Below are 115343 nucleotides of genomic sequence, written 5' to 3'. Positions count from 1 at the left end.
CTCTGGCCCGGCGTCACCGACAAGCCGATCGTCTCGTTCCTGATCTACTTCGTCGTGCTCGACTTTGCGGGGTACTGGTATCACCGCTGGCAGCATCGCTTCGGCGTCTGGTGGGAACTGCACGCGGTTCACCACAGCCAGCAGCAGATGTCGTTGTGGTGCGACGACCGCAACCACTTCCTCGACGACATCATCAACGCGGCGTTCTTCGCGGCCTTGTCGCTCTTCATCGGCGTGCAGCCCTCACAGTATGTTGTGCTCGTCGCGGTGGGCAACTTCATGCAGAGCGTGCAGCACGTCAACGCACGGCTGCCGTTCGGCTGGCTGCTCGAGCGCATCGTCGTGAGCCCGGCCTTCCATCGCCGCCACCACGCGGTGGGCTACGGCCACGAAGGCACGCGCTACGGCTGCAACTTCGGCGTGGTGTTTCCGTGGTGGGACGTGATGTTCCGCACGGCGTCGTGGAACAAGGAACATGAGCCTACCGGCATTCGCGACCAGTTGCCCGCGCCGAATGGCCGAGGCGCGAACTATGGCGAAGGCCTGCTCGCGCAGCAGTGGTTTGCGCTCGTGCGCATCGCGCGGCGCCTCGCGGGCAAGGGGTATCCGCTGGGGGACGCGGCGCGCTGAGCTTCGCGGCGTTCGTTGTGGTTCCTCATGCGAGGCGGTCTGCGGGCCGCCTCGTTTCGTTTCAGGATGACGTTTCGGGATGCCGCCGGCGCACCGGATGCGATAATCGCGCATTCATCCCCCACACATGCATGATGCGCGCGTCAAAAGCGCAGTTGGAGAACATCTTGAGCCGTATCGACAATCCGCAGCACGACCAGGAAGTCGGCGTGGCCGACGCCACCCAGGACACGACCCGCATCGACGACACGCGCATCGGCGCCGTGCGGCCGCTCATCTCGCCCGCGCTGCTGCTCGACGAGCTGCCGGTGCCGCAGGAGACGCAAACGCTCGTCGAAACGAGCCGCGGCGAGATCGCCGAAGTGCTCGCGCAGCGCGACGACCGGCTCGTGGTGGTGGTGGGCCCGTGCTCGATCCACGACCACGACCAGGCGATCGAATACGCGAAGCTGCTCAAGGCGAAGGCCGATACGCTCGAGGACGACCTGCTGATCGTCATGCGCGTGTACTTCGAGAAGCCGCGCACCACGGTGGGTTGGAAGGGCTATATCAACGACCCGCGTCTGGATGGCAGCTTCCGCATCAACGAGGGCCTGCGCGCCGCGCGCCAGCTGCTGCTCGACATCAACGCGCTCGGCCTGCCCACGGCCACGGAATTCCTCGATCTGCTGAGCCCGCAATTCATCGCCGACCTCGTGGCGTGGGGCGCGATCGGCGCGCGCACGACCGAAAGCCAGAGCCACCGGCAGCTCGCCTCCGGCCTCTCGTGCCCAATCGGCTTCAAGAACGGCACCGACGGCGGCGTGCAGGTGGCCGCCGACGCCATCGTCGCGGCGCGCGCGAGCCATGCGTTCATGGGCATGACGAAGATGGGCATGGCCGCGATCTTCGAAACGCGCGGCAACGACGACTGCCACGTGATCCTGCGCGGCGGCAAGAGCGGGCCGAATTACGATGCGGCTTCCGTGGCGGCGTGCTGCGCGTCGCTCGCGAAGGCGGGGCTGCGCGAACAGGTCATGATCGACTGCTCGCACGCGAACTCGAACAAGGCGCATCAGCGCCAGATCGACGTGGCGCGCGATATCGGCGAGCAGCTGGCGGGCGGCGACAAACGCATTGTCGGCGTGATGATCGAGAGCCATCTCGAAGAGGGGCGCCAGGACCAGAAGCCGGGCGTGCCGCTCAAGCGCGGCGTGTCGATCACCGACGCGTGCATCAGCTGGGCGCAGACGGCGCCGGTGCTGGACGGGCTGGCGCAGGCGGTGCGGGAGCGCCGCAAGGCGGGGTGAGGGCGCTAGCGCCCCTTGCGCGCCCCTTTCTTCGCTGACGTTGCCCGCGGCGCCTCTTTCACCGGCGCCGCAACTCCCACACTCGCATTCAACTGCTCGAGCCACGAAAGCGCATCGGCATAGGCGAGAAATTGCTGCAGATACCCCGGCGACACTTCGCGCATGAGCGAGAGCGCGCGATGCACGAGGCTGCTCGAATTGAGCGGCCCCGCGTTTCTGGGCACCTGGTCCAGCGACTGCCGCAACTGCTTTTCTGAGCGCACGCGCGACCACGTCTGCCGGAAGTATTCGACCAGCTCCGGGTCTGGCTCGTGCCGCACGCGCGTCGCCGGTTGTGCCGGTTCCGCACGCGCGAGCGAATCGACGAGGCGGCCCAGTTCGCTTCTCGCCGTCTCGTCGCCGAGCCTGTGCGTGATGTTCGATGTCTCGCGCGCGAGGTCGTCGGCGAAGGCGTCGAGCAGTTGTGCGAGGCGCGCGTCGATGAGCTGGCGCGCTTCGCCCGCGTGTGCGGCGGCGCGGCGCTCCAGCGCCTCGATGAAGTGAAAGCGCACCGGGTCGAGCTGGTCCGCGCCGCGGGCGCGCCAGGCGTCGAGCAGGGCGCGGGCGTCCGGCGCGGCGGCTTGTGCGGCTGCTTGCGAGAACCGCGGGCCCGCATCATTGACCATGCTTGCCCTCGCCGACGGTCGGCCGCGGCACCGGCGCGATCTCCACGCGGCGGTTCTTCGCGCGGCCGGCCTCGTCGGTGTTGGCGCTCACCGGCTGCTCGGAGCCGAACGCCGCCGCGAACACCGACGACGCGGGAACGCCGGCGTCGATGAACGAGCGCGTGACCGTCAGCGCGCGTTCGGCCGAAAGCTCCCAGTTGTCGGCGAAGCGGCGGTTGCCTGCGTGCACTTGCTGGTCGTCGGCGAATCCGCTCACCATCAGGATTTCGTCGCGGCTCTTCAGATACGCCGTGAGCGGCCCGGCGAGGCTCTTGAGCAGATCGCGGCCTTGCGGCGTCAACTGGTCCGAGTTCAGCGCGAACAGCACGCTGCCGCTAATGCCGATGCGTCCGTTCACGAGCGTCACGCGCCCCGCCGCGAGCGGGCCCGCGAGCGCCTCTTCGAGCGTCTTGCGGCGCTCGGTTTCTGCCTTGCGCTGCTTCACCTCGTTCGCGAGCCGGCTCGACAGTTCGAGCTGCATGCCGACCACGCCCACGAGGATCAGCAGGAACGCGCCCAGCAGCACCGACATCAGGTCGGCGAACGCGGGCCAGACCGGCGCAGCGGGGGCCGCGCCGCCGTCGATTTCGTCGTTCATGCCGCGTCCGCTCCGGCAGTGGCGCGCTGGTTCGCGAGCTGCTGCAGGTTCTCGACGATCTGCTTCTGCGACAGCATGCTCAGGTCGATGACCTCACGCGCCTGCGCCACGTAGTAGGCGAGCTGGTCGTCGCTGCGCGCGAGCGACTTGTCGAGCGCGGCCTCGATGCGCTCCAGATGCGCCACGAGCTTGTCGTTCGATTCGCCGAACACGCTCACGGCTGCGCCGAACGCGTCGCCGAGGCTCGCCACTTCCACGGCGCTGCCGCTCACCTGCGCGGCGATCGCGCCGAGCTTGCCGCTCCCGGCTTCGACGTTCGCGCTGAACTGGCCGCCCACGCGCTCGAGCAGATCCGACGACGTGGCGACGAGCGCGTCGATCGCCGAGCGCTGCTCGGTCGAGGCGCGGTTTACGGCGTCGAGCAGCGTTTCGAGCGTGGCGAGCAGACGGTTGCGCTCGTCGAGCATCGCGGTGTCGCGGACCATGCTGTCCGAGAGTTTCTGGCGCAGCTCGGCGATGACTTCGGCTGCCGCCTGCGGCGCGACCGATGCAGCCTGCACGAGGCTGCCGATTTCGGCGATCGTGCTGGCGTTATGGGCCTGCGATTGTGTGGTGATGTCGCTGGCGGTCTGGGCGAGCGTTGCGCAGATTTCCTGCTGGCGCTGCGCGGTGGCCGCGCTCGTGGCTTCCCATGCCTCGCGCAAGGCCGCCGACATCGTGGCAAGCGACGCGCTCCATGCTTCGAGGCGTTGCTCGTCGCGCGAGGAGATTTCCGCGTGCAGGTTCGCGGCGGCCTTCGGCGCTTGCGCAGCGGCTTCCACCAAACGATCGATCTCGGCAATCGTCTTGCTGGCGTGCTGTTGCGATTGCGCGGCGATATCGCTCGCGGTTTGCGCGAGCGTTGCGCAAATTACCTGCTGACGTTGCGCCGTGTGAGCGCTCGTTGCTTCCCACTCTTTACGCAACCCAGCGGCCATCGTTGCGAGCGATACGGTCCACGTTTCGATGCGCTGCTCGTCGCGCGCGGAGATTTCCGCGTGCAGGTTCGCTGCGGCCTTGGGAGCCTCGGCGGCTGCTTCGACCAAACGATCGATCTCGGCGATCGTCTTGCTCGCGTGCTGCTGCGACTGCGCAGCGATATCGTTCGCGGTTTGCGTGAGCGTCGCGCAGATTTCCTGCTGACGTTGCGCCGTGTGAGCGCTCGTTGCTTCCCACTCTTTACGCAACCCGGCGGCCATCGTTGCGAGCGATGCGGTCCACGTTTCGATGCGCTGCTCGTCGCGCGCGGAGATTTCCGCGTGCAGGTTTGCTGCGGCCTTCGGCGCTTCCGAAGCGGCATCGACCAGGCGATCGATCTCGGCGATCGTCTTGCTCGCGTGCTGCTGCGACTGCGCAGCGATATCGTTCGCGGTCTGCGCGAGCGTCGCGCAGATTTCCTGCTGACGTTGGGCGGAAACCGCGCTGGTCGCTTCCCATTCCGTGCGCAACGTGGCGGCCATCGCCGCAAGCGCATCGGCCCAGCTTGCGAGCCGCGCTTCGTCGCGCGCGCCGAGCTTCGTCTGCAGGTCCGCATGGGATGCATCGACCGCGCGCAGCAGCGACGCCGAGTGCTGCTCGAACGTTGCCGCCGCCGTGGCGAGCGCCTGCTGGTTGCCCGCGGCGAGCGTTTCGCCGGCACGCGCTTGCTGTTCGAGCGCGGCCTGCCACGCCTGCGACATCGTTCCCGATGCGCTCTCGAAGCGCGTCGACACGCCATCGAGCAGGCCCGAGGCACGCTGCTCGAAGCTTGCGTTGAAGCGCTCCAGCGCGCCGCCCAGGTCGGCGGCAAGCGCCTCGTTGGTCTGGCGGTGCTGCGCGAGCGCGCGGTTCCAGATCTCGGCGACGTTCGCCGTCGAGACCTCGAAGCCGCTCGCGAGCCCTTCGAGCTGTTGCTGCACCGCCTGCGTGAGCGCGCCCTGCATCGACGCCGATTCGCGCGCGAGGCCCGCCATGGTCGCTTCGACGACGGGCTGCAGCGCCGCGCCCGCGGCGCGTGCGCTTTCGGCGGCGCTCGACTTGAGCGACTGGCCCACGGAAGCCGCGAGGCGGCTCCAGGCGGCTTCGGCGTTCGCGGCAAAGGTCTGTTGGGTCGCGATCTGCTGTTCGTGCTGCGCGGCGCCCTGGCGTTCGATCAGCGTCATCAGCGCGCCAAGCTTGTCGACCAGCGCGGGCATGGCGTCGGCCTGGCGCTGCAGCAGCTTGAACGAGGCTTCGCGCTGATGAACCGGCGAGAAGGCGCGCAGCGTCGTCGCGATCTTCACGTCGAGCTGCTGCGCGGCTTCGATGCGTTCACGGCGGCAAAGCGCGGAGAGCAGGCCGAGCATCGCGGAGGTGGCCACACCCGCGATCGAAGTGCCGAACGCGAAGCCGAGGCCGTTCACCGGCGCGGCGAGCGAGGCGCGGATGGCATCGAGGTCGGTGGCGCTTTCCAGCGCCGCGCCCGTGCCCTTGAGCGTGACGACCATGCCGAGCAGCGTGCCGAGCATGCCGAGCAGCACGAGCAGGCCCGTGAGGTAGGGCGCGAGCGCCGGGCCCGGCAGGGCCACGCGTTCGCCTTCGATGCGCGCGCGCACGGCATTGCGCAGGCCCGGATGCAGCGTGTCGAGCCAGCCGGCCAGGCGCGCAGGCGGCGTGTTCAGTTGCGCGACGGCCTGCGCGAGCGTGGTCGTGGCCTGCTGGAAGCGATACAGCTCCCACGCGCCTGTGACATAGCACGCGCCGATCAGCAGCGTGACGGCGCTCGCAAGCGGGTTCGTGACCGCGTAGCCGGCGCCGATCCAGCACACGGCGGCGAGACCCACGACGAAGACAACAGGTTCAATGCGAAATCGGGACATAGCGCGGGACATAGCGTTTGGGTTAGCTGGTGCGAAGGGCGGCAAGCAGCCCCTCCACCGGTTGAAACCGAATCTCAAGTTCGGCGAGCAACACGCTCTGCATATCTTTGCGAAAGCCGGCGAGCCAGGCGTGAGGCGCGGCGCTTTCTCCGGTGCACTGCGCCGCGGCCGCGGCGCGCTGCCGCTCGAAATGCGCGCCGAGCAGCGCGGGCACGCCGGCGAGCAGGCTGCGCTCGCGCGCGCCGAGCGCCTGCTCCATCACGGCGTCCACCGTCGCGAGGCGCGCGAGCGCAGGCGCACGGGCGGCCAGCGCGGCACGCAGACGGGCGCGCAGCGTGGCGACGTCGGTCTCCATCGCCTGCTGCAGGGCGAGGTAGCGCTGGCGGAAATCCGCGAAATCGGGTTCCACATCGGCTGGCTGGCTGGCGGCCTGCGTGCGTCGTCCGTCGCGCCGCGCAGGCGCGCCTTCGCCCGCAATGGCCTTTCTCAGCGCCGCGCGCACGCGCTCGCTCTGGCTTTGTTCGGAACTGGCGCCCACGCGCGTGGCTGGCTCGCCGCCCGGCGTCTGCACGCTCAGCGCCGTTGAAAGCGCGATGGCGTCCGTCCAGCCGAGCCACTGGCTCAGTTGGTCCGAGATCGATTGCCGGGATTCGGGCACTTCGGCGTCGCCGAAGCGGGCAAGTAAGCGAACGAGCGTCGGGCCGCTCAACGCGAGGCGTTGCGGGGCTAGCACTTTTCCACCTGGGCAAAAAACCCGCTAGTTTACACGCCCGCGAGGGGGCGGCCGGCATCGGCCGTCTGCCGGGCGCCTGAACGACGGCGCGGCGGCCCGTGAAAGCGGAGTATTCGCGGGCGCGAGGCCGCGCCGCGCGGGGGCTTCAGACGCCTGAGCCGTTCAGGCCTTGGCGCTCTCGGCCAGGATTTGCTGGATCGCCTGCTCGAAGGTTTCGACGGGCTGGCCGCCGCTGACCAGATACTGCTGGTTGAAGATGATCGCCGGGACCGACTGGACACCGGCCGACTGGTATTCGTGCTCTTCGGCGCGCACTTCGTCGGCATACTGGCCACTTTCCAGGACTGCACGCGCTTTATCCGCGTCGAGCCCCACGGACTGCGCCGCCGCGACGAGCACCGCGTGGTCGCTCGTGTCCTTGCCCTCACCGTGATACGCACGCAGCAGCGCCAGCTTGAGCGGCAACTGCTTGCCCTCGATGCCGGCCCAGTGCAGCAGACGATGCGCGTCGAAGGTGTTGTAGATGTGCTCGCGCGGCCCGAACGCGAAGCCGACGCTCGCGCCGCGCTCGCGGATCATGGCCTGCGTTTCGGCGATCTGCTCGGGCGTGCGGCCGTACTTCTTGCTGAGATACTCGACCACGGATTCGCCGCCCGGGCCCATCTGCGGATTCAGTTCGAAGGGGTGCACGACGATCTGCGCATCGACGGTGTCGCGCAGCCGTTCGAGCGCGAGGTTCAGCGACGAGAGGCCGATTGCGCACCACGGGCACGCGATGTCGGAGACGAAATCGATTCTGAGCGGTTGTTTCATGGCTTTCCTGATCCGGTTGAACGCGGGGTAACTGAGGCGCGGTGCAGCGCGGGCGCGCAAGTCGCGTGCGCACCCGGCGAGGATGATTCGTCAGTTCATTCGTCCATCATGCGGGCCTTGACCTTCTTGCCCTTGACCTTGCCCGCGTTGAGCTTGCGCAGCGCGTCGCGCGCGATGCTGCGCTCCACGGCTACATAGGTCGAAAAATCGGTCACGTTGATCTTGCCGATCTGCGCGCTGCTGAAGCCGGCTTCGCCGGTGAGCGCGCCCAGCACGTCGCCGGGACGGATCTTTTCCTTGCGGCCGCCGAGGATTTGCAGCGTTTCCATCGGCGGCAACAGCGGCGCGTTGCTGGCGGGCTTCAGTTGCGCGAGGGGGCTCCATTCGACTTCGCGCTTGAGCGCCTGCTCGATGCCGCCCACGCGGCCCATCTCGTCCATGCTCGCGAGGCTGAGCGCCCAGCCGTCCTGGTCGGCGCGGCCCGTGCGGCCGATGCGGTGCACGTACACCTCCGGGTCGGGCGTGACGTCCACGTTGATCACGGCTTCGAGCTGCGCGATGTCGAGGCCGCGTGCGGCCACGTCGGTCGCCACGAGCACCGAACAACTGCGGTTGGCGAACTGGATCAGCACCTGGTCGCGCTCGCGCTGGTCGAGCTCGCCGTGCAGCGCGAGCGCGTGAAAGCCCTGCGCGCGCAGCACGTCGAGCAGGTCGCGGCATTGCTGCTTGGTGTTGCAGAACGCGAGCGTGCTCACGGGACGGTAGTGGTTGAGCAACATGCCCACGGCGTGCAGGCGCTCGTCTTCCGTCACTTCATAGAAGCGCTGGCGGATCTTGCTGTCGTCGTGGTGTTCTTCGAGCTTGACTTCCTTCGGATTGCGCAGGAATTGCTGGCTCAGCTTCGTAATGCCTTCGGGATAGGTCGCCGAAAACAGCAGCGTCTGACGCTCCTTGGGGCATTGGCGCACCACGGTGGCAATGTCGTCGAAAAAGCCCATGTCGAGCATGCGGTCGGCTTCGTCGAGCACGAGCGTATTGAGCGCGCCGAGCGCGAGGGTGCCGCGCTCCAGATGGTCCATGATGCGGCCCGGCGTGCCCACGATGATATGCGCGCCGTGTTCGAGGCTCGCCGCCTGCGGCCGCATGGGCGTGCCGCCGCACAGGGTCAGCACCTTGATGTTCTCTTCCGCGCGCGCGAGACGGCGGATTTCCTGCGTGACCTGGTCGGCCAGCTCGCGCGTGGGGCAGAGGATCATGGCCTGCACGTCCTGACGGCGCGGGTCGAGACGCGAAAGCAGCGCGAGCGAGAAGGCCGCTGTTTTGCCGCTGCCGGTCTTGGCCTGGGCGATCAGGTCGTGGCCCGCGAAAGCGATGGGCAGGCTCGCGGCCTGGATCGGCGTCATGTCGACGTAGCCGAGGCGCGTGAGGTTGGCGAGCATGGCGGGCGCGAGCGGCAGCTCGCTGAAGGGCTGGGCGTGCGTAGGAGTGGCTTTGTTTGTCATGACGGGGTCTCGCGCCGGACGGGTGAGGGCGACGCGGCCGTTCGGTAGAAGTGGCGTCGATGCGGGTGGTGCGCGCAGTGCGCGCGCGTTCCGGGATTTTAACGGATGCGCGCGCCCGCGCCTGCGCGCGTGCCGCGCGAGGGGCGATGTCGAGCGCCACGGAGGAGGCCGAAAATCATTCGTTTGATAATCGCGATTTCACGCAATAATAATCGCCGCATAGAGAAATAATGCACGCGCGCGACAAGACTATGATCATGGTCATAAAGTTTCACCGGTCGCGAAAATTTTAATCGCTGCAAATCGCCCGCAATTAATCCACTTTCCACAATAATCGAATTGCCGCGCTGAAGCGGGCGTCGCGTGCTTGCCACACGGCCTATTCGGGCCGATCGCTGCATTACTCCGTATTTCCCATTTGCCACAATGACTTACGGATTATAATTTCGATATTTCCAGATTCAGCAAATAACTGTTACAGCATTTGCCAAGGCGATTTAAAGCCTTTGACACGTAGACTTCGCCCGGGATTGCCGGTGTGGCTCCAATACCCGGAGCCGCTTCAGCGCGGTCTGAATGTCATAAGGAAAGTCATGAAGAATACTTTGATTATCGCGGGCGTCCTCGGCGCGTTCGCAGCCTCCGCTCACGCACAAAGCAGCGTTACTCTCTACGGCGCACTGGATGCGGGTATCGTCTATGCGAACAATGCAGGCGGCCACGCCGCATGGAACCAGGGTAGCGGCACCGTCGGCGACACGTACTTCGGCCTGAAGGGCAGCGAAGACCTGGGCGGCGGTCTGCATGCGATCTTCACGTTGGAAAACGGCTTCAACCTGAACAACGGCAAGGACACCGAGAGCGGCACGATGTTCAACCGCCAGGCGTTCGTCGGTCTGCAGAGCGACCGCTTCGGTACGCTGACGCTCGGCCGCCAGTATGACTCGATGGTCGACTACCTCGGCCCGCTTTCGGAAACGGGCTCGGGCTACGGCAACAACCTCGCCGCTCACCCGTTCGACAACGACAACCTCGACCACTCGTTCTCGATCAAGAACGCGGTCAAGTACCAGAGCGTCAACTACCAGGGCTTCAAGTTCGGCGGCATGTACGGCTTCAGCAACGACGCTGGCCAGTTCGCGAACAACCGCGCATGGAGCGCTGGCGCATCGTACGGCAACGGCCCGCTGAACTTCGCGGCTGCCTACCTGCAGATGAACAACTCGCCGACGAACACGAACAGCAACGGCGCGAATTCGGCATCGAACGGCAATAACTTCAATCTGTCGGCACAAACGCAGCGCACCTTCGGCGCAGGCGTGAACTACAACTACGGCCCGGCAACGGTCGGCTTCGTGTGGACGCACACGCAGTACGAAAACCTGATCGCTGGCGGCCAGGGCGGCAACACGTTCTCGATCCCGTCGGGCACGAACCTGCACATGGACAACTTCGAGCTGAACGGCGCCTACGCGCTCACGCCGGCTCTCGCCCTGAACGCGTCGTACACGTTCACGGACGGCAAGGTCACGGGTTCGAACGGTTCGGGCGATCCGAAGTGGCACACCGTCTCGCTGACGGCTGACTACTCGCTCTCGAAGCGCACCGATGTCTACGCTGGCGCCGTGTACCAGCACGCTTCGGGCGAACTCGGCGACGCCGGCGCGAACGTTGCAATGATCAACACGCTGTCGCCGTCGACCTCGCAGAACCAGGTCGCCGCAACGGTGGGTCTGCGTCACCGCTTCTAAGCATCATTGGCTCGCTCCCTCGTGGAGCGACGCCGCGCGAGCACCCGATCGGCCGGTCGGGTCCCGCGCTGCACGCGGGCGAATCTACCCGAGGCCCGCGGTTTCATCCGCTTTCTACCTGAAGCACGACCGGTTCGCGGTGCGTGGCGCGCTCATGAGGCGCGCCACGCCTGCGAACCGGTTTTTCTTTTGCGGCTCAGGATTGCGTAGCCGCAGTCGTAGGCGCTGTGCCCGCAGGCGCGGCCACGTCACTCGACACGTCTTCCGACGCCCCCCGCACCCGCGAAACCCACAGCACCGCCACGCACGTGAGCGCCGCGGCGATCCAGCCGTTCTGCCCGAAGCCGATGATCGCGCCGTTCGCGCCATTCGTGAGCCACTGGCCGCCCAGCCACGCGCCGATGCCCGTGCCTAGCGCCTGCACCGCGCTGTTGGCGCTCAGGAACGCGCCGCGCCGCGCGGGCTCGGGAATCGTCGTGAGCAAAGCCTGCATCGGCACCATGCGGCCCGACATCGAGATCATGAACAATGCGAAGAACGCCACGAGCGCGAGGAAAGGCAACGCGGGCAGATGTGTGACGAACAGCACCGGCATGAGCGAAACGAGCGCCATCACGCGGAAGATGCGGCGCTTGCCGTAGCGGTCCGCGAGACGGCCCACCGCGCGCGAGGTCATGAACGTCGCCGCGCCGCCCGCCATATAGAGCCAGGAGAGCTGCTGCGGCGCGATGCCGTGATTGCCGACGAGCATCGGCGCGATAAATGGGATCACGAGCATGTGACCGGCCATCATCGTGAAGGTGAGCGCAAAGGCCTTCAGGTGGCGCGGCAGCGTGAGCAGTCGCCAAAGGGTTGGCAGCACTTGCGCGAGCGGCGTGCGCTGGCCGAGATGCCCGGTGAGCGGGGGCACGACGCGTGAGCCCGCGAGCCAGATCGCCACGGAGAGCGCGACGAGCAGCATGAACGGCGCGCTCCAGCCGTAGTGCGCGCCGAGCAGCACGCCGGCCGGCACGCCCGCGATGGCGGCGATGGAGAACGCGGTCATGATGATGCCCGTGGCCGCGCCGCGCCGCGCGGCGGGAATCACGTCGCTTACGATCGCCATCACGATCGAGCCCAGCACGCCGCCGGTGAGACCCGCGAACGCACGCGCGGCGAGCAGCAGATGAAAGTTCGTGGCGAGCGCGCAGGCGAGATTGGAGAGCGCGAACAGTGCGTAGGCCACTTGCAGCAGGCAGCGGCGATCGAAACGGTCGATATACGTCGCAGCAAGGAGTCCTGATAGACCCGAACAGAGCGAATACGCGGAAACAGCCGTCGCGAACGCGGCGGGCGTGATCGCGAACGCGTGCATGATCTGCGGGCCGAGCGGCATCATCACCATGAAATCCATGATGACGGTGAACTGCGTGAGCGCCAGTAGCCAGAGCAGCGTGCGTTCGCGCAGCGGGGTGAGAGAAGGGGTCATGTATGGGCTTGGAGCCTGAAAGTAAAAAGGCGCGGCAGTGTTGCCGCGCCAGCGAGATCGATCAGTCGTCGATCGTTTCGTGGGCCGCCTGCGCGCCGCGCCGCCAGTAGGCGGAAGCGCGAATGCGCTTCTTGTCGACGCCGCGCTCGTTGCACAGATGCGCGCGCACCGCGCGGATCGCCGAGGCTTCGCCGGCGGCCCAGACGTAGCCCTCGCCCGGCGGCAGCCATACTTCGGACACGCCGTCCACGAGCGGCTGCTCCGATTCGCTTTCGTCGCGATAGCACCACGTGGCGTAAAGATCGGCTTCGGTGGGCAGTTCGATGCGGGCCGCGCGATCCGCCACTTCCACGACCACGGCCACGCGCGCGCCGGCCGGCAGCTCCGTGAGGCGCCGCTGAATGGCGGGCAGCGCCGTTTCGTCGCCGATCAGCAGATGCCAGTCGAAGCCCGTGGGAATCACCATGGAGCCGCGCGGGCCGCCCACGCCGAGATACTGGCCGGGCTGCGCCTGTGCCGCCCATGCCGTGGCCGGGCCGGCTTCGTGCAGCGCGAATTCCAGATCGAGCTCATTCGCTTGCGTATCGAAGCGGCGCGGCGTGTAGTCGCGCGCGGCGGGGCGCTCGACGCCTTCGGGGAACACGACGCCGTCGGGACCGAAAGTTGGCAGTACTGGCTTTTCCTCACCGGCGGCGGGAAAGAACACCTTGATGTGATCGTCGAACGACGCCGAGACGAAGTCGCCCAGATCACCCGTGAGCGTGACGCGGACGAGCGAGGGCGAGAGCGCCGTGACGCGCGCCACACGCAACAGTCGGAATTTCAGCGGGTGACGCACACGGACGACTTCGAGTTGGGACGGGTTCTGCATGTATGGCTCCGATGATGTTGGGGTGGCGCGGCATGGGTCGCCGCGTAGCGCGTGGAAGCGGGTTGTCAAACGTCGCTGTCGTCGCTGCCGTTTTCGATTTCCTGCGTGGCGCGCGCAAGAATCGCGGCGATGCGGCGCTGCTCCTCCGGCGCGGCGTCGGTGCGGCGCAGCAGCGCGCGCTTGAGCGCGCGGCGCGCCTCGATCAGCTCGCGCACCCAGGCGCTGCCTTCGGCCGGATCTTCGCCGGCCATGGCGCGGCGCATGACTTCCATCTTGCGGCCGAAGTGCGTGAGTTTCGCGAGGATCAGGTCCGCGCGTTCGCGGTTGGTCTCGAGGTACGCGCGGCCTTCGGGCGAAAGCTCGTAGCGCTTGCGGTTGCCTTCGAGCGTCACGCTCACATAGCCCAGTTCTTCCAGGTACGTGAGGGCCGGATAGACCATGCCGGGGCTCGGGCTGTAGAAGCCGTTCGAACGCGCGTCGAGCGCCTTGATGAGTTCGTAGCCGTGGCTCGGGCGCTCGGCGAGCAGCACGAGCAGCATGAGTTGCAGGTCTTCGGACGTGAACTTGCGGCCACGGCCGAAACCGTCGCCGTCGCCGAAGCCGCCGAAGCCGCGGCCGAAACCTTCGCCGAAGCGATCGCCAAAGTCGCCGGGACCTTCGCCGCCGCGATGGCGGCCCATGGCGTGGCGCAGCGCATGGAGCGCCTGCATGGCCGGGTGGCGGCCGCCGAGGAAGTCGCGCGGATCGCGCCCGGAGTGGCCGTGACGGCCGGTGTGACCAAAGTGCGGATGGTGGCGCATAGGGCCTCCTTGTCTGGTGAGTATCTTAAAACATGTCTTAAGATATATATCGTAAGAGTGTTTGTCAAAGAGAATATTTGGGGTTATCGGCGCACAACAAAGTGTGCGGGAACGCAAAAATTGCGCTTCGGATACAACAAAGTGTGCGGGAACCGCGAAATTCGGTGTGCAGTGCACAATTTTTTGCTAGTTTCTCTATCGATGGGGTGATTTTGATAGCGCTGCAATGACGCGCAGATTGATCGAACCGCGGAGCGTGGCCGCGCATCTTCGTTGGTCAAAATATAGGGCTGCATCGCCGCCAGTCGTCTAGCGCGTTTTAAGCGCCAACTTCCGGCTTCGGCTCTAGCGGCTAGGCGCGTAGAGGCAGGCCCAAGGCGGCGACTGCAGTCCGAAACCCAATAGCCAGCGCTTCTTTTCGCGCGGGAACGCCGTCGCACAAGATACGGTGCTGAATCGCATCCTCAAGGAGCGGGCGAATATCTCGCTAGGCAATTCCCGTCGTGCTCAGCTTCGATCCATAGCGCCGTTTATGTGGTGAATGTGAAGTGCTCGTGCACCCAGGCGACGTGGTGTGTTACCTCTACGTGGAAGGCTGATGCGCACGCTATCATGCGGACCCTTGAAGGGCTGTGCGGGGAGAGCATGACGCTAAAAATTGATGGTCAAAAATTCGGCCGGCTGACCGCGCTCCAGCGCTTGGGCAGTCGCGACAAGAAGGTGTTCTGGTCTTTCAAATGCGACTGCGGAGCAGTCGTCGAAATGGCTGCGACCTTCGTGGTGCGCGGTCACACATCCAGTTGCGGGTGTCTCCGCATCGAACGCTCGCGTGAATCAGTTCTTAGCGATATTTCAGGCCGTTCATACGGGCGACTGGCGGTGCTCGGGCGTGCCGGTCGCTCAGAGGGTGGCCGTGTGCTTTGGTCGTGCCAATGTGAGTGCGGCTCGACGGTCGATGTCTCAGCGAAGAATCTGCTGAACGGTACGAAAGTCTCGTGTGGATGCCGAAAGAGGGAAGCCCGCGCGGAAAATGTCGCCGCACGCATAGTCGACTTAGTCGGTCAGCGTTTCGGGAAGCTGACTGTATTGCGGCTCGTAGAACGGATGTCTCGGAGCGTTGCTCGGTGGTTGTGCGCTTGCGACTGCGGAGGGATATATGTTGCACCTCACAGCAGTCTGCAGCAGGGCCGCGCCATATCGTGCGGGTGCGCTCGCCGGGACAAAACTAGTTATATGCCTGAGGCCGCAATCGCGTATGCCGCTGGCTGCCGGGCTAGAAGGCGCAATGCCGGAGGTACGTTCACAGGCGAGGAGGTGGGGAATCTGTATCAAAAACAAAAAGGGCGCTGCGCAAGCTGTATGAGAAAGCTGGGCAATGCCTTTCACCGCGACCATATCGTTGCGCTGATCAACGGTGGGATGAATGATATTTCCAACATCCAACTTCTTTGTCCGCGATGCAACCTTAGCAAGGGGCGGCTCGACCCGCTAGAGTGGGCTCGTCGCAACGGCCGCCTGATCTAGCGCTGCCGCCGCGAGGACGAGAGGCGACGACCCGCGGCGCGACTTCTTCGACGCGGTTGATTACATGGTCGGCGATCGTCACACGACAACTGCAGTCCTTCCCAAAGGCCTACTTTATGCGGGACGAATATTTGAAAGGCAATAGAATGGTTTTCTTCTCAGGAGGCACGCGAATCTATACCGTTGCAAAGTTCTGAACGGGCTCTTCTCGCTATTTCGTTCGTCCTTTGTCGGGTATTCGGTATTTCTGCCAGAAATCCGCAATAATTGATGCCGCTCAATCACCGCACGCCTAGCATGATCAAAAATTTCATGGTCGAGGTGGCTATTGGCATCATTTGCTATGCCGCCGTCTACTGCGCGCTTCTCTGCCTTGGGCGACGCAATCACGAGAGGCGGCGAGTTTGGCCGCAGCGACTGCCTCGGCTCCGTTAGCAATGCTGGCCAGAGTAAGTCGCCGGAAGCGTTAGATTCGGCAATGCATGTGGCGAATGTACGGAGCGAACTTTCGTTAGACGGCGAATGGCTAAGCTGGGTCGTTCGCATGTCTCGTCAATCGAATGTTCATGGCTCACTTGCGTTCCATGAATGGTCATCGGAGTTTTAAAAGACCACGCCTCCTCATCAGTCGGAGTGAAACTTTGCTCGCAACCGACTAGAGCAATTCGGCGACAAGGCCTTGGATCGCGGGCATCGTCGCGAAAATGGCAAAGGTTGTTGCTTGCAAATCAAAGAACTCGGGGAAAAATTGAAAAACGTACTTCCTTCTTCCATCCAGATATACGCCGATCGCATTCAAGCTGCCATTGAAAGTTGGCCGGTTGAAGTGACCATGGATCATGCGATTAAATGGGTTTTGCAGTTTGATGTCGCAGATTACCCGTTGGCGGTGCGAATCATAGAGAATTTAGATGTTCTCGGCTCTCTGCAGATTAGATCCGCCTTAGAAGTGGCTCACGCAAAGCTACAGAGGCGCATCTCGGAGAAGGGGGCGGCAGTCAAAGGAAATAATACACTCTATGCTGGAATAGGAAATGCAGCAAAAAGTGGAGCGCTGATTTCGTATCACTACAGGGTTACGGCGGACATCCCCGAGGATGATTTTTATTTTGGTGATGATGAAGAAAAACTCGACCTCTCGAATATCGACAACATCGTATTGGTCGATGACGTCATCGGAACCGGGAAAGCCATCGCCAAAGAGGTTAAAAAAGTAGCGGAGGAAGTGCACTCCTTGGTTAAGCCGCGGCAGATATTTGTGCTGACCGTGGCGGGATACGAAGATGGGATCCAGCGTGTAACAGAGGACTCTGGAGCGTCTGTCGTTACTGCGTTGGAATACAGTTCCAGAGATACAGTCACGAATATGGATGCTGCGATCTATTCGGGGCTTCCAATGTCCGAGCGTGAGGCCATGCTTGAGCGGATCCGACGGTACTGTCGCAGTATATCCACATCGGAACTTGGTTTCGGCGGCGTAGGCGGCCTGCTGGTATTTGATCACAATACCCCAAATACCACGTTGCCGATTATCTGGCATCGAGGTAAGGGTTGGCTTCCTCTGTTCCCTCGGTCTATGCGCATACCTGGATCGGCAAAAGTGCTAAAGAGCGCTGAAGCGGAGCGGGATAAAGAGGACGATGAGCGCCCTGCTGCGGCAGGTCCCACTCCCCGAAATCAGGTTGAAATTACGTTGTTTGTAGAGGGAAAAGTCGATGAGTTGTTTATCGATTTCATGCGCCAAGACCGGGGGCTAGCGAGCAAGCTTGAGGTCAAGGATGTCCGGGCCGTAGCGTTGGGCGGAGTTTATCATTCAGAGCGACTACTAACGCTTTTACGTACTAGCAAGAAAGAGGCGATCTTCGTTCTTGATGACGATGATGCTTCGCGACGTGCATCCGTTCGACTGGAAGCATTTGATGGCGTCCAAGTGATGTATTTGAAACCGACGTTTGTCGGGCTGCTGAATATCAAAAAAATTTATGAACATCGCGATCGCTTTCCAGGCCTCCCCGAGCAAACCGGCGCCGTTAGCGATCCCCGCTGGCTACACCAAGTCGAGATGAGTCTGTTAAAGCGTGGGCCAGTCGGCGCAAACGCAGAGCGAATTTTTCAAATTATTTCGGAATTTCTTGACGTTACGAAATATGATGAGTTTGTTATCGACCTGAGGAATAGCGTGGATGCGGTGCTTGGGATAGCCTAAGGACGGGAATATTTACTTGTCGTGGCGATTAAGGTCTGCGCGAAAGGTTACACCGTAGAAAGCGCGATCTGCATTGACGTTGCACGCGAGCGACGAACGGTTGTTGTCGCTCGTAAAGCTGGCCTAAAGGTTGAGTTAGATCGACAAGTTGCAACTGTGCGCATTCAGCCGTTCAAGCGCCTTGACGTACTCCAGCCACGCTGCGAGATCAGGCTTGGCCATCTGCCTGCGGTGTGGAAATACCAATGAAAAGAGATAGAAGCACTTGAGGGGAACAACGACATGTGGCACGACATTGAAGCCGAAGTTGACTTGCTTAACTTCGGGGTGGTTGCGCGCGCGGCAGCGGATTTAATTCGACAGGCGGGCGGCGCACCGCTGACCATTGGCGTGTCGGGCGGTTGGGGGGCTGGCAAGTCGACACTCGTAAAGTTGACCAAGGCTGACCTCGAAACCGGAGAGGTGAAGGATAACTCTGGTTTTAGTGCCTATATCGTTATCGAGTTCAACGCATGGCTCTATCAAGGGTATGAGGATGCGCGCCAGGCACTCCTGCAGGCGGTCTCTGACCGGCTGCTCGATGAGGCGCAAAAGCGCAAGACGTTTGTCGACAAAGCGCTAGATTTCGCGAAACGTGTTCGGCTGCTGAAGGTGGCGCGCATAGCCGCACCGATGTTCTCGCACGCTGGCGTTGGCTCTGTCGCCGGCGGCCCTTTTGGTGCTTTCATCGGCGCGGCGACTGGATTCGTAAAGGGCCTATCTGACGAGGCGAAGAGGGATGAGCAGCTGAAAGCACTGAGGGATGCCTACGATGATCTCAAGCCAGAGTTGAAGGAGCTGATCGCTGAGCGTCAGGAAGACTCGCTACCCAAGGAAATTGACGCGCTCAGGGATACCTTCGCAAAGCTGCTCGCTGACATGGGTGTCACTCTGGTGGTGTTTGTCGACGACCTGGACCGCTGCCTCCCACACACTGCCATCGCAACCTTAGAGGCCATGCGCCTTTTGCTGCACGTAAAGAACTCGGCCTTCGTAATCGCAGCGGATGAAAGCATGATTCGTGGCGCGATCCGCGCGCACTTTGCCGGCGTCGATATCGAGAGCGGGCTGGTGACGAGCTACTTCGACAAGCTCATTCAGATTCCGCTTAAAGTACCTCGACTCGGTGTGAACGAGGTGAAGGTGTACCTCGCATTGCTGATGGCTGAGCTGGCCGTGCGGCAAGGGCAACTGACTTCGCAGGCCCAGGCGCAAGGGCAGCACGCGCTTCTGCAACTTCTGAAGACCGCGTGGGGAAAGGGCATCACGCGTGGCGAATTGGCAACGGGGTATGGCGGCGAGGCTAAGAGCATCGCGAGCTCGCTGGATATCGCAGACCAGCTTGCACCGCTGTTGGTGAGCGCGAGCGATATTGCCGGCAATCCGCGACTCATCAAGCGTTTTCTGAATAACCTCATGATTCGGCTGACCATCGCGAAAGCGATGAGTATGCCTATCGCCATCGAACAATTGGTGAAGGTGCAGTTACTCGAGCGCGTTGCTTCGCCAGCTGCCTTTGAATTTTTTGTCAAAGCCGTTGCTTCTAGCTTTGACGGCACGGCTGAGTTTTTGGAAGCGCTAGAGGCTGCTGCGCAGGCGGACCAGGAGTACGTCCCCCCGCACCCATCTTGGGCAACGCCGTTTTATCAGCAATGGGTTCGCTTGAGTCCTCGTCTGGCAGGCTCGGATCTGCGAGCTCTTCTGCATCTGAGTCGAGACCGCTCACTTGGGCTAGCGGCCTATGACGAGCTTTCTGAGGAGGCTAAGCGGCTTCTGGAAGCGACGATGGAGGCAAAGGAAGTCTCCATTCTCCTGGTAAGCCAACTCACGGCGCTCGCCCAGGCGGACGTATCGCGTATCCTCACTAGGGTCATTCGAAAGGCTCGAGATAGCCAGTGGGACACCGTAGACCTTTTGCGCTGCCTGAACTGCACCGAAGCTCATCCTGAGCTGGGAGGTCAGTTTGTGCAGGCCCTGGAGGAAATCCCCCCGGCTCAGAGGCCCGTAGCGATCCTCCCCAAGCTGAAGAACAAGCCGTGGGCAACGCTTCTGCTTGGAGACTGGCGCGACGACCCTGAATCGAATGAGCAGGTCAAAACATATCTCAAGAAGTCCAAGGGAGGGAAGTAATGGGAACTTCGACTTCAAGCAGTGGGCCGGGCCCGAATGTGAATTTAGACCCTCCCTGGCTTGACGACGTGCTCGAGGAGCTCGGAGGCGATACGGTGCCGCCTTCGGATGAAAAGCCAGTTCCTCCTGAGGGCGCGCCCGGAACCGCTCCGCCCGCTCGCTTCGCTGAGGCGCGGCGAGAGCTAAAAAAGTTCATCAAGAGTGGCGACACCGATAGCCTCCGGAATGCTATCGGACACTACTCGCGTAAGGGCAGCGGAGGAGCCGGCGCTGCGTCGACCAGAATGCGCGCCTCGACGCGGGCAGGCGCAGAGCTCTTCTCCTTCCTCAACGCGATCAGCCACGGCAGCTCCGTTGAGGCGCGACAGTGGGTTGAGGATCTGCAAAGGAGCGATCCGACCGCGGATGACATCGTGGACGCCATTGTTCGGGAGCTTTCTCCGCCGGGCGGCAGTGCAGATGAAGAGGCGCTTCGTGATTCAATGGCGTCGGCCCTGATGGAGCTTGTCGTGGAAAATCCAGATGTAGACCTCATGCATCTGCAGACGACCGACATCTGGGAACTCATGAAGTATTACCTCGCGTCGGAGGTAACTCATCGTCTCTGCTTTGACCTTGGACCTCTTTTGGAGAGTGCGAAGGTCGACCCGACTACCGCGGTCCAGCGCGAGCGCGAAATGCGCCTCTTCGTCAAGTTAGAAATTGGCGAACACCTTGACTTGCTTCGCGGCACCAAGCCGAACCCGACGAGAGCGGATCTGGATGCTATCTTCCAGGAGACCCTGAAGATGACCTTCGAACTCTTTGAGGCGGACTTATGACGCGCGTGTTTTGTGGCCCCAAAGATTGCATTCCTGCCGACCGAGAGTTCGGAGTCGACTACGTTTCAATGTACGACCACGATGGTTTGGGGGATGTGAGCACGGTTGGAACGGCGCTCATCAAGGACATCTGCGCCTCCGGAGTTTCGCCGAGCGCCCGGAGCTGGGACTTCCTGACACTGGCGCTGGCGGTGAACGCGGCTGACAACGTCCTTGAGCGTGCGCTAAGTCCGGACGGCTGGACACGGCAGATAGAGCTTGAAGTGGTGCTCTACGAGCCTGAGCCATACCAGGCGCTGACTGCGAAGATTGAAGAGGCCTTGCGGTTTCTAACTGGCGACTTCTGGAGGCTTACCTTTGCCGATGGCGGCTATCCGCCTCCGAGGCCGAAGGTGGGCGCCTTCTTCGATGCTGACTGCGTTTGCTTGCTATCCGGCGGCCTGGACAGCCTTGTGGGAGCGCTGGACCTGACAGAAGAAGGTCGGCGTCCGTTGCTCGTCTCCCAAACCGCCAAAGGCGACAAGGAGACTCAGAGCGCCTTTGCGAGCAGACTGGGCGGGAGCGGCCGGCATCTGCAATGGAATCAGAACATCCGTACGAAGGTGGATGATATTGAAGGTTCAACGCGCGGGCGGTCCATTGGCTTCTTCGCGTTCGCGGCGGTCGCTGCAGACCATCTTGCGATTGAGAGCAGAGAATTGCAGAGACCCGTCGAAGTCTTCGTCCCAGAGAACGGTCTTATCAGCTTAAACGTACCACTCAACCCAGGTCGAGTTGGAAGCCTCAGTACCAAGACCACGCATCCGGTGTTCATGGCGCGTTTGCAAGCGTTGTGGGATGAGCTTGGGATTCCAGCTGTGCTGCGTCTTCCTTATGCGGCGATGACCAAGGGCGAGATGATGGCCGGATGCCGCGCTCCTGCACTGTTAGCCGAGGTCGCGTCGGACTCCACGAGTTGCGGCCGCTTCGTTCGAAACGGCTATAAACATTGCGGTCGGTGCGTTCCATGTTTGGTTCGCCGCGCGTCATTCATTCGGGCTAACCTCCCCGACGACACAACGTACAAGTATCCGCATCTTCGAAACGCACAACTGGAAGACGACCCCAACGACATCGGTGCTGTAGCGGGTGCCGTCCTGAAGGTCGAGTTGAACGGCGTCCGCTCCATCACCGCCGGTCAGCTGTCCTTTGCAGAGTCCGGCCGTCGAAGGGAGTTTGAAGGCGTCGTGGAGCGTGGCTTCGCGGAACTGGGCGTGCTATTGCGGCAAGAACAAATCCTGTGATTGACTTCCATTCTCACCTTGACCTGTACCCCGATGGCCTCAAGCTCGCGCAGGAGGTGAACAGGAGAAATGAGTTTACGCTCGTGGTTACTACGAGTCCGCGTGCCTATCGGGCAACGTCACGTGTGTTTCTCGGACTGAAGAACATCAAGGTTGGGATCGGCCTGCATCCAGAGGTGGCCGTCGCTAAGCAAGGAGAGTTGGGCGACCTCATCGAGGGAATCTCTCACGCGTGCTTTGTTGGCGAAATTGGGATGGATGGTTCCACCAGATTTCGAGACTCTCTTTCGGTGCAGGAATCCATCTTTCAGGCCGCCCTCGCGGAATGTGGGCGGTGGCAAGGAAGGGTGATGAGCATTCATTCGCGCGGTGCCGAACGTCGAGTCGTGGAACTGTTAGCGACGACGAAACATGCCGGCTTACCGGTGCTTCATTGGTTCTCGGGTGGCTTCGCCGAACTTGAGACTGCTGTTCGCATCGGTTGCTGGTTTAGCGTTGGGCCCGCGATGCTCAAGGGAGCGAAGGGGCGGGCACTGGTGGCGCGAATGCCCTCGAACCGAGTGCTACCGGAAACCGACGGCCCGTTTGCAAGCATCGGTGGGCTGCAACTGCAACCGTGGGATGCGTGGTCCGTACGAACTCCTCTATCGGCGATTTGGGGCGTGCCGCCAGACGAAGTCGGAGAGCAGTTAAGGCAAAATCTTGGCCGGTTGCTACGGCTATCCGTCGAGGGGTAATAGGCTAGGTGCTCCGGCACGACGATTCCACAGTGCCTGATTGTCGCTCTGACCGTCTTTGTGTAACGCGATCCAGAGGAAAAATGGAAAGCCAAAACTTAGACTCACTCGGAGACGATAAAGCCCTCCAACACGAAGATAATGGCGTCTTGGCGTAAAGCGCTACTACCGCGAGGAGGGGCGTCCGAATGCCGCGCCGACCTGATGCGCGCGGCGCCTGTCGTTTCCGTGCAGGTAGGTCGAAGTCGTCGCAATCGAAGCGTGCCGAAGATTGTCGCGCACGGCCACTAGCTCAACGCCGGCATTGAGCGCATGCGTGGCGTGCGTGTGGCGCAGCCAGTGGGGACTTGCGCGCTGGAGCCTTGCCGCGAGCGCCGGATTGCGGGGCTTCACATACTCCGCTGCTTCCCTGAAAACCTCACCCATCATCTGTCGCAGCCGTGCCGCGCTGATGCTGTGCTCACCGGACGCATCCTGTGCACGTCGCTGGCCTGTCATTTCGCTGCGGTTGATCGAGGCGAGCAGTGGCGTCGATGGGTCCCAGCGGGGGCGGGTGACCGGCAGTCGCCGCTCCTTCAGGTACTGGCGCATGACGATTCTTGCGAGTGGCGGGAGCGCGACGCGCCCGGATTTCGCACCCTTGCCGGTCACCTCAAGCCACCACCCGCCACGCGGGTCCCGCTCCACGTCGCCGAGCGTCGCAGTCACGAACTCATTCGCCCGCAGACCCGTTGCATAGCCAAAATCCAGCACGAAACGCAGGCGCTGTGCGGCGGGCACCGTCCAGCCATGACGCTCAAGCCTGCTGGCGAAACCTCGGACGGTCTGCCACTCGCGGACATCGAGTGCCCGTGCGGTATCGAAGGGCGTGCGCGGACGGGCGCCGCGTATCGTGACGCCGGCGAACGGATTGATGACGACGTAGTGCTGGTCGACCAGCCAGGCAAAGAGCGCGCGCAGGACGGCCAGCGCGTACGCCGCGGAGCGCGGCGAGAGTCCCCGCGCGAACGGTCGCCACGCGGGCGAGATGCGCGGGCAGGGTGGACCGACCCAGCGCGTGGCGGGGACAGGGCGCCGGAGGAAGGTACGGTACGCGGTCGCATCCTCGGTGGTCAGCGAGGAGAGCGGCAGGCGCCGCTCGACGACCGCCCACAGCAGCAGCCGCTCGGCTTCGCGCCGGTAGGCGCGCACCGTATGCGCCGGTTCGTGCAGAGCGAGCCACGCCGCAACCGCTTCGGCATCCGTTGTGGCTGCAAGGCCGCACGTTTCACGTGGTGCGCGATAGCGGCCCTGTGAGCCGTCCAGCGCCGCGGACAGCGACGCGAGGGACCAGACGGGGAGCAGCTGCCCCGTGCCCTGACTGTGCGCGATCACCTGAGCGGCGTGCCGCGTGAGTTCCGGGTGCGCGTCGAACCACGCCGTGACCGCCTGGGCGCCGGCTGCTCCCAGTCCTGGTACCGGCTGCCACCAGCGGCGCCGGCGCAGCATGAAGAGGATCAGTTCCCCGAGCGTGCCGATCCCGGCGGCGGCGAGGGCGCGCGCGGTCCGTGGAATGAGCCAGCGGCCGACGGGGTCGGCAGGTTGCGGCTCCGGGAGTCGGGTGGTGCGCAGCGCATCGAGCGCCGTCACGATGGACGCGGCGCACTGCGTGCGGTCTGCGGCAGGACCGGTGAAGAGCGGGAGGAGGTCGTCGCGCTGGCGTGCGCGGGCGCACGCGACGAGCTGCCGCCGGATGCGGGCGATCACGCCGCGCGAGGGCTGGCCGTCGTTGCGGGCGTGGGCGAGGTAGCGCGTGACGGCCTCGCGCGCCGTGAGCCCTTCATGCCAGGCGCGCAGCGCGGCGAGCGAGGCGAGGTCGGGAAGGTCGGGCAGGGCAGCGGGCGTGGCGTGGCGCGGGCCGTTCCCCTGTCCGGTGGCCGGGACAGGAGTGGTTTGCATGGAAGCAGTTTAGGTCGTGTAAAAGGTATTTGCGATAAGGCGATTTATCGCAAATGCATCTTTGATCCATCTGGCACGCAGGAGGAAACGATCCGGAATGGGCTGCTGCGCTTGCATCGAACTGGCGCGACCCGTTCAGCGTAACCGCCATTGCGTCTGGTGAACGAGTTCTGAGGGGCGACGCGGGAGATGCTTCGATCTGGTGCGGAGTTGCGACGCACGCAAGGGCGATGGCAGGTCGCAAACGGGAAGGGTCATTTACGCGGTGTCCCGGGCGGCGAGTTGTCGGCCATTGCTGACGCTCAGGTGTCGCCCTTCGTAAGGCAGCTTCAGGCCGATCTTCAGCCATCCACATCTGCGTGACTGCGGATGTCCGCCCTCGCTGGCGTCGAAGAGTCCTTACGATCCGTTGCCGCACATCGGCTCGTGTCCTTCTGCCCCCGCGCGGGGGCGGGGCTCTTTCGTAGGGTCCGTATAATTGCCCGAGAGATGAACTCAGACAGGCGGCGAAGATGACAAGTAATGCGGGATTCAACCTGTATGAACTCGGCCTGCAATACCAGCGCTCGGGCGATGTTCTTCTGGACAATCTGTCAGGTGAAAAGGAACTCCACCTGCCCACGTGTTTTCTCTACTCTCACGCAGCCGAGTTATTCATGAAGGCGTTTCTGGCGCTCAAGGGAGTCGACCAGAAGGAATTGCGCCAGTACAGTCATGACCTCGTGGAGCTTCATCGGGCCTGTGAAGCCCGCGGACTGACGATGACCATCACGAACCAACGGGCACTGCGCTATCTGGTGTCGCTCATGCGAAGCGGTCACTCCGAGTATCAGTTCCGCTATTCCGAGCGATCATTCAATACAGCGTCCACTTCCCGGATGCGACGTGACCTGTCGTCACTGGCGGATGCGGTAGGTGCTGAAGTCGCGGCGCAACGCAGTATCCGAGAACTCGCTTCCAGACCACCGGCACCGGGGACTATCGAGATCCCGAAGATCGGCAAAATCATCGTCGGAGTAGGACTGTAAGGTCTCGCCCAAGTGAGGGAGTCCGCTGCCGACCGCAAGAGCCGCTAGCCTAGAGCGGCAGCCGGTCGGAACCCCTGGCGAAAAGTCGCATTTCTCCGAAAGAAAGGCAGAGGGGGGCCTCGCGAGCGGCGATCCGACTTTTGACGCGCCCCGACCGAGCGACCAGAGCCAAAAAAATGCCAGAAAACGTACAGCTAACATGACTCTCGACGATCTGCATCAGCACCCACTGTTCAGCGAAGCCGTGCGGGATAGTATCGCTGTCCAAGACGCTCTCGGGCTAAAGCTCACTGATGAGTTGGATGAGAACACGACGCTTGATGAGCTTCAGTTCTACGTGACTCGTGTTGGGTTTTCACTAGCGCACGCGCTCGGCTGGGTTGGACAGCTTCATCAGGCAGTGCACTTTATGACGGACTTCACGTACGGCAGGAAAGCGACTGACGCTGGGGTCAAAAAATCTCACCACCTCCTATATAACGTCGAGAACTATCTGATCCGCATGGTCTCGGTGTACGACAGGTGCTTGCAGCTCACAAATGCGGTTTTTCACATTTGTATGTCGGACGAGTTGGTGAACCACAGTGCCATCGTGAGCAACCTGCACGTCTCGCGTACCGAGGTGCCTAAGCTCTTGAAGGCTGTTAAGAAGGCCACCAAAAATGAAGAGCAGGAGCGGCACAAGCTCATCCATCGCCACTCGCACATGGACCCGGAATTACGCAGGATTGAACTGCTGTATATGCAAACAAAAGAGACATGGGGTGACGATCATAAATTCCCATACAAAAACCTTGTGCACCTCCGGAGCCAAATGGTGAAGAAATTCACCGCCAGACGCAAGAAGGAATTTGAGGCGATCAACGCGGAACTCGTCAAAGCGCTTGACGCGCTCTTTGACGGTCTGTTGCTTGAGTACCGGCGCCAGAAATCCAGGCTCGAAAAGCTCGTCTGAGGGATCGCACCTTCGACGTATTTATGCGGTAACTGCCCTAGCCATCGAGGGCGATGCCTAAACGGTGACCAGAGCAGAGACAGGTATTGAGCATGGGCAAGAAAATTGACCAATTCCGTTGGCGTCTTACGCTGGAGCAGATTGCCGAGGGCATGAATGCGGCCGCCAAGAATGCGATTCGGCTTGTGGAGGACGCGCGAGTGTTACTTGCGGCAGAACGCTATCCTTCGGCGTTGGCTCTAGCCATCCTGGCCATCGAAGAGGCCGGTAAGCTGTCCATCCTGCGTAGCATGGTCACGGCTAAAGATGACGAGCAACTCGCGAAGCTGTGGAAAGACTACCGATCTCATACAAAGAAAAACGTCGCCTGGATATTCATGGATCTGATCAACCGCACAGGGACGACCAAGCTTGACGATCTACGTCCGCTGGCTGCCTCCGACGCAGAGCATCCTTACATCCTTGATCAGCTCAAGCAAATTGCCTTCTACACAGACTGTCTGGGAAAGGCACATTGGTCGATTCCGACTAATGTGGTCGATCGTGACCTTGTGGGGCGCATTATTACCATCGCACAGGTGCTATCCAAGGCTAGTACGCTCGTGACGCCGCGTGAGCTTCAGCTCTGGAAACAGCACATGAGCCATGTATCGGACGGCTCGGACATGGAAGCAAGTCGCACTGCATTGTCGGAGTGGTATGCAGCGATGCAAGCCGAGGGGTTGCGTCCGCCCGGTCCGAACGGCATGCAGACGTTTGTAACGACCGGTCTGGATGTCATGCCAGACGAGGGGCGCTAGCGCTCTCCAGTTCGGCACGACAAGCGCGGTGACTCCGCTCATACGCCTGTCTTTCACGGTGGTCGTCCGCGTGAGGCAGACCGACTTCTCCGCCTGCCCCCACTGCGGCTTTTCAGGATACGGGCCCAAAGCATCGTTGAACGTCGTCCAGATGGTCTGGATGCAGACGAACGTCTTGTGTCGCCACCGCGCGATCCGCTTCCGGCCAGAGCCGCCGGGGAAGCCGAGCCTCTCCCCCGACAAATCGCATCCCAATCTCCAACGCTATGTCTCCTGGCGCAATCAATGTGTGAAACGCTGCGTTCTCGACACAAAAATAGGTGCTCTGGATAGGCAGGAAACCGTTAGAACCCCACTGAATCGGGCGCAGTATCAATACAATTAAACTTATCCTAACGTCGGTGTTTCGTCTCAATTTAGGAGAGAAATTCAACTGCCGTTGCAGGTGAAGAGGCATGCGGAAGGTGCGTCGGGCCATTGCCGACACTAGGGTGGGCTGGTTACATATGAGTCGTTCTTTCCCTCGCCAAGTCGATCAAAAAAGTAATCAATGCCGCGTCGACGAACTGGCGCTGAGCCAGACGCGGATACCGGCATTCTCACGGCCCCTAAGGTCCTGGAGTCGCTGCTTCGCGATGTTGAATTCAATGCGCCGTGGCAGGGCGTCGCCCATTACATTGACGCAGCACGCCTGCCAACGTACGGAACGCCAACCGTCAGTCAATTGACGGTGGAGCGTAGCGGTCGGTAGCATCGGCTGCGCGGCCTCGCACTGAAAGATGACCCATGAATCCGTCGAGTGGTTCAGTGCCTCACGTGGCGAGCACATTGAAAACGACGAGGAGACGCCACACCAATGAAATTGTCATTCAAGCAAAAGCTCGGGTTGCCACTCGTTTTGAGCTTGCTCTGTCTCATGTTTCTGTCCATCGCCGATGCGTACCGGAGTCGAGAGATCCGCCTTGAGGAGCGAAAGTTCGATCTTGTACATACAACCCAGATCGCGCTCGCTACCATCGCCATGTATGCGAAAAAGGCTTCCGCTGGAGAGTTGAGCAACGACGAAGCCCGGAGGGGTGCGATGGACGTTATCCGCAACATGCGTTACGGAGAATCCGGCTCGGGTTATTTCTCCATCGTGAACTCGAAGGGCGTGGTCTTGATGTATCCGTTCGACGCATCGCTACAGAACAGGCCGTTGAGCGAGTTGAGTCCGAAAGTCGCTGCCATTGTCCAGGCCCAGATCGATACGGCGGCGCGAACCGGAAGCGGATTCCAGCGCTTTGACTATCCGAAAGAAACTTCCGGCGTCACAACGAACGCGGCCCGGATCGCCTACATCGACACCTACCGCCCTTGGGACTGGATCATCAACACCAGTCTGTTTGTCGACGACATCGATGCCGCGTTCTATTCAAACCTGCTTCAAAGTCTCGGCCTATGCGCAGTCGTGGCTCTCGCGATGAGCAGTGTCGTCGTGGTGCTCAATCGCAGCATCGTCCGCACCGTGGGTGGTGACCCCGGTTATGCAGTCGCGATTGCAGGGCAGATCGCGGAGAACGACCTCACGGCGTCGATCGTGACCATGCCGAACGACCGCGTGAGTCTCCTATATTCAATGAAGCGAATGCAGGCGAATCTCTCCGGAGCGATCAACGGCGTCAAGACATGCGCAGAGTCGATTGCATCAGCGGCCGCACAGATTTCGGCGGGCGATCGGGATTTGTCACGGCGTACGGAACAACAGGCCGCTTCGCTTGAAGAGACGGCGGCGAGCATGGCGGAACTATCTTCGAGGGTTATCCAGAACGCCGATAACGTGCGCCAGGCGAGCCAGCTTGCGGCGCAGGCCGTGCAGGTCGCCGAGCGCAGCAGCGGCGTGGTTTCACGGGTCGTCAACGCGATGGGCAGCATCGACGCAAGCTCCGGCAGGATCGCTGAAATCGTCGGCATCATCGAAAGTATCGCGTTCCAGACCAATATCCTGGCGCTCAACGCCGCGGTAGAAGCAGCGCGTGCTGGCGAACAGGGGCGTGGGTTCGCGGTTGTAGCGTCCGAAGTGCGCTCGCTCGCGCAGCGATCATCGTCGGCGTCTAAAGAAATTCGGGGCTTGATTCAAGACTCAGTGGGGCATGTTCGGAGCGGTGTCGAATTCGTGAACGCAGCGGGCGCCTCCATGGACGAGATCATGCAGGCGATCCAGCGCGTGACCGACCTGATGGGCGAAATTGCGGCCGCTTCGGCCGAGCAAAGCCACGGTATCGACCAGGTTAACCGGGCAGTCTCCGAAATGGACCGGACGACGCAACATAATGCTGCGTACGTCGAGGAGGCAGCCGCTGCCACGCAGTCACTGGACGACCAGAGCAAGCGCCTTGTCGCCATGATTGCGGGTTTTGTCGTTCGCGAAGATGACGGGCCGCCGTTTCGGGAGGAGACTGCCGGGCACGTGCCAGAGGTCGCGCGCTCGTCCGCGTCGCGGTGGGAGACGTGCTAAAATTCGGGCGCGGCGCTATCGAACGTTTGTAAGGTAAGGCGCGGACGATCGAACGCCGGTACGAAGTGTCTCGCATCATGCACTTCGTGATACGTAGCGTCATACTCGGAATACACGTTTCATTTGTCAGATGGATAGGTTGCATTGCATGCGCGTGTTCGCGCGCGTTGCCGACGCGGGCAGTTTCACCGCCGCCGCGCAGCACTTCGACATGACGACTGCCGCTGTGTCACGCGCCGTGGCAAGTCTGGAAACACATCTTCAGGCTCGACTGCTCAATCGCAGCACCCGCCGCGTAGCGTTGACAGAAGCTGGCGAGCGCTATTTGCGACGCTGCGAACAGATTCTCGCTTACATCGACCAGGCAGAGGCCGAAGCCGGCAACGCGCAGGCGCTGCCGTCGGGCCGGTTGCGCGTGCATGCCACGACGGGTTTCGGGCAGGCTTACCTCGTGCCCGCCGTCGTGCAGTATCAGCGGCGCCATCGCTCTGTCTCTGTCGAATTGACGCTATCCCAGCACGTGCCCGACCTTCTCGACGAAGGCTACGACGTCTCACTGCAACTGAGCGCCACGGAGTTGCCCGATTCCGGGTTCATCTCGCATGCGCTGGGCACCCTGCACAGCGTGCTGTGCGCCGCGCCCGCATATTTGCGCGAGCGCGGCACGCCTCACAGCGTCGCGGAGCTCGCGGGACATGATTGTCTCCAACTCTTTACACCGGTCTTTCCACGTGACAAATGGCGCCTGGAAGGACCGCACGGCGTTGAAACGTTTGAACTGCCGGCGGCCAGCTTACAGGTGAATGTCGCTGAGGCATTGGGTGGCGCATTGAGGGAGGGCGTAGGCATCGGCGCACTGCCGATGTCGACGGCGGTGCCCGCCATGCGCAACGGCTCGCTGCTGCGGGTGTTGCCGGAGTATCGGCTTCAGAAGCTCACCGTGTATGCAATGTACGCATCGCGGCAATTCCTCGACGCAAAGATCAGAACCTTCGTCGATTTCCTCAAGGAAAGCATTCCCGTGGTGCTGGCCGCCGATGAGACTGCGCTTAGCGCACCGGGCTATTGCACGGAAGCCACCTGACGCCGTAACGTATGCTTCATCCCTGCACGGCATTCAATTCCATGGGCCGCGCGATCGCTCCTCTCGTCTTTCCCTAGGCCGGCTATCTCCTGGTCCCCGAAGTACGGAACGTTTCGACGGGCGTCGTTGACCCTCGCGTTTTCGATTGCTCTAATCGAAGGGAAACGACGCGGACCAGGGCCTTCGAGTTTTTGTTCTGGAATATCCGGCACGGGAAATACCCAGGTTCATCCGGGTTATTTGATTAGAAATCCTATTTGAAATATTTGCGTTGCGGCTAACTGCAATGCAGGCGTTTGCGCGCGATTCGAACGGAGGTTCAACACCAGACTGCAACGACTTGTACGCCCGTCCCACGGGTTTGGAGCAATCGCGACGGATCCGGCGACCCGAATGGAAGGATTGCCGGTTCGATGGCGTCAACAAAAAGAACAAAGAGAAATCTATATCAAGGAGGTAGACATGGGTTCGTACGGCGTGTTCCGGTTCGCGGTCAAGCGAATTGCCGTGCTGGTAGCAGTGTCCTCGTTGCCCGCTACTGTGTGGGCGCAGTCTAGCGTGACGTTGTATGGCGTTCTGGACGCTGGGCTGATTTATACGACCAAGTCGTACAACCCGGCGACCGGGCAGAACGGCGGCAAGCAGTTCGAGATGATCAGCAGCGGTCTGGAGCCTTCCGTGTTCGGGTTGAGCGGACAGGAGGATCTGGGAGGCGGCATGAGGATAAAGTTCAAGCTGGAAAGCGGGATCAGTCTCGCGAACGGCGGCTTCGACAACACCAACGGCGGGTTGTTCGGCCGTCAGGCGTGGATCTCCCTCGCAAGCAACGTAGGCGAATTCAAGGCCGGCTTGCAGTTCTCGCCCTTCATTCTCGCGCTCTATGATTCGGACCCGCGCAGTATGGCGCAGTTCGGCAGCAACATCTCCGTCTACGCCAACAATACCTTCACGGGAACGTTCGTTTCGAACGCGGTCAGCTATACCTCGCCGAAGATCGTAGGGTTTACTGCAAGTCTCATGTACGCGCTCGGTGGCGTGCCGGGAGATTTCAATGCGGGGCGCCAGTATTCGGCGAGCCTGAAGTACGAGGGCGCGGGGCTGCTGGTCAACGCGGCGGTCTACGATGCCAGCGCGGGCAACGAAACGAGCTTGAACAACACGCTGTTCGAGGTGCCGCTTATTGCCAAGACGTTTGGTCTGGGCTACACCATCTCTTCCTTTACAGTGAAGGCCTCGTATACCAATTACAAGGCACCGATGACTACGCTCAACGGGCTCGTGGGCGGGGGCGATCATGACGTCTGGAACCTCGGCTTCAACTACTTCGTTACGCCGGCGCTCAACGTCAATTCGGGCGTTTGGTACCTTCGGGATCCACACGACTCGAGCACGCACGGCCTGCTTTTCGCGCTCGGCACGCAATATTCGCTATCGAAACGCACTTCCTTGTACGCGCAGGTCGGCGTGACCGACAACCACGGCAGGTCCACGCTCGGTCTAGACGTGGATGGCGCGATGCAAGGGGCGCCAGGTACGACGGTCGGCGGCGGGGTAGGCATCCTCCACAGGTTCTAGTCGCCACGCCCGACGATGACGCGTCAGGCATGAATGATGGTTCGCTACGCGGGCGGCCAGAGCGCCGCCGCCCGCGATCAGTGCATGGTTAGGCCGCCCGTCGGGCTGAGCGTCGCGCCCGTGAGGTAGGCCGCTTCATCGGACGCGAGGAATGCCACGACGTGGCCGATGTCGGACGGCGCGGCGACGCCCAGCGGGCAGCCGGCGATAATCTTTTCGTACTGCTTGCGATGATGGTCCGACACCTTGCTTTCCTCGCCAAACACTGCGTCCCATGACGGACTGTCGCGCACGACGGTCACGCAGACGCAATTCACCCGGATCCTTTCGCGGGCCAACTCACGCGCGATGACCTTGCTCGCGCGGATCAAGCCGCCGGCGAAGGTCGAGACGGCGGTCTGTCCCGGCGTCGGCACGCGGCCGCCCTCCGACGTCACGAAAATGATGCTTCCCGAGCCTCGCTCACGCAGGTAGGGGACTACGGCCTGCGCGGGATACAGCTTGGCAAGCGTGTTTTCCGCGACGACCCCGGCCACGCGCGCGAGGTTGATGCTCACGAAGGCACCACGGACCTCGGGAGCGCGCGCCTCGGTGTCATTGCCGCCTGCATTCGCGACAACGATGTCGATGCCGCCGTAACGGGACGCGGTTTCCGCGGCGAGGGCCTCCATGTCGGCCTTCGACCGTACGTCTCCCGGAAGAAAATCCACTGTAGCGCCGCTCCGGCGCAACTCTGCCAGAACGGCGGCGGCCTTCTCCGCGCTTCTCCCGCTGATCACCACGGTCGCGCCGCGCGCCGCGAGCTGCGCGGCGATGCCTTTTCCGATGCCACCAGTGCCGCCAGTGACGATCGCGACTTTTCCTTCAAGACTGTTCATTTGTCATCGCCTTTAGATCGTGAGCAAGCCGGAACGGGCGAGCCAGGGGGCCGCCGCGTATCTCCAGATCCATGGTACGAACGGATCCTGGGAAATGCGATTGCCTTTTCGTGAAGCGGAGATTGATCGCTCGCGAACGCTCACGCGGTTCGCGAATCTGCAACGTCGCATTGGTGAATCGGCAATTGAAGGCGGGCGCCGGCGCAACTAGCATTCGTTGGCAGTGACGGCTCCGCCCCGGATAAGACCGTTCATGAGTTGCCGAGGAGAAGACATGGAAGCAGCATCCCAGGATCCGCACGTTGCGCGCCCGCTGGCAGGCATACGCGTGCTGGCGGTCGAGAATTTCATCGCCGGGCCATTCGCGACGATGTGGCTCGCCGATGCCGGCGCCGAAGTCGTGAAGATCGAAACGCGCGAGGGCGGCGACTTCTCGCGGAGCACGAGCCCCGTCAAACCCGGTGTTGACGGTAAGCCCAGCGGCCTCGCGTTCCTTCGAACAAACCGCAACAAGAAGAGCATCACGCTCGATCTCAAGCATGCGGAGGGCAAACGCATCTTCAGGGCGCTCGCGGCCCAGGCCGACGTGGTGATCGAAAACTTGAGGCCTAACGTCATGGACAGGCTGGGGCTCGGCTATGCGGAACTAAGCGCACTCAATCCGCGCCTGATTTATGGGGCCATCTCGGGTTTCGGTCACGACGATATCAAGCCGAGCCCGTTCGGCGACTTTCCGGCGTTCGACATCGTAGGGCAAGCAATGAGCGGACTGATGTACAGGCCCGAGCGAACCGGCGACCGGCCCACATACCTGGGCTTCTCACTGGCCGATATCGAATGCGGCGTACTCGCGCTCTATGGCGTGGTGCTGGCCCTGCTGCATCGCGAACGGACGGGCAGGGGCAAGAAGGTCGACATCGCGATGTATGATGCCTCGCTGATGCTCAACGAGATTTCCGTCGCCATGTACTCGGCAACAAAGCGCACGTCGCCGCCCGGCGTGCATGCGGTGACAGCGCCGTTCGGCACCTACCGCGCGAGAGACGGCTATATCGTCATCGCCGTGCTAGGCGAGCACATCTGGAAGCGCTTTGCCGTTGCGATCGGCTGTCCGGCCCTGATCGACGACCCGCGCTTCAAGGACGGCATGGCGCGCAAGCGCCACCTCGATGCGCTGAATATCGAGATCGACGCGTGGCTGGTCGACAAGACTCGCGAGGCCGCGCTCGACGCCTTGCGCGCGGCCGGCGTGCCGTGCTCGACCGTCAACGACGTGCCCGATCTGTTCGAGTGTCCGCACGTTGCCGCGCGTAGGATGCTGATGACGCTTGACGATCCGGTCTGGGGCGCGATTCAGGTCGCGGGCAATCCGGTCAAGATGTCCGATGTCGCGGAACCCGAGGCGAAGCTGCCGCCCCGGCTTGGCGAACATAATGTAGAAGTCCTGCGCGAATGGCTTGGCATGAGCGAAAAGGATATTGGCGATCTCGAAGCGCTGCAGGCCATCTGAATGTCACGATGCCACGAGGGCTTATGAGGACTTGCGCCGCGCGCCAATTGACGGCAGCCGAAGCGCGGCATAGTCTCGGGAGCGCGTCCGGCCAACCAGCGCGCCGGATCGTGAGAACGGAGCGCAGCCATGACCGTGTTGACCCTCAACAACCTGACGCGCCGCGTCGATCTGTTTACCCTGAGGCTGTTTCTCACGGTGGTGGAGGAGCAGCAGATGCGCCGCGCGGCGCTGCGGGAGAACATCACGCCGTCCGCGGCCACTCGACGCCTGCAGGAGCTCGAGGAGGTCGCGGGCGTCGATCTGTTCGACCGCCTGCCGGGCGGCATGATCCCGACGCCCGCCGGCGAGGTGCTCGCGCGTCACGTGCGTCTTCTGTTCGCGAATCTGGACGTCATGCGGCGCGAGATCGCCGAATTCTCCGAGGGCGTGCGCGGCCGCATCGTCGTCGGCAGCACCAGCACGATCATCGTGCAGTTTCTCGCGCGCGAGATCGCCGAATTTATGCGCGACTTTCCCCTCGTCGAAATCGAGCTGCAGGAAGACGCGAATGCCCGTGTAGTGAGTGCCGCGGTGTCCGGGAAAGCCGATCTGGCCATGTTCTACGCCACCGACGACATCCGCAGCGAAGCGCTGGATATCGTGGAGTTCCGCACTGACCGGCTCGTCGCTGTGGTGCCGCGCACCCATGCGCTGGCCGGGCGCGCGAGCGTGACTACGCGGGATCTGCTCGGAGAGAATCTGGTCGGCATCGCGCCGCATACCTCAATGATGACGCAGTTGCGCAATGCTGCCGCCATGCTCGGCAGCGAATTGCGCGTCAAATACCGGGTGAGCACCATCGAGGCCGCGCGTAGTCTCGTCAAGGCGGGACTGGGCGTGACGATCCAGCCAGAAAGCATGCTGCTCACCGAGGACGTTGACAAGGTGGCCTTGGTGGCGCTCGACGAGCCGTGGGCGCTGCGCCGGCTCTGCATCGGGACGAAGAGCGGCGAGCCGCTGAGCGCAGCCGTGAAGGCATTCATTGGGCAGTTGACCGATCGATAATTTCAGCCAGCTTTTTGCGGCATTTTCCGGCTTTGCGCGCCTGCGACGCGTGATTCGGAATCTGGAAAACTTCGCTTCGAAATCCGTCACTTGGTCGGACGATTTCGTCTCCCTATAGTGGGGCGGCCTGCACCCCTTCAACTCCGTCATCCCCTTTCAATCCCGCAACCATCAGAGCCGCACGGCCAGCGTGACCGTGAGCGGCAAGGAGACAACGTGAACAATTCCTCTGCACAAACCCGAAGAAGGTTATTAGTAGTGCTACTGTGCTTCATGACCATTGCGGTCGACGGCTACGATCTCATCGTCTATGGTGCGACCGTTCCGCGTCTGCTGGTGGAACCGGGCTGGGGACTCGATGCGAACGGCGTCGGCATGATCGGAAGCTGGACGTTGGCGGGGCTGATGGTGGGCCTCGTGGGCGCGGGACCGTTAGCGGATCGTATCGGCCGGCGCCGGCTCATCATGCTGGGCGTGCTGTGGTTTTCCGTGGGGGCGCTTTTCTGCGCGCTCGCACATTCGCCGTTCGCGTTTGGCGTGGCACGGTTCGCGACTGGCGTGGGGCTCGGAGGCGTAGTGCCGTCTTCCGTGGCGCTGTGCGTCGAGTACGCGCCCAGCAATCGCCGACAGCTTTACAACGCACTGACGCTGACCGGTTACTCGTTCGGCGGCGTGCTGTGCGCGCTGCTCGCCATCGCGCTGCTGGAAAGCCATGGATGGCGCGTTCTCTACGCGGCAGGCACGCTGTACGTTCTGATTCTACCGGCCATGTATTTCCTCTTGCCCGAGTCCGTCAATTATCTGGTTGATCGCGACCGCATGGACGAGGCGCGCGCGCTGGCGTCCCGCTATGCCGTCGACTTCGATCAGGTACTGCAGGAACAGCAGCATGGGCATGAATCGCATCCGGCTACGCCTCGCGTGAGCGGCCTGCGGCTCATGATGTCGGCGGAGTGGCGCGGGGCGCTGCTGCTGTTCGCGCTGATGGCCTTTTGCGTGCAACTGGTCGTCTACGGTCTCAATGTCTGGTTGCCGCTCCTGATGCGCAAGGCAGGCTATCCGCTGGGTTCCGCGCTGCAGTTTCTGCTGGTGATGCAGTTCGGCGCGGTCTCGGGCAATCTGTTCGGCGCATGGCTTGCCGATCGTCTGGGATCGAAGAAGGTCCTCATTCCGTTCTTTCTCGTCTGCGGCTTGTCTTTGCTGGTACTGAGCCAGAAGCCCGCCTACCCGTGGCTAGTGCTCGGCGTGTTCGGCGCCGGGCTGGGCTCCATCGGCTCCACCACACTTAGTTATGGCTATATCGCCGCCTGGTTCCCCGCATCGTGTCGGGCCTCGGCCATCGGCATCGCGCAGGGCCTCGGACGGATAGGCTCGATTCTGGGGCCGATGGTGGGCAGCTGGGTCATCGCGGCGAAACTGGGGCCGCAATGGAACTTCTACGCGTTCGCGGTGCCTGCGGTGTTCGCGGCCGTGGTCGTCGCGCAGATTCAGGAGGCGGCTCCGTCGCCCATGTCTTACGCGGACGTCTGAGCGTGCCGGCATCGTGCTGCCGTTCTGTTCAAAGTACGGAACAGCAGCACGGACAGCGTTGACGCTGGTGGGCTGAAAATCGCACGATGATCCCATGGACGAACCCGCAGTCGTGGCAAAGTAGTGGAGAGCAGGGAGAGGTAGATGGAAACGGTTCGAGTGTCGTTGCGCGAGGTCGTGGAGCGCTGGCTGATGCCCAGCCATGCGGTGCCGTTCCGGGTTCGCCCGTTACGCATCGCGGCGCGTGGCCGCTGTGTTCGAGTCGAGGCGCGCGCGCCGGGTGGCGAGATCGCCATCTGCTTCTTCAGGCATGACGATGGCGCGTGGCGCGTTTTCCCGCCGTTGCCACAACAGCTGACGATGCGCGTCGTGTGATCCGTGCGATGTTCCGTACAGTGCGGAGTACGGAACGACTATCGGCACCGCATTGACGCTCGCATGGGCCGGTGATGCAATGCTCATGAAATCGTGCGGGGCCGGCCCGAATAAGTCGGAGTCCTTTGTAGTTGGCCGCCTCCCATCACCGCACTTCACCCCTCATGCCCTGCTTGTATGAAACACCAGGAATTCCTGCCTATGGAAGCCACGGAAACTGCTGGCGCGCCGGACCCGACCACCCGCGTTCCCGATCTTTCCGGCCTGATCCGTCCCGGCGACACGGTGATGTGGGGGCAGTCTCATGCCGAGCCGGTGACGCTCATGCGCGCGCTGGTGGCGCAGCGCGAGCGGCTGCGGCGCATTCGTCTGTTTCTCGGCATCGGGCTGGCCGATGTTCTCGCGCCGGAGCACGCCGACGCATTCGACTTCCTCGCGTACTGCGGAAGCGGCGCGAATCGCAAGCTCGCTCGCGCAGGCGTGCTCGATATCCTTCCCGCGCACTACTCGCAGTTGCCGGCGCTGATCGGCAACGGCACGTTGCGCATCGATGTCGCGATGCTGCAGGTCTCGCCACCCGACGAACAGGGGCGTTACAGCCTCGGCCTCGCCCGCGAATATCTCGTCGAAGCGGTGAAGCATACGCGCACGATCATAGCTGAGGTGCATCCGGAGGTGCCGTGGACCTACGGCGGCCCGTGGCTGAAAGCGTCCGATATCGATCTGCTCGTGCAATCCGATACGCCGTTCGCGGATCCGCCGGTTTCCGCGCCGGGCGAGATCGAGCAGGCCATCGGCCGGAACGTCGCCACGCTCGTGGAAGATTGCGCGACGCTGCAGACGGGGATCGGCACGATTCCGGACGCTGTGCTCGCGCAACTGCACGACCGGCGCGATCTTGGCGTGCATACGGGCAGCATCGGCGACGGCGTCGCCGCGCTGTGCGAAGCCGGCGTCGTCACCAATGCTCGAAAGACGATCGACGCCGGCATCACGGTGGGTGGTGTCATCATCGGCTCGCAACGCATACGACGGTTTGCACACCGCAACGCCACGCTCGATCTGCGCGGTACCGAATACACGCACAACCCCACGGTGCTCGGCAGAATCGAACGCTTTGTCGCGATCAACTCGGCTGTGGAGGTCGACCTGACCGGCCAGGTGAACGCCGAGATGGCCGCGGGCACCTATGTGGGAGCCGTGGGCGGCGTCAGCGATTTTCTGCGCGCGGCGCAGTCGAGCGCTGGCGGCGTGCCGATTATCGCGCTGCCTTCCAGGGCAGGCGCGCACAGCCGCATCGTCGCGCGCGTCTCGGGGCCCGTGACCGTGCCGCGCAGCGACGCCTGCGTGATCGTCACCGAATACGGCGTGGCGGATCTGCGGGGCCTGTCGCTCGCGCAACGCGTCCCGCGCATGATCGCCATCGCGCATCCCGATCATCGCGAGCGGCTGGAGCAGGAGGCGCGCACGAGCCGTTGAGCGGCGAGGGGAGCAATAGAGAAGAGCAATCAAGACGCATTAGAAACGCGGCGCGCCGGCGCACATGCCAATACCCGGCCGGACCGGGCCGCAACATGGAGATCTGGAGGAGCACGGTCAATGAACTGGCAATTACTGGGAGCGCAGCTCCTGGCCGGCGTCGCGAACGGCGGCCTGTATTTTCTTGTCGCCTCGGGGCTCACGCTGCTGTGGGGTGCAATGGGCGTTGTCAATCTCGCGCACGGCTCGTTTTTCATGCTCGCGGCGTTCGCAGGCGCAACCTGCATCCGGCTGCTGGGTCCTGGCGCCGGCTTTGTAGTTGCGATCCTGGCCGTGCCAGCGGTCGTCGCGCTGTTCGCGTCGGCGCTCGAACTGTCGCTGTTTCGCCGCGTCTATGCATCGGGCATGTGGGGGCAACTGCTCGTGTCGTTCGGGCTCATGCTGCTGCTGAACAATGGCATTCGCATCGTGTTCGGCACAGAGCCGCTCTCGATGCCGGTGCCTGCACAACTATCGGGCTTCGTCGAATTCGGTGGCGTGCGGCTCGCCAGCTATCAGCTCGCGGTGCTGGCCGTAACGGGCTCGGTCGCCGTGTTCCTGTGGCTGCTGCTCGCCAAAAGCCGCACGGGGCGTCTGATACGTGCGGCAGTGGACGATCCGCAGATGCTCGAAGCGGTGGGTGTCGACGTCAAGCGTCTGCGCACCGTGGTGATGGGCGTGGCCGCGATGCTGGCCGGCATCGCGGGTGTCGTGGCCGTGCCGCGCGGCGCGATCAACACTGGTATGGACGTGCAGATCGTCGTGATCGCGTTCGCGGTGATCGTCGTCGGCGGTCTTGGGGCGATTTGGGGAACGCTCGCGGCGGCGCTGCTAATCGGCGTTGCCGAGGCGCTTTCGACGATGGTGCTCGACCACGGCAGCGAGATCGTGATCTTCGCCGTGATGGTGGTCGTTCTGGTGCTCCGGCCCACGGGCTTGCGCACGATAGCCGGGAGAGCGTGATCATGAAGCAGTGCACCGCAAAGACCGTTCTGGCGGCGTTGCTCTCGGCCGGCGCGCTTTGTCTTTTCCCTTATTTGATTCCGGCGGCGATTGCTGCGGCATATCTGCCCGAAGCGACACGCCTTGTGATCCTGGCCGGCACGGCGATGAGCCTGAATCTGCTGGTCGGAACCACGGGCCTGCTCTCGCTCGGGCAGGGGCTGTTCTTCGGGCTCGGCGCCTATGTCGTTGCGGTAGCAACGATACGCTTCGGCGCTTCGTACTGGAGCGGCGTGGCGCTCGCGATTGTCCTCTCCGTGTCGGTGTCGTTGCTGAGCGCGCTGATTTCGCTGCGCGCACGCCATCTGTTCTTCGGCCTGCTGACGCTGGCCATCGGGCAGGTCGCCTTCGTGTTCGTCGTGTCGAGCTACAACCTGACGGGCGGTGACGACGGGCTAGTGGGCGTGACGCTGCCCGACTGGCTAGGGAGCGGGCCGGCGCAGTTCCGCTTCGCGGCGCTCGTCACCGTCGCGGCCTGTGTTGTGCTCCTGAAGATCACTTCGTCGCCGTTCGGTGCGATGCTCGGCGCCGTGCGCGACAACGCCGACCGCGTCGCATCGCTGGGCGGCAATCCCAAACGCTTCGAGCTGGCCGCTTTCATGATCGCGGGCGCATTCGGCGCGCTGTTTGGCGCTGTGCTGGCGGGCGTCGAGGGCAGTGTCGATCCGCATCTGTTTTCGTGGGTCACGAGCGCGATGCTGCTCATGATGATCGCGCTGGGCGGCCGCTCGGTCTTTCTCGGGCCGGTACTGGGTATGCTGGTGCTGGAGATCCCACGGGCCTACGTGCAAGTCCATTCGTCGAATGCGGACCTCGTGGTCGGTGCGCTCGTGATCTTTTGCGCGCTGGCTTTTCCGGAAGGCATTGCGCCGAAGCTCATCGCGTTGCTGGCCGCGCCGCTGCGGGCACGACGCGGTGTGCCGGGCGCGGCTGTTTCGTCGCAGCGCGGCATAGAGGGGCAGCCATGAACCATCGCGTCGAACTGGCGCTGGAAGCGTCGAACCTCGTCAAGTCGTTTGGGGGCTTCACAGCCGTCAACGGCGTGTCGTTTTCCATCGGACCCGCCGAGGCCGTGGCGATCATCGGTCCAAACGGCGCGGGCAAGAGCACGCTGTTCGACCTGCTCACCGGACGCAAGCTGCCCGATAGCGGCGAGGTGCGCGTGTTCGGCGCGCCCGTCACGCGGCAGGCGCCGTGGCGACGCGCGAAGCACGGCATCGGCCGCTCGTTTCAGGTCAGCAGCGTGTTTCCCGGCTACACGGCGCTCGAAAACGTGCAGATCGGGCTGATGCTGGCGCAGGGGCATGCGTGGAATCTGTTGCGGCTGGCCACGCGCACGAACCGCGATGAAGCGAACGTCCTGCTCGAAAAGGTCGGGCTCGCGGGCAAGCGCGAGGTGCCGTCCGGTGAGCTTTCGTATGGCGACCAGCGCAAGCTCGAACTGGCTGTGGCTTTGTCGACGGGGCCGCGGCTCTTGCTGCTCGACGAGCCGACGGCCGGCATGGGACGCGACGAGTCGCGCGACTGCCTGAGCTTGATCCACGCGATTGCCGCGGAAGAAAAGATGCCGATGGTGTTCGTCGAGCACGACATGGATATCGTATTTTCGTTTGCGACCCGCGTGATGGTGTTGGTGGCCGGGAGCGTGCTGATCGACGGCACGCCGGACGCGGTGCGGGCGGACGAACGCGTGAAGGAGGCCTATTTTGGAGAAGCGATCTGACGATGCGCTGCGCGTCGAGGGGCTCGATGCGGGCTATGGCCGCGTGAAGGTGATACGCGACGGCGCGATTACAGTGGGGCACGGCGAGGTGGTCGGGTTGATCGGGCGGAACGGCGCGGGCAAGACGACCTTCATCTCGTCGGTGGCTGGACTCGTCATGCCCAGCGCGGGGCGCATCGAGCTGGACGGCATCGATATCACCACGCGCTCACCGAGCCGACGCGTGGCGGCGGGTCTCGCGCTTGTGCCCAGCGGCGGGCGCCTGTTCCGGTCGCTCACGGTGGCCGAGAACCTGACCATCGGCGTGAAGACTCCTACGCCGGGCCTGCTCGAAGGCGTTTTCGATCTCTTCCCAGAGTTGCACAAGTTGCGGCTGCGCTATGCGGGGAAGTTGTCCGGCGGCGAGCGCCAGATGGTGGCGATCGCCCGCGCGCTGATGCTGGAGCCGCACATGCTGCTGCTTGACGAGCCCAGCGAAGGGCTCGCTCCTGTTGTAGTACTGCGGCTCGCGAAGGCGATCGACAAGCTGCGCGCGGGCGGCATGGCGATGCTGATCGCCGAGCAGAACGCGAAGTTCGCCGACCTGATCTGCCAGCGCTGGTACTCGATCGACAAGGGGGCAATCGCGCCGTTCGGGAAAGAGGCGCTCGGGCCAGAGGCTTCGGTGGCGGCTGCGCTTTCCGTGCAGCCGCTGCCCAATGCGTTCAGCTCGCGTAAAGATTAGGGAACTGCCCGGTTGTACTGATGACGGTGGTGCGGGTCTCGTGGTACGGGTCGAGCGCACCTATACCGTTCTCGCGACCCCAGCCGCTCGTCTTGAATCCGCCATACGGTGTGGACCAGCGCAGGAACGAGTAGGTGTTGACCCAGACCATGCCAGCTTCGATGCGGTTCGAGACGCGGTGGGCACGTCCCAGGTCGCGCGTCCACAGGCCGGCGGTAAGGCCATAGGGCGTGTCGTTCGCGAGGGCGATGGCCTCGTCCTCGCCGTCGAAGGGAATTAGCGACGCCACCGGCCCGAAAATCTCGTCGCGCGCGATCCGCATGCCGTTGTTCACGCCTGCGAAGACGGTTGGTTCGACGAAGTATCCTGAGGCGAGCTCCGGCGTCGCGATGCGGTGGCCGCCGGCAATGAGTTCCGCACCGTCCTGCTTGCCGAATTCGATGTATGAGAGCGTCTTCGTCAACTGCTCCTCGTGTGCCTGTGGGCCCATGTGGTTCGTATCGATGGATGGCAGGCCCACGCGCACTGCACGTGCGCGCGTGCGAAACGCCTCGACCACGCGCTCGTAGATGGGCCGCTCGATCAGCACGCGCGAGCCCAGCGCGCAGCTTTGCCCCGCGAGCCGCCAGGCGGACGCGGTCGCGGCGTTGATCGCGTTGTCGAGATCGGCATCGGCAAAGATGATGTGCGGTGCCTTGCCGCCCAGCTCGAAGGTGAAGCGCTTGAGGTTGTCCGCGCCGTCGCGGACCATGTGCTTTGCGGTCTGGGTCGAGCCCGTGAACGAAATCTTGTTGACGTCGGGATGCTGGACGAGATGGGCGCCGGCCGTGCGGCCGAAGCCGGGCACCACGTTGAACACGCCGCGCGGGACGCCGGCCTCGTGCATCAGGCGGCCGAGCTCGAGAGCCGAGATGGGCGTCTGCTCGGCAGCCTTCACCACGACCGTGCAGCCTGCCGCGAGCGCGGCGCCGATCTTCAGGCACGTGGCGAGCAACGGCGCATTCCACGGAATGATTGCGCCCACCACGCCAACCGGCACGCGCGTAGTGAAGGCGTGCACGCTGTCGTCGATGGGAATCGTCGTGCCTTGCGCCTTATCGGCGAGGGAGGCGAACCATTGGTACCACTGGACCTGGGCCGTGAGACTCGCGCGATGCTCACGCACGAGGTTGCCGTTGTCGCGCGATTCGATTACCGCGAGCTCGGGAATCGCCGCGCTGAACAGGTCGGCGAAGCGGCGCAGCAACGCCGCCCGCTCATGGCCGGGCATGCGCCGCCACGGGCCATTGAACGCGGCGCGCGCGGCTGCCACGGCGCGGTCGATGTCCGCGCGGCCGCCCATCGGCGCGATGGCCCACGGCTTGCCGGTGGCCGGATCGATGCTTTCGACGAGCTTGCCGTCGATGGGGCTGACCCATTCGCCGTCGATATACAGGTGTTCGTAGCGGCGCAACGGCGCGTCGTGCTGCGCGCTCACGGGGGCTGTGGACATACGTGTCTCCAGTGTCGGTGTTGGGTGTCTTGCGGGACAAAGGCGCGGCGCCGGCCCAGTTCCGGTCTGGATTGCTGCGGTGCGCCGCGCACGGCCCTTCGCAACTCGAACACTATGCCCTTGCCATGCGGGGCGTCCATGTCGCTGCGAGCTTTGTTCCGGGATCTGAAAACGCGGGCAGGCCGCAACCGCGCTCGCCCGATTCGGCCGCATCGAAACGGCGCTTCGATTTTTCGCCATTGGTCGCGAGCGAGGCACACAGTAAGCTGAAATGCCATTGTTAGGAGACTTGTAACCATGCCCGAAACCCATGGCCCGCTGGCCGGTGTCCGGATCGTCGAACTGGGCGGTGTCGGACCGGTGCCATTCTGCTGCATGTTGTTGTCGGACCTCGGCGCGGACGTAATCCGTATTGATCGGCCGCCCGGATACGACGGCGGCGTGCCGGGCGACCCGCGCTTCAACCTGCTCAATCGCGGCCGCCGCAGCGCGGCACTCGATCTGAAACGTCCCGGGGCCGCAGCCGCGGTCCTGAAACTGGTTGGCAAGGCCGATGCGTTGGTCGAAGGCTTTCGCCCAGGCGTGGCGGAGAAGCTGGGCCTCGGTCCCGATGCCTGCCTCGCGGCGAATCCCGCGCTGGTCTATGGCCGCATGACGGGTTGGGGGCAGGACGGCCCACTCTCGCAAGCGCCGGGACACGACGTCAATTACATCTCGCTAACAGGTGTGCTGCACGCCATCGGCCCGGCCGATGGGCCACCCGCCATTCCGCTGAATCTCGCCGGCGACTTCGGCGGCGGCTCGCTTTATCTCGCGCTCGGCGTCGTATCGGCGCTGCTGGAAAGCCGACGGTCGGGCAAAGGCCAGGTGGTCGACGCCGCGATGGTCGATGGTTCGGCCTCGCTGATGACGCTGTGCTATGGCTTGCACGCGAGCGGCTACTGGAAGGACCAGCGTGCCAGCAACCGCCTCGATTCGGGCGCGCCCTGGTACAACGTGTACGAGACGAAGGACGGACGCTGGCTCAGCGTGGCCTCCAACGAGGCGCGTTTCTGGCGCAATACGCTGGAGCTGTTGGGGCTGGCCGTGGCGGACATGCCCGACCAGCATGACACGACCCACTGGCTCGAGGTGCACGAACGGTTTGCCGCGATCTTCCGCACTCGCACACGCGACGAATGGTGCGCACTGGCCGAAGGCCGCGAGGTGTGCTTCGCTCCTGTGCTGTCGATGACCGAAGCGCCTGCCCATCCCCACCTGCGCGCGCGTGGCACGTTCGTCGAACGCGATGGCGTCGTGCAGCCGGCGCCAGCGCCGCGCTTTAGTCGCACACCGGGCGCGATCCAGCGGTCGCCCGCGAGACCCGGCGAGCACACCGAGGAGGCGTTGCGGGACTGGGGATTCAGCGCGGCGGAACTCGAAGCATTGCGTGAGTCGCAGGTCATCGGTTGAATCGACGCTGTGCGCGGCGTCGCCGCAAGCTGATTAGATCGGAGTACATAATTTGCGGGAAGCCGGTTCGATCTTCGAATTATTCGAATCGTTGCTTCGTAATTGACCAGTTGGATCGGCAAAACCGCGGCCCTAATCTACATACAGTGATGCCCGGCACAAGAACGAGGCAAACACGTCAACTGGAGCGAAGACAAATGCAAGCGAACTTTCTGGACGAATCGCAGACGATGTGGCTCGACACCGTCAACCGGTTCATGGACAACGAGATCACCGTCGAGTACGTGCGCAAGTGCGACATGAATCGCGACTACCCGTACGAGGCCTACGAGAAGATCGCGAAACAGGGCTGGTTGGGCATCCTTATTCCAGAAGAAGAGGGCGGGTCGGGCGGCGATATTTTCGACTATTCGCTGATGGCCGAAGGACTCGGCAAGTTTGGTTTCGACTTCGCGTGCTCGGTGCTCGTGCCGACCTTTACGGCGATGAACATCATCAAGTTCGGCACGCCGGAACAGAAGAAAAAATACGTCCAGCCGTTCATCGACGGCAAGATCCGCTTTTCCGTGTCGATCTCGGAACCGGATGCGGGATCGGACGCCGCGAACACCAAGACGCGCGCGCGCCGCGACAGCAAGGGCGACTGGATCGTGAGCGGCCAGAAGCTCTGGTGCAGCGGCGCGGCGGCGAAAGACACTGTCATCGCGATGCTGGTGCGCACGAGCACGGACGACAAGCACAAGGGCCTCTCTGTCCTGCTGATCCCGAATGACACGCCGGGCATGGTGATCAACAAGCTGCCTACTCTGTCGCGCCATGCGACGGGTACGACCGAGATCTTTCTTGACGAAGTGCGCGTGCCGGGCGACGCGCTGCTCGGCGAAGAAGGCCAGGGCTGGAAGATCATCACGGAACACCTCGAGCTCGAACGCTGCGCCGTGGCGGCCGCCTACACGGGCAATGCGCAGCAGGCTGTGGCAACGGCCACGCGCTACGCGCACGAGCGTATCCAGTTCGACCATCAGCTCTACGACTTCCAGGTCGTTCGCCACATGCTGGCCGACTGCCAGACCAAGGTCGATGCAGCACGCCTGCTCTGCTACCGCGCCGCGCAAATGGCCGCGCAGCATGTGCCGTGCAGCCGCGAAGTGTCGATGGCGAAGCTCTACGGCTCGGAAACGCTGAAGGAGTGTGCACTCTCGGGCATGCAGATCCTGGGTGGCTACGCGAACCTGCCCGAAGCCGACATGGAGCGCTACTTGCGCGAGAGTATCCAGTCGACCATCGGAGGCGGCACCTCGCAGATCCAGCGCACGATTATCGCGAAGTCGATGCGCCAGTAAAGGCGCACGAGTCTGGATCAACGTAAGCGCGAGACGGGCGGTGCAGCCGTCTCGCCCATGAAATTCTCTGGAGACGTGGCAATGAGCGCAATCAACAACAGCATCAACATCCCGCTGGACGAACTGGAGATCGGGCACATGTTCCGCTCGCCAGGCCGCACGGTGACGGAAAGCGACGTGGTGATGTTCTGCATGTTCACCGGCAACTGGATCGAAATTCACTCGAACAAGGAATATGCGGAGAAGACCCGCTGGGGCGAACGCATCGTACAAGGCATGCTGACGTTTTCGCTGATTTCGGGCCTGCTGCAGTTTGGCCCGGCGATCCAGGCGAACTACGGCGTGGACAAGATGCGCTTCTTGAACCCGGTGAAGATCGGCGACACGGTCTATGCGAGCGCCGAAGTGATCGCGAAGAAGGACAAGGATGAAAAGTTCGGCGTGGGCACGATGCTGATCCAAGCCTATAACCAGCGCGGCGAAATCGTGCAGCGCAGCGAGTGGAGCCTGCTGATGCTGCGCCGGCGCGCGGATCTCGAGGCGCTGATCGCCGAATCGCAGCCCGATCTCAAGGTTTGAGGAGAACGGCATGAGTCCCCAACCGGTAGCGGCGATCGTCGGCATGGGCGATGCGTATGCATCGTTCGTGAACAGGAAGGACCCGTTGCAACTGGCAGCGGAGGCGACGCTTAACGCGCTCGCCGACGCGGGCATCCGCAAGGACCAGGTCGACGCCGTGTTCACGGGCCGCTCGCCGTGGGCCGACAAGCGGTCGCAGTGGAGCAACATCTTCATCTCGCACATGCAGATGCCGGTGACGATCACAAGCGAGTTGACGATGCACGGCGCCGGGCTGACCTCGACGCTCGCGATCGCCGCGCAGATGATTGCGGCAGGCAAGGCCGAGTACGTGCTGTGCCTGCAGAGCGACGCGACGGAACTGTTCGTCGACGCCGTCGCGATGGGCGCCGAGGCCGACGCCGACCCGCAGTTCGAGATTCCCTACGGCCCGACGATTCCAGCGCTCTACGCGCAGGCCGCGCGCCGCTACTTCCACGAGTTCGGCATTACCGAAGCCGATCTCGCCGATGTCGCCATTGCGAACCAGCGCTGGGGCCGGCATCATCCGCACGCTGCAAAGGCGAAGTTCGGCGAGATCGACCGCGCGAAGGTGCTTTCGTCGCCCTATGTGGCGACGCCGCTGCGCCGCTGGATGTGCTCCACGTGGGGCGGTGGCACGGGTGGCGCGCTCGTCGTCACGTCGCCCGAGAACGCGCGCGGCGCCCGCAACCCGGTGTACCTGCTCGGCTATGGTTCGGCGACCACGCACGAGTACCTGACCGACCGCATGAACATGCGGCAGTGCCGGTACGAGAGCCTCGGCGCATTCCCGAACCTGACCACGACGGCAACTGCAGAGGCGGCGCGGCAGGCATGGGCGATGTCGGGCCTCGCGCCTGACGATATCGACATGGCGCAGATCTCGGTCAACTTCGCGCACATGGGGCCGATCGTGATGGAAGATCTGGGCTTCGCGAAGAAGGGGCGCGGCATCGACCTTTATCGCGAAGGCCGCACAGGCGTGGACGGGGACCTGCCCACCGATACCAACGGCGGCTGGCTGTCGTTTGGACAACCAGGCATTTCGTGCAACATGGACAGCATTGTCGAAGCGGTGCGCCAGTTGCGCGGCGAGCCGCTGGGCCTCGCGCCCGCGCGTCGTCCGCGCACCGTGCTCGTGCAGGGTGCGGGCGGCATGCTGGCGGCCGGTGCGGTGCTCGTGCTGTCGTCCGCGACGTGATATCCGAAACGAGTACATTCCATGACAGACACTCAAACGCCCAATGGCTGGCCGCAGCCGTATCGCTTGCCGGACGCGGAACCCTACTGGGCCGCGTTATCGGAAGACCGCCTGACATACCAGCACTGCAAGGACTGCGCCCAGGCCGTGTGGCCCGCCCATTCGTTCTGCACGCACTGCGGGTCGCGCTCGCTCGACTGGCGGCAATCAAGCGGGTACGGCACGGTCTGGTCGCACAGCACGATCATGCGCGGCCCGACCCCAGTATGGGCCGGCATCGTGCCGTACACGGTCGGCTTCATCCAGATGGACGAAGGCTATTTCCTCTTCTCGCAGATCGATGCCGATCCGGAAGCCATCGAGATAGGCCAGCGCGTGGCGGTGCGCTTCGCGCAGCGCGGTGCGCAGAAACTACCGCTGTTCGTGCCGGCATAGGAACAAAACGTCAAGACGGAGGAGACAGCGTGAGACATATTCAAGGGGCACGCCCCGGCGGGAGGCATCATGGCCGGACCGCTTGAGGGCGTGCGCATTCTCGATCTCACGTCCAATTTCATGGGGCCGTATGCGTCGCTGCTGCTGGCCGACATGGGCGCGGACGTCTGCAAGATCGAATCGCGCGAAGGTGACACGACACGCAACATCGGGCCGTCCCGCCATGCGGGCATGGGGCCGATCTTCCTGCATCTGAATCGCAACAAGCGCAGCCTCGTGCTGGACCTGAAGCATCCGGAGGGCATCGGCGCGCTCAGGCGCATGGCGGCGAGCGCCGACGTCCTGCTGTACAGCATGCGACCGCACACGATGGCGAAGCTCGGCATTGCGTACGAGGACGTGCAGCAACTCAACCCGCGCATCATCTACTGCGGCGCGTTCGGCTTCGGCCAGAACGGGCCGTATGCGGCGCGTCCTGCCTACGATGACCTGATTCAGGCGGCAGTCGGCATGCCGGTGCTGCAAAGCCGCAAGTCGGGACCGCCCGACTATGTCGCGACGGCGATTGCGGATCGCGTAGTCGGCATGGCCACCAGCAACGCGGTGGCCATGGCGCTGTACCGGCGCGAAAAGAGCGGCGTAGGCCAGCAGGTGTTCGTGCCGATGCTCGAGACGTTCGCGCATTTCGTGCTCGGCGATCACCTGTATGGCCATACGTTCGTGCCGCCGCTCGGTGAGTGGGGTTACGCGCGCATGATGAATCCGGACCGGCGGCCCTATCGCACGCGCGACGGCTATATCGGCGTGAACGTGTATGCCGACCATCACTGGCGGCGCTTCTTCGTGCTCTCAGGGCATGCGGAAATGGTCGACGACCCGCGCTTCACCACCATAGGCGCACGCACCGAGCACATCGCGCATCTGTACGCATTTCTCGCGCAAGTGTTTGAGACGAAGACGACTTCCGAATGGGTCGCATTGCTGAGCGAGGCGGATATTCCCGTCATCGAAATGAACACGCCGGCAACGCTGCTCGACGATCCGCATATGCAAGCGGTGGGCTTCTTTGCCGAGCAGGAGCATCCGTCCGAGGGAACGATCCGTACGCTAGGGATTCCTCAGCAATGGAGCGAAAGCGCCCCGGAACAGCGGTATCCAGCGCCGCGGCTGGGCGAACAAACGGCGCAGTTGCTGGCGGAGTACGGTTTTGGCGGCGAGGAAATTGACGCGATGATCCGCTCGGGCGGCGCATGGACGCCCGGCGCGGGCGCCGAGAGAGACTAAGCAAGGGAGAAAACCATGTTGCGCGATTTGCCGTTGGCGGGTGTCGTGGTGGTGGAACTGAGCGACAGCGCGTCGGCGCCGTTCAGCGGGCGCATACTCGCGGCGCTGGGCGCCGAAGTCTGGAAGATCGAGCGGCCGGCGGGCGATTCGGCGCGCGGCTGGGGGCCGAGCAAGTGGAAAGGTAGCGGCGCCGCGTATCACGCGCTCAATCGTGGCAAGCGGACGATCTGCCTCGACATCAAGGACCGGGATCAACTCGCGACGTTGCACCGGCTGATCGCCGAGCACGCGGACATCTTCATCCACAATCTGCGGCCCGGTTCCAGCGCCGGCTATGGACTCGACGCGGACAGTCTGCGTGTGACGAAGCCCGAACTCGTCTATTGCGAAGTGGGTGCGTTCGGTCACACGGGACCGATGAATACGCTGCCGGGCTACGATCCGCTCATGCAGGCGTTCTCGGGGATCATGAGTATCACTGGCGAAGAGGGGCAGGCGCCCGTGCGGGCGGGTGTTTCGATCGTCGATTTCGGCACCGGCATGTGGGCGGTGATCGGCATCCTGTCCGCGCTGTATCGCCGGCAGATCAAGCATTGCGGCGCAACGGTGAACAGTTCGCTGCTGGAAACGGCGATTGCGTGGATGTCGGTCGGCATCGCGAACTATAGCGCGGACGGGGAGGAGGGCGGCCGGCACGGGTCGGGCGTGGCGTTCATCGTTCCGCATCGGGCGTATGCAGCGGCCGATGGCCATCTGATCGTGAGTTCGGCGAACGATGCGCTGTTCGCCAAACTATGCGCGGCACTCGGGCGCCCTGAATGGGCAACCGACGACCGCTTCGCCACCAATGCCGGACGGCTGAAGTACCGCGCGGAAATCGACCGCCTGATCGGCGAGCGCCTTGCGACGGACACGCGCGCGGTGTGGCAGGCGCGGCTGCAGGCGGCCGGCATTCCGGTCGCGCCGATCCAGACCACGGCCGAGGTCGTCGGCCACGAGCAGACGCACGCGCTCGGCATCATCGAAACGCCGCCCGACGACGAGATCGGTCTGGTCGGACTGCCGCTGTCATTCGACGGCAAGCGCCCGCCGCCGCTGCATGCCGCGCGCGAGATCGGCGCCGACAACGACCGGCTCGAACGCCTGCTGAATTTGCCGCGACAGGCGCCGCAATAGCGGCCGCAACAGGCGAGACCCTGGGCGCCGCGCAAGGGAGGACGGTGTACGATGATCCGGTCCGGCCCGCGCGGCATCGTGTAGAGGGGCAAAAAGAGCGGGCAAGAGAGGAGACATGAGCACCTTCAACCGGCTGCATCTGATCCGGCAGGTCGATCTGTTCACGCTGAAGTTGTTCGTTTCGGCGGTCGAAGAGCAACAAATCGGTCTGGCCGCTATTCGCGAGAACATCGCCGCATCCACGGCGACCAAGCGCATTCAGGATCTCGAAGACATCGCGGGCATCAAACTGCTGGAGCGCGGCCCCAAAGGGGTCGTGCCGAGCCCGGCGGGCGCCGTGCTGGTGCGCTACATCCGGCAGATCTTCGAGAATCTCGACGACATGCGCGCCGAAGTCGCGTCGTTTACCGAGGGCATGCGCGGCGAGCTGGCGATCGCGTCGGCTCGCACGATCATCGTGCCGTTCGTCGCGCGCGAACTGGGCGAATTCAAGCGCGAATATCCGCTGGTCGATCTCGTGGTGCGCGAAATGGAAAACGCCGATATCGTGCAAGCTGTCGCGCGCGGCGAGGCCGACGTCGGCGTGTTCGCGGCCACTCATGAACTCGACCTGGGCGGGGTGGACGTGACCCCGTACCGCACCGACCGCCTGATCGCCGTCGTGCCGCAGGGACACCGGTTGACCGCTCGCGCGAGCGTCTCGTTCGCCGACCTGCTGCCGGAGAACATCATCGCGGTCAACGCCATGCAGAGCGCGCTTCGGGCCGCGGCGCGGCGCCTTGGCGCCGACTTCGAGCCGCCTTACACCGTGAGCAGCGCGGGCGTGGCCGTGAGTCTCGTCGAGGCTGGGCTGGGGGTGACTATCCAGCCCGAATCGTTCGTAAGCCACGAACTGTTCGGCCGCGTCGCTGTGTTGGAGTTCGCCGAGCCGTGGGCGGTGCGCCACATTCACGTTGCGACCGCGCGAGGGCGCGAGCTGAATCCCATTACATCCGCGCTGATCAGGCAACTGCTGGACCGGCCGCGCGAGGACGCGGCGGCCTGAGCGCATTCGGGCGGAGCAGCGGGGCTGTGCTTTGAAGCCAGCGGGTTTCCAGGGTACGGAACAACCCGGCTGCGCACGTTGACTGGCGCTCGCGCACGACTCATCCTGACCGATACGAAGTTCCAGGACCGGCATGGCCGCGCACTTGCGCAGGCGCTCGCTCGCGCGTAGCGCTGCGAATACGCGAAAGGGAAGAGCATGACTGAAGCATCGATACCGGGCTCGACGGACGACGTGACCCGCGAGCCTCTCCATACACGAAACATCCACTTCGAGGGTTTCCGGCGCAGCGACGGCCTGTTCGAGATAGTCGGCCAGCTTGCCGACCGCAAGCCACACGAATTTACTCCGCCTGGCGGCCTGCGTGTGGTATCGGCGAACGAGTCGATCCATGACATCGGCGTGTGTGTGGTTTTCGACCTGGACATGGTCATCCACTCCGTCGCTACCACCATGCGTTCATATCCGTATCGCGACTGCTCGGGCGGTGGCGATTCGTTGCAGGCGCTCGTGGGGCTGCGAATCGGCGCGGGCTGGAGCGGCGAAGTCCGCAAGCGCCTGCCCGCCGGGGAGACCTGCACCCACCTGCGGGAGATTTTGATTCCGCTGGCGACGGCGGCCATTCAGGCCGTCAATCCGCTGCGCTCGCAAGTGTTGCTGGAGGCAACCGATGCGAACGGCAAGCCGCTCAAGATCGACAGCTGCTATGCCTATGGTGTCTCGCGCGAGCTCGTTCTGCGGCGCTGGCCGGCGTTCCACCGGCCGGCTGGGTCCTGAGGGCATCGCGCCGGGCGATCCTCCCAATCGGGCGGTTGATTGAGCACCTGTGTCTTCGACTTCAGAAACGCGTCTAGCCCTTCGGTTCCGCCTTCGCGTCGATGCAGGATTGCTTGAACCCGCCAAAGCCGATCGAGAAGTCGGTGCGCGAAGCATTGTGTCCGACCGTGCCCACCCGGTTGCCGAACACGGTGGATTCGAAAAAGAAGCCGCGCTCGAGGTGGTGGGGCGGGCGCCGCTGGCGGCCAGCGTCGCGCCCTCGGCGAAGCCTCTCGCTACATGGCGTTCGACCGTCTCGCGCTGCCGCGCCATGGCGAGCGGTCCGACCGCTTGCGTGCGCCGCTTACTGGCGCGCGGCGTCGACGATGGCCTTCGATGGTAGCGTCGCGCTCGCGGGCACCACCTCGTCGACGTCGAGAATGGGCTGCCCGTATTGCGCGCTCGTTGCGATCTTGCCGATGTATACGGGCACGCCGGCCTCGTGGTCGTCCTGGCCGAAACGCAGCTTGCCACGCAACGTATCGAAGGTGTTCGTGGTGAGCGCATGCACCACGGCGTCGGGGCTCGTCGAGTGCGCGGCGGCCACGGCCTGAGCCCAGGTCGTTACGCAGTCGTAGGCGACGCTGGCCCAGTCGGACGGATAGTTGCCCGTGCGCGCCTTGAACTGTGTAACGAAGGCCTTGCCCTGTGGCGTCTTCTCGATCTCGTTGAACGGTGCGTACTGATAGCCTTCCGTTCCGATGGGCGCGTCGTTGCCGAGATTCTTCAGCGTGGCCGCGTCGAGCACCGTCATGAAGTGGTTGTCGATCTGCTTGAAGAAGCCCACCGCGTTTGCCTGCTTCGAGAACGTAACCAGATCGGCGCCGTAGATCTGCGCCCACACATAGTCGGGCTTGGCCGCGAGAATCTTGTTGATGCTGGCCGTGTAGTCGATCGCGCCGAGTTTCGGATACTCCTCGACCACGATCTGGGCCTGCGGATTCAGCTTCTTCATGAGCGTCTTGAAGCGCTCGGCCGCCGAGCGCCCGCCTGCATAGTCGGGCACGAGCAGGGCATAGCGCTTGTACGGCTCTTTCGCGAGGCGCGTAGTGACGGCGCGCATCAGCATGTAGGTGGTGGGCGCCATCGAGAACACATAGGGTTGATAGTCCTTCATCGTGATCTCTTCGGCTGCCGAAACGGAGACGCACATCGGCACCTTGAATTTGGCCGACACCATCCTGCTCACGGCGAGCGTGCTGCCCGAGGAGATCGGCGAAAGCAGCAGAGAAGCACCCGACTGCACGAGCGCGCTGGCCTGCGTGATGGCGCGCTGCGGGTTCGTGCCGTTGTCCTGCTGGTCGAAGGTCACGGGCTGGCCGAGCACGCCGCCATGCTGGTTCAGGCTGTCCAGCGCGAACTGGATGCCGACGAGCGATTGCTGGCCGAGCGAGGAGGCCGGGCCGCTCAGGTCGAGCGAGGCGACGATCTTCGCGGGCGGCGCCGCAAGTGCATCGACGCTGGCGAAGCAGCATGAAAGCGCCAGCAGCGCGGAGGCGAGCGGCGTGCGCACGAAGGGGGAGGAATTCATTGACGTGTCTCCAGTGTGTGATGTTTGTCCAACCGTTGTACTGCGCCGGTATCGACATACACAAGCACGTGGCGGTGAAGGTTCCGTGCATTGGAAGCGTTGAAGTAACAGTCACTAATTCAGGTATGCGAACTGTAAGCGAAAGTACCGTGGACTGCTTCAGCGCGGCGCGGCCATATCATGCGCAGGCCTTCGCGTGCTGCGAAGGCAGGCCCGCGGCATTCGCATGCCGCAGCAGAAAGCGCAGCACGGTATCGCCGAACGCGTCGTTTTGGTCTCCTGCGATCGTGTGCCCGGCGTCACGCACGTTCACGTATTCCGCGTGCGGGCACAAGCGCAGAAAGGCTCGCGCGCCCGCTTCGCTGACGACCTCCGAGCTTTGGCCGCGCACGAGCAGCGTAGGCAGCCGCAGGTTGCGCGCACACTTCGAAAGGCGCGACTCGCGGCGCGCGAGATCGCGCGGCCATGCGGCGAAGCCGGGGTCCCAGTGCCAATGGTATTTCCCGTCGTCGCCACAGCGCATGCTTTGCATCAGGTCTTCCGCGTTCAACGGCCGTGCCGGATGGGCCCGCAAGCGCTGTAACGCGGCATCCACTTCGTCGAGCGCCGTAAAGCCGTCGGGCCGTTGCCGCATGAACGACTGCAGTCGCGCAACGGCCGCGCTCTCCGTTTGCGGCGCGATGTTGACGAGCACGAGCGCGTGCGCATTCAAGTAGCGCTCGCCTACCGCTAGCAGGCTCGTGCTACCGCCCATGCCGGCCCCCACGAGCACAGGTGCGCGCCCATCGAGCATGGCCGCGACGCATTCTAGGTCGCGAACCATCGCGCCCTGACTATAGTTGCAGACGGGCGACCAGTCGGAGTCGCCATGTCCTCTCGCGTCGAAGGCGATCACATGGAAGCCCGCTGCGGCCAACGCCTGGGCTGGTCGCCTCCAGGCGTGGCGGGTCTGGCCGCTACCGTGCAGCAGGATCACCGGCATGCCGTTCGGGGTGCCCCAGACGTCGCCGGCGAGGCGTGTGCCGTCCGCGCTTTTCCATACGCATGTTTGGGCGGGCGTATCGCGCCTATACGCCGGGGTTTGCGTCAAAGTCGTCACGATCGAACCTGTCTTATGCTGCGGGCATTTCCATGCGGGTGGGTTCTTGCTTTCCGCGATGATTCTTTGAGTTCGCGGCGCGGAATGTACAGGCATAAGTTCCGCGCATGGCCAGATTGCGTCAATGCCGGTAGCCCACGTGTTCCGTACTCCGATAGGGCGGGCTGCCGCTGAAGACGAGGGAGGCGTCAGCGACTCACGTGTGCCCGTCGATTGGCACCGCTGAGCAAATGAATCGCCTGGACGATAAATTACTTGCCCATGGGTTTCGCGAACATCATGTGCGACATGCCACCGTCGCACGCGATGGCCTGTGCAGTGATATAGCCGGCAGCGGGCGACGCAAGGTACACGATGAGGTCCGCCACTTCCTCGGGCTGGCCCACGCGGCTCATCGGCAGCATCGCGGCGAGCTGGTCGAGGAGTTCCGGCGGTACCGATCCGCGCGCCATGGGCGTATCGATGACGCCGGGCAGCACGACGTTCACGCGCACGCCATACGCCGCCCACTCGTGCGCCATCTGGCGGCTCAACGTGATGAGCGCAGCCTTGCTCGGTCCATAGGCGCCGCCCTGCGAATAGCCGTGCACGCCGGCCAGCGAGGCGGTGTTCACGATGGCCGCATGGGCGCTTTGCTTCAGCCAGGGCAGGGCGCTGCGGGCGACCATGAGCGCGCCGTCCACGTTAACGTGGAAGCCGGCGCGCCACTCCTCCAGAGAAACGTCCTCCAGCATCGCGGAACGGACCAAGGCGGCGGTATTGATGACCACGTCGAGCTTGCCGAACTTTTTTGTCGTCCTGTCAATCGCCGCGTCGATGTCTGCTTGCTTCGAAACGTCGAGGGCGACTGAAATCGCCTGACCGCCGTGGCTCGTGATTTCGGCCGCGACGCGTTCAGCTTCGCCGGCACGCAGGTCCGCGACGGCGACCGAGCCGCCGTTCGCGGCGAATGCCTTCGCACTTGCCTCGCCCATGCCGCTGCCGGCGCCTACGACGAGGGCGGTAAGACCGTTGATGCGCGAATGGACCATCCAATCGCGCAGATGAGTTTTGTTTGATTCAGCGTTCACGCCGTTTGTCTCCTGGTGGTGGTACTTCCCTTTCACTTCAAAATGCCTCATCAGCCATGCGCGATCGTGTGTTCGCGCGCGCGGGGCACATTGGTATCCGGACCGAGCATGCGCATGAGGGCCTCGACATTGCCGAGGTTCTCCAGATGAAAGACGGTGTCGATCACATCGTCGATGCGTGCGGCGGATAGCACGTCTTCAGTGTTGCGGCGGAATTTGACGGCGAGCTCGTCGTTGGTCATGAAACTGGATGACTCCGGCGACGGACTGCCCTTCGGATAGCGCCGCTCGCCGACGAAGGTCTTGCCGCGCGCCTGAACCTCGATCTTCGCGGGGCGGCTTGCGGCATGACCGCTCAGGAGTGCGACGTAGTCCGGATGCACTTCATGCGTGACCTTGCCCATCAGGTTCATCACCGACGCGCCGAACACGAGATCCGGGTCCTGCCAGCCCTTGCCGGGCGGTACGCGGTGCGCGCCCAGCGCGAGCCCGTGCGCAATGCTGAACTGCGCGTCGTGAACGTGCGCAATCTCGCGATTGAGCCAGACGGGCTGCTCCACGAAGCCTTCGACCCAAGCCTTGATGGCGTCGATTTCGGCGGGCGCGATGTCGTGCTCTTCGACGATCTCGGTGAGGCTGTCAAGCAGTGCATGGAGGATGCGACAATGCGGATAGGGCTTGTAGGCCTGCTCGGCGGGAAACAGCCAGTCGGCGCCAAGTCCTGCCGCGATGCGCTCGGGCTCCCAGCGGCGCGTGCCGATGAAGCGGGAAAAGCCGTACTCGCGGTCGTCGAGGATCTGGACGTCGCCGCGATGGCCGAATTCGGCCATGTGGGCGGCCGTCATCGCCGTCTGGGTGAGCGCGCCGGCCAGCAGGTACTTGATCGTCGAACTGGGCGCATGCTGGAACCACGCGACCTGCGAATTCACAGGCGCGATGCTACCCGCGATGCCGAGCGCGTTGGCGAGCACGGTGTCAGGCAGCGCCTTGAGCTTGACGATGGCGGCCGTCGCGCCGAACACGGTGCTGCTGTAGCCGTAGACGGGCGGCGGCGACACCTTGCCGTCGCGGGTGTCGCGAAGATAGTCCATGGCCTTGCCGAGGCGATACGACATTTCGTGCGAGAGTGCGATCGCCTCTACCAGCGCTGTGCCGGGCGCGCCGTGTGCCTCGGCGATGGCCAGTGCGCCAGGCAGCACATAGGGCGTGACGTGGCCGGGCGGTACGACCGCGTCCATGTCGAGCGCGTTGATGAGCTCACCGTTGGCGAACGCCGCGCCGAAAATCGAGGCCTTCTCTCCTGTGCCCATGATGGTCGCGTCGCCGTTGCCGCCCATCGCGCGCGCATAGTCGATGCCGATGCGGCCTTTGGGCTCGCCGGTGGCGGCCACGGCGCAACCGATCGAATCGAGCAGGATCCGTTTGCATTCCTCAACGACGAATGAAGGGATTTGGTCGAATTGGGTGTCGGTGGTGAACTTGGCAAGTTGTTCGACTAGGGTGGCGGGCATGGTAGGTCCTGTGAGGTGCAGGTCTGGAAGGCGGCGGCCGGCGAGTGGCCGATTCGGGCGCGGGCAAGGCGTGGCTCCTACGCCGCGCGGTGCCGAAGATGAGAGTGTTGGAATGCTTTTGGCTAACTAATGTTAGTTTTATGGAAGGCATACGAAATCGCCATGCGTATTAATCCCTATACGTAGCGATCGATTGGATCATCTGCATTACAGGGCAGAATTGTACTGTGGGCTAACGGCTGTTAGGATGATGCGATGGTGTACTTCGAGCCGCCGCGGAAGAGACCTGTGGCGGGCTGTCCTGACTGATGAGGAATAGATCTGATGAATCGAACCACCGATGTGACCCGCGCGGCGCTGGTCCAGGTCCTGGCCGCATGGAACGCGGCAGCGCGCCATTGGGATGCGGACAGCTTGACGGCTGTATATACGGACGACGCGCTGTTCTTCGGCGGACGTCCAGGCCATTCGATGGGCGCCGGCGCGATTCGCGAGTATTTTGCTTCGTATGAAGACGTGATCGAATCGGCTACGCTGGACCTCGTGGAGCAGCAATTCATCCATCTCGCGGACGACTGCTTTCTTGCACAGGGCTATGGCGAATTCGCGTTCGTCCTGAGTGGCGACCGGCCTTCGCGCTCGCGCCTGCGCACGACGCTCATCGTCGCGTTGCAGGAAGGCAAATGGAGGATTCGCCAGCACCATTTTTCGACCACGCCTGAAACGCCGCCTATTTAGCGCCTGGTGCTATTGGCATTGAACATCGGCGCGAACTCAAGTGGCGCACAGGTGACGCGTGAGGAACTGCAGCGCGGCCTCGCCAAACACGTCGTTGCGGTCGCCGGCCACCATGTGCCCGGCCTGCGCGACGTTCACGTATTCCGCGTGCGGGCAGAGCTCGAGGAACTCCTGCACGCCCGCCTCGCTGACGACATCCGAGCTGCCGCCGCGCACTAGCAGCGTCGGCGGCGTCAGGTTGCGTGCGCAGGCGCCAAGGCGCGCATGGCGCCCGCGCAGGTCGGTCTGCCCGGAGAGAAATTGCGGATCCCAATGCCAGCGGTAGCGGCCGTCGCCGCCCAGGCGCACGTTTTTCGCGAGGCCTTGCAGATTGCGCGAGCGTGATTGCGAGGGTCGATAGCGGCCAATCGCGTCCGCTACTTCGTCGAGCGAAGCAAATCCGTCCGGGTTCTGCGCCATGAACGTACGGATGCGCTCGACACCGGACGGCTCCGTGTACGGCACGATATCGACGAGGATCAGCGCGCTCGCGTCCACCCGTTGCTCGCCGATGGCAACCAGGCTCGTCGCGCCGCCCAGCGACGCCCCGACGAGCGCGGGCTGGCGTGTGATCCGTATGCCTGTTTCCGCGAGCACGCAGCGAAGATCGGCGGCCAGCGCGTCAAGGCTGTAGTCGCCATTGGCGCTCCAGTCCGAGTCGCCATGTCCGCGCGCGTCGTACGCAACAGCGAAATAGCCGGCCTGGCCGAGCCGCTCGCCCGTGCCGCCCCACGCGTGACGCGTCTGGCCGCCGCCGTGCAGCAGAACGACGGGCGACCCATCGGGACTGCCCCAGGTGTCGCCGGCTAGCCGGACACCACCCGAACCCTTCCACATGTGCATGGGCTGCGGGGTGCCTGGCAGGCGGCTTGGTGGTTTCATCGGGGGCCTCATTACGGGTGGGCGCCGCGGGCGCCGAGCGCGCTGCGGTGTACGGAACGTAAGCTTCGAACTTCGCCCACGGGCCGCGCTATGTCAATGCACACCGGCGCGCAGTTCCGTACAGTGAAAGGCCCAGCTTTCCCGGGGGGAAGAAATACGGTAACCTTCCAAATAACCGTTAGATTGTGCATCGTGCAGCGCACTCCCGCGCGGCGTGCGAAAGACAGGGCAGCAGAAAAGCTGATAAACAACAGTGCGAAAGAAAAATGTAAGTCCCAGTGCGGATACCCGAGAGACCCTGTTGCGCCTCGCTGCGCGCTCGTTTGCAACCCAGGGGTATACGGCCACGACCATGCGCCTGATCGCGGATCAGGCCGGCATCGAGGCCGCGAGCATTTATTATCATTTTTCGTCGAAAGAAGAGCTCGTCGACGTCGTCATGGAGCACGGCGCGGAGAGCATCGTTCAGCACATCAACGAACATTTCGACGCGCTGCCCGCCAACGCGAATGCCGAAGACCGCTTTAGGGCGGCACTGGTTGGGCAGATGAGTGCCCTGATCAAGTTCGGCGACTACGCGCTCGCGCACAATCGCCTGCTGACCCAGTTGCCGGACAAGGTGCGCGAGCGTCAGATCAAGCGGCGCGAGCGGCACCAGCGGATGTGGACGACCGTGTTCGACGATCTGCGCGCGGAAGGCTATCTACGCGAAGACGTCGATATCGCGCTGGCCCGCGTCTTCGCCCTCGGCTTCATCAATTCGGTGCAGACCTGGTTCGATCCAAAGAAAGGGTCGCTCGAAAAGATCGCCGATCAATTCATCACGATGTTCTTTGAGGGTGCGGCGCCCGCGACCAAGCCGCGGCGCAGCGGACGCAAGAAGGAACTGGCCGCATCTTCCTGAGCTGCCCGTATTACGGATCGCCCGCGTCGTTCACATCGCCGGGCGACGCACATCCGCCTGGTCCAAGTCCCTAGTTGCAAAAACGATGACCGCACCGGTCGCCGTTTCTCCCCGCGTCGAACGCGTCCCGCATTGAATTCCGCTTCCTCCTGACCCCACCCCGGTTTGCCACCGGCGTGACGGGGCGATCTGCATCCGGGTTAGACCGGATGGAGATAATGCACCTTGTAAACCAATCTACCGTTCGTTAGATCTGTCGCTGCGAAATTCACGCGGCGAAGGACCGCGTCTGGAATTGCCAATATGGAGGAGCACATGATTCAAGACATCTCAACCGATTCGGGCCGCCTGCCCGCAGGCTTCGAAGAACTCGAGCCTTTTCTCGATCACTGGAGCACGGCGACCTCCCACGAGCGCTGGATGCGCCGCGCAAGCACGCCGTATCCCGAGATCGTCAGGTTTTGCGAAGCAATATTCGAGCGCGCGGAAGAGGCGGCAACTTATCTGGAGCAATTCCCGCTCGAGGACATGCCGGAGCCCGCGCAGAACCTGTTCAAACTGCTGCTCGCGATGTGTCAGGCGGCGATCGCCGTGGAAATGCACCAGGCGCCGACGATCCGTCATGCGCCGCCGCAGCACGCGCTGAAGATCGAAGTGGGTTTCCAACCGCACGGCTGAACCGCAGGCGACACGCGTTTTCGTTCCCCAATCACGATGTGCCGGAGTTCATATGAATCATCCGTCCGAAATCAAAGCGAGCCTTACCGAATCAGTCGGCCTCTCCACGGAGCCGATGCCTACCTCCCTCTATACCGATCCTGCCCAGTACGAGCGCGAACGCGAGCGCATTTTCCGCCGCGCGTGGCTGATGGTCGGGCGCGTCGAACGCATTCCGAAGCCCGGCGATTTCTTCGTGAAGGATCTCGCGATCTTCAAGGCTTCGGTGATCATTGCCCGCTCGGACGACGGCAAGATCCGCGCGTTTCACAATGTCTGCGCACACCGCGCGAACATTGTCGAGCACCGCACGAGCGGAAACGCAAAGCGCTTCGTGTGCCGCTACCACAGTTGGGGCTACAACAACGAGGGCGATCTCGCACACGTGCCGGACGAAGCCGCCTTCTTCCATCTCGACAAGAAGAAGTGCGGGCTGGCGCCGGTCGCGGTGGACGTGTGGGACGGCTGGATTTTCATCAACATGGCCCCGGCGCCGGAAGTCGGCTTGAAGGAATTCCTCGGGCCGGTCGCGGATGCGCTGGCCGGCATCGACTATCCGAACCCGGACAACACGATCGTGCTGCGCGGCGAGTTCAAGGCGAACTGGAAGGCCGTTGCCGAGAACTTCAGCGAGATCTATCACATTGCATCGATTCACCCGAAGACGTTCGGGCCGATCTATACGGGCAAGGCGAATCCGTTCGGCCGGCCGCTCAGCGCGAATCTCTATGGCATTCACCGCTCGTTTTCGCTGTGGCTGAATCAGGACAACCAGCCTCCGGAGCAGGCGAAGGTCGTGCGCTGGCTCTATTCGGCCGGCCATACGGTTACCGGCACGCGTAAAGGAACGGAAACGAATTCGATCGTCGAGCACAAGGCGGTGAATCCGCAAAAATTCGCCGAATGGTCGCAGGACGTCAACTGGTTCTTCCCGAACTGGCATCTGCAGATCTCGGCGAATCAGTTCTGGACCCACGAGTTCTGGCCGACCTCTGCGAACACGACGCTGTGGGAAGCGCGCTTCTACAACAAGAAACCGGGCTCGGTGCGCGAACGCCTCCAGCTCGAACATTTCACTGCGCATATCACCGACGGAATGCTCGAGGATCTCGGCAATATCGAGTCGATGCAGGCCGGGATGGAGACGGGCGCCAAGCCGTTCATTCACTTCAACGAGAGCGAAATCCTGTGCCGTCACGGGTTGGAGCAGGTCGTCAAGTGGACGGCGGCGACGGCGGTGAGGGACGCGTTGGAATAAGCGCGCGGGCGCGGCGGCGTTGCTGGCAGGCGACGCCGCGCGTTGGTCGCGCGGAGATTCCACCACGAGAATGGGAAAAATGATGACCAGTGGGTTGGGCGGACTCAAAGTTCGCGTAGCGGCGAGGCATGACGAGGCCGTGGATATTTGCAGTTTCGAATTGGTTCGCGCGAACGGCGGCCCGTTGCCGGCCTTCTCGGCGGGCTCGCATATCGACGTCGCGGTACCTGGTGGGCTAACGCGTCAGTATTCGTTGTGCAATGCGCCAAACGAAAGCCATCGCTATCAGATCTCGGTGCTGCGCGATCCGAAGTCGCGCGGCGGCTCAGCCGGGATGCACGAGCGCGTGCGGATCGGCGACGAACTGACGATCAGTAAGCCGAAGAATAATTTCCCGCTCGCGCATGAGGCGCGGCATAGTCTTTTGCTCGCGGGCGGCATTGGCGTGATGCCGATCCTCTGCATGGCGGAGCGGCTCGCGGCGACCGGTGCATCGTTCGATATGCGCTACTGCACGCGTTCGCGCGCACGCACCGCGTTCGCGGAGCGCATTGCCCAGGCAAGGTATGCGCCGCGCGTCCAGTTCCATTTCGACGACGGCGATCACGACCAGAAACTCGATCTCGCGGCGCTGCTCGCGCGGCCGGAGGCAGGCACTCATCTGTACGTGTGCGGGCCCAAGGGTTTCATGGATGCCGTGCTGAGTACCGCACGAGAGGCCGGCTGGACGGACGAGCAACTGCACTACGAGTTCTTCGCCGCCGACGCGCGGGAAATGGCTGGCGGCGAGCGCTTCGAGGTAGAGATCGCGAGTTCGGGGCAGGTGGTCGTGGTCGGGAAGGACGAGTCCGTCGTGGCGGCGCTGGCGAAGGCCGGCATCCGGATCGAGACGTCGTGCGAACAGGGCGTGTGCGGGACCTGCCTCACGCGCGTGCTGACCGGCGAGCCTGAGCATTTCGACGCCTACCTCACGCCCGACGAGCGGGCGGCCAATGACCAGTTCCTGCCGTGCTGCTCGCGCTCGAAGTCGGCGCGGCTGGTACTCGATCTGTAGACGCGCCGGACCCATGCACCGCGGGAGCGGTGCATGGGTCAACCCGGCACGCGCTCCCGCAAGCGGTCAATCTGCCTTCCACTCCTGAGTTGTTTACGCCGCCTCGGCCAGCAAGCGCCGATAGTGAGGCAGCGCGGTAAAGAGCAGCCACGCCGCGAGCGCCGACGCGATCGTGCAAACGATGGCGATCGAGTGCCCGACCATCTTCGGATTGCCGAACCCATGATCGGTTATCAACGCGATCAGCGTCGGGCCCGCGCCGAAGCCGATCAATTGAGCGACGAATGAATAGAGCGCACCCACGGTGCCGCGCATGCGGCTCGGCGCAACGAGCTGCAGTGCGGCACTCATGCAGCCCGTGGGCAGGCTGAAGAAAAAGACTGTGCCAGCGGCCGCGGCCAGCGCGCCCGTCGCGCCCGGTGCGAATGGAATGCTCGCGCAGCAAAGCAGCATCGGAATCATGGCGAACGCGGCGGTGCGCAGCTGCGCATCGGTATGGCCGCGCTTCTCGAGCCGGCGGGCAATCCAGGGTCCAGTGAGCGCGCCGGCAATGCCGAAGCCAACCACTAGCATGCCGAAGCGGAATCCCACCAGCGCAGCCGGCATTCCGTGCGTGCGGATCAGATACGTGGGCAGCCACGCGGGCATGCCGAGCACGACGATCGCCAGCATGCCCACGCCCAGCAAAATGCGGACATAGAACCCGCGGCGCTGCCAGAGATACGAGGCCGCATCGCCAGTCGTGAATTGCCGATCGTCCTCGCGCTCGCTGATCACGTCGCTGCGCACGGGTTCGCGCACGGTCAGCACCACCAGCAGCGCGAAGAGAATCCCTGGCAGTCCGATCAGTACGAACGCGAGCTGCCAGGTCTGGAATTGCGCGAGGATCGGGAAATGCTGGTGAAGCGAGCGCGCGAACTCGATCACGAGGCCGCCGGCCACGAGTGAGAGCCCGCCGCCAAGCATCGGCCCGAGAATGAAGATGCTCATCGCGCGCGCCATTTTTTTCGCCGAAAAGCAGTCGGCGATCACCGAGAGCGCGAGCGGGAATACGCACGCTTCGCTGGCGCCTACGCCCAGCCGCGCGATGAAGAGCCCTTCATAGGTATCGGCCCTGCCGCACAGCGCGGTGAAGCCGCACCACAGGCAGATGCCGACCACGAGCAGATTGCGCCTGTTGGTCACGTCGACGAGCCGGCCGAACAGCGGCGACGCGACCAGGTACGCCGAAATGAACGCGATGCCCTGGACGAGGCTCAGCTGCGTGTCGGAGATGACCAGCGAATGTTTGATTGGCTCGACCAGCAAGTTGAGGAGTTGCCGGTCGATGTAAGCGAGCGAGTAGGCGAGCGTCAGCACCGCCAGGATGTACCAGGCCTGCCCGCTGTCATGGGCTACCCGGAGCGGGGACGACTGCGCCAGCGCCTGTCCGCTTGAGCCCGCGCCGTTGGTCGGCATGTCGTTCATGGTGTTGCTCATTGCTCCTCCAATACGGTGGTTCGGATAACGTGCGATATTACGATTGTAACTACCTAATGTTTGGTAGTTTCGCGGGTAGTGTGGTGCGGGAGGAGGCGATGTTCCATGAGTGTTATCCATGAGCCGACCGAAATGCCCGGCACGCTGCAACTTTCGCGCCTGTGCCGCTGTTGGTGTAAACCCCGAATGACAGTGTCGCTGTCTGCGCGGAAACTAACTACCAGTTGTTAGATAAAGCATGACGGACATTGGTAGAACCCATCGACAGGCCGAGATAGACATGACGACGCAGATGAAACCCATACGCAGCTTCCTCTTTGTTCCGGGAAACAAGCCGACCTGGATCGAGAAGTGCATCACCTCCAGGGCCGATGCGCTGATCCTGGATCTGGAGGACAGCGTGCCGCCGCCCCAGAAAGTGGAGGCGCGCGAGATCGTCAAGTCGAAGCTGGCCTGGCTCGCCGAACAGAAGCAGCGGATCTGGGTGCGGATCAACCGCAGCGCGCACCTGTACGACTTCGACGACATCCTCGCGATCGTGAGCCCCGTGGTCGAGGGCATCGTGATCTCCAAGCCCTGCGGCCCCGAGGACATCCATACCGTTTCGTCGATGCTGGCCGAGGCCGAGTACCGCGCGGGCGTCGAGGTCGGTCACACCAAAGTGATTCCGCTGCTGGAGACCGCCCGTTCGCTGCAACTGGCCTATGAAATTGCCCAGCACGAGCGCGTGCCGGCCATCGTGGGCGCCACGGCCAAGAACGCCGACGTGGCCCGCGCGCTCAAGACCGTCTGGTCGCTCGAAGGCCGCGAGACGCATTACCTCAAGTCGCGCGTCGTCATGGCCGCGCGCGCCGCGGGCAAGCTGCCCATCGGCGGCGTCTGGCAGCAGGTGCACGACCTCGAAGGGCTCAAGGTCTCGGCGGCCAACGACCGCCAACTGGGCATGAGCGGTGAGCTGGTGCTGCATCCCTCGAACGTCGAGATCGTCAACAAGACCTATAGCCCCACCGAAGAAGAAGTGGCGTTTTACCAGGGAATGATCGACGCCTTGGACAAGGCCCAGGCCGAAGGCCGCGCCTCGTGCATCTACGACGGCGAGCATATCGACATAGCCCACGTGAAGACGGCGCGCGAAATCATCGCGCTCGCGCAGTCGTTCAACCACTGATCAACATCCCTGGACTGGAGACAAGCAAAATGGCAGGCCTTTACTTCGAAGAATTCAAGCCCGGCACGGTGATCGAGCACGCCATTCGCCGCACCGTGACGGAGACCGACAATGTCCTGTTCTCGGCGATGACCTATAACTGCGCGCCGCTGCATATCGACGCCGAATACAGCAAGAACACCTTCTACGGGCAGCGTCTCGTGAACAGCATGTTCCTGCTGGCGCTCGTGGCCGGCATTACCGTGTACGAAACGACGCTCGGCACCACGCTCGGCAACCTGGGCTTCGGCGAGATCGCGTTTCCCAAGCCCACGTTCCATGGCGACACCATCCGCGTCGAGACCGAGATCGTCGAAACGCGTCTTTCGAAGAGCCGCAACGACTCGGGCATCGTCACCTTCAGGCACGTCGCGAAGAACCAGCGCGACGAGATCGTCTGCACGGCGGTGCGAACCGGTCTGATGATGCTGCGTCCCGCCGACAAGATCTGATTTCGCCCTACCGGAGTTAGCAATGGACTACCAACTCAGCGCCGATCAGCTTGCCATCGTCGATGCGGCCGAAAAAATCTGTACGGACTTCCCGCTCGAATACTGGCGCAACAAGGACAAGAGTCACGAGTTTCCGCACGAATTCTTCGAGGCCGTCGCGAGCGGCGGCTGGCTCGGCATCTGCATGCCCGAAGAGTTTGGCGGCGCGAATCTGGGCGTGACGGAGGCGGCGCTGTTCATGCGCACTGTGGCCGAGTGCGGCGGTCAGGCGGCGGCATCCACGATTCACATGAATATCTTCGGCTTGCAGCCAGTCGTGCATTTCGGCTCGGAGGCGCAGAAGAAGGCCTGGTTGCCGCCATTTTCGCGCGGCGAGCACAAGGCGTGCTTCGCGGTCACCGAGCCCGACACGGGGCTCGACACCACCAAGCTCAAGGTCACGGCGAAAAAACAGGCCGACGGCAACTACCTGATCTCGGGAAAGAAGGTGTTCATCTCGACCGCGCAAGTGGCCGACCATATGCTGATCCTCGCGCGCACCACACCGATCGAGGAGGTCAAGAAGCACAGCGAGGGCTTGAGCCTGTTCTACACGAAGCTCGACCGCGATTACGTCGAGATTCGAGAGATCGACAAGCTGGGCCGCGCCGCCGTCGATACCAACGAACTCTTCATCGACAACCTGCCGGTGTCGAAGGACGCGCTGATCGGCGAGGAAGGCAAGGGGCTCAGCTACATCTTCCACGGCATGAACGCCGAGCGTGTGCTGGTCGCGGTCGAGCAGGTCGGCATCGGCCGCGCCGTGCTCAAACTGGCCACGCAATATGCGAAGGAGCGCGTCGTGTTCGGCCGTCAGATCGGACAGAATCAGGGCGTCCAACATCCGCTCGCGCGCAACTGGGCGGAGCTGGAAGCGGCCAATCATATGATCTTCGCGGCGGCCGATCTCTACGATAGGGGCCTGCCCTGCGGCTCCGAGGCCAACGCGGCGAAGCTGCTCGCGTCCGAGGCCTGCATGAACGCGTGTCAGACTTCGATCCTCACGCACGGCGGCTTCGGCTATGCAAAGGAGTATCACGTGGAGCGCTTCATGCGCGAGGCGTGGATCGGTTATATCGCACCGGTCACTCCGCAGCTCATCCTGTCGAACATCGCCGAGCGCAAGCTTGGCTTGCCGAAGTCATACTGAAGCAAAAGAGATTCCGCAATGTGCATGGGACCCAGGTAACGGCGCCAAAGCGCGAATCCGGGTCGACAGGAGACAAGGCATGTCAGCTACAAGACCCCTGGAGGGTATTCGCGTTCTCGATCTGACCGTGGCGCTCGCGGGGCCCTACGGGTCGCTGTTGCTGGGCGGTCTGGGCGCCGAAGTCATCCGGGTCGAATCGCCCGGCGGCGGCGACATCGCGCGCAGCAACCCGCCCTATGTGGGCAAGGAAGGCGTCCACTTCGGCGTGCGGCGCGACGACGAGGTGTCGCTGACGATCCTCAATCGCGCGCGCAACAAGAAAAGCATCACGCTCGATCTGAAGTCGGATCAGGGCCATGCGCTTTTCATGGAACTCGTCAAGGAATGCGACGTAGTTATCGAGAACGCCAGCGAGGGCGCCACGGCGCGCCTCGGCGTGGATTACGAGAGCGTGCGCCGCGCCAACCCGAGGATCGTCTATGCGTCGATCAAGGCTTTCGGCGAGCCGAGCCCGTACCCCAATCTCAAGGGCATGGACATCATCGTGCAGGCGCTTTCGGGCATCATGGACGTGACCGGTTTCGCCGACGGTCCGCCCACGCGCTCGGGCCTGCCGATGGCCGACCTGATCGCGCCGCTCTACGCCGTCAACGGCATCCTCGCCGCGCTGATCCATCGGGGCAGGACCGGCGAGGGGCAACTGGTGCAGGTATCCATGCTCGACTGTCTTTCTTCGATGGTGGCCGAGGAGCACTTCGACGTGTTTCTCGGGCAGGGCTATCCGAAGCGCTCGGGCAACTTCCACGATCGCCTCGTGCCGTTTGGCGTGTACGGTACGCGCGACGGCTACGTGGCCATGGTGGCGTTTCAGCCCGACTGGTTCCGCAATCTGATGGAAGCGGTGGGTCAGCCCGCGATGGCCAGCGATCCGCGCTACGCCACGCGCGGCCCGCGCATGAAGTACGCAGCCGAAATCAACGCCGTGATCGAGGAATGGACGCGGCAGCGCAGCACGGAAGAAGTCATTCGTGAGTTGCAGGAAAAGCGTGGTATACCGGCCGCGCCGGTGCGCTCGCCGCTCGACGTGCTCAAGGACCCGGTGCTGCAGGCGCGCGGCGCCGTTGTGAAGCTCGAGCACCCGGGGCTCGCTGATGTCGACGCCATGGGCATGGGCCTGCCGATCAAGTTTTCGAAGACGCCTGTGCAGTTCGACCAGCCCGCGCAGGAGCTCGGCGCCTCCAACGACGAGATCTACCGCAGTCTGCTCAAGCTGCCCGAGGACCGCTTGCAACAGCTACGCGACGAGGGAGTGATCTGACCATGTCCACCGAGCCATCCGCTCCCCCGTCGCGCTGCGGCCCGCTCGCCGGCATCAAGGTCGTCGAGATCGCGGGCATCGGGCCCGGGCCGCTGGCCGCCATGTTCCTCGCTGACCTGGGCGCCACCGTGATCCGCGTGGACCGCAAGGAGCCCTCGGGCCTCGGCGCGCCGCGCCCCGTGCAGTTCGATCTGGGCTTACGCAACCGCAAGTCCATCCGCGTCGACCTCAAAGATCCGGCCGCCGTCGACATGACGATGGAGCTGATCGCTGGAGCCGACGCGCTGATCGAAGGGTTTCGCCCCGGCGTGATGGAGCGCCTGGGCCTCGGCCCCGATGCGTGCCTCACGCGCAATCCGCGTCTCGTTTATGGCCGCGTGACCGGCTGGGGGCAAGACGGGCCGCTGGCCCAAGTGGCCGGACACGATCTGAACTACATCGCCGTCACCGGCGCCTTGCACGCGATGGGCCGCGCGGGGCAGGCACCCACGCCGCCGCTCAATGTGCTGGGCGACTATGCGGGCGGCTCGCTGTATCTGGCCTTCGGCCTGCTCGCTGGCCTTCTGGAGGCGCGCAGCAGCGGCCGGGGCCAGGTGGTGGATGCCGCCATGGTGGATGGCGTGGCGTCTATCATGGCGGTTACGCTAGGCCTGCACGCGGCAGGCATGCTCAGCAAGGAACGCGGCACCAACCTGCTCGACACCGGTGCACCCTTCTACGAGGTCTACGCCTGCGCCGACGGCAAGTACGTTAGCGTCGGGCCCATCGAGAGCAAGTTTTTCCGGCTGCTGCTCGACAAGCTCGGGTTGCAGGACCATCCGCTGCTGCAAAAGCAGATGGACCGCGCGCAGTGGCCCGAGGCCAAAGGCGTGCTGGCTGCAAAATTCAAGGAGCGCACGCGCGACGAGTGGGCGCGGGAGCTCGGCGAGCTGGACGTTTGTCTCGCGCCCGTGCTCGATTTCGAAGAGGCGCCAGGTCATCCGCATCTCGCCGCGCGCGGCACGTTCATCGAACTCGACGGCGTGACGCATCCCGCTCCCGGCCCGCGTTTTTCGCGCACGCCCGCCGCGCGGCCCGAGCCGCCCGCGGCGCCGAGCACGGACAACGCCATCGCCGCGTTGCAAGGTTGGCTGCCCGAGGCACGCATCGAGGCCTGGCGCACACAGGGCACCTTCATCTGAGGCTATACGCATCGCTGGGTCAGGGATGACTGGCCAATTGAGGAATCCTTTTTAATGACATCGCAACAAACTTCCGATCTCGCGGCGCTCGATCGCCTGACGAACGGCCGCTCCACCTGCCGCGCCTACCAGAACAAGGCGCTGGATGCCGGATTGATCCGCAAAATCGTCGCCATGGCGGGTCGCTCGGCCTCGTGGTGCAACGTGCAGCCGTGGCAACTGGTCATCACAGAAACCTTAGAGAGCACGCAGCGTTTCCGTGAGGCGCTGATGGAGCGTGCGTGCAATCATCGGGACAATGAGTCCGATCTGCCGTTTCCGCCGCGCTATGAGGGCATTTACGGCGAGCGTCGGCGCGGTGCGGGCATCGCGCTGTATTCGTCGCTGGGCATCGGCCCAAAGGACGCCGAGCGCAGTACCCAACAGGCGTTTCGAAACTTCCGCATGTTCGATGCGCCGCACGTGGCCATCGTTACGGCGCCGGTCGAACTGGGACCGTACGCGCTCGTGGATGCCGGCGGCTTCATCTCATCTTTCCTTCTGGCGGCTTATGCACACGGCGTGGCCACCACGCCGCAAGGAGCGCTGGCTCGCCACGCGCATTTCGTGCGCGAGTATTTCGGCATTCCCGATACGCAGCACATGATTTGTGGCATCTCGTTCGGCTATGCCGAGGTCGAGCATCCGGTCAACCGGTTCCGCACCACACGTGTCGGCGTGGACGATCTGACGCGCTTTGCATGAGCGCTGTGTGCCGACGAACGAGGAGGGGAGTGCCATGGCATTGCTGATCGACCACCCCGCGCCCCACGTGCGTCGCCTCACGCTGAATCGTCCCGAGCGCATGAACGCCCTCGATGGGCACACCTTGCAGGCCCTCAACGACGCAGTACGCGACTGCGCGGCGGCGGCCAGCGAGGTCAAGGTGCTCGTGATCTGCGGCCGTGGTCGTGCCTTCTGTGCGGGCAACGACCTCAAGTGGCTCGCGAGCGGCGTGTTGGCCGACCGCGCTGCACATATGCGTCACCAGGAGCTGATGCAGGACACCTACGAGCGCCTCGAGGCCGCGCCGCAGATCGTTCTGGCCAGCGTCAACGGCTTCGCGCTGGCGGGTGGCTTCGAACTGGCGCTGGCCTGTGATCTGACCATCGCCGATGAGGCCGCGCAGTTGGGCGACGAGCACATCCGCCGCAACTTGCTGCCTAGCGGCGGCAGTTCGCAGCGGCTGCCACGCAGGCTCGGACTGCAGCGCGCGCTGTACTATCTCGTGACGGGCCGGCGCATGACGGGCCGCGAGGCCGTGGAGTTGGGCCTCGCCGTGCAGGCCGTGCCCGCCGAGCAACTGGAGGCCGCCACGCTGGCACTGGCGCAGGAAATCGCCCAGGCCGACGCGTTGGCGCTCGCCTCCATGAAGCAGATGGCGCGCCGCGCGATGGAACTGCCCCTCTCCGATGGACTGCGCTACGAGCGCTGGATGCAGCACTGCTATCGCACGCACTCGCAGTCGCTGGAGGCGGGTGTGCAGGGCTTTGCCGGGAAGAGCGGCGACTGAGGGGCCCGCCGCTATCTTTCTTTGCGTTCCCGGTCTTTGAAGCGGTCTGTCGGCTTGTTTGCTAGAGACCGCTCCCGCAATTCGCCAACTGCACTTGCAGGCGTGCCGCCGTTTCCTTGAGCGCAGGCGCGATGCGTTCGCGCTCGCTCGGCAGATCGAAATCGACGTCCGCTTTACCGCAGCTCATGCTCATGAGGGTGCGCTCGCGGCCGAGGCGAACAGGCAGCGACACGCCAAAGGTGCTGCGCTGGAAGCCGCCCAGCACCGCGCAGGTACCGGTGGATTCGAGTTCGTCGAAAGAGGCGTGAATAGCGTGCCCCAGTGCATCACCTTGCAGGCCTGCACGGCGCTTGTGCTCTTCGATCAAGCGCTGCTGTTCCTCTTCGGGCAGTCCCCAAAGATAAGCTCTCCCGATGGATGTTGTGCTCATCGGCAGCACGGAACCGACGCCCAGCCGCAGCGTGGCGACCTTGCGGCTGACGCGGTAATCGACGTAAAGCATGTCGATGCCGTCCCTGACGGCAAGGGCCACCGATACATCGAGCCGATCTGCAAGGTCCTGCAAAAGAGGCTGTGCCGCTTGCAGGAGATCGTTGGTCGACAGGTACGCGTGGCCTATTCCCAGTGCGCCGATGGAGAGCTCGAACTCGCGCTTGCCGGGGACGAGGCGCAGGAAGCCAACCTGTATCAGGGTGGAGGTCAAGCGCGAGACCGTGGCTTTGGATAGCCCGGTGCGCCGCACGAGTTCTGCGTTGGATAGCGGCGCGCGGTTCGAGCGGAACGCGCGCAGGACTTCCAGCCCGCGCTCCACCGTCATCAGCGTCGAGTTTTCGGATGCGGGGCATCTGGGCAAATTCATGACAATGCTCTCGAATGCTGGATTTCCTGCGCCATGCGCACCAGCGCCGGCCCCAGTTCGCGTTCACTCCGCGCGCGCCCCACGAGCATGGATGGCCCCATGCAGCTCACGGCCAGCGGGGCCTCGCCGGGCAATTGGACCGGGGCGGCTACCATGGTCATGGGTTGGCCCGTTTGCCCGAGCGCGACGCAGAATCCGTCTTCCCTCACCTGCCCGATCTGCCCGATGGCTTCGCTGGTGCGGCGGCCTGTATGTCCCCATTTCTCGCTCCACTTGCGTGAGGGCTGAAGGGCTGCGCTTCTCAGCAGATAGTCGCGCTCGGCGTCGGGCAGGCTGGCCAGCAGCGCCCAGCCTGCGGCAGACGAGGCGAGCCCGAGGCGGGTACCGATCGCCGGCTGCAGCGAGGCGGGGATGGTGCTGGTGCAGCAACTGTCGATGACGACCACTTCCAGCCGGTTGCGGGCGCAGAGGTGAACATGAACGCGGTGGCGCTCAGCGAAGAGGTGCATGCGTTGATGCGCGGCTTCGTGGATTTCTATATCGGCCGCCGCGCGGTAGCCCAGCGCCAACGCCGAAGGCCCCAGGCGAAAGCGCCGCTTGCCGCTGTCGCAGCAGAGATAGCCTAGAGCGAGCAGGGTGCGCGTCAGGCGCGTCACGGTCGAAGCTGGGATGCCCGCGCGCTCGGAGAGGTCGCTGTTGCAGAGCCAGCGATCCACAGGCGTGAAGGCGGAAAGAATGGCCAGCGCGCGCGCAAAGGGCGTCACGATCGGGCCGTGATTGACGGCCCCCGGGTTGGACGTTGCACTGGCATCGGGGGAGTATGAGCGATCCATGGGGTGTCTCAACGAAACACATTCACCAAACTAACGATCATTAGAATCCGGGTGCCGGGCGGTGTCGATTGGGGTTTACGCCTTGCTGGTCGGCTGTTCGGCGGCGGTGGCTGTCAGGGCGCGATGGCCGCCGCCTCTTTCGTGCACCGATGCACCGATGCGCCGGGCTAGTGCGCCTCGCGGATCATGTTGCGGGCGATGACGATCTGCTGGATCTGCGTCGTGCCTTCATAGATGCGGAACAGCCGCACATCGCGGTAGAAGCGCTCAATGCCGTACTCGGTCATATAGCCCGCGCCGCCGAAGATCTGCACCGCGCGGTCAGCCACGCGGCCGCACATTTCAGAAGCGAACAATTTGGCGCACGAAGCTTCAGTGCTCACAGGTATTTTGGCGTCGCGCCGGCGCGCAGCGTCCAGCACCATACTGCGGGCTGCGTAGATCTCTGCCTTGCTGTCCGCCAGCATCGCCTGGACGAGCTGGAAGTCAGCGATGGGCTCACCGAACTGCTTGCGCTCCATCGCGTAGGACAGGGCCATGGACAACATGCGCTCGGCGACTGCCACACAAACGGCGGCGATGTGGATGCGGCCCTTGTCCAGCACCTTCATAGCGGTCTTGAATCCTTTGCCCTCCTTGCCACCGATGAGGTTGGCGGCGCTCACACGCACGTTGTCGAAGATCACGTCGCAGGTGTGAGCGCCTTTCTGCCCCATCTTCTTGTCGCGCTTGCCGAAACTGATGCCGGGCGTTTTGGCATCGACGATGAAAGCCGAAATCCCGCCCGAGCCCTTGTCGTCCAGATTGGTGCGCGCCATCAACGTGAAGATGCCGGCATGTGGCGCATTGGTGATGAAGCGTTTGGTGCCATTGACCACATAGTGGTCACCTTCCTTGATCGCCGTGGTGCGCAGCGATGCGGCGTCGGAGCCTGACTCCGGCTCGGTCAGCGCGAACGAGGCGATCAGTTCGCCCGTCGCGAGGCGCGGCAGGTATTTTTCCTGCTGCTCGGGCGTGCCATCGAACAGAATGCCCTGCGAACCGATACCCACCGTGGTGCCCAGCAGAGAGCGGAACACAGGGGAGGCGCGGCACAACTCGAATACGGCCAGCACCTCTTCCTCCATGGTCAGCTCGAGCCCCCCGAAGCGCTCGGGAATCGTAAGACCGAACAAGCCCATGGCCTTCATGTCGGCCACGATGTCTTCGGGGATTTCGTCGGTTTCCGCGACCAGCTCCTCGTTGGGCACGAGGCGTTCGCGCACGAAGCGGGAGATGGAGTCGAGCAATCCGTTGAGCGTTTCCTGGTCGCGAATCATGTCAGCGTGTCAATCAAGTCGATGAGGATGGCTCATGCTGCGCCAGCCACCCGCGTGATAGCAACGGATTTGCTCCGTACGTTCCGGAAAATGGAATATCGCCCGCCTGGCTGGCATTGGTGCTCGGCGATAAACATACGCATTTGTCGATACCAACGATCAAGCAGTGCTTGCCAAGGTACGGAACGGACCACGCATATCCGTTGACCGCCGAGCGGTCTGGTTTCATCGTGTGGCCAAGTCATTCTCGCTTTATGCCCGCCATGTCCATCAATCCCTCTGAACTGCTGGCACGTCGCTTTCCGGTCATCGAACATACGTTTTCCCAGCGTGATACCCAGCTTTATGCACTCGGCCTTGGCGTGGGCGCCGACCCGCTCGATGCGGGGCAATTGCGCTATGTCTATGAGGGGAAAGACGGGCAAATGCTGCGCGCCGTGCCGACCATGGCGAACGTTCTTGCCTATCCGGGCTTCTGGGCTCGTGAGCCGGATACGGGCATCACCTGGCAGAAGATTCTGCATGCCGAGCAGGAAATCCGTATCCACACTCCACTGCCCGCTAGCGGCCGCGTCACGGGCGCGACCCGCATCACCGGCCTGTGGGACAAGGGGGAGGGCAAGGGCGCTTTCCTGCAGCAAACGCGTGAGATCACCGATGCAGAAACGGGCCGGTTGCTTGCGACTGTGGTTCAACTGAGCCTGTTGCGTGGCGACGGCGGCTTTGGCCAGGGCAGCAGCGCCGGCTCGCCGCCCGCACCCCACGCCATGCCCGAGGATGAGCCCGACTTTGTATGCAATCTGACCACGCCCGCCCAGCTCGCGTTGATCTACCGGTTGAGTGGTGACCTGAACCCCTTGCATGCCGACCCGGCCGTCGCGGCCGCAGCGGGCTTCGCACGCCCCATTCTGCACGGCATGGCGTTAATGGGCGTGGCTGCGCACGCCGTGCTGCGCACCGTGCTGGCATACGATGACACCCACTTTACGGGCATGCGTGTGCGCTTCACGGCACCTGCCTTGCCCGGCGACACACTGCGCACCGAAATGTGGGTCCGCGGCAGCACGGTGTCGTTACGCACGACGGCGGTGGAGCGCGGCGTGGTGGTCTTGAACAACGCGCGGGTCGATCTGACCTAATCAACGAAAAACTGAGGAGTCGAAAATGGATCTGGGTTTGAGCGGCAAGGTTGCCATCGTTACCGGTTCGGCGCGCGGACTTGGCGCGGCCACCGCGCGTCGCCTGGCGCAAGAAGGCGCGAAGGTCGTTATCACCGACATCAACGGCGAACTGGCGAATGCAACCGCTGAGGTGCTTCGGGAAGAGGGGCTGGCCGCGCACTGCGTGGTAGGCGACATCACGAAGGCAGCCGACGTTCAACGTCTCGTCGATGAGACCGTCGCTCACTTCGGCGGCGTGCACATCCTGGTCAATAACGCCGGAGCGCCGCGCGACAAGTACCTGGTGAAAATGAGCGAGGACGACTGGGATTTCGTCATGACCGTGATGCTCAAGGGCGCCTTTCTGGCCGCAAAAGCCGTCATGCCGCATTTCATCGAGCAGGGCTGGGGCCGCCTCATCAACATCAGCTCTCGCGCGCATCTCGGCAATCCCACGCAGGCGAATTATTCGGCTGCGAAAGCCGGTTTGATTGGCATGGCGAAGGCGCTGTCGATGGAGGAAGGGCGCTATGGCATCACCGCGAACTGCGTGGCGCCCGGCTTCATGGAAACGGAAATGGTGCAAGCGCTCCCCACATACGAGACCATCAAGGAGCGCGCCGTGGCCGCGCAGCCGATCAAGCGCGTCGGCCGTCCCGATGACATCGCCGATGCCGTCGCGTTCCTCGCCAGCGAGCGCGCGGGCTTCATCAGCGGCGAAGTGCTGCATGTGACCGGCGGGCGCTACGGCTGATCGCGAACCGGCATCAACGGCGTATTTATTCGAGTCATCCAAGAGGCAATTCAACATGAAACGAGCAGCCATCGTCTCCCCACTGCGCACGCCGGTGGGCGCATTTGGCGGGGCATTGAAAGGGGTTCCCGTCGAAGAACTGGGTGCGACTGTCGCGCGCGCGATCGTGGAGCGGACAGGCATCGACCCGGGGCGCATCGACGACGTGGTATTCGCCCAGAGCTACGCGAGCGGCGAAACGCCTTGTACGGGGCGCTGGGTCGCGTTGCAGGCAGGCTTTCCGATCGAGGTGGCGGGCATGCAGCTCGACCGGCGCTGCGGCGGCGGCGTGCAGGCGCTTGCCACTGCCGCGATGATGGTGCAGACCGGGGCCGCCGACGTGGTGATGGCAGGCGGCGTTGAGAGCATGAGCAACGTCGAGTACTACACCACCGATATGCGCTGGGGCAAGCGTGCGGGTTCGGTGAAATTTCATGACCGCCTGGACCGGGGCCGCGAACGCTCGCAGCCTGAAGCGCGTTTTGGCCGCATTAGCGGCATGATCGAAACCGCCGAAACGCTGGCGCGCGAATATGGCATCTCGCGCGAGGCGTCTGACCGCTTTGCCGCGCGCAGTCATCAGCGTGCGGCGGCGGCACAGGCCGCAGGCTTCCTGGACGCGGAGATCGTTCCGGTGTTGGTGCCGCAGCGAAAGGGCGACGCGCTGCTCGTTAGCAAGGATGAAGGCGTGCGAGGCGAGACGAGCGCCGAGAGCCTCGCGAAGCTCAAGCCGATCGTAGAGGAAGGCGTGGTCACGGCGGGCAATGCCTGCCAGCAGAACGACGCCGCCGCGGCCTGCCTGATCGTGGCCGAGGACAAGCTCGAAGAACTGGGCCTCACGCCGATGGGCTGGCTGGTCGGCTGGGCCGCCGCGGGCTGCGATCCGGCGCGCATGGGCATCGGTCCCGTGCCGGCCGTGCAGAAGCTGCTGGCGCGCACGGGCCTGAGGTTCGGCCAGATGGACCTGATCGAACTCAACGAAGCCTTCGCGTGCCAGGCGCTGGCGTGCGTCGAAGGCTGGGGCAGTTCCATGGAAGCGCTGGAAGACAGGCTCAACGTCAACGGCTCGGGCATCTCGCTCGGCCACCCCGTGGGTGCCACGGGCGTGCGCATCATGAGCACGCTGCTGCACGAGATGCAGCGCCGCAAGGCGCGCTATGGCCTCGAGACGATGTGCATCGGCGGCGGGCAGGGCATCGCCATGATTTTCGAACGCGCCGCATAACACATCGAAGACGGAAGACAGATCATGAGCAATCCTGAATCAGGCCACGTGTGGCAGCCCGGCGAGCGCGAACTGCGGAACGCCGGCATCGTGAAGCTGATGCGCGCGCTGGACGTACCCTCGTATGAAGAACTGATGCGCGTGTCGATCGACGAGCCCGAGCGCTACTGGCATACCGTGATGCGCGAATGCGCCATCGCCTGGGACGAGCGGCCCACGGGCTATGCGGACTTGTCGCGCGGCCCGCAGTTTCCGCACTGGTTCCCCGGCGGCAAGCTCAACTGGGTTAACACGATCTATGCGTGGGCCCGCCACCCCGCCACGGCGCAGCAAAAGGCCGTGGTCGCCGAGCGCGAGGACGGCAGCGTGAGTGCGCTGACCTATGCGGAGCTGGAAGTGCGCGTGCGCGACTTCGCGGCTGGGCTCGCGCAGCGCGGCCTAAAGCCGGGCGACCGCATCGGCCTGTTGATGGAAAACGGCATCGAGGCCACCATCTCGCTGCTGGCCATCGTGCATCTGGGCGCGCTGGTCGTGCCGCTCTTCAGCGGCTTTGGTGTCGACGCCATCGTGGGCCGCCTGTCTGCCGCCGAGGCGCGCATGGTTATCGCCTCCACGGGCTTTTCGCGCCGCACGAAGCGCGTGAACGTGGAGGGCGCGCTGCGCGACGCGTGGCGCCAGTTGCCGCTCGTCGAGCACGTGATCTGGAAGCGCGCCGAAGGTGAATCCTCGCAGGCCATCCAGGATGGGCGCGATCTGGACTGGCAGGAAACGGCCACCGTGGCCCGAGGCCAGGGCATCGCGCCCGTGTCCGTCACGCCCGACACGCCCTTCATGGTGATCTATACCTCGGGCACGACAGGCAAGCCCAAGGGCGTGGTGCACACGCACGGCAGCTTCCCGATCAAGATCGCGCACGACTCGCTGATCCACTTCGATGTGCACGCCGGCGACGTGTACTGCTGGCCCGCCGACATGGGCTGGATAGCGGGCACGCTGGTGCTGGGCTGCGCGCTGCTGCGCGGCGCCACGCTGGTGTGCTACGACGGTGCGCCCGACTACCCGGACTGGTCGCGCATGTCCCAGGTGGTGGAGCGCCACAAAGTCACGCACTTCGGCTCCGCACCCACACTCATCCGCGGCATGGCGAGCCACGAGGAACAGGCGCTTAAGGGAGACCGTTCCACAGTACGCCTGCTCATCACAGCGGGCGAGGGCATCGCGCCCGAGCACTTCAACTGGTTTCTGCAACGGTTTGGCGACGGAACTGCGCCCGTCATCAACTACACGGGGGGCACCGAGGCCTCCGGCGCGCTGCTGGCCAGCGTGCCGATCCGTCCGATTCCGCCCAGTGGCTTCAACACCGTCTCGCCGGGTGTGGCGGCGGACGTCGTCGATCCTGCAGGCAACAGCGTGACCGGCGAGGTGGGTGAACTGGCGATCCGCGCGCCCTTTGTCGGCATGACGCAATCGTTCTGGCGCGACGACGAGCGCTATCTGGAAACCTACTGGCAGACCATTCCCGGCATCTGGGTGCACGGCGATCTGGCGCTACGTACGCCCGATGGCAACTACTTCATGATGGGGCGCTCCGACGACACGCTCAAGGTCGCCGGCAAGCGTCTCGGCCCTGCCGAGGTCGAGGAGGTGGTGCTGGAACTGCCCGACGTGGCCGAGGCCGCCGCGATCGGCGTAGCCGACGCCGACAAGGGGCAGAAGCTCGTCGTCTTCATCGTGCCCAAACCCGGCTCGACGGGCGGGGCAGCTGAACTCGAAGCCGCTGTGTCCGGCCACGTGGACAAGCGCCTGGGCCGCCCATTCAGGCCAGGCCGCGTCCATGTGGTCGAGCAGTTGCCCAAGACGCGCAGCTCCAAGATCATGCGCCGCGTGATCCGCAGCGTGTACTGCGGTCTGCCGCCGGGCGATCTGTCGTCGCTGGACAATCCCGCCGCGCTGGACGGAGTGCGCGCGGTCGCGCCCGCTGCCTGACGCGCCCTAGGCCATGCCCACCGCCCGCTCGCTTGCCGAGGTCCATCTCGAGCTGCAGGACAGGGCCGCAAGGAGGCTTTCCGCCTCGCTGCGGCCTGAGGCGGGTGCAACGGTGGTTACCCCGTTGGTGCGCGCGCTGGCGCTGTTCTCGGCCTTTGCGCCGGAGGAGCGATGGCTCGGCAACGGCGAACTCGCGCAGCGCACCGGGCTGCCGCCATCGACGGTGTCGCGCATCGCACGCTCGCTCGTGCACTTGGGCTACCTGCTGTACGACGCGCCGCAACGCAAGTACCGGCTTTCCGCGGCCGTGCTGGGTCTGGGCTATGCAGCCATCGCCCATTCGGCCATGCAGGGTCTCGCGGGCAAGCGCATGGCGGCCTTCGCGCGACAGCACAAGTTACATGTGTGTCTCGCGGTGCGTGACCGGCTCGACCTGGTGGTGCTCGAATGTCACCGCAGCCTCGAATCGCCCGTGATGCTGCCGCTGCACGTGGGCATGCGGGTGGGGATCGCCCTCTCCCCGATGGGATGGTCGCTGCTCGCGGCGCTGCCTGAGCTGGAGCGCGGCTATCTGCTCGAGAACGTGGAGCGGCGCCTATCGCGCGATTGGGCCCGGCTGCGCCGGCGCGTCCTCGAAGGGATGGCCCAGGTCGGCGATAAGGGATATTGCACCGCCATCGGCGAATGGGAACCCGAGTTAGGAATCCTTGCCGCTTCCGTGCTGCTCGAAGGTAATGCGCCTTTCGTGCTTGTGTGCATCGGCGCGAGCCATGCCATGACTCGCGCGCGCGTGGAGCGCGAACTGGGGCCGCGCCTGCTGAGGATGGCCTATGAGTTGCAAGAAGAATTCAACGTGATCGGTCAGTAACTACGTGTTTGGCCGATTCTCATGTGAGAGACAAAATGAAAGTGCTTCAAGGCATTAAGGTCCTCGACTTCGGCCGGTTCATCGCCGGACCGTTCTGCTCGGCACTGCTGGCGGACTATGGCGCCGAGGTGATCCGCATAGACCGGGTGGGCGGCGGCGAGGACCGATTCATCGTGCCCGTCACGGAACAGGGCGACGGTGCGCTGTTTCTGCAAGTCAACCGCAACAAGCGCTCTATGACGCTGGACCTGGACAGCCCGGAAGGGCGCGCGATCGTGCGCAGGCTCGTTGCCGAAGCCGACGTGGTGATCGCCAACATGCCGCCGCGTACGCTCAAGAGTTTGGAGCTCGATTATGAGAGCCTGTGCAGTATCAAGCCCGACATCATTCTCGTGGCATCCAACGCATTCGGCAACAACGAGGCCGTGCGTGACCGCTTGGGCTTCGACGGGGTGGGCCAGGCGTTGAGCGGGGCGGTGCACATCGCGGGCACGCCGGATCAGCCGCAAAAGAGCATGGTGCCCGTGGTGGACTTTGCCACCGCCTTTTCCTGCGCCTTTGGCGTCATGCTGGCGCTCTATGAGCGCCAGCGCAGCGGAAGTGGCCAGGAGGTCAGCGCGTCGCTGCTGTGCACGGGACTGAACATGGCCAGCGGCGTGCTGATCGAGGAGGCCTTGCTGGGCCTCAACCGCGCGGCAATGCTCAACCGTGCTTCGAGCTATGCCCCCTCCGACATCTTCAAGGCTAAAGATGGCTGGTTCATTACGCAGGTGATCGGTCGCCCGATGTTCAAGCGCTGGACGCAACTCGTGGGCCGGCCTGATCTGCTGGACGACCCGCGCTTCGCCGATGACAGGCTGCGCGGTGAGAACGGCGAGTTCCTGGGCAACGTGATGTCGGCGTGGTGCAAGGAGCTGTCTCAGGCCGAGGCCGTGGCGAAACTGGAGCAGGCGCGCATTCCCGCCGGTCCCGTCAACTCGCCGCGTCAGGCGCTGCAGGACGAGACTGTCCAGGCCGCCAACCTGATTCACTGGATGGACTACCCCGGCGCGCCAAAGCAGGTGCCCATCTTTGCGACGCCCGTGTCGCTGTCACGCACGCCGCCCGAGATCCATACGCGGCCACCGCTAACGGGCGAGCACACCGATGAAGTGCTGGCTGGAATCGGCTACGGTGCCGACGATATCGCGGCCCTGCGGCAACGGCAGATCGTGTGACCCGCGCCCGCCGCCTTCGCGGGCACAATGAATCCCGGCTAGGGAAACTGCAATGAACATGAAGCTTGCAGGTCAGCGAGTGCTGATTACCGGCGCGTCGCAAGGAATCGGTGAGTGTATCGCGAGGGCCTTCGCCAACGAGGGCTGCAACCTTGCGTTGACGGCACGCTCTGCCGACAGGCTGGAAGGACTAGCCGCCAGCCTGCGCGCCGCGCACGGCGCGCAGGTGGATGTGCTGGCGTTGGACATGACGTGCCCCGGCGCAATCGCGGATATCGTTGCCTTCGCGGGCGACGCCGACATACTGGTGAATAACGCTGGCGCGATTCCGGGCGGAACGCTATGGGACGTCGATGAAGACGCCTGGCGCAAGGGGTGGGAATTGAAGGTATTTGGCTATGTCAATCTCACGCGCGCGATGTACCCGCGAATGAAAGAGCGCGGCAGAGGTGTGATCCTCAACAATATCGGCAACGGCGGACAGAATTTCGACTTCAACTACATCGCGGGCACGACGGGCAACGCCGCGCTCATGGCCTTCACCTGTGCACTGGGCGGCCGCAGTTTGGAGGACGGCATCCGCGTGGTAGGCGTCAATCCCGGCCCGGTGGCCACGGAGCGTATCGGTAAGGTGCTCAGAAGTCATGCGGCGCGGCTACTGGGCGACGAGGCACGCTCAGGAAAACTGATGGCTGGCTATCCGCTGGGCCGCGCCGCCACGGTGGAAGAAGTGGCGGACTGCTTCGTCTTTCTGGCGTCGCCGCGCTCGCAATACACCAGCGGCACCATTGTCACCGTCGACGGTGGCATCACATCCAAACGTTCAGTAGCCTGACTATGTACGAACGCATTTTCTCGCCGATCCGGATCGGCGCTGTCGAGGTTCCCAACGGCATCGTGCGTACCGCGCACGCAACGCGCCTCGCCAACCAGTATGTCAACGACGACTTGATCGCCTATCACCTGGGGCGGGCCAAAGGCGGTGCCGGGCTATCGATCATCGAAAGCACTTCAGTTCATCCCTCATCGACTTTTCCCTGAACGCCGCCGACGACGGGGCGATTGCGCCGATGCGCAGGCTCGTCGATGCGATCGCGCCCACCGGGATGAAGGTGCTGCAGTCGTCTGGACAAGTTTTGTGAGTTGCACCTAGCCCAGCCAGCGCGCATCGGGCCAGCGGCCCTGCTCGAACGTGCTCTTGACGCAGTCCAGCAGCGTACTGACCACGCAGCGTACGGGCGCCGTTGCCTGCCGGCTGCTGGGCGCGGCGAGCACGATGGTGCGGCGCAGCCCAGGAGTCGCCAGCGGTGCAGCGCTCAGGAGGCCCTGTTCGACCTCCTGCGTGACGCCTACGGCCGGAAGAATCGTCCAACCATGGCCTTGTGCGACCAATTCTTTCTGCACGCTCAGCGCATTGGTCTCGGCAAAGACACGCAACGTCACGCCGGCCTCAGCTGCGGCGTGTTCGATCATGGCGCGCAGGCCCTGCGGCGCGGCGGGCAGAACGAAAGGCTCGCGGGCGACGCGAGAGAGCGCGAGCGCGCGCTTGTGCGACAACCCCACCGACGGAGCGGCCACCGCCCACAGACTTTCCTCGATCAGCGCCTTCACATGCAGGGCGGGCGTTTCCTTCTGGCCGTAGAGCAGGGCGGCGTCCACATCCCCGGCCTCGAGCCAGTCCTGCAGATGCCCTGCGTAGCCGATGGTCAGCCGCAGCCGGATATGCGGGTAGCGCCGGGCCACCTCGCCGGCCAGCAGTGTGGCGAGCAGATCCGACGTGCTGGCGAGGAGCCCGATGCTCACGATTCCCGCGACCGGCCCTTCGGTCGGCTGGATCTCGGCCTTTGCACGCGCTACTTCATTGAGGATGCGGTGCGCGTATTCAAGCATGGTCTTGCCGGAAGGCGTGAGCTGCATGCCGTGACGGCTGCGGTCGAACAGCTCCGTGCCCATGTCTTCTTCGAGCAGGCGCAACTGACGTGAAACGGCGGGTTGTACGAGGTTCAGCAGGCTCGAGGCACGCGTGACATTGCCGGTCTCGGCCACAGTGACAAAGGCGCGGAGTTGCTTGAGATCCATCGCAGATACCTCGATACCAAAAAGTGATGCTTCGATCAAAAAATTCTATTTTTCTCTCATTCGATCAAATATTACTATGGATCAACGCAAGCAACTAACGAGACTTCCTTCATGAGCGCTTCCATCTTTTCTGCCCCCGACCAGTACCAGGAGATCCGCGACGCGGTGCGCGCTCTGTGCAGCCAGTTCCCGGCCGACTACCACCGCCAGATCGACGAGAAGCGTGGCTACCCCGAGGAATTCGTCGACGCGCTCACCCGGGCCGGCTGGCTCGCTGCGCTGATTCCGCAGGACTACGGCGGCCCCGGGCTGTCGATGGCCGAGGCCTCGGTCATCATGGAGGAGATCAATCGCTCGGGCGGTAACTCGGGCGCCTGCCACGGCCAGATGTATGTGATGAACACCATCGTCTTCAGTGGTACTGATCAACAGAAGCAGCACTATCTGCCTCGCATCGCCGCAGGCGAACTCCGCGTGCAATCCATGGGCGTGACCGAGCCCACCACGGGCAGCGACACCACCAAGCTCAAAACGACGGCTGTGAAGAAGGACGGCCGCTGGGTCGTGAACGGGCAGAAGGTGTGGATCTCGCGCGTACAGCACAGCGACCTGCTGATCCTGCTCGCGCGCACCACGCCCATTGACCAGGTGCAGAAGAAGAGCGACGGTCTTTCGTGCTTCATCGTCGAGCTGGACAAGGCCATCGGCAACGGCCTCACGGTGCGGCCCATTCTCAACATGGTCAACCACGAGACGAACGAGTTGTTCTTCGACAACCTGGAGTTACCGGAAGACGCACTGCTGGGCACCGAAGGCAAGGGCCTGAAAGTGATCTTCGACGGCCTGAACGCCGAGCGCACGCTGATTGCTGCCGAGTGCATAGGTGACGGCTACTGGTTCCTCGAAAAGGCACGCGACTATGCGAGCGAACGCAAGGTGTTCGGTCGCCCTATTGGCCAGAACCAGGGCATTCAGTTCCCGCTGGCCGAATGCTTCATCGAACTCGAAGCGGCCAACCTGATGCGTTGGCGCGCCTGCGAAAAGATCGATGCCCGCCAGAACGCAGGCGTGGAAGCCAACATGGCCAAGTACCTGGCCGCCAAGGCGAGCTGGGAAGCCGCCAATGCTTGCCTGCAAACGCATGGCGGCTTTGGCTTCGCCTGCGAATACGACGTGGAGCGCAAGTTCCGCGAAACGCGCCTGTATCAAGTTGCGCCAATCTCCACCAACATGATCCTGGGACATGTGGCCGAACACGTGCTGCAGCTTCCGCGTTCCTACTGATACCTCAAAGGAATCCTGAGCAATGAAGATTCTCGTACCCGTCAAACGCGTTGTGGACTACAACGTCAAGGTCCGCGTCAAGGGCGATGGCACCGGCGTGGACATCGGCAACGTCAAGATGAGCATGAACCCCTTCGACGAAATCGCCGTCGAGGAAGCCGTGCGCCTGAAGGAAAAGGGCGTGGCCACTGAAGTCATCGCTATTTCGGCCGGTGTGGCCCAGTGCCAGGAGACCCTGCGCACGGCCATGGCCATCGGTGCGGACCGCGGCATTCTGGTCGAAACCGACGCCGAACTGCAACCGCTCGCAGTCGCCAAGATTCTGAAGGCGCTCGTGGACAAGGAGCAGCCCGGTCTCGTCATCCTTGGCAAGCAGGCCATTGACGACGACGCCAACCAGACTGGCCAGATGCTTGCGGCGCTGGCCGACTTGCCGCAGGCGACCTTTGCCTCGAAGGTCGAAGTGGACGGCGAGCGCGTCAACGTAACCCGCGAAGTGGACGGCGGCCTCGAAACCTTGTCGCTTTCCACGCCCGCCGTCGTGACCACGGACCTCCGACTGAACGAGCCGCGCTATGTAACGCTGCCCAACATCATGAAGGCGAAGAAGAAGCCGCTGGAAACCGTGAAGCCCGCGGATCTTGGCGTCGACGTGGCGCCGCGCCTGAAGACGCTCAAGGTTACCGAGCCCGCGGGGCGCAAGGCAGGCATCAAGGTGGCCGATGTGGCCGCACTTGTTGACAAGCTCAGGAACGAAGCCAAAGTAATTTAAGGAGCTGATGGAAATGACCGCACTCGTTATTGCAGAACACGACAACGCTTCCATCAAGAGCGCTACGTTGAACACGATTACCGCGGGCGCAGCCTGTGGCGGCGACGTCCATGTGCTGGTGGCCGGGGAAGGCGCCGCAGCCGCTGCCCAGGCGGCCGCGCAGATAGCCGGCGTGGCGAAGGTCGTCCATGCCGATGGCGCGTCGCTCAAGGATGGCATGGCCGAAAACGTCGCTGCGCAGGTACTGGCCATCGCGGGCAATTACAGCCATATCCTGTTCCCGGCCACCGCCGGCGGCAAGAACGTTGCGCCGCGTGTGGCGGCGAAACTGGATGTCGCCCAGATCAGCGACGTTACCCGGGTGGTGAGCAGCGACACTTTCGAGCGCCCCATCTACGCGGGCAACGCGATCGCCACCGTGCAGTCGGACGAGGGCGTGAAAGTCATCACCGTGCGCACGACGGGCTTCGACGCGGCGCCGGACACCGGCGGCAGCGCTCCGATCGAAACCGTGGCGGCAGTGGCCGATTCCGGCAAGACCCGCTTCGTGAGCCGTGAAGTGACGAAGAGCGACCGCCCTGAACTGACGGCGGCCAAAATCATCGTCTCGGGCGGCCGCGCGCTCGGCAGCGAAGACAAGTTCCAGGAAGTCATCACGCCGCTGGCGGACAAGCTCGGCGCAGCGATTGGAGCATCGCGCGCGGCCGTGGACGCGGGCTACGCTCCGAACGACTTGCAAGTGGGCCAGACCGGCAAGATCGTCGCGCCGCAGCTTTACATTGCGTGCGGCATCTCGGGTGCGATCCAGCATCTGGCGGGCATGAAGGATTCGAAGGTGATTGTGGCCATCAACAAGGATGCCGAGGCGCCAATCTTTAGTATCGCGGACTATGGCCTCGAAGCCGACCTGTTCACGGCCGTTCCTGAACTCGTCAAGGCGCTGTAACGCCCCAACTGAACGTCATTCTGATTCTTCTGGTGGAGCGCGATGCAAACGAGTCTTGAAAGCCCCGATTCCTCCGAGGCCTGGGTTGGCCGCAAGGCGGAAAGCGCGGACCGCGTCACCGAGGCGCCCGTGCGCCTCATGCAGGCCACGCTGGACGCCGTCGAGGCGGGGGTATTGCCGTCCGAACTGCCGCCGCTATGGCATTGGCTGTACTTTTTGCCAGGCGAGCGCCAGTCCGGCATTGGCCCGGACGGCCATCCGAAGCGCGGTGGCTTTCTGCCGCCCATCGGGCTGCCACGGCGCATGTGGGCCGGAGGACGGCTGCAGTTTTTGCTTCCGCTGAGCGTGGGCGAGCCGATACGGCGCGTCTCCACGATCAAGTGCGTTCAGAGCAAATCCGGACGCAGTGGCCAACTGGTCTTCGTTACCGTACTGCACGAAATCAGCAGCCTGAGCGGCGTCGTCATTCGCGAAGAGCAGGACATCGTCTACCGCGACGCGCCAGCGCCCGGCGCTGCCGCGCCTCAGCCTGTCATGGCACCCACGGACGAGCAATTCGGCTGCACCGTGACGCCCGACCCCGTGCTCCTGATGCGCTATTCGGCGCTGACCTTCAATGGCCACCGCATCCATTACGACCGTCCCTATGCCATGCAGGAAGAGGGCTATCCGGGCCTCGTCGTGCATGGCCCCCTGATCGCCACGTTGCTGATGGAAACGCTGCGGGCCGAGCGTCCGGAAAAGACTGTTCGAAGCTTCGAATTCAAGGCCGTCAGCCCCTTGTTCGACATCACGCCGTTTACGGTCAACGGCAAGCTGGAGGGCGGGACTGCACACTTGTGGGCGCGCGGTTCCGAGGGCCACCTGGCGATGCAGGCCAGCGCGGAAGTTGAATAGCGTCGAGCGATTAACACGAAAGCCGAGACAACCATGTCAGAACCCAATCGAAAGGGCCCGCTTTGCGGCCTGACCGTCATTACGCTTGAACACGCGATTGCCGCGCCGTTCTGTACGCGTCAGCTTGCCGATCTGGGCGCGCGAGTCATCAAAGTGGAGCGTCCCGGCGTCGGCGATTTCGCCCGTGCGTATGACCATCGCACGCGCGGGCTGGCTTCGCACTTCGTCTGGACCAATCGCTCCAAGGAAAGCTTGACCCTGGATCTGAAGCAGCCCGCAGCTCAGGCAGTCCTGGGAGAGTTGATCGGAGAGGCCGACGTCCTCGTTCAGAACCTCGCGCCTGGCGCAGCCGCCCGCATGGGTTTGTCCTTCGAGGAACTGCACGCGAAGCACAAGAAGCTCATCGTCTGCGATATTTCGGGCTATGGCGCCGACGGCCCCTATCGCGACAAGAAGGCCTACGACCTGCTGATCCAGAGCGAGGCAGCCTTCCTTTCGATTACGGGTACGGCCGAGGAGCCCAGCAAGGCTGGCAACTCGATCGCCGACATAGCTGCCGGCATGTACGCCTATACGGGCATTCTGAGCGCGCTGTTGCAGCGTGGCATCAGCGGAGAAGGTTCGCATGTCGAAGTTTCGATGCTCGAAGCGCTGGGCGAATGGATGGGCTTTCCGATGTACTACGCCTACGACAGCCAGCAGCCACCTGGACGCAACGGCGCGGCGCACGCTACCATCTATCCGTATGGCCCGTTCAAGGCAGGCGACGGGCGCGTGGTGATGCTGGGCTTGCAAAACGAGCGCGAATGGAAACTTTTCTGCGACGTCGTGTTGCGGCGCCCCGAACTCGCAACCGACCCGCGCTTCGACGCCAACGTGCGCCGCACGGAAAACCGCGAGGCGTTGAAGGCAGTCATCGAGCAGACGTTCGCGAGCCTCACCGCGCAGGACGTCATCGCGCGTCTCGATGAGGCGCAGATCGCCAATGCAGCCGTCAATCAGGTCGGCGATTTGTGGACGCACCCGCAGTTGCATGCGCGCAAGCGTTTCACCACTATCGGTTCGCCTGCCGGTGAGCTTCAGGCGCTGCTGCCGCCCGCCAATGTCGATAGCTTCGATGTCCGGATGGATTCTGTCCCCGCGCTGGGCGAGCACAGCGCGGCCATTCTGCGCGAACTGGGGCGCTCAGAGGCCGACATCCGAAAGCTGCATGCCGATGGAGTGATCTGAACCATGCCCTCGACTTTCACGACTCCTGTAAGCCGGGCGCGCAGCCTGCTCTTTGTGCCCGCCACGAAGCCCGAACGCTTCGCAAAGGCGCTCGATTCCGGCGCGGATTGCGTCATCATCGATCTCGAGGACGCGGTAGCGGAGGGCAGCAAGGACAGCGCACGCGAGCAACTCGAGCAGTACTTGTCCCAACTGACGCCTCTGCAACTGGCGCGAACGGTGATCCGCATGAACGCCGTAGGCACGCCCTGGCACGAAGCCGATATCGCGTTGCTGCGCGACTGGGTGGGGCAGGGCGTGGCCGTAATGTGCCCCAAGTCCGAAGGGGCCGGCGCGCTGTGGGCCGTGGCGCAAAAGCTCGGCGAGTCCGCGCGTATCGTCGCGTTGATCGAATCGCTGGCGGGCCTTGACGCGGCCGATGCGCTGGCGCGCGAGCCGCAGGTTGTGCGTCTCGCCTTCGGTCACCTCGATTTCCAGCTCGACCTGGGCATGCGTGCGACGGCCGAGGAGCCCGAGCTGGCTTTCGCGCGCAATGCGCTCGTGGCGGCGTCGCGTCGCGCGAGGCTCCCTGCGCCCATCGACGGCGTGACTACCGACACCGGCAACGCCGAACGGCTGGTCGCCGATGCCCGGCGTGCGCGAGCCTTCGGCTTTGGCGGCAAGCTGTGTATCCACCCGGCCCAGGTGGCCGGTGTGAACGAGGCTTTGGGCCATACCGAGGCCGAGCAGGACTGGGCGCGCCGCGTACTCGAACAAGCCGAGAAGCATGGCGGCGAAGCGTTCAGCCTGGACGGCCGCATGGTCGACCTGCCCGTGATCCGTGCAGCCGAGGCGATAGTCGCAGGCACACAAACATAATTGCTACCGGCGCCCGATCCAGCGGCGTCCGGAGTGAGTCCTACCCAAGAAAACACGATGAATAGCACAGACCTTCTGGCTCAGTATGGCCCTCGCGAGTCCATGGAGTACGACGTGGCGATCGTCGGCGGCGGCCCCGGTGGCATGGCCACGGCCATCCGGATCAAGCAACTGGCAGCGGAAAATGGCCAGGACGTTTCAGTGGTGGTGCTCGAAAAAGGCTCCGAGCCCGGCGCACACATCCTTTCAGGCGCCATCATGGATCCCAGGGCGCTGAGCGAGCTCTTTCCCGACTGGCAGGAGCGCGGCGCGCCGCTGAACCAGCCTGTCACCGAAGATGCTTACGTATTCCTCGGCGAGCAATCGTCCTGGCGCGTGCCCAACCTGTTCCTGCCGCCGTTTGCGCACAACGAGGGCAACTACATCATCAGCCTGGGCGCCCTGACTAAATGGCTGGCAGAACAGGCTGAATCGCTCGGCGTGGAGATCTTTCCCGGTTTTGCCGCGGCGGAGGTCCTCTACAACGACGACGGCTCGGTCAAGGGCGTGGCGACGGGCAACGTCGGTGTCGACAAAGAGGGGGAGCCTACCGGGAATTTCCAGTTGGGCATGGAACTGCATGCGCGCTACACCATTTTTGCCGAGGGTGCGCGCGGCCACCTGGGCAAGCAAGTCATTGCGCGCTACCGCCTTGACGAAGGGCGCGATCCGCAAAGCTTCGGCATCGGCATCAAGGAGCTTTGGGAAATTGACCCCGCGCGCCACAAGCCCGGCTTCGTCATGCACACGGCCGGCTGGCCCATGGATAGCAAGACCTACGGGGGCGCCTTTCTCTACCACCTGGACGGCAACAAGATCGCAGTCGGCTTTGTCACGGGCCTCGGCTACGACAATCCGTATCTAAGTCCGTTCGAAGAATTCCAGCGCTGGAAGACTCACTCCAGCATCCGCCGCTTCTTCGAAAACGACAAGGGCGAGATCACGGCGCGACGCCTTTCGTACGGCGCGCGCGCTATCAACGCCAGCGGCGTCAGCGCCTTGCCGAAGTTCGTGTTCCCGGGCGGCGCGCTGGTGGGCTGCGATGCGGGCTTTCTGAACGTGAGCCGCATCAAGGGCAGCCATGCCGCCATCAAGACCGGCATGCTCGCGGGAGAAGCCGCTTATGCCGCCGTGATGGCGGGCCGCCGGCACGACGAACTCACGGCCTATACGGAGGCCTTTGAGGCGAGCTGGCTGTACAGGGAACTGAAGAAGGACCGCAACTTCAAGAACTGGTTCAGGTACGGCCTGACTGTGGGCACGGTGATGAACGGTTTCGAGCAGCTCGTGCTGCGCGGCTGCATGCCCTGGACGCTGCACCGCCGCAAGCCCGATTACGCCTACCTCAAGCCAGCCAGCGAGTGCAAACCTATCGTCTATCCTAAGCCCGACGGCAAGCTGACGTTCGACCGTCTTTCTAGCGTATTCATCAGCAATACGAATCATGAGGAGAACCAGCCCGCACACCTGATGCTCAAGGATGCCCGCGTGCCCGTGAACATCAATCTGGACAGGTATGCGGGGCCCGAGGCGCGCTACTGCCCGGCTGGCGTCTACGAGTTCGTGGAGGACGAGGCGCAAGGCGGCAAGCGCTTGCAGATCAACGCGCAGAACTGCGTGCACTGCAAGACCTGCGATATCAAAGACCCGACGCAGAATATCGTCTGGGTCACCCCCGAGGGCGGGGGCGGACCGAATTATTCGGCCATGTAAATGGTATGAGAAATATCGGCTCTCGGTGCCTGAAGAGAGGGACGTGACCAGGATCGGCTTGTTGCAGGGAATACGACCTTCTCAGTCGGTGTGCGGCGACGAACCGCGCACCGGCGGGCACGAGGCCGAGTTGAAAATCGCGACGAGCAGCCCGTGGTCAAATGGGATGGGCCATCGTTAGTTCTTTCAGGCCGGGCGCTCAGAACTTGTGGCGAAGACCGACACGAAGATAGATTTGATGATTGTTCGACGAATCGCCTTGGTTGACAAAGTCGGCGACAGCAGGCGCACCGGTCGATGACGTTCCGGAAGCGCGCTGCCAGGCAGCGGCGAGATACACGTCCGATCGCTTCGACAAGAAGTAGTCGGCCGAGAGGCTGACCTGATTGTAGTGCTGGGCGCCGACTTCCTTGCCATCTGCCATCATGACGCCCTTGCCGACGAGATAGTCGTAAGAGGCGGTCAGGAAGAACGCCGGAGTGTACTTGAACTGGGTCGTCACCTCGACGTTATTGAACCGGGCCGCCCACGCCGTATTCCGCGCCGAACGCGAACCCGTTGTAATTGGGGCTCATGTAGCGAATCGAGTTATTCAGGCGGACGGAATTGAACGTGTTGTCGAGGTCGCCTGGACGGCCAAACGCAGCGGTGCCTACAACACCGGTCATCGAATACGGCGTGACGAAATAGGTGATCATGTCGTACTGACGCCCCATTGTTACGCTGCCGAAGCGCTCGTTCGCCAGTCCAACAAATGCCTAGCGGCCGAATGCAGTGCCGCCTTGTCCAAGGGCGCCGGTGTTGATGTTGAGGCCCGATTCCAGCGTGAAAATCGCCCGGCTCCCTCCGCCTAGATCCTCGGCTCCTGTCAGTCCCCAACTGCTGCCTTGCTCGCCGCTCAGCGAGTCTAAAGAGATCTTCTTGCCGCCTCCCACATTGCTTTGATAGACGATGCCTTCGTCGAGTATGCCGTAGAGCGTGACCCTTGACTGTGCATGCCCGGTCAATGGCGCGCTGCCACACAGGCGCCAAAAAACATCGGCGTCGTCAATCTCAAACCTTTTCTAATTTTGTATTACTAACAATTTGCTTTTTCTGCGGTGAATTGCAAGCGTAGCTGGCACGACCCAGTGTGTGCGCCGTGCCGGGCTTGATCGACGCGAAACCTTCTCAAGCCCGGCTGGGTGCGGAAACGAAGACGGCTGTGGTTATTCTGTTGGAGACCGAACCGTTAGCGTTCGACGGTCCACATAGCCGTCAATTCAGCGGCTTTCATGGCCGGGTCCAGCGTGCGAAGCGTGCCCAGCAGCTTCTGGGCGCGCGCCGTACCCAGCGCGTCCGCGGTGAGCTCCATGAACTTCGCGTCCTGCTCGTGCTCCGGCATGGGGTTAGTGTCGGTGCCGATCGGGTCTTGCACGAACACATGTTCGGTGCTGCCGTCCTTGAACGTGACGGTCACGTCGGCCACGAACTTGCCCGGATAGTCCTTTTCCAGCGCGGGCTCTTCGGTAATGCGGATGCTGCGCGCCATTTCGATGACGGGCTCCATCTCCACCTTGCCGGCAAGGTAGTCGCGGTGGATCGGATAGCCGTTGCCCTTGCCCAGCAGCGCAAAGGCCGCCTGGATCGGCAGGCTGAACTGCACGTGCTCGATGTTCTTCGGCTCGTACGCATTCGCGTTGGCCGTGCCGACCACGACATTGAAGTGTGGCGTGATCTTCAAATGCACATCGGCGATCTCGCCCCGGCGCGCCGCAAAGGGGCGCAGCGCGTCGATATAGGCATGCGTGCAGTAACAGGCGCAGTAGGCCTTGAGCCAGACGGTCCCAATCTCGAAGGGCCGGGCCGGTGCAAAGCGTTGCTCGGCAGCCTCGCCTGCCGGACGCTGCAGGAAGGTGCGAAAGAACCCCTTGTTGCCGCTCAGGAACGCGCGCGGTCCCGTGATGCCGGCCTTGGCCATGTCGGCCGCCGCCATGCCGTTCCGTGTACCAATGCCGGCATGGATGCGCTTGATGGAGCCGCCGGTGGAGGTGTATTCGGTGGTGCCCGAAACATGGCTCAGCGCGATGGCCAGCGCGTGCAGCGTCGTCTCGGTGTCGAACCCGCGCAGCTTGGCGGCGACCGCCGCGGCGCCAAAGTTGGACAGCGTGCAGTGCGGATGAAAGCCCCGCTGCAGCAGGTCGGGCGCGGCCAGCAAGCCGATGCGTGTGTAGACCTCGTAGCCGGCGACCATCGCGGTGACGACTTCTTCGAGCGACGAACCGAGCTCTTCGCCGATCGCGAGCGCGGCCGGGATCACGCAACTGCCCGGGTGGCTGTAGCTGGGGCCGTGCGCATCGTCGTATTCGAAGCCGTGGCCATACGAGCCGTTGACGAAGGCGGCGTCGGCAGCGCTCATCGTCAGCGCCGAAGCGCTGACGCGGCTCTTGCCGGGGCGCTGCTGTGCGCTTGCGTATTTCAGCAACTGCCCGGACCAGGGCATCTTCGAGATGCCGACCTGCAGCGCGATTTGATCGCGCATCAAGCGGTTGACGCCGGCGTGCGCGCGAGCGTCGAGATCTTCGTATTTCAGTTCCTGGATGAAGCGCACCAGTGCTTGCTCCAGCGGCGGACAATTAGCAGGTACCGAGGAGGGGGATTCGTGTGTGGCGGTCATGGAAGTCTCCTTTGAGATCAATGGCAAAGGGTCCCTGGCTGGTTCAGGGCCGTGCCGGTTCAAGCCTGGCGATAGAGAGGATTTTGTCTGTTCATCGAGAGCGCAATGATGGCGGCAATGCATCCCGCGAGGGCCATCAAGATCAGGGCGGCCGTGTAGCCGCCAGTTTGATCCTTGGTGACACCACGCAAGTAGGGGCAGGAAAAAGCCCACGCCGTAGATGGTCAGAAAGAATCCGAATGCCCCGCCTCTTCGTGCAGGTCGCCGCAGTCCATGGCGCGCGGCATCGGCCCCAGGGCGAGCGCCGCCTCGTTGGCCGGCACGCGCCGACCGTAGAAGGGCAGCGGTGTCTGCGGGTTACCCCCGCGTTCCTTGACGAGCGATACGATAGTGGGAATCCCTTCCATGGCCGAGCCGCCGATGGTAACGCCCATGGCATCTAGCAGCGTCAGTTTGACGTGACGGACCACGTCGGCCGGCAGGTCGGCGTACTGCGTCTGCAGCGCCATGCGGCATAGTGTGGCCATCGTGTCTTCGACTCCCTGCTGGACGAATTTCGTCATTCTGCAGTCTCCCTTCTTGTGTTTCTTGCTAGTGTCCGGTGGTCGTTCAAAACAGAAACACGCCCTTGCCGCCGGCCTGGCCATCGAACAGTCGATAGGCCTCTTCGGCCTGTTCCAGCTTCCAGCGGTCGGTGAAGAGCTTGTCCACGTCAACGCCGTGATCGGCCACGAAGCGGATGCAGTCGTTCATGCTGACTTCCGAAAACGTGTATGAACCAATGATGCTGCGCTGCTTGCCAATCACGTCCTTCATGCCGTCGACGTTGAGGTTGCCGCCCACGGCCACGAGCGCGATTCGGCCCCAGGGACGGGTGCAGCGTACGGCCTGCTGCTTCGGGATTTCGCCGCCTGCGCAGTCCATCGCGCAGGTCGCGCCGGGGCCCCCGGTGAGCTTGAGGATGGCTTCGATCGGGTCTTCCTTGCTGCCATCGATGACATGCACCGCGCCGAATGCCTTGGCGCGTTCGACCCGGTCGGCGGCGATGTCGACACCGATGACTTCAATGCCCATGGCCGCAGCCAGTTGCACGGCCGAGAGACCGACGGGCCCCAGGCCGAACACCGCGAGCGTGTCGCGCGCGCTGATGTTCAGGCGCAGCAGCGCGCCCCAGGCCGTGCCCGTGCCACAGGAGATGGCGGCGCCGGTGGCGTATGACACTTCGTCGGGCATGTGGACTAGCGACGTCACCGGCACCTTCATGTAGTGGGCGTGGCCGCCATGCTTGATCACGCCGTGGATGTCCGCACCATGGCTGCACATCTGGGTCCAGCCGCTTCGGCAGTGGTCGCAGTGCTGGCAACCCTCGTAGTGGAACACCGCCACGCGGTCGCCCACCTTGAAGGCGCGCGGATCGACTGCCGCGCCGAGCGCGATGATCTGGCCGCAGGGTTCGTGTCCGCCGATGATCGGCGTGTCCTCCAACATGCCGCGCGAGGCCAGGTCCTTGAAGCCGAGCGATCTAATGACGTCGGCGGGCTTGTTGCGGTAGAAGTGCAGATCGCTGCCGCACATGCCTGAGGCCTTCATTTCGATGATGGCGTCGAGGGGGCCGGGTGTGGGATCGTCGAAATCCAGAATTTCGAGCTTCCTGTCGCCTCTGAAAACGATGCCTTTCATATTTTTTTCCTGGTTATCCTGATAATGGGAGCTGGCGCCGGCAGGGCCGCGTGTCAATCGAGGTTGATATAAGTGGCCTTGGGGTAGAGGAAGCTCTCCACGTGCTCCTTGCCGCCTTTCCAGCCATAGCCGCTCATCTTCGTGCCGCCGAAGCCCACGGCGGGATCGATCACGCCATAGCAGTTGACCCAGACCGTGCCTGAGCGGATGCCCTGCGAGACCGTGTGCGCGGTCGAGAGATTGCGCGTCCACACCCCGCCTGCGAGGCCGTAGGGCGTGTCGTTGGCGAGTTGCAGAGCTTCATCCACGGTGTCGAACGGGATCACCGAAGCCACCGGGCCGAAGATTTCCTCCTGGGCGATGGTCATGTCATTGCGCACGTTGGCGAACACCGTGGGCTCGACGAAGAAGCCTCGCGCCAGATTGCCGGAGAGGCGCTGGCCGCCATGCACGAGCTCGGCTTCCTGGCCGCCGATCTCCATGTAGTGCATCACGCGTTCGAGCTGGCGCTGCGAGATCAGCGGGCCGATCTGCGTGCCGGGCTCGCGGCCGTCGCCGATCTTGATGGTCTTCGCGAACGCGGCCATGCGCTGCACGAACTCGTCGTGGATCGCGCGCTGCACCAGGATACGCGTGCCGGCCACGCAGACCTGGCCCGTGTTGGTGAACACGCCCATCGATGCACCGGGCACGGCGCGGTCCAGATCGGCGTCGGCGAACACGATGTCGGGCGACTTGCCGCCCAGCTCCAGTTGCAGGCGCTTGAGGTTACCCGCCGACGCGCGCACGATGGCCTGCGCCGTGCCCACCGAGCCCGTGAAGGCCACGCGGTCCACGCCTCTGTGCTCGGCCAGCGCCTGGCCCACGTCCTTGCCGTAGCCGGTGACAACGTTGATCACGCCATCGGGCACGCCGGCTTCCATCATCAGCTCGGACACGCGTAGCGACGACAGCGACGCGTCCTCGGCCGGCTTGAGCACGGCTGTGCAGCCGGTGGCCAGCGCCGGGCCGTAGATCCACCATGAGCCCATCAGCGGGCCGTTCCAGGGGATGATGCCGCCTACCACGCCCACCGGCATCAGGTGCTTGAGTGCCGTGAAGTTCGGTGCGATCGACATCGGGCTCGTCGCCACCGAGCCAGCACCCGTCTGCGACGCGTAGAACTGCAGGAGCTGCGAGAGCCATTCCTTGTAGCCGCGCGTGCGCGCGAGCGGCGCGCCCATGTCAAGCGTTTCGATCAGCGCGAGTTCGTCGAAGTTGTCGAGGATGGTGTCATGCACGCGCAGCAGCAGCTTGCGCCGCCCGTGCGCCGTGAAGCGGCTCCACGGCCCCTCGAAAGCGCGGCGCGCGGCTGCCACAGCGCGCTCGACGTCCTGCGCATCGCCTTGGGCGATATGGCAGAGCAGCTCGCCGGTGGCTGGGTTGATGGCCTCGATGCGCTGGCCGGATGCAGGTTCGACCCATTGCCCGCCGATCAGCAGCTTTTTGGTGCCTTGCACGAAGGCCGGTGTGCTCATGTCCACGGCGTGTCTCCTTGATGTGTTGTTCTGGAAGGCGGCTTTACAGGCGGGCCATGATCGATTTGGTCTGCGTGTAGGCCTCGATCGATTCCTGGCCGAATTCGCGGCCCCAGCCCGATTGCTTGTAGCCACCGAAGGACATGGCCGGGTCGGACTCGCCGAAGGTGTTGATCCACAGGCGCCCGGCTTTGAGCGCGCGCACCACCTTGTGAGCGCGCGAGACGTCGCGCGTCCAGACCGCGGCCGAGAGGCCGTAGCTGGTGTCGTTGCCCTGCAGCACGGCGTCGTCCTCGTCCTTGAACGGGATGATTGAGAGCACAGGGCCGAAGATCTCTTCCTGCGCGATCCGCATGCCGTTGCGCACGTTGTCGAACACCGTGGGTTCAACGAAGTAGCCCACGCCGCTCCACGTCTGACCGCCCAGGCGCAGCGCCGCGCCGCCTTCCTGCCCGGCGCCGATATAAGACCAGACGCGCTCGCGCTGTTTCGCCGAGATCAGCGGGCCCAGCTTCGTGTCGGCCGCGAACGGGTCGCCCGCTTTCCAGGTGGCCGCTAGTTGAGCCACTCGTTCGGAGACCTGATCGTGGATGCTCTCCTGCACGAACAGGCGCGTGCCGGCCGAGCACACCTGGCCCGAGTTGCCGCAGAAGGTCTTGACGGCGGCCTGCACGGCCTTTTCGATATCGGCGTCGGCGAACACCACGTTGGGGGCTTTGCCGCCGAGTTCCAGCGTCACCTTCTTGAGGTTGGAGGTGGCGTCGCGCACGATCTGCTTGCCGATGGCCGTGGAGCCCGTGAAGGCGATCTTGTCCACGCCCAGGTGCTGGGCCAGCGCCGCGCCCGCCGTGGCACCGAAGCCCGGCAGCACGTTGATGACGCCCGCCGGCAGGTCGGTTTCCTGGATCAGTTCGGCGAGGCGCAGCGACGTGAGGCAGGCCAGCTCGGCGGGCTTGAGGATGACCGTGTTGCCGCAGCACAGCGCGTTGGCGAACTTGATGGAGGCCATCAGGATCGGCACGTTCCAGGGAATGATCTGGCCGCACACGCCCAGCGGCTCGCGCAGCGTATAGATCAGCGTGCTACCGTCCGAGGGGATGGTGGTGCCCAGCACCTTGGAGCACCAGCCCGCGTAGTAGCGGAAGATATCGACCGTGGCCGTCACCGCCCCCTGGGCGAACCACAGCGGCATGCCGTTGTCGAGCGATTCGATGGCGGCCAGCTCGTCGATGTGCTGCTCGATCTTGTCGGCGATCTTCAGCAGCGCGCGCGTGCGCGCGTGCGGCGACAGGGCGGCCCACGAAGACGCCTCGAAGGCCTTGCGCGCCGCGATCACGGCGGCGTCGACATCGGCGCTGTCGGCTTCGGCCACGTGACAGAGCAGTTCCTCGGTGGCTGGATTGACGACCTCGAATGTCTTGCCCGACGCCGCGTCGACCCACTGCCCGCCAATGAGGAGGCGCTTGCCGCCCTGCCTGATCCAGGCGAGCGCCTGCTCGCGCGCGGCTTGTGCGGTGTTGGATGAAGTGGTCATGGAATCTCCTTATGAAACGACATGGCGCTCAGGCGAGCGCGACGTCGACCCGGGTGGACAGCACGGCGCTTAGCGGGTTGGCGCGGCGCACGTCTGGATTGAAATCGGCGGGCGTGACGCACAGGAACAGCGTGCGTCCGTCCGCGCCGCCCAGCGCACACGCATAGCAGTTGCGGTCGCCCGTCTGGATCTCTTCCAGAATGCTGCCGCCAGGGGCGACGCGCAGCACGCGCGCCTTCGTGAAGTCCGCGACCCAGATGGCGCCCTCGGCATCGACCTGCGAGATGCCGTCTGCCGCCACCGCGATTTCGGCCATGGACTCAATGACGTTGTCGTTCTGGGGCACCGCGCCGAAGCGTGCCCAGTCCCGGCGCGCCGAAAGCGAACCGTCGGGCTGGATGTCGAATGCGGAGAGACGATTGCCGAACGATTCGGCCACCACAAGCGTGCGGTTTTCTATGACGGTCGAGCCGTTGGGAAAATGCAGCGGCTCGCTGACCATTGCGACCGATCCATCGGGGTCGACGCGCGCGAGGCGGCCCGGACGGCGCGGTGCCAGCTTCATGACGTCGAAGCCGAGGTTGCCCACCCACGCGCGGCCCTGTGCATCCACAGCCATGTCGTTGGGTTCGAATTCGAGGTGCGGGAACAGATTGGCATGGGTCACCACGGAACCGTCGTACTCGCGGCGCAGCAGCTTGCGATCGTGCATGGAAACGGCAAGCAGGCGCCCATCGGGTAGCCAGCCAATGCCGGAGGGGCACTGCGGGACCTCCATTTCCGTGCGCAGGTCGGTGCCGTCTTCCCGTATCGAGCACACACGTTCGGAGTACAAATCGCTGAACCAGAAACGTCCTTCGTGCCAGCGCGCGCCTTCGGTATGCGTCATGCCATCGAGGAGCAGGGTGAGTTGTCTCATGATTAACTATTATTAGTTAGGTAAAGGGGAGGTGTGTCGTGGTGTCATGCGAGCCGTCTGGATGCGCTCTACTCCGGCAGCCGTGCCGACGGAAAATCCGCCTGACGCTTTTCGCGCAGCGCGGCCAACCCCTCCTTGACGTCCGCGCCGAGGAAACACAGCATCTCCATGGCGAGCGAGTTGTCGAAGACCGGCCCGGCCACGCGCATCCAGTTGTTAAGCGACTTCTTGGTCGCGCGGATGGCGGTCTGGCTGCCGCGCGCGAGGTTGGCCGCTATCGCGAGCGACTTTGCCAGGACCTCTGCCCGCGGCGCGCAAAAGGTCACGAGGCCAATGCGTTCCGCTTCCTTGCCGTCGACGAAATCGGCCGTCATCAGGTAGTACTTCGCCTTGGTCATGCCGCAAAGCAGCGGCCATACGATGGCGGCGTGGTCGCCTGCGGAGACGCCGAGGCGCGTATGTCCGTCGGTCAGGCGTGTTTCTTCCGCCATCACGCTAACGTCGGCCAGAAGCGCCACAGCGAGGCCCGCGCCCACGGCTGTACCGTTGATAGCGGAGATGATGGGTTTTTCGCAGGCGAGGATGTTGTAGACAATGTCGGACGCTTCTTTCATCACGCGCAGCGTGGCTTCCTGGCTATTCGACATTTCTTCCACGACGGACAGGTCGCCGCCTGCGGAGAATGCGCGATCTCCCGCGCCCGTGATCACTATAGCCTTGACCCTGGGATCGTCGTTGACCACGCCCCAGACCTTTGTCAGCTCCCAATGCATTCTATTGTTCGTAGCATTCATGACATCAGGACGGTTTAGCGTGACGAGCATGACGCCGTCGGACTGCGGATCAAACCGGATGAACTGAAAGTCTTCGTATTGCATGCGTGATCCCAAAGCTGATTTGAACGATGGCAGCATGCATTCAACCGCTCGATATCGGCTAGCGCAATGTGTCCGATGTGGGCGTTCCGTACTCTGGCACGCTTGAACAGGCTTTCGACGGAATAGGCGTGGACGTGCAGGGTCGCAGCCTCAAACTGCGCGGGCCGTACGCTGAAAATATCGTTTGAACGCACCGCGCATTGGCGTATCTTGTTGCTCGTCGCTTATGGTTTCGGACCGTCGACAGGTGAACTGCGCCAGCCTCGCGCCTCAGCGGCGTGCTCGTCGGCGGGAGGTTGTACGACCTTGCGCGGGCCCTTTGCCAGACGTCTCGCGCTCGCGTTCGAACTGCTCGCGCTGCGCGATCAGGAAATCCATCAGCGCGCGGATTTTCGCGGGCATTTGCGCACGTGAAGGCACGTAGAGGTAGAAGCCGGGAAATGGCTTGCACCAGGGCTTGAGCACGCGCACCAGCGTGCCACTCGCGAGATGATGCCGCACACACAGGTCGATGTGCTGCACAAGGCCGACGCCCTGCAGCGCCGCACGCAGCATGCTGTCGTCGTCGTTGAAGACGGCGTTGCCCTGTGGTTCGAAGACGACGGTATGGCCCTGCGTTTCGGGCGACGTGAAGGACCAGCGATCGATCGTTGCGCTGGAGGTAAAGCGGTAGGCAAGACAGTTGTGCCGCATGAGATCGGCAGGCGCTTGCGGCACGCCGTGACGTGCAAAATAGGCAGGAGAACCGACGATGGCCATTTCCAGCATGGGCGTTACGGGCACCGCCACCATATGCTCGTCGAGACTTTCGCCGAGGCGAATGCCGGCGTCCAGCCCCTCGGCCACGATATTCGAGAATCCGTCGTTCATCACCAGTTCCAGCCGCAGCTTCGGAAAGCGGGCCAGAAATTCGCCCATACCCGGCTCCAGCAGCAGCCGGGCCGCCACCCGCGAGGTATTCACCCTGATGAGGCCGGCAGGCTCGGCATGGGTTTCGCCGAGTTCGACCACGGCTCGTTCGATCGAGGCGAGCGCCGGTTGCAGCGCATCGAAGAGACGCTGCCCTTCTTCAGTCAGCGACATATCGCGCGTCGTGCGATGCAACAGTCGCACGTTGAGCTGCTGTTCCAGCGCTTTGAGCTGTTGCGAAAGGGCAGCGCGCGACACCTCCATTTCGGCGGCGGCTTTGGTGAAGCTACGGTGTCGTGCGATGTGCGCGAACCACGCAAGAGCGGGCAGGAGTGAGGGTTCGATCGGCATATTGTCAAGTCTAGCTTAACGCTGATGTCTTTATAAGCCTATTTTTCCGAAGCAATGCAACGCCTACCATGGAGCCATCGGTAGAACACATTTCCTCTCACGACAGGAGCAACGCACCATGCAAAAACTGAACTTCAAGAACCTCAATGGCCAGGGTGTCACGATGGCCGCGGTGATCAACTTTCCGGCAGGCTTCGACGAGAGCAAGCGCTACCCCGCCGTCGTCGTGGCGCACCCGGGCGGTGGCGTGAAAGAGCAGACAGCCGGGCTGTACGCGAAGAAGCTGGCGGAAAACGGCCTGATCGCCATTGCGTTTGATGCGTCGTATCAGGGCGAGAGCACGGGCGAGCCGCGTCAGCTCGAGAACCCGTATGTCCGCACTGAGGACATCAGTGCTGTGATTGACTACCTGACCACGCTGCCTTATGTCGATCAGGAGAACATTGGTGCAATGGGCATCTGCGCGGGCGGCGGCTACACGGCCAACGCCGCCATCGACGACCGCCGCATCAAGGCAGTGGGCACCGTGAGCGCCGTGAATATTGGTCAGATGTTCCGCAATGGCTGGGAAAACACGGTCAAGGACGCGGATGCCATTCCCTTCGTCGCCGCCGGCTCGCTGGCGCGCACCAGCGACGCTTCGAAGGCGCAGCTCGCCACGCTGCCGCTCGCGCCCATGCGCCGGGAAGATGCTCCGAACAAGGAACTGGAAGAGGCGTGGGAGTACTACCATACGCCGCGCTGCGAGCATCCGAACGCGCCCGGCTACATGACTGCGCGCAGCCTCAACCAGATCATCACCTACGACGCCTATAACAAGGCCGAAGCGTTCCTGACCCAGCCCCTGCAAATCGTGGCGGGCAGCGTTGCAGGCAGCAAGTGGATGAGCGACGATCTGTTCGCCCGGGCAGCCAGCAAGGACAAGCATTTCCACATCGTCGAGGGGGCGAATCATATGTCGCTGTACGACGTTCCCCAATACGTTGATGAGGCGGTTTCGGTGCTTGCGCCGTTCTTCCAGCGTACGCTGAAGTAAGCCAGCCGGGCCGCAGCGTTCGAACCTTGGAGGTCCGGCCTGTGCCGGGCCTGGATCAACGGAGAAGGAATCTTTCATGAGCACGAGCAACGTCAGAACCGTCACGTACAAAAACCTCGGTTGGGATTCGGCTGCCGACATATATTTGCCGCCGAACTTCGACGAGACGAAAAAATATCCAGCGATCGTAAGCACGCACCCGATCGGCAGTTGCAAGGAGCAGACTTCCGGGAATGTCTACGGTGCAGCACTCGCGAAGGAAGGATTCGTCGTCGTTGCGTTCGACGCGAGCTTCCAGGGCGCCAGCGGCGGGGAGCCGCGCTTCATCGAAGATCCGGCGATCCGCGTTTCCGATATCCGTTTCGCCATCGACTACCTGGTGACGCTGCCCTACGTCGACGAAAACCGCATCGGCGCGATCGGCGTGTGCGGCGGCGGAGCCTACACGATTCACGCGGCGATGACCGACCATCGCATCAAGGCCGTGACGTCGATCACGGGCGTCAACTTCGGCCGGCTGATTCGCGAAGGCTTCAGCAACTTCGATCCCGTAAGCGCGCTGGAAGCGATGGCCAAGCAGCGCACCGCGGAGGCGCAGGGCGCGCAGCGCAACGTTATCAACTATCTGCCGGGCTCCGTGGAGGAGGGCAGGAAAAGCGGCATGACGGATATTGACGTGCTGGAGGCCACGGACTACTACAAGTCGCCTCGCGGCCAGAAACCCCATGGGGCCACCAGCGGGCTGTTCTCGTTCAACAGCGCCGCAATGGGCTGGGATGCCTTCCTGCACGCCGAAGTGCTGCTCACGCAGCCGCTGATGGTCGTTATCGGCGACAAGCCCGGCGCCTTCGGTGCGTACCGCGACGGCTGGGAGATTTACGGCCGTGCGGCGTCGAAGGACAAGCACATCGTGGTGGCCGAAGGCTGGTCGCACTACGACCTGTATGACAAGCCGGAACCCGTGGCGCTGGCGCTGGCGAAGGTGGTGCCGTTCTTCAGGGAGAATCTGTAATCGATCAGGAGCCTGCCGACGCGGTGTCGGCGTCGGCAGGCCTGATCTCTCAATCAATTAGATCGGATACTTGAATAAATCATGAAGAATGTCCTGATACTCGGCGCCAGCGGGCAGATCGCGCGGTGGGTGAGTCAAGTGCTCGCGCAGCGCAGCGACACCGCGATGACGCTGTTTCTACGCAACCCGAAGAAGCTCTCCGGCATGGAGCCCGCCAACTCGAAGCTCGTCATTGGCAGCGCGCTCGACAGGAAGCTCCTCGAGCAAGCCATGTCGGACCAGGACATCGTCTACGCGAACCTGACGGGTGACGACATCGACGTGCAGGCCCGCAGTGTCGTCGCGGCCATGCGGGCGGCTGGCGTCAAACGCCTGGTTTTCGTGCTCTCGCTGGGTATTTACGACGAAGTGCCGGGCAAGTTTGGCGAGTGGAACAACGCCACCATCGGCGAAGATCTCAAGCCCTTTGCGCGTGCAGCGGAGGTGATTGAGGACTCTGGCCTCGACTACACCATTGTGCGCCCAGCCTGGCTGACCGACGAGGACGAGGTCGACTACGAACTGACGGGACGCCACGAGCTCTTCAAAGGTACCGTGGTCTCGCGCAGGAGCGTGGCCGACCTGATCGCAAAGATCGTCGAGTCGCCGCAGTTGCATCGCGGCGAGAGCCTTGGCGTGAACAAGCCGAATACCGACGGCGAAAAGCCTTATTTCATGTAAGTCGTGCAAATGTCCCAAACTACAGATGTCCTGTTCGAGCCGTTCTCTTTTTCCAACGGCGTTACGCTGCGCAATCGTGTCGTGATGGCACCCATGACGACATGGTCATCCAATGCGGACGAGACTGTCTCCGACCAGGAACTCGCCTGGTACCGCGCCCGGGCCGGCGGCGTTGGTCTCGTGCTGACCGGCTGCACACATGTGATGGAGAACGGCGTTGGTTTCATGCATGAGTTCGCAGCGTATGACGACCGTTTCATTCCTGGATTGAGCAGGCTCGCGCAGGCCACCCAAAGCGGCGGCGCACCTGCCGTGCTGCAGATTTTTCATGCCGGGAACAAGGCCGCGCACGGCCTGATTCCCGGCGGCGAGCTGGTGAGCGCCAGTGCGACTACGGCGGCGCCCGGGCCATTCAATGACGGCCGGATCAGTAGCCGCGCGCTCAGCCATGACGAAATCGCCGGCGTGATCCGCGCTTTCGGCGAAGCCACGCGGCGTGCGATTGTGGCCGGCTTCGACGGCGTTGAGCTGCACGGTGCGCACGGGTTCCTGATCCAGAACTTCCTCTCGCCGCGGTATAACCAGCGGACCGACGAATGGGGCGGTTCACTGGAAAACCGGATGCGCTTTCCGCTGGCCGTGGTGCAGGAGGTCAAGCGTGTCGTTGCCGATCATGCCGATCGTCCCTTCCTCGTGGGCTACCGCATTTCCCCGGAAGAGCCGGATGAAGGTGCGCTGCGCATTGGTGACGCCTGCGCGCTCATTGACCGCCTGATCGAGAGTGGTATCGATTACCTGCACGTTTCGCTCTACAAGCTGCTCGAGAACAAGCCGCAGGACTATGCGGGCGAGAAGACCACCATCGAGCAGATCGTCGAACGCGTCGGGCATCGCGTGCCGCTGATCGCGGCCGGTGAGATCCGCACGCCGGAGCAGGCCCGCAGGGCGAGGGCGCTGGGGCTGCCGCTTGTGGCGGTGGGGCGCGGTCTGGCTACGATGCCGAACTGGGTCGAACTCAGCCGCTCTGGGCGCGCTGCGCATATCGATATTGCGCTGGATACTGCCAGGCAACCCGCCGAGCTTCAGATTCCCGACAAGCTCTGGAGCGTGATCAGGACGACGCCAGGCTGGTTTCCCGTGCGCGACGGCGCTGCCGCTATGAGTTGAATGGCGTTCGAGCGCGCGTCAGAGTGCGTGTGAGAGCGTGGTCATCTCCCATGCGCCTGTCGTGCCGTTTTCGTTCGACGGGTGCTCGGTACCTCGGCGCAACGGCTGCGCGGCGTCCTTCAAGATCAGATCGGCTGCCTTCTCGCCGATCATGATTACCGACGCGTTGGTCGCGCCGGAAATCGGCGCGGGCATGACGGAAGCATCGGCGACCCGCAATCCTTCGACGCCGCGCACGCGCAAGCGCGCGTCGACGACCGCGTACGGGTCCCTGTCCGGGCCCATCCGCGCGGTGCCGTTGTGGTGATACACGGTGCCGCCTCGCTCGCGCGCAAAGTCGAGAATCTCCTGGTCCGTGCGGATATCGTTTCCGGGGAATATCTCATCGACATAGTACGGGGCGAATGGGCGTGCTTGCAGCACTGCGCGCGCCATCTTCACGACCGCGACCATCGCATCTTGATCCGACTGCGCCGCCAGGTAGTTCGGCTGGATCAGCGGGGCGATGTCGATGTTCGTCGAAAGCGCCTTCACGTATCCGCGGCTTTCCGGGCGCTGCTTGTGGCCGCCAAGCGTCATGCCGGGATAGTGGTCGAGGAGGCCGGGCAAGCCTTCGCGATAGCTGCCGGGCGTAAACGATACCTGGAGATCCGGCGTCGGCAGCGAAGGGGCCGAGCGGAAGAAAAAGCGCATGGGTACCGGCCCCATGCTGAGGATGCTCGGCCGGCCCGTGAAGTATTTCGCGATCTCCCACGCGAGCGGCAGGCCGCGGCCGCGCTCGTTGATCGTCGAAATGTTTCTGACCTTTGCGGCGACACGCAGGTTGTAGTGATCGCACAAGTTCGCGCCCACGCCCGGCAGATTCACTTCGACGCTCACGCCGATGGAGCGCAGATGATCGGCGGAACCGATGCCGGAAATCTGCAGCAGGCGCGGCGTGTTCAGCGCGCCGGCCGAGACGATCACCTCGCGACGCGCACGCACCTCGCGCTCCGGCGAGCCGGTGCCGCTCGTGCCTCCCGCGCGATAGCGCACGCCGAGCGCGCGCCGGTTCTCCAGCAGCACGCGCGTGGCCGGGCTGTCCGGGCGAACGTCGACGCGGCCAGTCTTGATCGCCGGGCGCAGATACGCCTGTGCGGCGCTCATGCGGCGCATGGTGTGGCCGCGCGAATCGATCGTGAACTGCCACGGGCCGACGCCGTCCTGAGCCTCGGCATTGTGATCCCTCACGTGGGGGTAGCCGAGGCTCTTCACCGCCTTGACGAAGATGTCGCACAGCGGGCTCGACTGCACCGGGTCGGTGACCGGCAACGGGCCAGTGCGGCCGCGATAGTGGTCGTCGCCCTCGCCGATGCGCGTTTCCGCCTTCTTGAAGTATGGCAGCACATCCTGGTAGCACCAGCCCGGATTGCCGCGCGCCGCCCAGCCGTCGAAATCGGCGTGCTGGCCGCGGTTGTAGACCATGCCGTTGATCGAGCCGGAGCCGCCAAGCACGCGGCCCTGCGTGAGGCTGAGTGCGCGGTTGCCGGTGGCGGCATTGGGCTCGCTCTTGAAATCCCAGATCAGCTTCGGGTTGAACAAATTCTTGATGTATCCGGCCGGTATGTGGATATACGGGCTGCTGTCTTTCGGGCCAGCTTCCAGCACGCAGACGGAATGACCGGCCTCGGACAGCCGCATGGCCAGCACGCAGCCGGCGCTGCCCGCGCCCACAATCACGTAGTCGAATGTTTCAGTCATATTTCTTGTTCCTGGGACATGCTTGCCTCAGCCATCAAGGTTGAAGTTGACGGTCTTGAGCTCGGTAAACGCTTCGATCGTCGCCCAGCCTCCTTCGCGACCGACACCGGAGCGCTTTACGCCACCCATCGGTGCGTTCGGTACGCTCGCGTAGCCGTTCACGCCGATCGACCCGCTACGTATCGCGCGCGCGACGCGGAACGCACGCTTGACGTTGGACGTGTAGACGCAGCCGGCCAGCCCAAACGCGCTGTCATTCGCTATCCTGATTGCCTCTTCTTCCGTCTCGAACGGAATCACCGAGAGCACTGGCCCGAAGATCTCCTCACGCGCGATCGTCATGTCGTTGCGCACGTTCGCGAACAGTGCCGGCTCGATCCAGTTTCCATTGGCGAGTTCGCCGCCGGGCGCGCCCCCACCGAACTTCAGCTCGGCGCCTTCCTTCCTGCCAATGTCGATGTAGCCAAGAATTCGCTCCTTCTGACGCTTCGAGATGATCGGGGCGGACGTGGTGGCGGGATCGAAAGGATCGCCAAAGCGCACCTGCTTCACCTGCTCTGCGGCGTGGTGCAGGAACTCGTCCATGATCGACTTGTGCACGACCGCACGCGTCGGTGTCGAGCAAACCTGTCCGGACAGAAACGTCGAACACAGGCCCATCAGCGTGGTCGCGTTGGCAGCGACGCTCTCGGTGTCGGGAAACACGAGCGCGGCGCTCTTGCCGCCGAGTTCGAGCGACAGCCGCTTCATGTTGGACACACTGGCAATCGTGATTTGCTCGCCGACGGTCGGGCTGCCGGTGAACGTGACCTTGTCGACTCCTGGATGTGATGACAGCGCCATGCCTGTCTCCGCGCCGCCCGTGACGATGTTGAACACGCCCGGCGGCAGATCGCTCTGCGCGATGATGTCCGCCAGCTTCAGCGCCGCGAGGTTCGTGAATTCGGACGGCTTGACGACCACCGTGCAGCCGCACGCGAGCGCGGGCGCGACCTTCATCGCGAACGTCATTACCGGCCCGTTGTAGGGCAGGATTGCGGCCACGACGCCGGCCGGCTCCCGGAACGTCATGTACTGCATGTTCGACGCGCTGGAGAACTGCGGATAGGTCTCGCCGTTGATCTTGTCGATCCAGCCGAGGAAGTGGTCGAAGATATCAGCGGCCGCCTTGGGCGAGACGCGGGAGTTACGACTAAAGGTGAACGGAATGCCGTTGTCTAGCGTCTGGAGCTGTGCGACCTCCTTCTCGGCCGCGTAGATGCGCTCGACGATCGGCTGCAGCATTCGCTTGCGGTCGTGCGCGCGCATCTTCGGCCACGGACCTTCGTCGAACGCGCGTCGGGCGGCCGCGACCGCCTGATTGGCGCCGCGCACGCCGGCTTGCGCGAAGCTCGCCATCACCTCGTTTGTGGAGGGGTGAATCTGATCGAACCGGTCGCCTTCCCAGTCGTGCCATTTTCCGTCGATGAATAGGCGTCCGGGCTGAAGTTTCAGCTCGTCGCGGATCAGGCTTAGACTGAGTGGCATAAATTTGCTTCCGTAACTGTCTTGATCGGGCGTCGGGTTAGGGTGGACGACATGGCGGACGGCGCAATGCGTGCAGACCACACCGTTCCGCATAAAATACCTAACGTTAGTTAAATAATTTATGCATTTAATCGGCAACCCGCCATAGGGGGTTGCCCCAACCGCGAGCTCGCTCGTCGGCGCCCCTCGATCTCGCCGATCAACGCTTAGTCAGGCCAGCGCGTCCCTTGCGCTCGTCGCGGCCGACCATTTGACGACCTGCTCAAGTCCGTGACGGCACAGGATCTCGCTCTCGTTGAAGTGGACGAAGGATTTCGCGCCCGATTCCATCCCGCGCTGCATGCTCTCGATGTTGCCGAGGTCTTCGAGCATCGTGTCGGTGATGTGCGACGTGAAGTGTTCGCGCTGCAGGCGCTCGCGCACAGTCTCCGCTTTCTTGAAGTAGAAGCGCGATTCCCAGATCGTGGACGTCGCCGAAGTCGGCCAGAATTCGTGTGTCCAGAACTGGTTCGCCGAGATCTGCATGTGCCAGTTCGGGAAGAACCAGTTGACGTCGCTGGCCCAAAGGTCACTTTTTGTTGGATTGATCGCTTTGTGTTCGACGAGCGGATTGGTCTGCCCTTCCTTGCGCGTGCCAGTGACCGAGTGATCGGCACTGAACAGCCACTGCGCGACTTTCGCGTTGGCGAACGGCGTGGCCGCTGGATTGAGCCACGTCGACATTGTGCGATGCGCGCCATGGACGTTCGCGCTGATCGGCCTGCTGAACGGATTGAGCGGGCCGGCGTAGATCGGTCCAAGCGTCTTCGGGTGAATCGACGAGATGTGATACGCCTCGCTGAAGTTTTCAGCGACGAGTTTCCAGTTCGCCTTGAACTCGCCGCGTAGCACGAGCGCATGCTCTGCACCCGGATAGGCGATGCCCGCAAGCGCATCACCGATAGGCCCCAGAAACTCCTTCAGGCTGACTTCCGGTGTCGGTGCCAGATTGACAAAGATCCAACCTTCCCAGACATCGAGTGAGACTGGCGTCAGTCCGCACTTCTTCTTGTTCAGGTGGAAGAATCCAGGTTGGTCGGGCACGTGTGCGAGCTCGCCCGAATTGTTGTAGCCCCAGCTGTGATAACGGCATACGAAGCGCTTCGCGTTACCGCCTGAGCGGTGCTCGACAATGTTTGCTCGGTGCGCGCAGACGTTGTGGAAGGCGCGGATCTGGCCGTCTTCCGAATGCACGATGATGACGGATGCCTTCAGTACTGCGATATCCTTGACGAAGAAATCGCCGCGATTCGGGATCTGCTCGACACGGCCGACCTTCAACCATGCGCGGCGGAAAATACGCTCGCGCTCAATTTCATACTGCGCCGGATCGGTATAGAGCGAAACGGGCATCGCTTCGGTGTTCAGGCCAGCGGATTCGGTCAAGTCGGAGGGGAGTTCGGAAGGGTGATTCATGTCGGCTCCTGCGGATGGATAGAACTGGAAAGCAATCGGGATCGAAGTCGCTACGCTCACCCATGGGGGTGGAAACCGGTCACGATCTTCAGCGCATGGACCGGCGGTGCGTGGCGGATACCCTGCGCCCCGTGCACTTCCACCGCGATCGCGGCGTGGCACATCGAGAGCAGAAGCCGGAACAGATTCTGTGCCGGTTCGGGCATGTCGTCGGCCGGGAACTGTTCAAGATAGATGGTTGCTTCTTCAGCGCGCGCTAACATCGCTTCGTAAAACTTCACGATTTCAGGATATGGGGCCGCGGCGCGGTTGATCCACCGCTCGTGCGAAGTCGGTGCACCCCAACGATCAAAGAATGATTCGATATCCTTAAATTCATCTGGAAGCCGGCCGGTATTCGTGGATACAGCAAAGTCCATTGCGCTCCTCCTACCTGTGTTCGCCTTGCGATTGCGCAGGTTTCGTTTTATGTATGTCGATCGCTTCACATCCAGTCTTGGATCCGTGAGGACACTGGACGCATTTGAATGTTAGTTCGCGGTCGGGGAGCAGTATTTCGATCGAGTTCGGTTATGTTTATGAAGCGTACGGATTTCCGAGGCCGCTCGATGCAATACCTGATTGACACCGCAAGGGGCGCAATGCGTGTGGAAAGTGGTCAAGACAGGGAGGAGCGACGCCGATATTGAGTCGGCGAACAGGCCATCGCCCGCTTGAATGCGGTGCAGAACGCGCTTTCGGATTCGTAGCCGAGCGCGAATGCGATTGACGTGATGCTTTCGTCGTGGTGTCGGAGGCGATTCGTGGCGAGCAGCATGCGCCAATGCATCAGATAGCTCATCGTCGTTTCTCCTACTAGTCGCTTGAAACGCTGCGCAAAGATTGTTCGTGACAGCCCTGCGATACGCGCGAGTTCCTCCAGTCTCCAGTGGCGGGCTGGCTCCGCATGCATCGCGCTGATCGCGGCCTGGATCCGGCGGTCGGACAGACCCCTGAGCCAACCCGCGGGCGAATCAGCGGATGTTACCGTAGTCGTATGCAGACGCAGCATCTGCACAAGCATCAGATGCAGCAGATGATTCGCCACGAGGACGCCGCCGGGCATTCCTTCGCGCAGTTCCGACTTCAACTGATCGAGCGACCAGCGCAACACGGCCGCCTGATTCGACGAGCGAGGTGGTTTCGCGAACGGCGGCAACGCGCTGAGCAGCAGGGCCGCGTGCTCGCTGGAAAACGTAAAGAAACCGCCAATCAGGAGGACATCGCCGCCGCCGTTGTGAACAGCAATGCCGTCACGATCGATGGAGTTCATGATGATCGACGAATCTTGCGCAGGCAGTGATAAATCGGACGAGAGAACGATCTCACAGCCGCTGTTCAGGAGAAAGCAGTCGCCTTCTTCAAGGCGGATGGGGCGATCTGTCCCGGTGACGATTCCCCAGCACCCGCCTTGAAGGACCGCCGCAAACTTGATGCCGGTGTAAGGTGGGAACGAAAACGACCAAGCTCCCGCGGAGTCGAACGCGGCAAACAGTTGGCTGCACGGCTTCAGTAAAGAAAGAACATCCGAAAGCGGATCCATTGGCGATTCTGCTTGCGATCGATGTGTGCGAGGCCTGCTAACAGGCCAGCGGGCGGCGCTGAACGGCGAGTCTCTATATGACCGCCGGAAATCCGTACAGTTAGCGAATAGTGATGCAGGGTATGCGTTTACCTTTGCCTGCTAGCCCGGAGACGACGTGACGGCTTTTGGCGCGCATTTCGGTCCGTTGACGACGATTGATCAACGTTAGGGTGGCATCGTAACCCGTGATTAAGCAAATTTACAAACGGGACTAGCGTATTTTCAATGAACGGAACAACTCACTGCCGTTCATTGACTCACGATGCTGAGCTTCTATCATCGACTGTTTCGGGGGCGCTCCCCAAAGGGGTGATGGCATAGGTATGGCAAGCGCGTGTGCGTGATGTTCGCCAGCACATAGCCTTCGCCGGGCGGTTTGGCGTCGATTTCGATGATCTCGATGGGCATGCGCCGGCGTAACTGCAGCTGCAGCTGGCGATCTCACTTTCCGCACCGGCGTAATGACGCTTCTTCTCCTCGGGAGAATGGGTATGAGCGACGTTTCGAGCAATATTTAGCGCTCGATGCCAGGTGGATGCCGGGGCTGCTGCATCCGTGCATGCAGCGCATAATGAGACCATGTTGCTTCCTGGCCGCGACGAGGCTGTATGCGCTGCACAACCTGCGGATTTGAGAATCTCACCGGGGCTAGCTTCTGCGGAGCATGCGGGACCATCCTGAAGCGCTCGTGTGAGCGCTGCGGATGTCAAGCCGCTGCCACTGCCCGATTCTGCAGCGAGTGTGGGGCACCGCTCGCTAATTTGCCAGTGCCGTCGCAAACCGCTCCTGATCTGGCGCCAGCGCCAGTCCATTACACGCCGCACCATCTTGCCGAGCGCATCCGCGCCGAGCATGTCGCGATGGCAGCAAGAGGCGAGACCGCGGGCGAACGAAAGACCATTACTGCGCTGTTCGCGGATATGGCCGGTTCTACAGCCTTGATTCACGATCTCGACCCGGAAGCAGCCCAGCAGTTGATTGAGCCCGTCGTCGCGCTGATGATGGAAGCCGTCCACTATTACGAGGGCTACGTCGCGAAGTCGCTTGGTGACGGTATCCTAGCGCTGTTCGGCGCCCCCATCGCCCACGAAGACCATCCGCAACGCGCGCTTTTCGCGGCGTTGCGGATGCAACAGGCAATGCGCAGACATAGCGACCGCATTCGCCTGGAGAAAGGCATTCCTCTGCAGGTTCGCGTGGGCGTTCATACTGGCGAGGTCGTCGTGCGCTCGATCCGGACCGACGACCTTCACACCGAGTACGACCCCGTCGGACCGGAGCGAGTCAAGGTGGTTGTCGCCTGATTCATGCAACCAATTGCGTTTTATCCCGAAGGTGGTCGCGAATGACAGCTTCGCGCTCGGGATTGAGTGTGACGGTGACGATCGGCGACCAGTCTCGTGTGTGACCTGACCAACGTGCCGGATTGCGTTCACGCGCCTGGAGGTATGTCTGATGACGCGCTTGCAGGATTGCCAGATCCTCACCGGCATGACGCTGCGCGGGTGTGACGTAGCGAATGCCGCTGTGGCGATGCTCGAAGTTGTACCAGTGCA

At 63.3% G+C, this 115343-nt stretch carries 100 protein-coding genes and 4 pseudogenes (1 of these 104 running past the window's edge); 65 read left to right on the top strand and 39 right to left on the bottom strand.

Annotated elements, in window-relative coordinates; all coding sequences use genetic code 11:
- Both A3CW_RS0125700 and A3CW_RS0125695 read left to right on the top strand, forming a co-directional pair.
- Positions 1–630: the 3' portion of a sterol desaturase family protein gene (locus A3CW_RS0125700; RefSeq protein ID WP_028206120.1), read on the top strand. 378 nt of this gene lie to the left of the window's left edge; 630 of the gene's 1008 nt are visible here — the last part of the coding sequence; its start codon lies beyond the left edge, outside the window; it ends in the stop codon at positions 628–630.
- Between the two features lie 167 nt (positions 631–797).
- A complete protein-coding gene (locus A3CW_RS0125695; protein ID WP_028206119.1) occupies positions 798–1919 on the top strand; it encodes a 3-deoxy-7-phosphoheptulonate synthase in 1122 nt (373 codons plus the stop codon).
- Between the two features lie 5 nt (positions 1920–1924).
- On the opposite strand, the gene A3CW_RS0125690 is transcribed toward A3CW_RS0125695, so the two are convergent.
- From A3CW_RS0125690 to A3CW_RS52495, 7 genes are all read right to left on the bottom strand, one after another.
- Positions 1925–2584: a DUF2894 domain-containing protein gene (locus A3CW_RS0125690; protein WP_081771808.1), complete on the bottom strand. Its 660-nt coding sequence runs from the start codon at positions 2582–2584 to the stop codon at positions 1925–1927.
- Complete coding sequence (locus A3CW_RS0125685; protein ID WP_028206117.1) at positions 2574–3221, bottom strand: OmpA family protein; 648 nt, start codon at positions 3219–3221, stop codon at positions 2574–2576. The genes A3CW_RS0125690 and A3CW_RS0125685 overlap by 11 nt, the downstream gene beginning before the upstream one ends.
- On the bottom strand, positions 3218–6097 hold the full coding sequence (locus A3CW_RS0125680) for a DUF802 domain-containing protein (protein ID WP_028206116.1): 2880 nt from the start codon (positions 6095–6097) through the stop codon (positions 3218–3220). The genes A3CW_RS0125685 and A3CW_RS0125680 overlap by 4 nt, the downstream gene beginning before the upstream one ends.
- 22 nt (positions 6098–6119) lie before the next feature.
- On the bottom strand, positions 6120–6830 hold the full coding sequence (locus tag A3CW_RS0125675) for a DUF3348 domain-containing protein (protein WP_028206115.1): 711 nt from the start codon (positions 6828–6830) through the stop codon (positions 6120–6122).
- Between the two features lie 162 nt (positions 6831–6992).
- Complete coding sequence (locus A3CW_RS0125670; protein ID WP_028206114.1) at positions 6993–7643, bottom strand: DsbA family oxidoreductase; 651 nt, start codon at positions 7641–7643, stop codon at positions 6993–6995.
- 95 nt (positions 7644–7738) lie between these two features.
- Positions 7739–9145 (bottom strand): ATP-dependent RNA helicase DbpA, encoded by a 1407-nt coding sequence (gene dbpA / locus A3CW_RS0125665; RefSeq protein WP_028206113.1) that lies wholly within the window; start codon positions 9143–9145, stop codon positions 7739–7741.
- Positions 9146–9243: 98 nt separating this feature from the next.
- Positions 9244–9519, bottom strand: a complete 276-nt coding sequence (locus A3CW_RS52495) for a hypothetical protein (protein WP_154678032.1) — start codon at positions 9517–9519, stop codon at positions 9244–9246.
- Positions 9520–9738: 219 nt separating this feature from the next.
- On the opposite strand from A3CW_RS52495, the gene A3CW_RS0125660 reads away from it, so the two are divergent.
- On the top strand, positions 9739–10896 hold the full coding sequence (locus A3CW_RS0125660; RefSeq protein ID WP_028206112.1) for a porin: 1158 nt from the start codon (positions 9739–9741) through the stop codon (positions 10894–10896).
- A gap of 196 nt (positions 10897–11092) precedes the next feature.
- Here A3CW_RS0125660 and A3CW_RS47635 read toward each other — a convergent pair whose 3' ends face one another.
- From A3CW_RS47635 to A3CW_RS0125645, 3 genes are all read right to left on the bottom strand, one after another.
- The gene (locus tag A3CW_RS47635; RefSeq protein ID WP_035513942.1) at positions 11093–12364 is read right to left on the bottom strand and encodes an MFS transporter; all 1272 of its coding nucleotides are present in this window, start codon (positions 12362–12364) and stop codon (positions 11093–11095) included.
- A gap of 61 nt (positions 12365–12425) precedes the next feature.
- On the bottom strand, positions 12426–13235 hold the full coding sequence (locus A3CW_RS0125650) for a siderophore-interacting protein (protein WP_028206111.1): 810 nt from the start codon (positions 13233–13235) through the stop codon (positions 12426–12428).
- Between the two features lie 65 nt (positions 13236–13300).
- A complete protein-coding gene (locus tag A3CW_RS0125645; RefSeq protein ID WP_028206110.1) occupies positions 13301–14035 on the bottom strand; it encodes a PadR family transcriptional regulator in 735 nt (244 codons plus the stop codon).
- Between the two features lie 612 nt (positions 14036–14647).
- Here A3CW_RS0125645 and A3CW_RS54570 point away from each other — a divergent pair.
- The 6 genes from A3CW_RS54570 to qatD all read left to right on the top strand — a co-directional run bounded on the left by A3CW_RS54570 (position 14648) and on the right by qatD (position 22775).
- Positions 14648–15559 carry an HNH endonuclease gene (locus A3CW_RS54570; RefSeq protein WP_081771807.1) on the top strand — a complete coding sequence of 304 codons (912 nt, stop codon included), beginning with the start codon at positions 14648–14650 and terminating at the stop codon, positions 15557–15559.
- 679 nt (positions 15560–16238) lie between these two features.
- On the top strand, positions 16239–17765 hold the full coding sequence (locus tag A3CW_RS0125625; protein WP_154678031.1) for a phosphoribosyltransferase-like protein: 1527 nt from the start codon (positions 16239–16241) through the stop codon (positions 17763–17765).
- Between the two features lie 282 nt (positions 17766–18047).
- Positions 18048–19934, top strand: a complete 1887-nt coding sequence (locus tag A3CW_RS0125615; protein WP_028206107.1) for a KAP family P-loop NTPase fold protein — start codon at positions 18048–18050, stop codon at positions 19932–19934.
- Positions 19934–20755: a Qat anti-phage system associated protein QatB gene (gene qatB / locus A3CW_RS0125610; protein WP_028206106.1), complete on the top strand. Its 822-nt coding sequence runs from the start codon at positions 19934–19936 to the stop codon at positions 20753–20755. The genes A3CW_RS0125615 and qatB overlap by 1 nt, the downstream gene beginning before the upstream one ends.
- Positions 20752–22038 (top strand): Qat anti-phage system QueC-like protein QatC, encoded by a 1287-nt coding sequence (gene qatC / locus A3CW_RS0125605; protein ID WP_028206105.1) that lies wholly within the window; start codon positions 20752–20754, stop codon positions 22036–22038. The genes qatB and qatC overlap by 4 nt, the downstream gene beginning before the upstream one ends.
- On the top strand, positions 22035–22775 hold the full coding sequence (gene qatD, locus A3CW_RS0125600; RefSeq protein ID WP_028206104.1) for a Qat anti-phage system TatD family nuclease QatD: 741 nt from the start codon (positions 22035–22037) through the stop codon (positions 22773–22775). Before qatC ends, qatD begins: the two co-directional genes overlap by 4 nt.
- 165 nt (positions 22776–22940) lie before the next feature.
- On the opposite strand, the gene A3CW_RS0125595 is transcribed toward qatD, so the two are convergent.
- Positions 22941–24713, bottom strand: coding sequence for a phage integrase family protein (locus A3CW_RS0125595; RefSeq protein ID WP_028206103.1), 1773 nt, complete (start codon positions 24711–24713; stop codon positions 22941–22943).
- 512 nt (positions 24714–25225) lie between these two features.
- Between A3CW_RS0125595 and A3CW_RS0125590 the strand changes: the two genes are divergently transcribed.
- The 6 genes from A3CW_RS0125590 (at position 25226) to A3CW_RS0125565 (ending at position 32652) form a co-directional block, all read left to right on the top strand.
- Positions 25226–25741 (top strand): hypothetical protein, encoded by a 516-nt coding sequence (locus A3CW_RS0125590; protein ID WP_028206102.1) that lies wholly within the window; start codon positions 25226–25228, stop codon positions 25739–25741.
- A gap of 199 nt (positions 25742–25940) precedes the next feature.
- Complete coding sequence (locus A3CW_RS0125585; RefSeq protein ID WP_028206101.1) at positions 25941–26696, top strand: Cthe_2314 family HEPN domain-containing protein; 756 nt, start codon at positions 25941–25943, stop codon at positions 26694–26696.
- A 92-nt stretch (positions 26697–26788) separates the two neighbouring features.
- Positions 26789–27496 (top strand): AbiV family abortive infection protein, encoded by a 708-nt coding sequence (locus tag A3CW_RS0125580; protein WP_028206100.1) that lies wholly within the window; start codon positions 26789–26791, stop codon positions 27494–27496.
- Positions 27497–28352: 856 nt separating this feature from the next.
- A complete protein-coding gene (locus tag A3CW_RS47620; protein WP_051481713.1) occupies positions 28353–29993 on the top strand; it encodes a methyl-accepting chemotaxis protein in 1641 nt (546 codons plus the stop codon).
- A 130-nt stretch (positions 29994–30123) separates the two neighbouring features.
- On the top strand, positions 30124–31077 hold the full coding sequence (locus A3CW_RS0125570) for a LysR family transcriptional regulator (RefSeq protein ID WP_028206099.1): 954 nt from the start codon (positions 30124–30126) through the stop codon (positions 31075–31077).
- Positions 31078–31470: 393 nt separating this feature from the next.
- On the top strand, positions 31471–32652 hold the full coding sequence (locus A3CW_RS0125565; protein ID WP_245623740.1) for a porin: 1182 nt from the start codon (positions 31471–31473) through the stop codon (positions 32650–32652).
- Between the two features lie 77 nt (positions 32653–32729).
- Here A3CW_RS0125565 and A3CW_RS0125560 read toward each other — a convergent pair whose 3' ends face one another.
- A complete protein-coding gene (locus tag A3CW_RS0125560; protein ID WP_028206097.1) occupies positions 32730–33530 on the bottom strand; it encodes an SDR family NAD(P)-dependent oxidoreductase in 801 nt (266 codons plus the stop codon).
- Positions 33531–33804: 274 nt separating this feature from the next.
- Here A3CW_RS0125560 and A3CW_RS0125555 point away from each other — a divergent pair, with 274 nt between their 5' ends.
- The 9 genes from A3CW_RS0125555 to A3CW_RS47610 all read left to right on the top strand — a co-directional run bounded on the left by A3CW_RS0125555 (position 33805) and on the right by A3CW_RS47610 (position 42959).
- A complete protein-coding gene (locus A3CW_RS0125555; RefSeq protein WP_028206096.1) occupies positions 33805–35040 on the top strand; it encodes a CaiB/BaiF CoA transferase family protein in 1236 nt (411 codons plus the stop codon).
- 129 nt (positions 35041–35169) lie between these two features.
- Complete coding sequence (locus tag A3CW_RS0125550) at positions 35170–36087, top strand: LysR family transcriptional regulator (RefSeq protein WP_028206095.1); 918 nt, start codon at positions 35170–35172, stop codon at positions 36085–36087.
- A gap of 216 nt (positions 36088–36303) precedes the next feature.
- Entirely contained in the window at positions 36304–37617 is a 1314-nt protein-coding gene (locus tag A3CW_RS0125545) for an MFS transporter (RefSeq protein ID WP_028206094.1), read from the top strand.
- Between the two features lie 144 nt (positions 37618–37761).
- Entirely contained in the window at positions 37762–37992 is a 231-nt protein-coding gene (locus A3CW_RS0125540; RefSeq protein ID WP_028206093.1) for a hypothetical protein, read from the top strand.
- Between the two features lie 201 nt (positions 37993–38193).
- Positions 38194–39471: an acetyl-CoA hydrolase/transferase family protein gene (locus A3CW_RS0125535; RefSeq protein WP_081771805.1), complete on the top strand. Its 1278-nt coding sequence runs from the start codon at positions 38194–38196 to the stop codon at positions 39469–39471.
- Between the two features lie 120 nt (positions 39472–39591).
- Complete coding sequence (locus tag A3CW_RS47615) at positions 39592–40473, top strand: branched-chain amino acid ABC transporter permease (RefSeq protein ID WP_051481712.1); 882 nt, start codon at positions 39592–39594, stop codon at positions 40471–40473.
- A gap of 2 nt (positions 40474–40475) precedes the next feature.
- Entirely contained in the window at positions 40476–41480 is a 1005-nt protein-coding gene (locus A3CW_RS0125525; protein WP_035513937.1) for a branched-chain amino acid ABC transporter permease, read from the top strand.
- A complete protein-coding gene (locus tag A3CW_RS0125520; protein WP_035513934.1) occupies positions 41477–42235 on the top strand; it encodes an ABC transporter ATP-binding protein in 759 nt (252 codons plus the stop codon). The genes A3CW_RS0125525 and A3CW_RS0125520 overlap by 4 nt, the downstream gene beginning before the upstream one ends.
- A complete protein-coding gene (locus A3CW_RS47610) occupies positions 42219–42959 on the top strand; it encodes an ABC transporter ATP-binding protein (RefSeq protein WP_051481711.1) in 741 nt (246 codons plus the stop codon). Before A3CW_RS0125520 ends, A3CW_RS47610 begins: the two co-directional genes overlap by 17 nt.
- On the opposite strand, the gene A3CW_RS0125510 is transcribed toward A3CW_RS47610, so the two are convergent.
- Positions 42940–44451, bottom strand: a complete 1512-nt coding sequence (locus tag A3CW_RS0125510; RefSeq protein ID WP_035513931.1) for an aldehyde dehydrogenase — start codon at positions 44449–44451, stop codon at positions 42940–42942. The two genes, A3CW_RS47610 and A3CW_RS0125510, sit on opposite strands and share 20 nt — an antisense overlap.
- A 297-nt stretch (positions 44452–44748) precedes the next feature.
- Between A3CW_RS0125510 and A3CW_RS0125505 the strand changes: the two genes are divergently transcribed.
- The 9 genes from A3CW_RS0125505 (at position 44749) to A3CW_RS0125465 (ending at position 53764) form a co-directional block, all read left to right on the top strand.
- Positions 44749–45903: a CaiB/BaiF CoA transferase family protein gene (locus A3CW_RS0125505; protein ID WP_028206088.1), complete on the top strand. Its 1155-nt coding sequence runs from the start codon at positions 44749–44751 to the stop codon at positions 45901–45903.
- 197 nt (positions 45904–46100) lie between these two features.
- Positions 46101–47246: an acyl-CoA dehydrogenase family protein gene (locus A3CW_RS0125500; RefSeq protein ID WP_028206087.1), complete on the top strand. Its 1146-nt coding sequence runs from the start codon at positions 46101–46103 to the stop codon at positions 47244–47246.
- Positions 47247–47327: 81 nt separating this feature from the next.
- On the top strand, positions 47328–47825 hold the full coding sequence (locus A3CW_RS0125495) for a MaoC family dehydratase (RefSeq protein ID WP_028206086.1): 498 nt from the start codon (positions 47328–47330) through the stop codon (positions 47823–47825).
- A gap of 10 nt (positions 47826–47835) precedes the next feature.
- Positions 47836–49047, top strand: a complete 1212-nt coding sequence (locus A3CW_RS0125490; protein ID WP_028206085.1) for a thiolase family protein — start codon at positions 47836–47838, stop codon at positions 49045–49047.
- A 21-nt stretch (positions 49048–49068) separates the two neighbouring features.
- Positions 49069–49482, top strand: a complete 414-nt coding sequence (locus A3CW_RS0125485) for a Zn-ribbon domain-containing OB-fold protein (RefSeq protein WP_028206084.1) — start codon at positions 49069–49071, stop codon at positions 49480–49482.
- A 69-nt stretch (positions 49483–49551) separates the two neighbouring features.
- Positions 49552–50766: a CaiB/BaiF CoA transferase family protein gene (locus A3CW_RS0125480; protein WP_028206083.1), complete on the top strand. Its 1215-nt coding sequence runs from the start codon at positions 49552–49554 to the stop codon at positions 50764–50766.
- Between the two features lie 15 nt (positions 50767–50781).
- Positions 50782–51942, top strand: a complete 1161-nt coding sequence (locus A3CW_RS0125475) for a CaiB/BaiF CoA transferase family protein (protein ID WP_028206082.1) — start codon at positions 50782–50784, stop codon at positions 51940–51942.
- Between the two features lie 115 nt (positions 51943–52057).
- Positions 52058–52987 carry a LysR family transcriptional regulator gene (locus A3CW_RS0125470; RefSeq protein ID WP_028206081.1) on the top strand — a complete coding sequence of 310 codons (930 nt, stop codon included), beginning with the start codon at positions 52058–52060 and terminating at the stop codon, positions 52985–52987.
- Between the two features lie 198 nt (positions 52988–53185).
- Entirely contained in the window at positions 53186–53764 is a 579-nt protein-coding gene (locus A3CW_RS0125465) for a DUF2889 domain-containing protein (protein ID WP_028206080.1), read from the top strand.
- 343 nt (positions 53765–54107) lie between these two features.
- Here the strand turns inward: A3CW_RS0125465 and A3CW_RS0125455 are convergent, their stop codons facing one another.
- The 4 genes from A3CW_RS0125455 to A3CW_RS47595 form a co-directional block, all read right to left on the bottom strand.
- Positions 54108–55334, bottom strand: a complete 1227-nt coding sequence (locus A3CW_RS0125455) for an ABC transporter substrate-binding protein (RefSeq protein ID WP_028206079.1) — start codon at positions 55332–55334, stop codon at positions 54108–54110.
- Positions 55335–55512: 178 nt separating this feature from the next.
- Positions 55513–56433 (bottom strand): alpha/beta fold hydrolase, encoded by a 921-nt coding sequence (locus tag A3CW_RS47605; protein ID WP_245623739.1) that lies wholly within the window; start codon positions 56431–56433, stop codon positions 55513–55515.
- A gap of 251 nt (positions 56434–56684) precedes the next feature.
- Positions 56685–57503, bottom strand: a complete 819-nt coding sequence (locus tag A3CW_RS47600; protein ID WP_161782954.1) for an SDR family NAD(P)-dependent oxidoreductase — start codon at positions 57501–57503, stop codon at positions 56685–56687.
- A gap of 50 nt (positions 57504–57553) precedes the next feature.
- A complete protein-coding gene (locus A3CW_RS47595) occupies positions 57554–59014 on the bottom strand; it encodes an MmgE/PrpD family protein (RefSeq protein WP_051481709.1) in 1461 nt (486 codons plus the stop codon).
- 324 nt (positions 59015–59338) lie between these two features.
- On the opposite strand from A3CW_RS47595, the gene A3CW_RS0125435 reads away from it, so the two are divergent.
- Entirely contained in the window at positions 59339–59752 is a 414-nt protein-coding gene (locus A3CW_RS0125435; RefSeq protein ID WP_028206078.1) for a YybH family protein, read from the top strand.
- Between the two features lie 36 nt (positions 59753–59788).
- On the opposite strand, the gene A3CW_RS0125430 is transcribed toward A3CW_RS0125435, so the two are convergent.
- Positions 59789–60673: an alpha/beta fold hydrolase gene (locus A3CW_RS0125430; protein ID WP_028206077.1), complete on the bottom strand. Its 885-nt coding sequence runs from the start codon at positions 60671–60673 to the stop codon at positions 59789–59791.
- 298 nt (positions 60674–60971) lie between these two features.
- Between A3CW_RS0125430 and A3CW_RS0125425 the strand changes: the two genes are divergently transcribed.
- From A3CW_RS0125425 to A3CW_RS0125410, 4 genes are all read left to right on the top strand, one after another.
- On the top strand, positions 60972–61577 hold the full coding sequence (locus A3CW_RS0125425; RefSeq protein WP_028206076.1) for a TetR/AcrR family transcriptional regulator: 606 nt from the start codon (positions 60972–60974) through the stop codon (positions 61575–61577).
- A 315-nt stretch (positions 61578–61892) separates the two neighbouring features.
- The gene (locus A3CW_RS0125420) at positions 61893–62255 is read left to right on the top strand and encodes a hypothetical protein (protein ID WP_028206075.1); all 363 of its coding nucleotides are present in this window, start codon (positions 61893–61895) and stop codon (positions 62253–62255) included.
- Between the two features lie 52 nt (positions 62256–62307).
- Positions 62308–63552 (top strand): aromatic ring-hydroxylating oxygenase subunit alpha, encoded by a 1245-nt coding sequence (locus A3CW_RS47590; RefSeq protein WP_035513927.1) that lies wholly within the window; start codon positions 62308–62310, stop codon positions 63550–63552.
- An 82-nt stretch (positions 63553–63634) separates the two neighbouring features.
- Positions 63635–64606, top strand: a complete 972-nt coding sequence (locus tag A3CW_RS0125410) for a PDR/VanB family oxidoreductase (protein ID WP_028206074.1) — start codon at positions 63635–63637, stop codon at positions 64604–64606.
- A 93-nt stretch (positions 64607–64699) separates the two neighbouring features.
- Here the strand turns inward: A3CW_RS0125410 and A3CW_RS0125405 are convergent, their stop codons facing one another.
- A complete protein-coding gene (locus A3CW_RS0125405) occupies positions 64700–66085 on the bottom strand; it encodes a spinster family MFS transporter (protein WP_028206073.1) in 1386 nt (461 codons plus the stop codon).
- Between the two features lie 280 nt (positions 66086–66365).
- Here A3CW_RS0125405 and A3CW_RS0125400 point away from each other — a divergent pair, with 280 nt between their 5' ends.
- The 7 genes from A3CW_RS0125400 (at position 66366) to A3CW_RS0125370 (ending at position 72984) form a co-directional block, all read left to right on the top strand.
- Positions 66366–67253 (top strand): HpcH/HpaI aldolase/citrate lyase family protein, encoded by an 888-nt coding sequence (locus A3CW_RS0125400; RefSeq protein ID WP_028206072.1) that lies wholly within the window; start codon positions 66366–66368, stop codon positions 67251–67253.
- Between the two features lie 29 nt (positions 67254–67282).
- Positions 67283–67744, top strand: a complete 462-nt coding sequence (locus A3CW_RS0125395) for a MaoC family dehydratase (protein ID WP_028206071.1) — start codon at positions 67283–67285, stop codon at positions 67742–67744.
- A 22-nt stretch (positions 67745–67766) separates the two neighbouring features.
- On the top strand, positions 67767–68933 hold the full coding sequence (locus A3CW_RS0125390) for an acyl-CoA dehydrogenase family protein (protein ID WP_028206070.1): 1167 nt from the start codon (positions 67767–67769) through the stop codon (positions 68931–68933).
- Between the two features lie 79 nt (positions 68934–69012).
- The gene (locus tag A3CW_RS0125385; protein ID WP_028206069.1) at positions 69013–70251 is read left to right on the top strand and encodes a CaiB/BaiF CoA transferase family protein; all 1239 of its coding nucleotides are present in this window, start codon (positions 69013–69015) and stop codon (positions 70249–70251) included.
- A 2-nt stretch (positions 70252–70253) separates the two neighbouring features.
- On the top strand, positions 70254–71432 hold the full coding sequence (locus A3CW_RS0125380) for a CaiB/BaiF CoA transferase family protein (RefSeq protein ID WP_028206068.1): 1179 nt from the start codon (positions 70254–70256) through the stop codon (positions 71430–71432).
- Positions 71433–71486: 54 nt separating this feature from the next.
- The gene (locus tag A3CW_RS0125375) at positions 71487–72176 is read left to right on the top strand and encodes a nitroreductase family protein (RefSeq protein WP_028206067.1); all 690 of its coding nucleotides are present in this window, start codon (positions 71487–71489) and stop codon (positions 72174–72176) included.
- Positions 72177–72210: 34 nt separating this feature from the next.
- Positions 72211–72984, top strand: a complete 774-nt coding sequence (locus A3CW_RS0125370) for an enoyl-CoA hydratase/isomerase family protein (RefSeq protein WP_028206066.1) — start codon at positions 72211–72213, stop codon at positions 72982–72984.
- A gap of 61 nt (positions 72985–73045) precedes the next feature.
- Here the strand turns inward: A3CW_RS0125370 and A3CW_RS0125365 are convergent, their stop codons facing one another.
- The 3 genes from A3CW_RS0125365 to A3CW_RS0125355 form a co-directional block, all read right to left on the bottom strand.
- Positions 73046–73801, bottom strand: coding sequence for an IclR family transcriptional regulator (locus tag A3CW_RS0125365; RefSeq protein WP_407669766.1), 756 nt, complete (start codon positions 73799–73801; stop codon positions 73046–73048).
- 38 nt (positions 73802–73839) lie between these two features.
- The gene (locus A3CW_RS47585) at positions 73840–74676 is read right to left on the bottom strand and encodes an IclR family transcriptional regulator (protein WP_051481706.1); all 837 of its coding nucleotides are present in this window, start codon (positions 74674–74676) and stop codon (positions 73840–73842) included.
- 167 nt (positions 74677–74843) lie between these two features.
- Positions 74844–75995, bottom strand: a complete 1152-nt coding sequence (locus A3CW_RS0125355; protein WP_028206064.1) for an acyl-CoA dehydrogenase family protein — start codon at positions 75993–75995, stop codon at positions 74844–74846.
- Positions 75996–76258: 263 nt separating this feature from the next.
- Here A3CW_RS0125355 and A3CW_RS0125350 point away from each other — a divergent pair, with 263 nt between their 5' ends.
- The 8 genes and pseudogenes from A3CW_RS0125350 to A3CW_RS0125315 form a co-directional block, all read left to right on the top strand.
- Positions 76259–77134, top strand: coding sequence for a MaoC/PaaZ C-terminal domain-containing protein (locus tag A3CW_RS0125350; protein ID WP_028206063.1), 876 nt, complete (start codon positions 76259–76261; stop codon positions 77132–77134).
- A 25-nt stretch (positions 77135–77159) separates the two neighbouring features.
- Entirely contained in the window at positions 77160–77909 is a 750-nt protein-coding gene (locus A3CW_RS0125345; RefSeq protein ID WP_028206062.1) for an SDR family NAD(P)-dependent oxidoreductase, read from the top strand.
- Positions 77910–77964: 55 nt separating this feature from the next.
- Positions 77965–79173 carry an acetyl-CoA C-acetyltransferase gene (locus tag A3CW_RS0125340; protein WP_028206061.1) on the top strand — a complete coding sequence of 403 codons (1209 nt, stop codon included), beginning with the start codon at positions 77965–77967 and terminating at the stop codon, positions 79171–79173.
- 24 nt (positions 79174–79197) lie between these two features.
- Positions 79198–81159 carry an AMP-binding protein gene (locus tag A3CW_RS0125335; protein WP_035513924.1) on the top strand — a complete coding sequence of 654 codons (1962 nt, stop codon included), beginning with the start codon at positions 79198–79200 and terminating at the stop codon, positions 81157–81159.
- A 13-nt stretch (positions 81160–81172) separates the two neighbouring features.
- A complete protein-coding gene (locus A3CW_RS47580; RefSeq protein ID WP_081771802.1) occupies positions 81173–82027 on the top strand; it encodes an IclR family transcriptional regulator in 855 nt (284 codons plus the stop codon).
- Positions 82028–82062: 35 nt separating this feature from the next.
- Positions 82063–83244: a CaiB/BaiF CoA transferase family protein gene (locus A3CW_RS0125325; RefSeq protein WP_028206059.1), complete on the top strand. Its 1182-nt coding sequence runs from the start codon at positions 82063–82065 to the stop codon at positions 83242–83244.
- A 52-nt stretch (positions 83245–83296) separates the two neighbouring features.
- Positions 83297–84079 carry an SDR family oxidoreductase gene (locus A3CW_RS0125320; RefSeq protein WP_028206058.1) on the top strand — a complete coding sequence of 261 codons (783 nt, stop codon included), beginning with the start codon at positions 83297–83299 and terminating at the stop codon, positions 84077–84079.
- Positions 84076–84359, top strand: a pseudogene (locus A3CW_RS0125315) (oxidoreductase); the annotation flags it as partial. The gene A3CW_RS0125320 and the pseudogene A3CW_RS0125315, both read left to right, overlap by 4 nt.
- Positions 84360–84393: 34 nt before the next feature.
- Here the strand turns inward: A3CW_RS0125315 and A3CW_RS0125310 are convergent.
- Positions 84394–85323 (bottom strand): LysR substrate-binding domain-containing protein, encoded by a 930-nt coding sequence (locus A3CW_RS0125310; protein WP_028206056.1) that lies wholly within the window; start codon positions 85321–85323, stop codon positions 84394–84396.
- Between the two features lie 111 nt (positions 85324–85434).
- On the opposite strand from A3CW_RS0125310, the gene A3CW_RS0125305 reads away from it, so the two are divergent.
- From A3CW_RS0125305 to A3CW_RS0125275, 7 genes are read left to right on the top strand one after another with little or no spacing between them, the layout of a single operon-like run.
- Complete coding sequence (locus tag A3CW_RS0125305) at positions 85435–86607, top strand: acyl-CoA dehydrogenase family protein (protein WP_028206055.1); 1173 nt, start codon at positions 85435–85437, stop codon at positions 86605–86607.
- A gap of 22 nt (positions 86608–86629) precedes the next feature.
- The gene (locus A3CW_RS0125300) at positions 86630–87379 is read left to right on the top strand and encodes an electron transfer flavoprotein subunit beta/FixA family protein (protein ID WP_028206054.1); all 750 of its coding nucleotides are present in this window, start codon (positions 86630–86632) and stop codon (positions 87377–87379) included.
- A 13-nt stretch (positions 87380–87392) separates the two neighbouring features.
- Complete coding sequence (locus A3CW_RS0125295; RefSeq protein ID WP_028206053.1) at positions 87393–88325, top strand: electron transfer flavoprotein subunit alpha/FixB family protein; 933 nt, start codon at positions 87393–87395, stop codon at positions 88323–88325.
- A gap of 42 nt (positions 88326–88367) precedes the next feature.
- Positions 88368–89222: an FAS1-like dehydratase domain-containing protein gene (locus A3CW_RS0125290; protein ID WP_028206052.1), complete on the top strand. Its 855-nt coding sequence runs from the start codon at positions 88368–88370 to the stop codon at positions 89220–89222.
- Between the two features lie 33 nt (positions 89223–89255).
- On the top strand, positions 89256–90452 hold the full coding sequence (locus A3CW_RS0125285) for a CaiB/BaiF CoA transferase family protein (protein ID WP_028206051.1): 1197 nt from the start codon (positions 89256–89258) through the stop codon (positions 90450–90452).
- Between the two features lie 3 nt (positions 90453–90455).
- Positions 90456–91310 carry an HpcH/HpaI aldolase/citrate lyase family protein gene (locus tag A3CW_RS0125280; RefSeq protein WP_028206050.1) on the top strand — a complete coding sequence of 285 codons (855 nt, stop codon included), beginning with the start codon at positions 90456–90458 and terminating at the stop codon, positions 91308–91310.
- A gap of 57 nt (positions 91311–91367) precedes the next feature.
- Positions 91368–93062: an electron transfer flavoprotein-ubiquinone oxidoreductase gene (locus A3CW_RS0125275; RefSeq protein ID WP_028206049.1), complete on the top strand. Its 1695-nt coding sequence runs from the start codon at positions 91368–91370 to the stop codon at positions 93060–93062.
- A gap of 199 nt (positions 93063–93261) precedes the next feature.
- On the opposite strand, the gene A3CW_RS54455 is transcribed toward A3CW_RS0125275, so the two are convergent.
- The 10 genes and pseudogenes from A3CW_RS54455 to A3CW_RS47570 form a co-directional block, all read right to left on the bottom strand.
- Positions 93262–93564 carry a porin gene (locus A3CW_RS54455; protein WP_028206048.1) on the bottom strand — a complete coding sequence of 101 codons (303 nt, stop codon included), beginning with the start codon at positions 93562–93564 and terminating at the stop codon, positions 93262–93264.
- Positions 93565–93571: 7 nt separating this feature from the next.
- Positions 93572–94069: pseudogene (locus A3CW_RS54450) on the bottom strand (porin).
- A 224-nt stretch (positions 94070–94293) separates the two neighbouring features.
- Positions 94294–95718 (bottom strand): MmgE/PrpD family protein, encoded by a 1425-nt coding sequence (locus A3CW_RS0125255; protein WP_028206045.1) that lies wholly within the window; start codon positions 95716–95718, stop codon positions 94294–94296.
- A 224-nt stretch (positions 95719–95942) separates the two neighbouring features.
- The gene (locus A3CW_RS0125250; RefSeq protein WP_028206044.1) at positions 95943–96281 is read right to left on the bottom strand and encodes an MmgE/PrpD family protein; all 339 of its coding nucleotides are present in this window, start codon (positions 96279–96281) and stop codon (positions 95943–95945) included.
- Between the two features lie 46 nt (positions 96282–96327).
- Positions 96328–97398, bottom strand: coding sequence for a zinc-dependent alcohol dehydrogenase family protein (locus A3CW_RS0125245; RefSeq protein ID WP_028206043.1), 1071 nt, complete (start codon positions 97396–97398; stop codon positions 96328–96330).
- A gap of 53 nt (positions 97399–97451) precedes the next feature.
- Entirely contained in the window at positions 97452–98915 is a 1464-nt protein-coding gene (locus tag A3CW_RS0125240) for an aldehyde dehydrogenase family protein (protein WP_035513962.1), read from the bottom strand.
- Between the two features lie 43 nt (positions 98916–98958).
- Positions 98959–100449, bottom strand: a complete 1491-nt coding sequence (locus A3CW_RS0125235; RefSeq protein WP_028206041.1) for an aldehyde dehydrogenase family protein — start codon at positions 100447–100449, stop codon at positions 98959–98961.
- Between the two features lie 28 nt (positions 100450–100477).
- Positions 100478–101368, bottom strand: a complete 891-nt coding sequence (locus A3CW_RS0125230; RefSeq protein ID WP_028206040.1) for an SMP-30/gluconolactonase/LRE family protein — start codon at positions 101366–101368, stop codon at positions 100478–100480.
- A gap of 68 nt (positions 101369–101436) precedes the next feature.
- The gene (locus A3CW_RS0125225) at positions 101437–102246 is read right to left on the bottom strand and encodes an enoyl-CoA hydratase/isomerase family protein (protein ID WP_028206039.1); all 810 of its coding nucleotides are present in this window, start codon (positions 102244–102246) and stop codon (positions 101437–101439) included.
- A gap of 270 nt (positions 102247–102516) precedes the next feature.
- Entirely contained in the window at positions 102517–103419 is a 903-nt protein-coding gene (locus A3CW_RS47570) for a LysR family transcriptional regulator (protein ID WP_245623743.1), read from the bottom strand.
- A gap of 127 nt (positions 103420–103546) precedes the next feature.
- On the opposite strand from A3CW_RS47570, the gene A3CW_RS0125215 reads away from it, so the two are divergent.
- The 4 genes from A3CW_RS0125215 (at position 103547) to A3CW_RS0125200 (ending at position 107441) form a co-directional block, all read left to right on the top strand.
- Positions 103547–104542, top strand: a complete 996-nt coding sequence (locus tag A3CW_RS0125215; RefSeq protein WP_322787969.1) for an alpha/beta hydrolase — start codon at positions 103547–103549, stop codon at positions 104540–104542.
- Positions 104543–104618: 76 nt separating this feature from the next.
- A complete protein-coding gene (locus A3CW_RS0125210) occupies positions 104619–105554 on the top strand; it encodes an alpha/beta hydrolase (RefSeq protein WP_028206037.1) in 936 nt (311 codons plus the stop codon).
- A gap of 81 nt (positions 105555–105635) precedes the next feature.
- Positions 105636–106274, top strand: coding sequence for an SDR family oxidoreductase (locus A3CW_RS0125205; RefSeq protein WP_028206036.1), 639 nt, complete (start codon positions 105636–105638; stop codon positions 106272–106274).
- Positions 106275–106283: 9 nt separating this feature from the next.
- Complete coding sequence (locus A3CW_RS0125200; protein WP_028206035.1) at positions 106284–107441, top strand: NADH-dependent flavin oxidoreductase; 1158 nt, start codon at positions 106284–106286, stop codon at positions 107439–107441.
- A gap of 18 nt (positions 107442–107459) precedes the next feature.
- Here A3CW_RS0125200 and A3CW_RS47565 read toward each other — a convergent pair whose 3' ends face one another.
- The 5 genes from A3CW_RS47565 to A3CW_RS0125175 form a co-directional block, all read right to left on the bottom strand.
- On the bottom strand, positions 107460–109181 hold the full coding sequence (locus tag A3CW_RS47565; RefSeq protein WP_081771801.1) for a GMC family oxidoreductase: 1722 nt from the start codon (positions 109179–109181) through the stop codon (positions 107460–107462).
- A gap of 27 nt (positions 109182–109208) precedes the next feature.
- A complete protein-coding gene (locus A3CW_RS0125190) occupies positions 109209–110846 on the bottom strand; it encodes an aldehyde dehydrogenase family protein (protein ID WP_245623738.1) in 1638 nt (545 codons plus the stop codon).
- Between the two features lie 72 nt (positions 110847–110918).
- Complete coding sequence (locus tag A3CW_RS0125185) at positions 110919–112163, bottom strand: aromatic ring-hydroxylating oxygenase subunit alpha (RefSeq protein WP_051481704.1); 1245 nt, start codon at positions 112161–112163, stop codon at positions 110919–110921.
- Between the two features lie 56 nt (positions 112164–112219).
- The gene (locus tag A3CW_RS0125180) at positions 112220–112582 is read right to left on the bottom strand and encodes a hypothetical protein (protein WP_028206032.1); all 363 of its coding nucleotides are present in this window, start codon (positions 112580–112582) and stop codon (positions 112220–112222) included.
- A gap of 239 nt (positions 112583–112821) precedes the next feature.
- Positions 112822–113745, bottom strand: a complete 924-nt coding sequence (locus A3CW_RS0125175) for an AraC family transcriptional regulator (RefSeq protein WP_028206031.1) — start codon at positions 113743–113745, stop codon at positions 112822–112824.
- Between the two features lie 650 nt (positions 113746–114395).
- Between A3CW_RS0125175 and A3CW_RS51195 the strand changes: the two are divergent.
- A pseudogene (locus A3CW_RS51195) lies at positions 114396–115061 on the top strand (adenylate/guanylate cyclase domain-containing protein); the annotation flags it as partial.
- A 31-nt stretch (positions 115062–115092) separates the two neighbouring features.
- Here the strand turns inward: A3CW_RS51195 and A3CW_RS51190 are convergent.
- A pseudogene (locus A3CW_RS51190) lies at positions 115093–115343 on the bottom strand (IS3-like element ISAzo10 family transposase); the annotation flags it as partial.

The organism is Paraburkholderia nodosa DSM 21604 (assembly GCF_000519185.1).
Taxonomy (GTDB): Bacteria; Pseudomonadota; Gammaproteobacteria; order Burkholderiales; family Burkholderiaceae; genus Paraburkholderia; species Paraburkholderia nodosa.
Note: the sequence above shows the minus strand (reverse complement) of the source record. Positions and strands in the feature narration are given on the sequence as shown.

What these genes read in the sequence shown, in the direction of transcription:
- A3CW_RS0125690 (WP_081771808.1), bottom strand. Translation starts at nt 2,584, where the DNA reads ATGGTCAATGATGCGGGCCCGCGGTTCTCGCAAGCAGCCGCACAAGCC.
- A3CW_RS0125685 (WP_028206117.1), bottom strand. Translation starts at nt 3,221, where the DNA reads ATGAACGACGAAATCGACGGCGGCGCGGCCCCCGCTGCGCCGGTCTGG.
- A3CW_RS0125680 (WP_028206116.1), bottom strand. Translation starts at nt 6,097, where the DNA reads ATGTCCCGATTTCGCATTGAACCTGTTGTCTTCGTCGTGGGTCTCGCC.
- A3CW_RS0125670 (WP_028206114.1), bottom strand. Translation starts at nt 7,643, where the DNA reads ATGAAACAACCGCTCAGAATCGATTTCGTCTCCGACATCGCGTGCCCG.
- dbpA (WP_028206113.1), bottom strand. Translation starts at nt 9,145, where the DNA reads ATGACAAACAAAGCCACTCCTACGCACGCCCAGCCCTTCAGCGAGCTG.
- A3CW_RS0125660 (WP_028206112.1), top strand. Translation starts at nt 9,739, where the DNA reads ATGAAGAATACTTTGATTATCGCGGGCGTCCTCGGCGCGTTCGCAGCC.
- A3CW_RS47635 (WP_035513942.1), bottom strand. Translation starts at nt 12,364, where the DNA reads ATGACCCCTTCTCTCACCCCGCTGCGCGAACGCACGCTGCTCTGGCTA.
- A3CW_RS0125650 (WP_028206111.1), bottom strand. Translation starts at nt 13,235, where the DNA reads ATGCAGAACCCGTCCCAACTCGAAGTCGTCCGTGTGCGTCACCCGCTG.
- A3CW_RS0125645 (WP_028206110.1), bottom strand. Translation starts at nt 14,035, where the DNA reads ATGCGCCACCATCCGCACTTTGGTCACACCGGCCGTCACGGCCACTCC.
- A3CW_RS54570 (WP_081771807.1), top strand. Translation starts at nt 14,648, where the DNA reads ATGCGGACCCTTGAAGGGCTGTGCGGGGAGAGCATGACGCTAAAAATT.
- A3CW_RS0125615 (WP_028206107.1), top strand. Translation starts at nt 18,048, where the DNA reads ATGTGGCACGACATTGAAGCCGAAGTTGACTTGCTTAACTTCGGGGTG.
- qatB (WP_028206106.1), top strand. Translation starts at nt 19,934, where the DNA reads ATGGGAACTTCGACTTCAAGCAGTGGGCCGGGCCCGAATGTGAATTTA.
- qatC (WP_028206105.1), top strand. Translation starts at nt 20,752, where the DNA reads ATGACGCGCGTGTTTTGTGGCCCCAAAGATTGCATTCCTGCCGACCGA.
- A3CW_RS0125595 (WP_028206103.1), bottom strand. Translation starts at nt 24,713, where the DNA reads ATGCAAACCACTCCTGTCCCGGCCACCGGACAGGGGAACGGCCCGCGC.
- A3CW_RS0125590 (WP_028206102.1), top strand. Translation starts at nt 25,226, where the DNA reads ATGACAAGTAATGCGGGATTCAACCTGTATGAACTCGGCCTGCAATAC.
- A3CW_RS0125585 (WP_028206101.1), top strand. Translation starts at nt 25,941, where the DNA reads ATGACTCTCGACGATCTGCATCAGCACCCACTGTTCAGCGAAGCCGTG.
- A3CW_RS0125580 (WP_028206100.1), top strand. Translation starts at nt 26,789, where the DNA reads ATGGGCAAGAAAATTGACCAATTCCGTTGGCGTCTTACGCTGGAGCAG.
- A3CW_RS47620 (WP_051481713.1), top strand. Translation starts at nt 28,353, where the DNA reads ATGAAATTGTCATTCAAGCAAAAGCTCGGGTTGCCACTCGTTTTGAGC.
- A3CW_RS0125570 (WP_028206099.1), top strand. Translation starts at nt 30,124, where the DNA reads ATGGATAGGTTGCATTGCATGCGCGTGTTCGCGCGCGTTGCCGACGCG.
- A3CW_RS0125565 (WP_245623740.1), top strand. Translation starts at nt 31,471, where the DNA reads ATGGAAGGATTGCCGGTTCGATGGCGTCAACAAAAAGAACAAAGAGAA.
- A3CW_RS0125560 (WP_028206097.1), bottom strand. Translation starts at nt 33,530, where the DNA reads ATGAACAGTCTTGAAGGAAAAGTCGCGATCGTCACTGGCGGCACTGGT.
- A3CW_RS0125555 (WP_028206096.1), top strand. Translation starts at nt 33,805, where the DNA reads ATGGAAGCAGCATCCCAGGATCCGCACGTTGCGCGCCCGCTGGCAGGC.
- A3CW_RS0125550 (WP_028206095.1), top strand. Translation starts at nt 35,170, where the DNA reads ATGACCGTGTTGACCCTCAACAACCTGACGCGCCGCGTCGATCTGTTT.
- A3CW_RS0125540 (WP_028206093.1), top strand. Translation starts at nt 37,762, where the DNA reads ATGGAAACGGTTCGAGTGTCGTTGCGCGAGGTCGTGGAGCGCTGGCTG.
- A3CW_RS0125535 (WP_081771805.1), top strand. Translation starts at nt 38,194, where the DNA reads ATGGAAGCCACGGAAACTGCTGGCGCGCCGGACCCGACCACCCGCGTT.
- A3CW_RS47615 (WP_051481712.1), top strand. Translation starts at nt 39,592, where the DNA reads ATGAACTGGCAATTACTGGGAGCGCAGCTCCTGGCCGGCGTCGCGAAC.
- A3CW_RS0125525 (WP_035513937.1), top strand. Translation starts at nt 40,476, where the DNA reads ATGAAGCAGTGCACCGCAAAGACCGTTCTGGCGGCGTTGCTCTCGGCC.
- A3CW_RS0125520 (WP_035513934.1), top strand. Translation starts at nt 41,477, where the DNA reads ATGAACCATCGCGTCGAACTGGCGCTGGAAGCGTCGAACCTCGTCAAG.
- A3CW_RS0125510 (WP_035513931.1), bottom strand. Translation starts at nt 44,451, where the DNA reads ATGTCCACAGCCCCCGTGAGCGCGCAGCACGACGCGCCGTTGCGCCGC.
- A3CW_RS0125505 (WP_028206088.1), top strand. Translation starts at nt 44,749, where the DNA reads ATGCCCGAAACCCATGGCCCGCTGGCCGGTGTCCGGATCGTCGAACTG.
- A3CW_RS0125500 (WP_028206087.1), top strand. Translation starts at nt 46,101, where the DNA reads ATGCAAGCGAACTTTCTGGACGAATCGCAGACGATGTGGCTCGACACC.
- A3CW_RS0125495 (WP_028206086.1), top strand. Translation starts at nt 47,328, where the DNA reads ATGAGCGCAATCAACAACAGCATCAACATCCCGCTGGACGAACTGGAG.
- A3CW_RS0125490 (WP_028206085.1), top strand. Translation starts at nt 47,836, where the DNA reads ATGAGTCCCCAACCGGTAGCGGCGATCGTCGGCATGGGCGATGCGTAT.
- A3CW_RS0125485 (WP_028206084.1), top strand. Translation starts at nt 49,069, where the DNA reads ATGACAGACACTCAAACGCCCAATGGCTGGCCGCAGCCGTATCGCTTG.
- A3CW_RS0125480 (WP_028206083.1), top strand. Translation starts at nt 49,552, where the DNA reads ATGGCCGGACCGCTTGAGGGCGTGCGCATTCTCGATCTCACGTCCAAT.
- A3CW_RS0125475 (WP_028206082.1), top strand. Translation starts at nt 50,782, where the DNA reads ATGTTGCGCGATTTGCCGTTGGCGGGTGTCGTGGTGGTGGAACTGAGC.
- A3CW_RS0125470 (WP_028206081.1), top strand. Translation starts at nt 52,058, where the DNA reads ATGAGCACCTTCAACCGGCTGCATCTGATCCGGCAGGTCGATCTGTTC.
- A3CW_RS0125465 (WP_028206080.1), top strand. Translation starts at nt 53,186, where the DNA reads ATGACTGAAGCATCGATACCGGGCTCGACGGACGACGTGACCCGCGAG.
- A3CW_RS0125455 (WP_028206079.1), bottom strand. Translation starts at nt 55,334, where the DNA reads ATGAATTCCTCCCCCTTCGTGCGCACGCCGCTCGCCTCCGCGCTGCTG.
- A3CW_RS47595 (WP_051481709.1), bottom strand. Translation starts at nt 59,014, where the DNA reads ATGCCCGCCACCCTAGTCGAACAACTTGCCAAGTTCACCACCGACACC.
- A3CW_RS0125435 (WP_028206078.1), top strand. Translation starts at nt 59,339, where the DNA reads ATGAATCGAACCACCGATGTGACCCGCGCGGCGCTGGTCCAGGTCCTG.
- A3CW_RS0125430 (WP_028206077.1), bottom strand. Translation starts at nt 60,673, where the DNA reads ATGAAACCACCAAGCCGCCTGCCAGGCACCCCGCAGCCCATGCACATG.
- A3CW_RS0125420 (WP_028206075.1), top strand. Translation starts at nt 61,893, where the DNA reads ATGATTCAAGACATCTCAACCGATTCGGGCCGCCTGCCCGCAGGCTTC.
- A3CW_RS47590 (WP_035513927.1), top strand. Translation starts at nt 62,308, where the DNA reads ATGAATCATCCGTCCGAAATCAAAGCGAGCCTTACCGAATCAGTCGGC.
- A3CW_RS0125410 (WP_028206074.1), top strand. Translation starts at nt 63,635, where the DNA reads ATGACCAGTGGGTTGGGCGGACTCAAAGTTCGCGTAGCGGCGAGGCAT.
- A3CW_RS0125405 (WP_028206073.1), bottom strand. Translation starts at nt 66,085, where the DNA reads ATGAGCAACACCATGAACGACATGCCGACCAACGGCGCGGGCTCAAGC.
- A3CW_RS0125400 (WP_028206072.1), top strand. Translation starts at nt 66,366, where the DNA reads ATGACGACGCAGATGAAACCCATACGCAGCTTCCTCTTTGTTCCGGGA.
- A3CW_RS0125395 (WP_028206071.1), top strand. Translation starts at nt 67,283, where the DNA reads ATGGCAGGCCTTTACTTCGAAGAATTCAAGCCCGGCACGGTGATCGAG.
- A3CW_RS0125390 (WP_028206070.1), top strand. Translation starts at nt 67,767, where the DNA reads ATGGACTACCAACTCAGCGCCGATCAGCTTGCCATCGTCGATGCGGCC.
- A3CW_RS0125385 (WP_028206069.1), top strand. Translation starts at nt 69,013, where the DNA reads ATGTCAGCTACAAGACCCCTGGAGGGTATTCGCGTTCTCGATCTGACC.
- A3CW_RS0125380 (WP_028206068.1), top strand. Translation starts at nt 70,254, where the DNA reads ATGTCCACCGAGCCATCCGCTCCCCCGTCGCGCTGCGGCCCGCTCGCC.
- A3CW_RS0125375 (WP_028206067.1), top strand. Translation starts at nt 71,487, where the DNA reads ATGACATCGCAACAAACTTCCGATCTCGCGGCGCTCGATCGCCTGACG.
- A3CW_RS0125370 (WP_028206066.1), top strand. Translation starts at nt 72,211, where the DNA reads ATGGCATTGCTGATCGACCACCCCGCGCCCCACGTGCGTCGCCTCACG.
- A3CW_RS0125365 (WP_407669766.1), bottom strand. Translation starts at nt 73,801, where the DNA reads ATGACGGTGGAGCGCGGGCTGGAAGTCCTGCGCGCGTTCCGCTCGAAC.
- A3CW_RS47585 (WP_051481706.1), bottom strand. Translation starts at nt 74,676, where the DNA reads ATGGATCGCTCATACTCCCCCGATGCCAGTGCAACGTCCAACCCGGGG.
- A3CW_RS0125355 (WP_028206064.1), bottom strand. Translation starts at nt 75,995, where the DNA reads ATGATTCGCGACCAGGAAACGCTCAACGGATTGCTCGACTCCATCTCC.
- A3CW_RS0125350 (WP_028206063.1), top strand. Translation starts at nt 76,259, where the DNA reads ATGTCCATCAATCCCTCTGAACTGCTGGCACGTCGCTTTCCGGTCATC.
- A3CW_RS0125345 (WP_028206062.1), top strand. Translation starts at nt 77,160, where the DNA reads ATGGATCTGGGTTTGAGCGGCAAGGTTGCCATCGTTACCGGTTCGGCG.
- A3CW_RS0125340 (WP_028206061.1), top strand. Translation starts at nt 77,965, where the DNA reads ATGAAACGAGCAGCCATCGTCTCCCCACTGCGCACGCCGGTGGGCGCA.
- A3CW_RS0125335 (WP_035513924.1), top strand. Translation starts at nt 79,198, where the DNA reads ATGAGCAATCCTGAATCAGGCCACGTGTGGCAGCCCGGCGAGCGCGAA.
- A3CW_RS47580 (WP_081771802.1), top strand. Translation starts at nt 81,173, where the DNA reads ATGCCCACCGCCCGCTCGCTTGCCGAGGTCCATCTCGAGCTGCAGGAC.
- A3CW_RS0125325 (WP_028206059.1), top strand. Translation starts at nt 82,063, where the DNA reads ATGAAAGTGCTTCAAGGCATTAAGGTCCTCGACTTCGGCCGGTTCATC.
- A3CW_RS0125320 (WP_028206058.1), top strand. Translation starts at nt 83,297, where the DNA reads ATGAACATGAAGCTTGCAGGTCAGCGAGTGCTGATTACCGGCGCGTCG.
- A3CW_RS0125310 (WP_028206056.1), bottom strand. Translation starts at nt 85,323, where the DNA reads ATGGATCTCAAGCAACTCCGCGCCTTTGTCACTGTGGCCGAGACCGGC.
- A3CW_RS0125305 (WP_028206055.1), top strand. Translation starts at nt 85,435, where the DNA reads ATGAGCGCTTCCATCTTTTCTGCCCCCGACCAGTACCAGGAGATCCGC.
- A3CW_RS0125300 (WP_028206054.1), top strand. Translation starts at nt 86,630, where the DNA reads ATGAAGATTCTCGTACCCGTCAAACGCGTTGTGGACTACAACGTCAAG.
- A3CW_RS0125295 (WP_028206053.1), top strand. Translation starts at nt 87,393, where the DNA reads ATGACCGCACTCGTTATTGCAGAACACGACAACGCTTCCATCAAGAGC.
- A3CW_RS0125290 (WP_028206052.1), top strand. Translation starts at nt 88,368, where the DNA reads ATGCAAACGAGTCTTGAAAGCCCCGATTCCTCCGAGGCCTGGGTTGGC.
- A3CW_RS0125285 (WP_028206051.1), top strand. Translation starts at nt 89,256, where the DNA reads ATGTCAGAACCCAATCGAAAGGGCCCGCTTTGCGGCCTGACCGTCATT.
- A3CW_RS0125280 (WP_028206050.1), top strand. Translation starts at nt 90,456, where the DNA reads ATGCCCTCGACTTTCACGACTCCTGTAAGCCGGGCGCGCAGCCTGCTC.
- A3CW_RS0125275 (WP_028206049.1), top strand. Translation starts at nt 91,368, where the DNA reads ATGAATAGCACAGACCTTCTGGCTCAGTATGGCCCTCGCGAGTCCATG.
- A3CW_RS0125255 (WP_028206045.1), bottom strand. Translation starts at nt 95,718, where the DNA reads ATGACCGCCACACACGAATCCCCCTCCTCGGTACCTGCTAATTGTCCG.
- A3CW_RS0125250 (WP_028206044.1), bottom strand. Translation starts at nt 96,281, where the DNA reads ATGACGAAATTCGTCCAGCAGGGAGTCGAAGACACGATGGCCACACTA.
- A3CW_RS0125245 (WP_028206043.1), bottom strand. Translation starts at nt 97,398, where the DNA reads ATGAAAGGCATCGTTTTCAGAGGCGACAGGAAGCTCGAAATTCTGGAT.
- A3CW_RS0125240 (WP_035513962.1), bottom strand. Translation starts at nt 98,915, where the DNA reads ATGAGCACACCGGCCTTCGTGCAAGGCACCAAAAAGCTGCTGATCGGC.
- A3CW_RS0125235 (WP_028206041.1), bottom strand. Translation starts at nt 100,449, where the DNA reads ATGACCACTTCATCCAACACCGCACAAGCCGCGCGCGAGCAGGCGCTC.
- A3CW_RS0125230 (WP_028206040.1), bottom strand. Translation starts at nt 101,368, where the DNA reads ATGAGACAACTCACCCTGCTCCTCGATGGCATGACGCATACCGAAGGC.
- A3CW_RS0125225 (WP_028206039.1), bottom strand. Translation starts at nt 102,246, where the DNA reads ATGCAATACGAAGACTTTCAGTTCATCCGGTTTGATCCGCAGTCCGAC.
- A3CW_RS47570 (WP_245623743.1), bottom strand. Translation starts at nt 103,419, where the DNA reads ATGGAGGTGTCGCGCGCTGCCCTTTCGCAACAGCTCAAAGCGCTGGAA.
- A3CW_RS0125210 (WP_028206037.1), top strand. Translation starts at nt 104,619, where the DNA reads ATGAGCACGAGCAACGTCAGAACCGTCACGTACAAAAACCTCGGTTGG.
- A3CW_RS0125205 (WP_028206036.1), top strand. Translation starts at nt 105,636, where the DNA reads ATGAAGAATGTCCTGATACTCGGCGCCAGCGGGCAGATCGCGCGGTGG.
- A3CW_RS0125200 (WP_028206035.1), top strand. Translation starts at nt 106,284, where the DNA reads ATGTCCCAAACTACAGATGTCCTGTTCGAGCCGTTCTCTTTTTCCAAC.
- A3CW_RS47565 (WP_081771801.1), bottom strand. Translation starts at nt 109,181, where the DNA reads ATGACTGAAACATTCGACTACGTGATTGTGGGCGCGGGCAGCGCCGGC.
- A3CW_RS0125185 (WP_051481704.1), bottom strand. Translation starts at nt 112,163, where the DNA reads ATGAATCACCCTTCCGAACTCCCCTCCGACTTGACCGAATCCGCTGGC.
- A3CW_RS0125180 (WP_028206032.1), bottom strand. Translation starts at nt 112,582, where the DNA reads ATGGACTTTGCTGTATCCACGAATACCGGCCGGCTTCCAGATGAATTT.
- A3CW_RS0125175 (WP_028206031.1), bottom strand. Translation starts at nt 113,745, where the DNA reads ATGGATCCGCTTTCGGATGTTCTTTCTTTACTGAAGCCGTGCAGCCAA.